The 82,228-nt window shown below is 43.3% G+C and carries 69 protein-coding genes; 34 read left to right on the top strand and 35 right to left on the bottom strand.

Annotated features, from left to right (window positions below; genetic code table 11):
- The first annotated feature begins 23 nt into the window (after positions 1–23).
- Positions 24–1,055 carry an ornithine cyclodeaminase family protein gene (locus CXF65_RS10235; protein WP_101211977.1) on the top strand — a complete coding sequence of 344 codons (1,032 nt, stop codon included), beginning with the start codon at positions 24–26 and terminating at the stop codon, positions 1,053–1,055.
- Between the two features lie 270 nt (positions 1,056–1,325).
- Here CXF65_RS10235 and CXF65_RS14955 read toward each other — a convergent pair whose 3' ends face one another.
- The 4 genes from CXF65_RS14955 to katG form a co-directional block, all read right to left on the bottom strand.
- On the bottom strand, positions 1,326–1,472 hold the full coding sequence (locus CXF65_RS14955) for a hypothetical protein (RefSeq protein WP_156915630.1): 147 nt from the start codon (positions 1,470–1,472) through the stop codon (positions 1,326–1,328).
- Positions 1,473–1,502: 30 nt separating this feature from the next.
- Positions 1,503–2,522: an LLM class flavin-dependent oxidoreductase gene (locus CXF65_RS10230; protein WP_025652793.1), complete on the bottom strand. Its 1,020-nt coding sequence runs from the start codon at positions 2,520–2,522 to the stop codon at positions 1,503–1,505.
- A 496-nt stretch (positions 2,523–3,018) separates the two neighbouring features.
- Positions 3,019–3,951 (bottom strand): LysR substrate-binding domain-containing protein, encoded by a 933-nt coding sequence (locus tag CXF65_RS10225; protein WP_025652792.1) that lies wholly within the window; start codon positions 3,949–3,951, stop codon positions 3,019–3,021.
- A gap of 300 nt (positions 3,952–4,251) precedes the next feature.
- A complete protein-coding gene (katG, locus tag CXF65_RS10220; RefSeq protein ID WP_101211976.1) occupies positions 4,252–6,444 on the bottom strand; it encodes a catalase/peroxidase HPI in 2,193 nt (730 codons plus the stop codon).
- Between the two features lie 821 nt (positions 6,445–7,265).
- Here katG and CXF65_RS10215 point away from each other — a divergent pair.
- From CXF65_RS10215 to CXF65_RS10195, 5 genes are all read left to right on the top strand, one after another.
- A complete protein-coding gene (locus CXF65_RS10215; protein ID WP_101211974.1) occupies positions 7,266–8,924 on the top strand; it encodes an AmpG family muropeptide MFS transporter in 1,659 nt (552 codons plus the stop codon).
- A gap of 66 nt (positions 8,925–8,990) precedes the next feature.
- A complete protein-coding gene (gene prmC / locus CXF65_RS10210; RefSeq protein WP_101211973.1) occupies positions 8,991–9,869 on the top strand; it encodes a peptide chain release factor N(5)-glutamine methyltransferase in 879 nt (292 codons plus the stop codon).
- Between the two features lie 61 nt (positions 9,870–9,930).
- Positions 9,931–10,740 (top strand): HesA/MoeB/ThiF family protein, encoded by an 810-nt coding sequence (locus CXF65_RS10205; protein ID WP_101211972.1) that lies wholly within the window; start codon positions 9,931–9,933, stop codon positions 10,738–10,740.
- A 71-nt stretch (positions 10,741–10,811) separates the two neighbouring features.
- Positions 10,812–12,164 carry an ABC1 kinase family protein gene (locus CXF65_RS10200; RefSeq protein ID WP_101211971.1) on the top strand — a complete coding sequence of 451 codons (1,353 nt, stop codon included), beginning with the start codon at positions 10,812–10,814 and terminating at the stop codon, positions 12,162–12,164.
- A gap of 102 nt (positions 12,165–12,266) precedes the next feature.
- Positions 12,267–13,517, top strand: a complete 1,251-nt coding sequence (locus CXF65_RS10195; protein ID WP_101211970.1) for a YbfB/YjiJ family MFS transporter — start codon at positions 12,267–12,269, stop codon at positions 13,515–13,517.
- On the opposite strand, the gene CXF65_RS10190 is transcribed toward CXF65_RS10195, so the two are convergent.
- Positions 13,514–14,002, bottom strand: a complete 489-nt coding sequence (locus tag CXF65_RS10190) for an Lrp/AsnC family transcriptional regulator (protein ID WP_101211969.1) — start codon at positions 14,000–14,002, stop codon at positions 13,514–13,516. The genes CXF65_RS10195 and CXF65_RS10190 overlap by 4 nt on opposite strands.
- Before the next feature lie 218 nt (positions 14,003–14,220).
- Here CXF65_RS10190 and leuA point away from each other — a divergent pair, with 218 nt between their 5' ends.
- Positions 14,221–16,017, top strand: coding sequence for a 2-isopropylmalate synthase (gene leuA / locus CXF65_RS10185; RefSeq protein ID WP_025652785.1), 1,797 nt, complete (start codon positions 14,221–14,223; stop codon positions 16,015–16,017).
- A gap of 284 nt (positions 16,018–16,301) precedes the next feature.
- The gene (locus CXF65_RS10180; RefSeq protein WP_025652784.1) at positions 16,302–16,922 is read left to right on the top strand and encodes a hypothetical protein; all 621 of its coding nucleotides are present in this window, start codon (positions 16,302–16,304) and stop codon (positions 16,920–16,922) included.
- Between the two features lie 162 nt (positions 16,923–17,084).
- Here the strand turns inward: CXF65_RS10180 and accC are convergent, their stop codons facing one another.
- The 5 genes from accC to CXF65_RS10155 all read right to left on the bottom strand — a co-directional run bounded on the left by accC (position 17,085) and on the right by CXF65_RS10155 (position 23,081).
- Positions 17,085–18,446 (bottom strand): acetyl-CoA carboxylase biotin carboxylase subunit, encoded by a 1,362-nt coding sequence (gene accC, locus CXF65_RS10175; RefSeq protein ID WP_025652783.1) that lies wholly within the window; start codon positions 18,444–18,446, stop codon positions 17,085–17,087.
- 139 nt (positions 18,447–18,585) lie between these two features.
- Positions 18,586–19,014 (bottom strand): acetyl-CoA carboxylase biotin carboxyl carrier protein, encoded by a 429-nt coding sequence (gene accB / locus CXF65_RS10170; RefSeq protein WP_025652782.1) that lies wholly within the window; start codon positions 19,012–19,014, stop codon positions 18,586–18,588.
- A gap of 369 nt (positions 19,015–19,383) precedes the next feature.
- Positions 19,384–20,751 carry an MATE family efflux transporter gene (locus tag CXF65_RS10165; RefSeq protein ID WP_025652781.1) on the bottom strand — a complete coding sequence of 456 codons (1,368 nt, stop codon included), beginning with the start codon at positions 20,749–20,751 and terminating at the stop codon, positions 19,384–19,386.
- 635 nt (positions 20,752–21,386) lie between these two features.
- Entirely contained in the window at positions 21,387–22,427 is a 1,041-nt protein-coding gene (locus CXF65_RS10160; RefSeq protein ID WP_101211968.1) for a hypothetical protein, read from the bottom strand.
- Between the two features lie 195 nt (positions 22,428–22,622).
- Positions 22,623–23,081, bottom strand: coding sequence for an EVE domain-containing protein (locus CXF65_RS10155; protein ID WP_101211967.1), 459 nt, complete (start codon positions 23,079–23,081; stop codon positions 22,623–22,625).
- 375 nt (positions 23,082–23,456) lie between these two features.
- Between CXF65_RS10155 and hemW the strand changes: the two genes are divergently transcribed.
- Positions 23,457–24,794 (top strand): radical SAM family heme chaperone HemW, encoded by a 1,338-nt coding sequence (hemW, locus tag CXF65_RS10150; RefSeq protein WP_227523250.1) that lies wholly within the window; start codon positions 23,457–23,459, stop codon positions 24,792–24,794.
- A 122-nt stretch (positions 24,795–24,916) separates the two neighbouring features.
- Here the strand turns inward: hemW and CXF65_RS10145 are convergent, their stop codons facing one another.
- The gene (locus CXF65_RS10145) at positions 24,917–25,057 is read right to left on the bottom strand and encodes an entericidin A/B family lipoprotein (RefSeq protein WP_037025595.1); all 141 of its coding nucleotides are present in this window, start codon (positions 25,055–25,057) and stop codon (positions 24,917–24,919) included.
- 376 nt (positions 25,058–25,433) lie between these two features.
- Here CXF65_RS10145 and CXF65_RS10140 point away from each other — a divergent pair, with 376 nt between their 5' ends.
- A complete protein-coding gene (locus CXF65_RS10140) occupies positions 25,434–25,997 on the top strand; it encodes a tRNA (cytidine(34)-2'-O)-methyltransferase (protein ID WP_101211965.1) in 564 nt (187 codons plus the stop codon).
- A gap of 75 nt (positions 25,998–26,072) precedes the next feature.
- On the opposite strand, the gene CXF65_RS10135 is transcribed toward CXF65_RS10140, so the two are convergent.
- The 4 genes from CXF65_RS10135 to tusD all read right to left on the bottom strand — a co-directional run bounded on the left by CXF65_RS10135 (position 26,073) and on the right by tusD (position 27,845).
- The gene (locus CXF65_RS10135) at positions 26,073–26,435 is read right to left on the bottom strand and encodes a TusE/DsrC/DsvC family sulfur relay protein (RefSeq protein WP_025652775.1); all 363 of its coding nucleotides are present in this window, start codon (positions 26,433–26,435) and stop codon (positions 26,073–26,075) included.
- Entirely contained in the window at positions 26,432–26,761 is a 330-nt protein-coding gene (locus CXF65_RS10130; RefSeq protein WP_101211964.1) for a hypothetical protein, read from the bottom strand. Before CXF65_RS10130 ends, CXF65_RS10135 begins: the two co-directional genes overlap by 4 nt.
- A gap of 258 nt (positions 26,762–27,019) precedes the next feature.
- A complete protein-coding gene (locus CXF65_RS10125) occupies positions 27,020–27,343 on the bottom strand; it encodes a hypothetical protein (protein WP_101211963.1) in 324 nt (107 codons plus the stop codon).
- A 67-nt stretch (positions 27,344–27,410) separates the two neighbouring features.
- Positions 27,411–27,845 (bottom strand): sulfurtransferase complex subunit TusD, encoded by a 435-nt coding sequence (gene tusD, locus CXF65_RS10120; RefSeq protein WP_101211962.1) that lies wholly within the window; start codon positions 27,843–27,845, stop codon positions 27,411–27,413.
- Positions 27,846–28,609: 764 nt separating this feature from the next.
- On the opposite strand from tusD, the gene glnE reads away from it, so the two are divergent.
- From glnE to CXF65_RS10095, 5 genes are all read left to right on the top strand, one after another.
- Entirely contained in the window at positions 28,610–31,459 is a 2,850-nt protein-coding gene (glnE, locus tag CXF65_RS10115) for a bifunctional [glutamate--ammonia ligase]-adenylyl-L-tyrosine phosphorylase/[glutamate--ammonia-ligase] adenylyltransferase (protein ID WP_101211961.1), read from the top strand.
- Between the two features lie 413 nt (positions 31,460–31,872).
- Positions 31,873–32,802 carry a branched-chain amino acid transaminase gene (locus CXF65_RS10110; protein WP_101211960.1) on the top strand — a complete coding sequence of 310 codons (930 nt, stop codon included), beginning with the start codon at positions 31,873–31,875 and terminating at the stop codon, positions 32,800–32,802.
- A 115-nt stretch (positions 32,803–32,917) separates the two neighbouring features.
- Entirely contained in the window at positions 32,918–33,754 is an 837-nt protein-coding gene (locus CXF65_RS10105) for a glycosyl transferase (protein ID WP_101211959.1), read from the top strand.
- Between the two features lie 101 nt (positions 33,755–33,855).
- Complete coding sequence (locus CXF65_RS10100; protein WP_101211958.1) at positions 33,856–34,722, top strand: glycosyltransferase; 867 nt, start codon at positions 33,856–33,858, stop codon at positions 34,720–34,722.
- A 60-nt stretch (positions 34,723–34,782) separates the two neighbouring features.
- Complete coding sequence (locus CXF65_RS10095; protein ID WP_101211957.1) at positions 34,783–35,865, top strand: glycosyltransferase; 1,083 nt, start codon at positions 34,783–34,785, stop codon at positions 35,863–35,865.
- Positions 35,866–35,881: 16 nt separating this feature from the next.
- Here the strand turns inward: CXF65_RS10095 and CXF65_RS10090 are convergent, their stop codons facing one another.
- The 4 genes from CXF65_RS10090 to CXF65_RS10075 all read right to left on the bottom strand — a co-directional run bounded on the left by CXF65_RS10090 (position 35,882) and on the right by CXF65_RS10075 (position 39,964).
- Entirely contained in the window at positions 35,882–36,649 is a 768-nt protein-coding gene (locus CXF65_RS10090) for a hypothetical protein (RefSeq protein ID WP_101211956.1), read from the bottom strand.
- 86 nt (positions 36,650–36,735) lie between these two features.
- Entirely contained in the window at positions 36,736–37,749 is a 1,014-nt protein-coding gene (locus tag CXF65_RS10085) for an NAD-dependent epimerase (protein ID WP_101211955.1), read from the bottom strand.
- Positions 37,749–38,915, bottom strand: coding sequence for a nucleotide sugar dehydrogenase (locus CXF65_RS10080; RefSeq protein WP_101211954.1), 1,167 nt, complete (start codon positions 38,913–38,915; stop codon positions 37,749–37,751). The genes CXF65_RS10085 and CXF65_RS10080 overlap by 1 nt, the downstream gene beginning before the upstream one ends.
- A 38-nt stretch (positions 38,916–38,953) precedes the next feature.
- Positions 38,954–39,964, bottom strand: a complete 1,011-nt coding sequence (locus CXF65_RS10075) for a Stealth CR1 domain-containing protein (RefSeq protein ID WP_101211953.1) — start codon at positions 39,962–39,964, stop codon at positions 38,954–38,956.
- A gap of 225 nt (positions 39,965–40,189) precedes the next feature.
- Here CXF65_RS10075 and CXF65_RS10070 point away from each other — a divergent pair, with 225 nt between their 5' ends.
- On the top strand, positions 40,190–40,891 hold the full coding sequence (locus tag CXF65_RS10070) for a glycosyltransferase (protein WP_227523249.1): 702 nt from the start codon (positions 40,190–40,192) through the stop codon (positions 40,889–40,891).
- Between the two features lie 320 nt (positions 40,892–41,211).
- On the opposite strand, the gene CXF65_RS10065 is transcribed toward CXF65_RS10070, so the two are convergent.
- From CXF65_RS10065 to aspS, 3 genes are all read right to left on the bottom strand, one after another.
- A complete protein-coding gene (locus CXF65_RS10065) occupies positions 41,212–41,928 on the bottom strand; it encodes a glycosyltransferase (protein WP_407074194.1) in 717 nt (238 codons plus the stop codon).
- A gap of 210 nt (positions 41,929–42,138) precedes the next feature.
- Complete coding sequence (locus CXF65_RS10060) at positions 42,139–43,113, bottom strand: lysophospholipid acyltransferase family protein (protein WP_025652761.1); 975 nt, start codon at positions 43,111–43,113, stop codon at positions 42,139–42,141.
- 79 nt (positions 43,114–43,192) lie between these two features.
- Positions 43,193–45,007, bottom strand: coding sequence for an aspartate--tRNA ligase (gene aspS, locus CXF65_RS10055; protein WP_101211975.1), 1,815 nt, complete (start codon positions 45,005–45,007; stop codon positions 43,193–43,195).
- Positions 45,008–45,514: 507 nt separating this feature from the next.
- Here aspS and sohB point away from each other — a divergent pair.
- The 5 genes from sohB to CXF65_RS10030 all read left to right on the top strand — a co-directional run bounded on the left by sohB (position 45,515) and on the right by CXF65_RS10030 (position 51,338).
- The gene (gene sohB, locus CXF65_RS10050) at positions 45,515–46,489 is read left to right on the top strand and encodes a protease SohB (RefSeq protein ID WP_025652760.1); all 975 of its coding nucleotides are present in this window, start codon (positions 45,515–45,517) and stop codon (positions 46,487–46,489) included.
- 258 nt (positions 46,490–46,747) lie between these two features.
- Positions 46,748–47,998, top strand: coding sequence for an acyl-CoA dehydrogenase family protein (locus tag CXF65_RS10045; protein WP_198551995.1), 1,251 nt, complete (start codon positions 46,748–46,750; stop codon positions 47,996–47,998).
- A 201-nt stretch (positions 47,999–48,199) separates the two neighbouring features.
- On the top strand, positions 48,200–49,483 hold the full coding sequence (locus CXF65_RS10040) for a phosphotransferase family protein (RefSeq protein WP_101211951.1): 1,284 nt from the start codon (positions 48,200–48,202) through the stop codon (positions 49,481–49,483).
- 48 nt (positions 49,484–49,531) lie between these two features.
- Positions 49,532–50,296 carry a histidine phosphatase family protein gene (locus CXF65_RS10035; RefSeq protein ID WP_101211950.1) on the top strand — a complete coding sequence of 255 codons (765 nt, stop codon included), beginning with the start codon at positions 49,532–49,534 and terminating at the stop codon, positions 50,294–50,296.
- A gap of 172 nt (positions 50,297–50,468) precedes the next feature.
- Positions 50,469–51,338 carry an SDR family oxidoreductase gene (locus tag CXF65_RS10030; RefSeq protein WP_101211949.1) on the top strand — a complete coding sequence of 290 codons (870 nt, stop codon included), beginning with the start codon at positions 50,469–50,471 and terminating at the stop codon, positions 51,336–51,338.
- Positions 51,339–51,878: 540 nt separating this feature from the next.
- Here the strand turns inward: CXF65_RS10030 and CXF65_RS10025 are convergent.
- The 5 genes from CXF65_RS10025 to CXF65_RS10005 form a co-directional block, all read right to left on the bottom strand.
- A complete protein-coding gene (locus tag CXF65_RS10025) occupies positions 51,879–53,579 on the bottom strand; it encodes an AMP-binding protein (RefSeq protein WP_101211948.1) in 1,701 nt (566 codons plus the stop codon).
- A 750-nt stretch (positions 53,580–54,329) separates the two neighbouring features.
- A complete protein-coding gene (locus CXF65_RS10020) occupies positions 54,330–56,027 on the bottom strand; it encodes an AMP-binding protein (protein ID WP_101211947.1) in 1,698 nt (565 codons plus the stop codon).
- Between the two features lie 417 nt (positions 56,028–56,444).
- Complete coding sequence (locus CXF65_RS10015) at positions 56,445–57,236, bottom strand: ABC transporter permease (protein ID WP_101211946.1); 792 nt, start codon at positions 57,234–57,236, stop codon at positions 56,445–56,447.
- Positions 57,237–57,347: 111 nt separating this feature from the next.
- Positions 57,348–58,220 carry an ATP-binding cassette domain-containing protein gene (locus CXF65_RS10010; protein ID WP_101211945.1) on the bottom strand — a complete coding sequence of 291 codons (873 nt, stop codon included), beginning with the start codon at positions 58,218–58,220 and terminating at the stop codon, positions 57,348–57,350.
- A 9-nt stretch (positions 58,221–58,229) separates the two neighbouring features.
- Positions 58,230–58,850: a hotdog domain-containing protein gene (locus CXF65_RS10005; protein ID WP_101211944.1), complete on the bottom strand. Its 621-nt coding sequence runs from the start codon at positions 58,848–58,850 to the stop codon at positions 58,230–58,232.
- Positions 58,851–59,093: 243 nt separating this feature from the next.
- Here CXF65_RS10005 and xthA point away from each other — a divergent pair, with 243 nt between their 5' ends.
- The 3 genes from xthA (at position 59,094) to CXF65_RS09990 (ending at position 61,978) form a co-directional block, all read left to right on the top strand.
- On the top strand, positions 59,094–59,918 hold the full coding sequence (gene xthA, locus CXF65_RS10000; RefSeq protein ID WP_101211943.1) for an exodeoxyribonuclease III: 825 nt from the start codon (positions 59,094–59,096) through the stop codon (positions 59,916–59,918).
- Between the two features lie 68 nt (positions 59,919–59,986).
- Positions 59,987–61,210: a bifunctional glutamate N-acetyltransferase/amino-acid acetyltransferase ArgJ gene (argJ, locus tag CXF65_RS09995; RefSeq protein WP_101211942.1), complete on the top strand. Its 1,224-nt coding sequence runs from the start codon at positions 59,987–59,989 to the stop codon at positions 61,208–61,210.
- A gap of 369 nt (positions 61,211–61,579) precedes the next feature.
- Entirely contained in the window at positions 61,580–61,978 is a 399-nt protein-coding gene (locus CXF65_RS09990) for a DUF4377 domain-containing protein (protein ID WP_101211941.1), read from the top strand.
- Between the two features lie 360 nt (positions 61,979–62,338).
- Here CXF65_RS09990 and CXF65_RS09985 read toward each other — a convergent pair whose 3' ends face one another.
- Entirely contained in the window at positions 62,339–63,772 is a 1,434-nt protein-coding gene (locus CXF65_RS09985) for an L-serine ammonia-lyase (RefSeq protein ID WP_101211940.1), read from the bottom strand.
- A gap of 536 nt (positions 63,773–64,308) precedes the next feature.
- Here CXF65_RS09985 and CXF65_RS09980 point away from each other — a divergent pair.
- Positions 64,309–65,730 (top strand): solute carrier family 23 protein, encoded by a 1,422-nt coding sequence (locus CXF65_RS09980; RefSeq protein WP_025652731.1) that lies wholly within the window; start codon positions 64,309–64,311, stop codon positions 65,728–65,730.
- A 133-nt stretch (positions 65,731–65,863) separates the two neighbouring features.
- Here CXF65_RS09980 and CXF65_RS09975 read toward each other — a convergent pair whose 3' ends face one another.
- Entirely contained in the window at positions 65,864–66,796 is a 933-nt protein-coding gene (locus CXF65_RS09975; RefSeq protein WP_025652732.1) for a DMT family transporter, read from the bottom strand.
- A 286-nt stretch (positions 66,797–67,082) separates the two neighbouring features.
- Here CXF65_RS09975 and CXF65_RS09970 point away from each other — a divergent pair, with 286 nt between their 5' ends.
- Positions 67,083–68,120, top strand: coding sequence for a WG repeat-containing protein (locus CXF65_RS09970; RefSeq protein ID WP_101211939.1), 1,038 nt, complete (start codon positions 67,083–67,085; stop codon positions 68,118–68,120).
- Positions 68,121–68,245: 125 nt separating this feature from the next.
- Here the strand turns inward: CXF65_RS09970 and CXF65_RS09965 are convergent, their stop codons facing one another.
- Together CXF65_RS09965 and CXF65_RS09960 are read right to left on the bottom strand one after the other, a co-directional pair.
- Positions 68,246–69,280, bottom strand: a complete 1,035-nt coding sequence (locus CXF65_RS09965; RefSeq protein WP_101211938.1) for an alpha/beta fold hydrolase — start codon at positions 69,278–69,280, stop codon at positions 68,246–68,248.
- 27 nt (positions 69,281–69,307) lie between these two features.
- Positions 69,308–69,472 (bottom strand): rubredoxin, encoded by a 165-nt coding sequence (locus CXF65_RS09960; RefSeq protein WP_010201990.1) that lies wholly within the window; start codon positions 69,470–69,472, stop codon positions 69,308–69,310.
- Positions 69,473–69,801: 329 nt separating this feature from the next.
- Here CXF65_RS09960 and CXF65_RS09955 point away from each other — a divergent pair, with 329 nt between their 5' ends.
- Positions 69,802–70,371, top strand: a complete 570-nt coding sequence (locus CXF65_RS09955; protein WP_025652735.1) for an adenine phosphoribosyltransferase — start codon at positions 69,802–69,804, stop codon at positions 70,369–70,371.
- A 76-nt stretch (positions 70,372–70,447) separates the two neighbouring features.
- Here the strand turns inward: CXF65_RS09955 and CXF65_RS09950 are convergent, their stop codons facing one another.
- Together CXF65_RS09950 and CXF65_RS09945 are read right to left on the bottom strand one after the other, a co-directional pair.
- Positions 70,448–70,915: a hypothetical protein gene (locus tag CXF65_RS09950; RefSeq protein ID WP_025652736.1), complete on the bottom strand. Its 468-nt coding sequence runs from the start codon at positions 70,913–70,915 to the stop codon at positions 70,448–70,450.
- Positions 70,916–71,023: 108 nt separating this feature from the next.
- Positions 71,024–71,965, bottom strand: a complete 942-nt coding sequence (locus CXF65_RS09945; RefSeq protein WP_101211937.1) for a transaldolase — start codon at positions 71,963–71,965, stop codon at positions 71,024–71,026.
- Between the two features lie 643 nt (positions 71,966–72,608).
- On the opposite strand from CXF65_RS09945, the gene pheA reads away from it, so the two are divergent.
- From pheA to CXF65_RS09915, 6 genes are all read left to right on the top strand, one after another.
- Positions 72,609–73,784 carry a prephenate dehydratase gene (gene pheA / locus CXF65_RS09940; RefSeq protein ID WP_025652738.1) on the top strand — a complete coding sequence of 392 codons (1,176 nt, stop codon included), beginning with the start codon at positions 72,609–72,611 and terminating at the stop codon, positions 73,782–73,784.
- 249 nt (positions 73,785–74,033) lie between these two features.
- Positions 74,034–75,164 (top strand): histidinol-phosphate transaminase, encoded by a 1,131-nt coding sequence (gene hisC / locus CXF65_RS09935; protein ID WP_025652739.1) that lies wholly within the window; start codon positions 74,034–74,036, stop codon positions 75,162–75,164.
- Between the two features lie 92 nt (positions 75,165–75,256).
- A complete protein-coding gene (locus tag CXF65_RS09930) occupies positions 75,257–77,605 on the top strand; it encodes a bifunctional prephenate dehydrogenase/3-phosphoshikimate 1-carboxyvinyltransferase (protein ID WP_413772502.1) in 2,349 nt (782 codons plus the stop codon).
- A gap of 289 nt (positions 77,606–77,894) precedes the next feature.
- Positions 77,895–78,857, top strand: coding sequence for an EamA family transporter RarD (gene rarD / locus CXF65_RS09925; protein ID WP_025652741.1), 963 nt, complete (start codon positions 77,895–77,897; stop codon positions 78,855–78,857).
- Positions 78,858–78,954: 97 nt separating this feature from the next.
- Complete coding sequence (gene folB, locus CXF65_RS09920) at positions 78,955–79,392, top strand: dihydroneopterin aldolase (RefSeq protein ID WP_101211935.1); 438 nt, start codon at positions 78,955–78,957, stop codon at positions 79,390–79,392.
- Positions 79,393–79,417: 25 nt separating this feature from the next.
- On the top strand, positions 79,418–79,915 hold the full coding sequence (locus CXF65_RS09915) for a 2-amino-4-hydroxy-6-hydroxymethyldihydropteridine diphosphokinase (RefSeq protein ID WP_227523248.1): 498 nt from the start codon (positions 79,418–79,420) through the stop codon (positions 79,913–79,915).
- A 159-nt stretch (positions 79,916–80,074) separates the two neighbouring features.
- Here the strand turns inward: CXF65_RS09915 and CXF65_RS09910 are convergent, their stop codons facing one another.
- Both CXF65_RS09910 and CXF65_RS09905 read right to left on the bottom strand, forming a co-directional pair.
- Complete coding sequence (locus tag CXF65_RS09910; protein ID WP_101211933.1) at positions 80,075–80,629, bottom strand: IS630 family transposase; 555 nt, start codon at positions 80,627–80,629, stop codon at positions 80,075–80,077.
- A complete protein-coding gene (locus CXF65_RS09905; protein ID WP_101211932.1) occupies positions 80,626–81,111 on the bottom strand; it encodes a winged helix-turn-helix domain-containing protein in 486 nt (161 codons plus the stop codon). The genes CXF65_RS09910 and CXF65_RS09905 overlap by 4 nt, the downstream gene beginning before the upstream one ends.
- 300 nt (positions 81,112–81,411) lie before the next feature.
- Between CXF65_RS09905 and CXF65_RS09895 the strand changes: the two genes are divergently transcribed.
- On the top strand, positions 81,412–81,855 hold the full coding sequence (locus CXF65_RS09895; protein ID WP_101211930.1) for a hypothetical protein: 444 nt from the start codon (positions 81,412–81,414) through the stop codon (positions 81,853–81,855).
- Positions 81,856–82,228: the final 373 nt, after the last annotated feature.

Here is an 82,228-nt window from a genome sequence, read left to right as displayed (position 1 = left end):
AAATATAAACAGGAGCTATGTTAATGCAATTATTAAATCAAGCGGTCGTGACCGAACATCTTAATATGCAAGCTGCGATTGAAGCGATTGAAACCTTGTTAACTCAGCAAGCAGCACACCCTAATTGGGTTAAAGCACCTGAACGTTTGGTTATCGAGACGTTTAGTGAAGATAAGCTTCACAGTTCAGGCTCGCATTTATCGATGCCAGCCACGATTTATGATGGTGAAAAAGAGTATACCGCTGTCAAGCTCGTCACAATTTGCCCTGATAACCCTAGTCGTGATATGCCAACGACCACCGCTATTATTACCGTCTCTAATAATGATACGGGTGAAATATTAGCGATTATGGATGGTATCTATATCACGCAGGTGCGCACGGCCGCCTTATCAGGTATCGCTACTAAGTATATGACAAAGTCTGACTGCCAAAGTGTAGCTGTCGTTGGCTGCGGCGGCATGGCTTACGAGCAACTGCATGCCGTACTGACAGTGCGCCCCGATATTAAAACGGTCTATTTATGGAACAGAAACCACGAAGGAGCCGAGCAATTTAAGATAAAATTTGCTCGTGATTATGCGCAGTGGGATGTTGAAATTCAGGTTTGCAACGAGATCAGTGAGGCTGTCTGTCATGCGGATATCATTAACGTAGCGACCCGTGCAACCGAAGGTTTATTTAGTATCGATCAAATAAAATCTGATGCGCATATCAACGCGGTTGGTGCTTATCAACCTTCAATGAAAGAAATCAGCAACGATGTCATAGCAGGCAGCAGTAGGGTTGTCGTTGATGACTTGGCCGGCAGTCGTCACGAGGCAGGCGATCTGATTCAAGCGCATGCTGCTTCTGATTGCGTATGGACTTGGGATGGCCTTAGTGGCGATTTGCAAGCGCTGGTAACGAGCGAGCTAAAAGAAGATACGACTCAGTCTAAAAAAGGCATCACGTTATTTAAATCGGTAGGCGCGGCTAGTTTCGATGCGGCAGTCGCTTTATATGTCGCTAAGCAAGCTGCAAAACAGAACCTCGGCTCATCAGTTGATTGGTGATACTTTTTATAATAGACCAATCAGGGTGTGTCTTCGCTTCAATTTATAGTCATTTAAATGTGATAAAAACGATTAAACGTTGCTAAACGGCGTCAAATAGCTGGTTGATATTTCAATAGTATCTACACTATTTTTCTTGTTTAAAGGCAATTTATCGCATGTTTATCACCATTTTTAAAATGAAGTCATCTTTCGTAAAAGCGCTATATATTTATTAGCAATAAAAAAGCCCTCTTTTCAAATAAGAAAAGAGGGCTTTTGACATTAGCCTTAGTTATCTCTATCGCGCTTATCTTCACGGCGCTGTTTGCGTTTTGGGCTGGTACGATACGTTAAATATCCACCAACAACCATAACGGCGATAAATGCTGCGATGTACAAAAATATTGATGAACCAATAAAAGCAGAGGGTTCCATGACCATAATCTCATTAAAAGTTATCAATAATTATGCAAGTGCCGCTGCCGATTGTAAAGTAAACAAGTTTAGCTCAGGTGTAAGTTCAAGTGAACGCAAACGCGCTGCTTGATTATGAACGTTGGCCGTTACAATCAACTCATCTGGCTCATATTGGGCCAGAAAATTAGCCAGTTTGGGCTTGACCGTTTCAACAGAGCCGATGAACGAGATCGATAGCGCGTTGTCTACCATCATCTTCTCTGCTTGACTCCAAATACTATCCATATCGTGGGTTGGTTTTGGCATTTGCCCTGTTTCACCTCGGCGTAAACGCACAAAGCTCTGCTGTGCTGAGGTAAAGTGATAATGGGCAGTTGCATCGTCATCAGCCAGTAGTAAGTTCGCTGCCACCATCACATAAGGCTTGTCTAAATAGGCTGACGGCTTGAACTGCTCGCGGTAAGTTGTGATAGCTTGACTGAGCATTTGCGGCGCAAAATGCGAGGCGAACACGTAAGGCAGTCCTAAATGTGCGGCCAAGGTCGCTCCAAAAAGTGAAGATCCGAGTATCCAGATAGGAATGTTTGATTTGGCGCCAGGGAATGCTTGCACAGGACTGTTGTCAGTTGAATTTCCTAGGAAGTACATTAATTCTTGCACGTCTTGCGGGAAGCGTTCAGCGTCGCTCATCTGCCGACGTAGCGCCTGAAAAGTCGCCCCATCTGTACCAGGAGCGCGGCCTAAGCCTAAGTCAATACGGTCGCCATATAACGCTTGTAATGTGCCGAATTGCTCAGCGATCACGAGCGGTGCATGGTTAGGAAGCATCACGCCGCCTGCGCCAATACGTATTCGCTTGGTTTGACTACCAATATGCGCTAGCAGCACCGAGGTTGCTGCACTCGCAATACCGGGCATATTGTGATGTTCTGCCATCCAATAACGGTTTAAGCCGACTTTTTCTGCAAGCTGTGCGGTCTCAACCGTCTGGGCGATACCTTCAGCAATGGTATGACCTTCAGGAACGGGGGCTAAGTCTAAAAAGGATAAAGGAATTGTGTTACTCATAGATCACCTGTGTTTCTAACGCCGCTTTTTAACGACATTATTATATTTGTATTTGAGGGTGGTAAGGATAAACGGCAGCAGTGCTTATTTGTGAATGTGCAACAAGTTGTGAATGTTCAACAAACTCTAAATAAATAGTGGCTTTTCATGTCGAAACAATATTGAAAGTACAACAAGGCCAGTTCATCGTTGCTAGTGGTGTAAGGTTGCGATGTGCTACCCGTTTAATAGTTAATATGATGGGGCAGTTGCGGGCAATATCAAGGTCAAAAGTTAGAACGATAACAAATCTTAATAATCTAATAGCGTGTACAGATTAGAATATTTAGCCGCTTTTAGTCCATTTAGTCGTGTTGGTTCTTATTGAAGGCACGTCTTTTTAGGCATAAAAATTAACGGCATCGCTATCTATTGATAACGATGCCGTCAGTCTGTACTGTCTGATATTTATTAAAATGTTTACAGCGAGGGTAAAAACAATGATTAAGCAGATAGCCTATTCTGGATTAAATTGCTTTTGGCATAATTCCATAAAAGCGCGCCCGTATTGGCGGATTTCTGCATCATCCCGTACCGCCATCCAACTGGTAAAGCGCCCGAAATGATCCACCGGAATCGCCGTTAAGTTCTGATAATGGCTTGGCTCAAAAGCCATCTCGGCTATAATACCAATGCCTAAACCAAGACCAACATAAGTGCTAATTACATCAGCATCGAGCGCTGCTAAAACAATATCTGGCTCAAGACCTGCATCCGTAAAGGTTTTATCAATCGCACCGCGTCCGGTAAAACCACCATGATAGGTAACAATTGGATAGCTGGCGAGGGTCGGCAAATCAATAGACTCGTGACTGGCAAGCTCATGATCGCTTGGCACAATAACGCGATGCGTCCAGTCATAATAGCGATAACAGCGCAGATAGTTATTATGGAGCAACGACTCGGTTGCAATACCGATGTCAGCTTGCCCGCGTATCACCATCTGGGCGATGGTCTCAGGATCAGCCTGTTGCAAGATTAAATTCACTTTAGGAAAACGTTCTTTAAATTCTTTGACCACTTGCGGCAATACATAACGTGCCTGCGTATGAGTAGTGGCAATGGTTAAGGTACCGACATTGGGGTTGTTAAAGTCGAGGCTTAGATTCTCAATCGTACGGATTTCAGCAAAGATAGACTCGATATGCGGCATGAGCGCTGTGCCCATGGTCGTCAGACCGGTCAAACGCTTGCCTTGACGCACGAATACTTCAGTTTTTAGTTGGTTTTCAAGCGCTGCGATATGCTTGGATAAGCTTGATTGACTGGTGTGCAGTACTGTCGCCGCTTGGCTTAAGTTATAGCCATTAATCACCGTATGCCACACCGTCTCCAACTGCTTGAGCTGAATTTGCAAGTGCCGCTGATTGACCACTACGTCGATTGCCATAACTGAATCCTATTGTATAAATATACAAACCCTGTCTGTATATAAAAGTAAAAACCTACGAATATGCCGTAAGCGACCAGTGTAAATCAAATCTATTATTCTTGTATATAATAAATAGCTATCAATTAATAATAATTGGGAATATAGAAATTGTAATCTAATTGCTAGCGAGTTTTGAAATTTCAATAAAAGTGCATTATTCAAAAAAAACAGCTACCTTCTAAAAGATAGCTGTTTGTAAAGTTTGGATTTAATTATTAAGGCAAACCTTAGTGAACATGTCAAACTGAGCACAGAAGGTTAGTCAGCGATATTAAAACGATCGGCGTTCATTACTTTACTCCAAGCGCCGACGAAGTCATGAACGAACTTCTCTAAATTGTCATCCTGCGCGTATAGCTCAGCATAAGCGCGTAGTATAGAGTTGGAGCCAAACACTAAGTCCACACGGCTCGCTTGCCATTTCGTTTTTCCAGTGCCACGTTCGCGTACTTCATAAAGGTTAGAGGTGTTACGAGCATCGTCGCTGGTTTTGATAGGATGCCAAGTGTTATTCATATCCGTCAGATTAACGAAGAAGTCATTGGTAAGCACGCCAGCACGCTCAGTAAAGACGCCATGTTGACTCTGACCATGGTTGGTATCGAGAACGCGCATACCACCAATCAATACCACCATCTCAGGAGCAGTTAAGCCCATCAACTGAGTGCGATCCAGCAGCATCTCTTCAGGTGATACCGCGTAGTCGCCTTGAACCCAATTACGATAGCCGTCGTGTAAGGGCTCCAAATCTGCAAAAGATTCCGCATCGGTCATTGATGCGTCAGCATCACCGCGACCTGGGTTAAACGGTACTGTAATGTCTACGCCGGCATCATTAGCTGCCTGTTCAAGAGCGGCGTTACCACTCAACACAATAAGGTCTGCCAAGCTAACGTCTTTATCAAAGCCAGACTGGATGCTGGTTAACGTCTCGAGCACACGTTGCAATTGCTCAGGCTCATTGCCTGCCCAGTCTTTTTGCGGGGCAAGGCGAATACGCGCACCATTGGCACCGCCGCGATAGTCTGAGGCACGGAAGGTTCGGGCGCTATCCCAAGCAGTGATAATCAACTCTCGGCGGCTCAAGTCACTGTCTAATATTTGCGATTTTAAAGCTGCAATATCATCAGCGGTTAAGTCAGTATTGCCTTTAGGAACGATATCCTGCCATATGAAGTCCTCGCTTGGCACGTCTGCGCCTAAGTAGCGAGCTTTTGGACCTAAATCACGATGCGTTAGTTTGAACCACGCTTTGGCAAAGACCTCATCGAAGTACTCTGGATCTTGATGGAATTTCTCTGAAATTTCACGATAGATAGGGTCTTTTTTTAGCGCCATATCGGCATCGGTCATGATTGGGTTGCGGCGTACGCTTGAGTCATGCGCATCTAATGGGCGATCTTCTTCACGAATATCGGTAGGCTCCCATTGCCAAGCGCCTGCTGGGCTTTTGGTTAGCTCCCAGTTATGACCTAAGAGTAACTCAAAATAATTGTAATCCCATTGGGTAGGATTGGTCGTCCATGCACCTTCGATACCGCTCGATACCGTATCGCCTGCATTGCCACTACCTTTAGGATTGCGCCAGCCTAAGCCTTGTTCGGCGACATCAGCTGCTTCTGGCTCATCTTCTAATATCGTCGCATCACCATTACCATGACATTTACCAATGGTATGACCACCAGCGGTCAACGCCACGGTTTCTTCATCGTTCATCGACATACGAGCAAAGGTCGTACGCATATCTTGCGCTGTTTTGAGCGGGTCAGGGTTGCCATCGACCCCTTCAGGGTTGACATAAATCAAGCCCATTTGTACCGCTGCTAATGGGTTTTCGAGTGACGCACGATCTTCATCGCTATCGTAACGGTTTTCTGTAGCGGCGAGCCATTCACGCTCAGAGCCCCAGTAGATATCTTTTTCTGGATGCCAGATGTCAGCACGACCACCAGCGAAACCTAGGGTTTTAAAGCCCATTGACTCATAGGCCATGTTTCCTGCCAAAATCATTAAGTCAGCCCAAGACAGTTTACTGCCGTATTTTTTCTTGATAGGCCATAGTAAGCGACGCGCTTTGTCTAAGTTGACGTTGTCAGGCCAGCTGTTCAATGGCGCAAAGCGTTGATTACCAGTGTTGGAGCCGCCGCGGCCATCAGCACTACGATACGTACCAGCCGAATGCCATGCCATACGAATCATCAAACCACCATAATGCCCCCAATCTGCTGGCCACCATTCTTGTGATTCAGTCATTAAGTTTTTCAAATCTTGTTTGACGGCTTCTAGGTCGAGCTGCTTAAAGGCCTCAGCATAGTCAAAGTCCGCACCCATGGGATTAGTCTTTTGATCTTGCTGATGTAAGATGTCCAAGTTCAAGCTGTTCGGCCACCAATCAATTGCTGTAGAAGCAGCAGTAGTGTGTGCTTGATGCATGACAGGACAGCCGCCCATACTAGGGCGCTGCGGCGCATGCGTATGGTCTACGTTTTCACTATGAATCGTCGGACCTTTATCATCACCTTGGTCATAAGTTGTGTTAGTGGCGGCACCATTATTGTTATTGCTTTCATGATCGATAGGGCAACGTGCAGCGTCTGGGGTCGCATTTTTGTCAGCTGAGCTGGGGGTCGAGTTGGACATTGAATAACTCCTGGGCGGTAGTGAGAGAAAGGAAAAATAGCTAGCTATGGTAATTTTTAGAAGTGACGTTTATTAGTAGTGAAGCTTGCTGATATATGTATGCCTATACGTGAAGCATAACTAAGTACCATGTATTTATAAAACTGATATATAAGAATCATAAGTTTTAAATAACCAATCATAAGCGGTTTTAATTTTTTGTCCTACTCAATATGCTGTAAACGCCATTCCCCCTTATCAATAACGCCACTCGCGTTGATTTCATTCTTTTTATATACAAATAGGTTAATAGTTAACGACTTACTTATTTACTTATTTTTAACATCATAAGAAGCATAAGAAAAAATCAGGATAAATTTACCCTTCATTGCAGACTATCACATTCCATGTGGCGACTGTGAAATAGCATTTTTGACGAAGTGCTGTCTATGATAAGTTAATGCAAAAATATCTAGTCAAGGTAAGCGTTCTCAAGTACCATAATTGAATTTTGTGGTAATGCTCGTTTTGTGCAACGCTGAGCAATTTTTATCAATCCTTGTTAGCGACAGCTGATAGCGGGTTTTTGCTATAAATGATTGATAAAAATTGTGCGTAGTTGTGTTTTTTGTCTCAAGTTTCGGTGAGCTATTATGTCTGCTGTCCAATCTATTCCCCCTAATCCTCCAGTCGCCAAAAAATCACTAAGTGAAACCTTAAAAGCTTATCTTGATCGTCGAGCGATTATCATGCTGTTTTTGGGCTTTGTCGCTGGCATACCTATCTTACTTATTTTCTCTAGTCTGTCATTGTGGCTGCGTGAAGCAGGTATTGACCGTACTGTCGTTACTATGTTTAGTTGGGCAGCATTAGGCTATGCTTTTAAGTTTATTTGGGCGCCATTGATTGATGCTTTGCCTGTGCCTTTTTTGACCAAATGGTTGGGTCGCCGTCGAAGCTGGATTTTAGTGTCGCAGATTTTGATTATCATAGCGATTTGCATGATGGCAAACGTCAACCCTGCTGTTGAGGGTAGCTTAGTATTGATGGCAGTAGGTGCGGTGTTGTTAGGGTTCTCATCAGCGACACAAGATATCGTCATTGATGCTTATCGGATTGAGCTGGCTCCGCCAAATCTGCAAGCGGTACTGTCTGCCATGTACGTGACAGGCTATCGTATCGGCATGATAGTCGCAGGAGCAGGGGCGTTATATTTAGCAGATTATTTTGGTTCGACCGAGGCACTGTACAGTTATGAGGCGTGGCGTAATACTTACTGGATTATGGCAGGTGTCATGGGTGTTGGTATTATTACGACCTTGATAATACATGAGCCCATAAGCCAGAAAGTAGTCGTCGAACGTAAAACGTCTGATTATATGCGTTTGGTACTTGTCTTTGCTATATCCATAGTAGGGTTTGTGTTTGTTTTTGCCAACGCAGGGTTAATATTACCTGAGACTGAAGATGTATTTTCAAAATTTTTAGTACAAGTCATACGCATGCTTATGAGTCTAGCAGCAGCCTTATTCATCGGCTACTGCTTGGTCAAAGCCAAGCTAGTAAAGCAGGAGTTTGCTTATACCACTTGGATTGAGCCTATAGTGGATTTCTTTCGTCGCTATGGCATGAAAGCCTTATTATTGTTAGCATTGATTGGACTTTATCGCATCTCTGATATCGTCGCAGGGGTTATCTCAAACGTATTCTATCAAGACATGCAATTTACCAAAGTGGACATCGCCAATGCAGTCAAGCTCGTTGGTGTGGTCATGGCTATTGCTGGTGGTTTTTTGGGCGGTATATTGGCACAAAAAATGCGTATCATGCGGGCGATGATGGTTGGCGCCATCCTTGCTTGCGTGACCAATTTACTTTTTATACTGCTGACTTATCATCCCGGTAGCTTGCCTTATATGTATCTAGCAGTGATTTTAGATAACCTCGCTGCTGGTCTTGCTAGTGCGGTATTTATTGCTTTTTTGTCAGCGCTTACTTCTATTCGTTTTACAGCAGTACAGTATTCGATATTTTCATCGCTCATGGTGCTACTCCCAAAAGTAATAGGCGGATACTCTGGCGCTATCGTTGATAGTACCAGTTACCCCTTCTTTTTTATGTTTACCTTTGCGATTGGTATTCCGATTTTGGCACTGATTTACTTTGTCGATAAGCATATTGTTATTGGTGATAACGATGATATTTATGGCGATGGCGATGGTGGCGATAGCAATAGTGGTGGTAAGTCCTCATTAAGCAAGGTAAACCCTAGTTTGACAGATACCAAGGAACCACCGCGTGCCTCAGAGTAACTAAGGTAGTAAATTATCATCAGTTTAACGGTATTATTCATTAACTAGTAATTTTAAGAGTGTTCTATGACAGCGTCGACCATTCGTCAAATAAAGCATAATATTCAGCAACTGACGAATGGCGATGCAAATAATCCGTTGCCGTCATTTTGGCTAACGGATTGGTTGTTGCATGTCATTAACAAGCCTGCCATATTTTTAATCACTGATGAAGATTATCAATTGTCTGACAGTGAGCTTGAGCAATTCAATGCGGGCGTAGCTAAAATGAAGCAGGGCACACCGTTGGCTTATCTGACGGGTCGTCAGGAATTTTGGTCGCTTAATTTTACCGTTAATGAGCATACTTTAATTCCTCGACCTGATACTGAGGTTTTGGTTGAGCAAGTTTTAAATTGGATACAGTCTCAGCCAAAAAGCGTCGGTAATAATAAACCAAAGCGGCTACTAGACTTAGGTACTGGCTCAGGCTGTATCGCCATTAGTTTGGCGCATGAGTTAAAGTCTGCTCATTGGCAAACGGTCGCGGTTGATTTATCGCAAGAAGCATTGAAAATTGCTAAGCACAATGCAGCTATTAATGATGTCAGCAATATTGAGTTTTTACAAAGCAGCTGGTATGACGAGCTGCCCACTCAAGACGAGCAATTATTCGATGTGATTGTCTCTAATCCGCCTTATATCGATGAAGAAGACGAGCATTTAGCAAGGTTGATTGCCGAGCCGATTAGTGCGTTAAGTGCTTCCAATCATGGTCTTGCCGATATAGAATATATCGTTCAGCAAGCACCACAATATTTACTCAAAGGTGGGCTACTGGCGATTGAACATGGCTTTGATCAAGGTGCAGCAGTTCGTCAGCTATTTATGGATAATGGTTTTGAGTCGGTAAGTACTGTGCAAGACTTTGGTGGCAATGATCGCGTGACACTAGCTCAGTTGTAATAATTGTCTTTTAAGCATAAGTCTTAATAATAAATGTTGATGACAAATTGTGGTGGAAGGTATGGCGCACTCAAAAGAAACAGGGCAGCTAGTAGATGAAGAGCTGCTGCGTTATGCGCGGCAGATACTACTCGATGGCTGGGATATCGATGCTCAATTACGCTTAAAAGCATCGCGCGTCGTTATGATTGGTGCAGGCGGGCTGGGTTGTCCGGCTTCTGAGACGCTAGTACGTGCAGGACTTGGGCACCTTCATCTGATAGATGATGATGAGATTGAAGCCAGTAATCTACAGCGTCAGACGTTGTTTTTACCGGACGATATTGGCAAGCCTAAGGCGTTAACAGCTGCTCAGATGTTAACATGCATCAATCCTTTAATTAGGGCGCGTGGTACGGTTGCACGATTGAGCGAAGACAATGCTTATGAGCTGCTCGATATGGCAGTCGGTAAGCCTGATCTGCTGTTAGATTGTACTGATAATTTTGCCACCCGTGATATTATCAATCGTGTCAGCGTCCGCTATCAAATTCCGTTATTATCTGCCTCGGCGATTGCCATGCAAGGGCAACTGGCATTGTATGAGCCACATTTACATACTGGTTGCTATCATTGCGTGTTTGGTTCAGTGATAGTTGATGCCGAGGCTGGCGATGCAGTAGCTGATGAGCGTACTTGTGCCAATTCAGGGGTACTAGCCAGTACCACGGCCATCATGGGAAATTTGCAAGCCAATGCTGCCTTGCAATATCTGGGATTAACCAAAAATCCACTGACAAACAAGCTGCTGATATGGGATGGTAGTCAAATGCAGCAACGGCTGATGGGCTATCGTCAAGATTCACAATGTCCCGTATGCGCCAGTCATTAGCAATGGCTCAATATTGAGCTTTTGCAATCATCTGTTCCCAAATATTTCTTTTATTACCATAGTTGTTTCTTATGAAAATTCATCGTCCGCATTTATTAAAACATACGTTTAATGTCGTTAATCGTGTTCGCCAGACAGCGAGTGTCGCTGGTCTGTCTGCACTCAGAGTGGCTAAAGGCGAGAAGCCAGATGCCATGCTGCTAAAAGAAACCTTTGAGCAGTTGGGCACGACCTATATTAAAATCGGCCAATTTATCGCTAGTACGCCGTCATTGTTTCCACGTGACTATGTCAAAGCATTTCAGAGCTGTTTGGATCAAACCACGCCTTTATCCTACGCCTATATCGAAAACGTATTGAATGAAGAGCTAGCTGTTGATGGCATGACGCTGGATGATAAGTTTGCTCATATCGACCCAGAACCATTAGCCTCAGCGTCCATCGCTCAAGTTCATGCCGCTCGTTTGCATAATGGCGATGAGGTAGTATTAAAGGTGCAAAAGCCGGGCGTTGAGACCATCATGCAGACAGATTTGGGTGTATTGCATGGCGTCACTAAGTTAGTTGAGCTACTCATGCCATCGATGAAGTTTGCCAGCATTGCACCCATTATTGATGAAATTCGTTTGCGTATGCTGGCAGAGACGGACTTTATCGCTGAGGCGCAAAACATCCGTGATTTTCAGCAGTTCTTAGCAGTATCAGGAAATACTCGCGTGGTAGCGCCAACCGTATATGAAGAGCTGACTACTAAACGTGTGCTAACCATGAGCCGCTTATACGGCGTCTCCATGGTCGATGAGTCGGTAATGCGTCAATATTGTGCTGATCCGGCACAAGTAATGGCAGATACCTTGAATACGTGGTTTGCCAGTCTGATGTTATGCAATAGCTTTCACGCTGATTTGCATGCGGGTAATTTGATGCTGCTAACCGATGGTCGTATTGGCTTTTTGGATTTTGGTATCGTTGGGAAATTAAAAGCGGAGAGTTGGCGCGCCTGTATGGGTATGATGCAAGCGATGCAGGACAACGACTACCAAGCGATGGCACGCCATATGATTGATATGGAGATGACCCATGGCGGCAATCAGGTCGATGTGGTGGCACTGGGTAATGACTTGCAGCGTATGATGAAGACCATTATGGCAGAAGACAAAGCCTTTACCAGCGGTGTGCCTTTCAATAGTAAAGAGCAGGCCGATGAATTGAATCAAATGATGCTAGAGATTGTAGATGTCGGTAAGCGTCACGGTATTCATTTCCCGCGTGATTTTGCCTTATTAACCAAGCAGATGCTCTATTTTGACCGTTTTATGCGCACGCTGGCGCCTGATATGGATATGTTTAGTGATCAGCGGGTACAAATGCTAGGACAGACAGAGGGTCAGTCGAACACCTCAACCACACTGCAAGTGTCTTAAGTTTCAATCGTGTTATTGATTATTGATCAGACACTGCTTTTGAATCATTCACACTGTTTAATACAATGGATTGTGTGCTAACCGCCACAAGCTGGCTCTGTCATGATGACTGCTTTCAAAAGCCGTGCGCTATCAACTATTACCAATGAAACCGCCATCGCGTGCATTGGTCTTTACTGCTTGGCAGTGGTGATGGGTTATGGACGCTTTTTGTTCACTGCGACCCTGCCCAATATCATGGTGCAACTGTCACTCTCGACGAGCATCGCTGGCTGGCTGGCGTCGATCAATTATATTGGCTATTTCATCGGTGCACTCATCGCCATGTTTGTGCCTCAACGCTTGACATGGCTGATGTTGATACTCTGGACGATGGTCAGCATTGTCACGACGATGCTGCTCATGGTGCCAGAGATGTCTCTAAATACATGGTATGTCATTCGTCTGCTCTCTGGTATCGCAAGCGGGGTTGCGATGATTTTGAGTTCATCATTGGTCATCCAACGCTTTAGTCACGCGCGCCGCTCTGTACTCTCAGCCTTACATTATGCTGGTATTGGGGTGGGGATTAGTGCCTCCGCTATCCTTACTTTATGGCTTTTGACGCTAGGCTATCATTTCGATGTCATTTGGCTAAGCGCTGGTATCAGCAGTTTACCGTTGTTATGGCTATTATTTGCTATAAGACCAAGCCCTTCGCACCCAACCGAATTACCGCGTGATTATCAACGCTCATCAATATTGCAGACTTATGTTAATTTTAAACGGTCGTTGTATGAAGCTGTGGCCGGTCATACCAAGTCGATTGTGTTATTGTCCGCCAGCTATTTGCTAGCAGGCTTTGGTTATATTACGTCTGCGACATTTTTGCCTGTCATGGCAGCGCAGCGCTTAACGACACAAACCTATGCTGGACTACTGATTTGGCTAGTCGTTGGTATTTTTGCGATGTTGTCAAACCCCCTCTGGGGTGCGCTTGCCAAGCGCATTGGTGAAACCAAAACCTTGATGGGCTTAACGTTGTTGCAAGTGCTAGGAATGTGTCTGCCCATATGGGTTGAAGGCAGTGTCGGTCTATATGGCAATGCTATTATTCTAGGCTTAACCTTCGTCGGTATGGTATCGATGACACTCACGTTGATGAAAAACATCAACCCTGCCTACTCAAACTTATTGATGGGTCTGGCGACATTGGCCTATGCGCTAGGGCAGTTTATTGGCCCATTAGTCACAGTGGCGCTGGCGGGGCAGGACGATAACTTTAACGCGGGCTTGCTAGTAGCGGCTATAGGCTTGGTCATTGGGCTGATTTTAATTTACTTTTTTCGCCGCCAATCGCGAATGATCCGTTAAATAACGCTGCGACTAAATACTTCTCGTAACTCAAAACTGGTATGCACTTGAGCGACGCCTTCGATACGATTGAGCCTGTGTAATAAAAACTCTTCGTAATGCGCCATATCGCGTACCCGCACTTTGATCAAATAGTCTTCTGTACGTCCAGTGACGATGCTACAACTGATGACTTCATCAAAACTCTGAACTTTGCATTCGAATTCTTTGAAGCGTTCAGCCGTATGACGATCCATACTGACCGCGATGAATACCGCGAGCGGGTAACCCAGCTTTTGCGCGTCGATTTGGGTATGATAGCCGGTGATGACGCCAGTGTCTTCTAAGCGCTTGATACGGCGTGCACAAGGGGTTGCGGATAAATTGACCCGTTCTGCAAGCTCGGTAATGCTCATCCGCGCTTCAGTCTGCAATAAGCATAATAAGCGCCTATCGGTCTCATCAATATCAGTCAACATAGCGCTTTCAGGGCGACTGTTAGGCATGGCATAATTACTCATTAGTGAAATAATCTAATTATATCTATAAAAACGTATTATTTCACTAAATTGACTCCAATTATAATGTAATAAAGCTGATTTCTATTTCATAAACTTTGCTATTATTAGGCTATAAGTTTTAGTTATCTCGTATGAAAAATACGGATCTAATCAGTAGCCTTACCCGCTAAAATATAAATCTCCATATTATCTAAGGATTGATTATGTCTGACCAAGCCACACGCACTGCAGCCACGCCGAGTGCTAAGATGACACCAAAAAGCACCGCTTTTGATTATAAAAAGTATCGTCCATTTGCGTTTGCGCCGTCACTGCCAGATCGCACATGGCCAAGCAAAACGATTGAAAAGTCACCAATATGGGCAAGTGTGGATCTGCGTGATGGTAATCAGGCTCTGATCGATCCAATGACCATTGAACAAAAAATGCGCTTTTTTGAGACCTTGGTTGATGTGGGTTTTAAAGAAATCGAGATTGGTTTCCCATCCGCGGCGCAAGTAGAGTTTGACTTTGCCCGTAAACTAATCGAAGAAAATCATGTGCCTGACGATGTGACGTTACAGGTTTTGGTACAAGCACGTGAGCACTTAATTGCGCGTACGTTTGAGTCGTTAAAAGGCGCAAAACGGGCGGTGGTTCATGTCTATAATTCAACCAGCCGCGTCCAACGTGAAAAAGTCTATGGCAAGGACAAAGCTGAGATTAAAGAGATTGCTATCACAGGTGCCAAGCTAGTGCAGGAATACGCGGCAAAGTACCCTGAGACAGAGTGGGTGTTTCAATATTCGCCAGAAAGCTTTAGCCAGACAGAGACTGAATATGCTGTAGAAGTTTGCGATGCCGTGTGTGAGGTTTGGCAACCGCAGCATGGTCAGGAGGTGATTTTTAACTTGCCAGCGACTGTCGAAGCATCCATGCCCAATGTCTTTGCCGATCAAGTTGAGTATTTCTGTCGTCATCTTGCGATGCGTGAGCATGTGATTGTCAGTCTGCATACGCACAATGATCGTGGCTGTGCCGTTGCGGCTGCCGAGCTAGGGGTACTTGCAGGTGCAGATCGCATCGAAGGGACGTTGCTTGGTAATGGTGAGCGTACCGGTAACATGGATATCATGGTAATGGCGATGAACTTGTTTAGCCAAGGTATCGATCCTGAGCTTGATTTTAGCAATATGAGCGAAATCGTCCAAGTGGTTAGCGAATGCAATAACTTGCCGCTTCATCCACGTCATCCTTATGTTGGTGAACTGGTCTTTACCGCCTTTAGTGGCTCGCATCAAGATGCCATCAAAAAATCTCTCGATTATAACGAGCAGCACAAAGACCAAACGGATAATGTTTGGGATGTGGCTTATCTACCCATCGATCCGGCGCACATTGGCCGCAGCTATCAAGATGTAGTACGTATTAACAGCCAGTCTGGTAAAGGCGGGGTTGCTTATATCTTGCAACGCAACTATGGCTTTAACTTGCCACGTTGGATGCAAATCGACTTTAGTCGCGTGGTGCAGCAGCAGGCTGAGACAGTGGCGCGCGAACTACAAAATGATGAAATCTTACAAACCTTTGAAGACACCTATTTACGTCAAGGTAGCTTTGAGCTACTCGATTACAGCGTGAACAATAAAGGCGGACAGGTTTATTTTAACGGTCAAGTACAGATGAATGACGATATCATTACTATTGATGGTACGGGTAATGGCCCATTATCCTCATTTATCAATGGCCTAGCGCAGCACACTGGCAAGTCGCTACACATCATCAATTATGCTGAGCACGCCATCAATCCGCAGCACAACAATATTAATGGTGATGGTAACGGTATCGATGATGATACCAATAGCGACAATAAGACCGATGCCAATGCTGCCGCTTATATTCAATTGAATGTCGATGGGGACGTGTATTCTGGTATTGGTACCTGTAGCAGTACGGTATCAGCCATGCTAAAAGGCGCGTTATCTGCCTTTGCACAAGCAATCAGCACTACGACCGCTTAATATCTTAACAGTAGTACATAGTGCGCTCGTAGCGTTAATACTGCACACTCATAACGTCATGATTCTTTGCGATTCGTCAATGAGAGCCATGGCGTTATTGTTTGAGTGGTTGAAACTCACGGAGATAGCAATCACTTAACTTATGATAAGATAAGTAAGGTGTCATTAGATAAGATCTTGGACGAATGGTAAAAGCCAATAGCATAATGTTACTTGTGTTTTTGGTGTCTAAGACTTACGCTAATGTTCGTATTACTCTATTATTATAAATAAAAAGGTTAATTATGGAACCGATATCATTTGCTTCATTTACATTGGCCTCTATTCTGGCCTCCTTGCCAGCGAATGGCGAAGTAGTTAGTAAGCCGACGATTACGACGCATATTAGTCCTGCCATTGCTGGACAATGGGAAATAGATTTAGACAGTAGTATTACCATGACAAAAGAGGCAGAAGCTCGGCAAGCGGCTTTGGCTAATACCCAAAATGGCAAAAGCGACGAGCCAAAAATAACCGCTGGTACAGATGGTGGCATCCTTACCCAAAGCGAAGAGCGTGTCCTAAATATTCAGCCGAACAGCGCTAGCAACTTGATAGATGCTGCTGCGCGCGCCAATCAATGTCGCGAGTTATATAACTTTGGTGCTGACAATGAGATGTGGGCGGTCAGCGGTAAAGAATGGACGTACGGTCGCTATTTGGTCACTCATCGCGAAGAGGGCTTGCCTGTCATTGCCATTAGAACGGTGTATGACAATAATGAAGTAGACTGCTCAGGTAATAAGGTTGACCAGACAGATGAGGCGCTGATAGCGTTTTTGAACCATGATGGCAACCAAATGCAGTGGTGCGCCGACCCTGATGGCAAAGAATGCTTTATGAACTTCAATAGAGTATTGCCATAATTTTTGATTAAGTCATATTGATATACTGAGCTCTAAAGAAGGTTTTTATTTTACATGAGCCCATTAAAGAACCCGCCATCTTAGTAGATAGCGGGTTCTTTAATGGGGATATCAATGCTAATAGCGGTTCGCTTTATTTTTGCAGAAAACGAAAGTTGTGAATTAAGAGGCTGCTTTGGCTTTCTGCGCGGTCAATAATTCTCTTTCTAGATAGTGGATGTTTTGTGCTTCTTGCACAAACTTATCATCCGCTAAAATCACATCACGGTGCATCGGTATATTGGTTTTGATACCTTCAATCACCAATTCATCAAGTGCGTGTAGCGTCTTGGAAATCGCTTGCTGGCGAGTTTGCCCATGACAGATCAGTTTGCCTATCAACGAGTCATAATAGGTTGGTATCTCGTAGCCGGGATAGAGATGAGAGTCAAAACGAACACCAGCACCACTTGGCGCAAACAACTGATTGACGGTACCCGGACAAGGCATAAAGGTCGCTGGATCTTCAGCATTTATACGGCACTCAATCGCGTGACCTTGAATTTCGATCTCGCTTTGACGGTAAGACAAACCATAACCTGCCGCAATCTTTAGCTGCTCAACGACGACATCAATACCCGTAATCATCTCGGTAACTGGATGCTCTACCTGTACCCGAGTGTTCATCTCAATAAAGAAAAACTCGTTATTTTCAAACAAAAACTCAAACGTACCAGCACCGCGATACTTAACAAGCTCGCAAGCTTTGACACACGCTCTTAAGATAGGTTCACGCACATCATCAGGAATATCAGGGGCAGGGGCTTCTTCTAATACTTTTTGGTGACGACGTTGTAATGAACAATCACGGTCATATAGATGGATTGCATTACCATTACCATCGCCCAGTACTTGTACTTCGACGTGGCGCGGATTTTGTAGGTAGCGTTCCATATAGACGGTATCATCACCAAACCATAGTTCAGCTTCTTGCTTTGCCGCCTGTACTTGACCGATAATATCTTCAAAGCGTTCAACCACTCGCATACCACGACCACCACCACCAGAGGCCGCCTTGATCAACAGTGGAAAACCGATATTACGTGCTTGCTCTTCAGCATTATGTAACGTCACTGCTCCAACAGAGCCAGGTACGGTAGGGACGCCTGCTTTTTTCATGGCATTAATAGCAGAGACTTTGTTACCCATCAGGCGAATATGATCCGCATTAGGACCGACGAAGGTTAAGCCTGCCTCTTCAACACGCTCTGCAAATTCAGCGTTCTCAGACAAAAAACCATAGCCGGGATGGATAGCATCAGCACCAGAGATTTCTGCTGCTGTCAAAATAGTATTAATATCAAGATAGCTTTGATTGGCATTGGGTTTGCCGATACAGATGGCTTCATCAACGAAACGCAGGTGCATTAAGTTAGCATCAGCTGTTGAATAAACGCCTACAGTTTCGATTCCTAGCGCTTTACAGGCACGAACAATACGTAGAGCGATTTCACCTCTATTGGCGATGAGCAGTTTTTTTATCATGGGGTCATCCTTGTCGAAGCGGCAGTTAATGATGCAGTCGCTATATCAGTCATCGATGGGCATCATCAAATGCAATGATGGGGTGCGATGACTAATAGCGCAATGTCAATCATAACGATGTAAAGTATGGCGAATATTATTACGCTTTATAGCGAATGATAGGCTGACCAAACTGTACGACTTCAGAGTTATCTACCAAGATTTCGTCAACGACACCACTTTGAGTCGCTTCAAGGGGATTCATGATTTTCATGGCTTCGATAATACCAAGCGTATCGCCCGCTTGCACTTTTTGTCCGACCTTCACAAACGGCGGATCATTCGGGCTAGGGGCTGAATAATAAACACCGACCATTGGCGACGTCTCAACGCTACCAGCTTTTACCGCCGGTTTAGCGTCAGCTGCGATAGGTGCTACTCCAGCAGCAGGCGCAGCCATCATGGTTGGCGCTGGCGTATCGTAGTGCCGCGTTAGGCTAATATGCTCATCATCTGAACTGATTTCTAAATTGACCAGTTCACTTTCTTCCATGAGGGCGATTAGGGTACGTATTTTTTCAATATCCATAATTTTTATAATGCCTTGTACTAAATTCGAGAAATAGTGTAACGAAATATTGTCTAAGTAATTGCTAATGATACCTAGATTCGCGGCAATGAGCAATCAATGTACAGTTGTTAACTGAGAAATTTTACATATTTTGACGTAAGCTTTTCTTGTGGGTAAGAAATGCTAATGATTTATCATAGTCTATGTGACGAGGTAGCGCCAGTACTGGTTACTAGACGCTACTTACTAAAGACTAAAATTAGATAAAAATGATATAGTCAATCCTATATAAGTTGGATATGGTGTCAGCCTTGCTTAGTTTACTAATTGTAGTACTTTCTCTCGGCTTCCTTGTATCTAAATTATATTGAACCGACTATAGCAACTTTAAGCCCAAAGTATCCTGAGGCGCTTTTGTTGATAGCGTAGACGCAGGGTGAGCAGAATCGAAGATAAGAAAAGACCAGTGATTAAGGCCATCCAAAACCCTTGCGCGCCCACATCGGTGAAACGCACCAAATAGATGCCAAGGGGCAAGGCAACCAACCAATAGCAAAATAGCGTGACCCACATTGGTATTGTGGTGTCTTGCATGCCGCGCAGTATGCCCGCGACATTGACCTGCCAACCATCAAATAGTTGATAAGCAAGCGCAAAGATGAGGAGGTGCATGGCTTGTGCTCTGACTTCTACATTGTCTGTGAACGCCGCTGCCAGTTGTGGGCGAAACAGCCAAATACCCAGCATACACACGAAGGCAATCAGGACAGTCCAGATAAGACCAGTCGCTTGCACATGGCGCAGCGTGAGTAGGTTCTTTTCACCAAAGCGATTCGATATCATAATAGTCAGCGCCATGGCAACGGATATCGGTATCATAAACAGCTGCGAGGTTACCGCTAATGCGACTTGATGCGACGCGGTGGCCAGCTCACCCAATGGACTAATAACAAGAGCGCCCAAGCTAAACAGACTGGCTTCAAAAAATATAGAGATACCAATTGGAATGCCAAGCTTCAGCAGTTTTTTTATCTGCGTGCGATTGGGTCTCGCAAAACCATAAAAGAAGCGCGTGCTGGCAAATTGCTGGCGCTTAGTAAAGCTGGTATAAGTGGCCAATAATAAGACGTTTATCCATAATACCAGTGCCGTTGCGACCCCGCAGCCTGCACCGCCCATTTCTGGCATACCAAACAGACCATGGATAAAGATATAGTTGAGCGGGATATCAGCGAGTAGGCCAATGATACTAATGATGGTCACGGGCTCTGGTCGACCAAGCGCTTCGCAATAACTGCGTAGCACGGCGTAGACCGCCAGTGCAGGGAAACCAAACGACACTCCATGTAAATACTGCGACGCTATCGGTTGGATATTCTCAGGGACACCCATGATACCAAGGACATTTGGCGCAAGATTGACAATAATAAAACCAAGAATACCGATGACGCCTGCTGTCCATAAGGACTGCTGAGTGATATGCGGTACTTGGCTATGTTTATTTTGTCCGATTGCTTCGCCAATGAGAGGGGTAGTGGCGATTAAAATACCTGTCGCTAATAAAAACAATGGTAGCCAGATACCAGAGCCAACAGCGACCGCTGCCAAATCAAGGGCAGAAACCTGACCTGCCATAATGGCATCGACGACACCCAGTGCCGCTTGGCAAAATTGAGTAATCAAGATGGGTAAGGCGAGCACGCCTAAGCGTAAACTGTAGCTTTTAAAATCGGTAAAGGATATTGGCAACGCCATAATTAGCAACTTTTTATATTTCACGGTGGTTAATGTTGATAGACAAATACTGCCATCAACTACTCGATAGCGAGACAGTAACCGGAGTGTTGTAGCGACGATTAATAAGACGAGAAAGTCTATATAAACTAGGGTCTGTTGAACATTCAAATATTAGGACTGCTGATCGCTAAAATCGTCCCAAACCTTTTATCAAATCAGGCGTAAACCGACGATAATGTCGAGACCTTAGCTAGGTTTACAACAACGTTTGGGGTGATTTTAGTATCAGCCTTTCAGGGCAGGGCTACTTTTTGCCAATACATGGCGAAATTATCTAACCTAGAATGACTAGGCGTCAAAAATTTCACTGCGTATTGTCTAAAAAATAGCCACTGCCAGTGCCACACTTGAATGTTCAACAGACCCTAAGTATTAGAATAAAAATATGATACTAAAAGTGAAGACACTTAAATAAAAATAACCCGTCAATCCAAGTGATAGATTGACAGGTCATAAGTAGATAGGATGGTAAAGAAGCCAGACAAGTATGTCAACGTTTTAGGAAGGTTTTATGATACTGAGCGACATCTATAACATTGTGCCTATATTCATATAACATTGTGCCTATATCAAGACTGTTACAGGGCTTAGGCCTACAGGGATTCTGGCAAATCTTGTACCACTGCTTGATAGCCTATCAACTTATTATTAGCATCAAACGCTTGCACCACTATGGCGTAGTTGGTTGAGCTATTAGGAATCACAGGTGTAAACTGGGTCTCACGATTGCTCAATACTAAGTTTTGCACGTAACCATTAGCGCCAGACTCGGCTTTATTAACATCAATTTGACTGACCAATAGGTGCTGAGTATTGATGGGGTTTTGCCAAGTGACGATTTTTTGGCTACCATTGCCCGTTACATCGAGGTTCATTTTACCAAGGTCATAATCGAGCGGATAAGTGGTAAAATTGGCGCGATCGCTTAACGTATAAGTCACTTTGCAATTGTCCTCACCGCTGGACAGTTTTTGCCCGCCTAAGCCATCTAGGTATTCAAAACTGCCTTTCCACGGTGAGCCCGCTTGTTTTTCCTCAAAGCTACCTGCAAAAGTGGTGAGCAAGTTTGGTGTCTCTAAGCCTAAGTCACTGACATATTTAACGTCCAAAAACTCCAAGGTATCGAGGCTACCAGTCACTTTGCCAGCGATATAGTTGTCGACTTTTAGCCCTGAGTTGATGCCCAAAGCGTTGTTTTCTTGGCAAGCTTGCTGCTGATAACTAAAGCTGCCATCGACGCTACCCGCACCTTGCTCACTGATATCGAAGTAGACCGCACCAATATCGATGTCATTACTATCACCGTCGTTTAGCTCGATGAAGTGTCCGACATATAAGCCGCCTCGTCCGCCTTCTGGAGTGAGCTTGTCTAAGAAGTTGTCAAATGATTCCTCTGGTAAAAACACAGATTCTAAAATCTCTGCCATACTTTTTTCTTCATCAGTCAGCTTATCTTCGGCTTCTTTATATTTTTCTTTGACTTTGTCTTCTATACTATCGTATTCGTTTTTAACCTGATCTTCTACGCGGTCGTACTCTTCTTTGACCTTATCGCCATCACTGCCGCAAGCGCTCAGTGTTAGGCCAAACATACTAACGGTTAATAAAGACAATACTAGTTTGGGTGCGCTCATAAACGAGTCCTGATAATTGAAATATGATAGTTATAAAAAGATGAGATATTACTATTGAGTATGGAGATGTTGTTATCTGCTAATAAATATAGCAAAATTTAAACGACGAGCGCAGGGATAAGTGTTAATTGATGTCAGAGAAAGTATACCCAATAGTTACCGCGCAAGATGATCATTATCTGACAATAAATCATCTTACAATAAATCCATATGATCCGACATCTCTATAATAGCGTGCCAGTGCTTGGGCTCTAGAGGAATGACGGTTAGCTGCTGACAGCCCTTTCTAAGCAATAATGAATCCTCAAGTGCAGGCAAAAACTTGAGTTCTAATAAGGGCAATACTTCTATAAACGCTTGCTCAAAGGTGACATCTACCATATACCATCTTGGCTCATCTTCGGTGGCGATAGGGTCGTAGTGACGATGTTCCGGATGAAACTGGGTGGGGTCCGGATAGCCGGCTTTACTGACGGTCATGATACCAGCAACGCCAGAAGGCTTGGCGCTAGAGTGATAAAAGAACACCTTGTCACCGACTTGCATATCATCGCGCATAAAGTTACGGGCTCGATAGTTGCGCACGCCATCCCAACCTTCTGTGCCTAAGCGTTGCAAATCGTGAATACTAAAAAACTTTGGGTTTGATTTCATAAGCCAACAGACCCTAGTAACCAATTTTTATCAGTAACGATTATATTGCCTGTCAGATGCCAGTATTAACATGGATTTTGTGAGTGGTTTTGTGAGTTATTTTGTTGTCATGATGCTTTTCATTAAGGCTTCTAACCGTTATCCTAGCGATACTTTTTATAGCTATAGTCAATCCTACATAAGTCAGATACGGTGTCAGGCTCACTTAGCCTACTATTTGTATTATTTTCACGCGCCTTCCTTGTATCTAAACTATAGTGAACCGACTGTATAATAATAGCTCAATAATCAATAAGTCTATCTATGCCCAAAACTGAATCTGAAAGCCATTTAAAAGAGAGTGATGACGTTAATATTATCAATAGCGATGATCATATGACGGATATAAGTGCGATGGATATTCCATTAGCCCTCTACATTCATATTCCATGGTGTGTAAAGAAGTGTCCGTATTGCGATTTTAATTCGCATGAGCTACCAGTAGACAGTCAGCTATCGATGTATGACGAATACGTCGATGCTTTGTTATTGGACGCCCAAATGCAGCAGTCATTGACTCAAGGGCGTGAAATTGGCTCGATATTTATTGGTGGTGGGACGCCATCGCTACTACCGATTGAGCAGTATCAACGTTTATTTGCTGGCTTGCGTGCGTGTTTTATATTCGCAGATGACATTGAGGTTACGATGGAAGCCAATCCGGGTACGCTTGAACATGCGCCATTTGCTCAGTATCTGGATGTTGGTATCAATCGCTTGTCGATTGGCGTGCAAAGCTTCGCTGCGGATAAACTTAAAACTCTCGGGCGCATACACGATCCAAAGCAAGCATTATCAGCGATTAAGGCGGCACGAAGTGCTGGGTTTGAACGCGTCAATGTCGACTTGATGCATGGCTTGCCGCAGCAAAGCTTAACCGAAGCACTAAATGATATTCAAACCGCACACACTGCTGGCGCGACCCATATCTCATGGTATCAGCTAACGATCGAGCCTAACACAGTATTTTATCGCAATCAGCCCATTTTGCCAGATGAGGACAGCCTCGCTGATATTGAGCAAGCCGGTCAGGCATTGCTACTGCAATTGGGCTACGATAATTATGAAGTGTCGGCATGGTCTGGCGCTTCCGATAAGCCGTGCCGCCACAATGTCAATTATTGGCAGTTTGGTGATTATTTGGCGATTGGCGCAGGTGCTCATGGTAAGGTGACTGTTGCTAATAACAAGTCAGATGATAACGAATTAGGTGATAATAAAGATTCAGGCGATAATAAGCAATCAGGTAATCAAGTGGCACTATTAAGCGAAAATACATTTAAAGCGTTAGAAAAGTATGAAGGTCAAAGCAGTGAGTTATTAGCAGAATCAGGTATTTATCGTTTTAGTAAGTCACGCTTACCGAAGGATTATGTCGACTATCAAGATATTACTGACCCATCTAACACCAGCCAGAATTTCCCAAAAATGATTGGTTGGCAGCAGATTGATAGTGATGAGCTGGTCAGCGAATTTATGCTCAATGCACTACGTTTACATGCTGGGGTGTCATGGGCATTGTTTGAGGCTCGAACAGGGCTTTGCTATGACAGTATCGCTGAGCAAATCAATAAACTAATCAAGCAGGGGTTACTCGTGGATGATCGTCAGTATCTAAAACCGACTGCATTAGGCAGCAGATACCTCAACCAAATATTAAGAGCGTTCTTATAATAGAAAACTGCTTATTTTAGATATTCTGAAATGACTACTTAAAAGAAATAATGTAACAAAGCAAAAAAAGGCTTACCAAACAAATGGTAAGCCTTTTAAAAACAAGTCTAATAAATGAATAATTAGATTTTGTTTTGTACGTCTTGAGCACCGCCAGTTACAGCATCGCCAGCGCTAGATACGTCTTGACCTAGACCTTTAAAAGTGTTGCAACCAGTCAATACAAACATAGCCGTCAAAGATGCAATGATTAATTTTTTCATAATAATTTCCTCAAAATAGATAGGTGGTTATAAATAACAACAGCGATGCTAAGCAGTTTGCTTAAGCCTCACTGAAGGATTACAGGATACGACAACAATGTGTGTATATTATCTCGCAATCCAGTAAAGCCATAATAAAGAAAGTTAGAATCTGTGCCCAGTATCAAAATGTAATTTTTGCCAGTAAACTGTAACTTTTGATTACGCTTGGCATATATATTCCATTCAAGGTAATTTTTATATAAAGACAACGAGCGAATCCATTAGCAAAAGCTACTAGCAGTAGTGGGTTGAACGAGCCCGATAGCTAAATCTGTTTATATAGGATTGGCGATAGCACTAAAATAATGATGTTCAGACAATTGATGGAGTGATAATGACTATTCATATCGTGCTGGTAGCACCCAAAATGCCCAGTAATACTGGCAATATTATTCGTTTATGTGCCAATAGTGGGGCGCAGTTGCATTTGGTGAAGCCATTAGGGTTTGAGCTTGATGACAAAAAACTACGCCGTGCAGGATTGGATTACCATGAGTATGCCCATCTGCAAGTACATGACGATTGGGCAGCTGCTAGGCAAGCGCTTATAGCATCGGACTGTCATGTCATCACAGCATTGACCACCAAGCTGAGCAAGCCATTTTATGAGTATAATTTTAGTGGGCAAGTTGCTGACAATGAGCAAGATGCGCTGACATCGCCCCCCAATATTGCTTTAGTATTCGGCTCTGAAACAGCAGGATTGGCGGATGATATTCGTGAAAGTATCGGCGCTGATCATTGGTTGCGCTTGCCTATGCTGGCAGATTCACGCAGCTTGAATCTGTCCAATAGCGTGGCGATATGTCTGTATGAGATATGGCGTCAGCAGGGTTTTGCGGGTGATGAAGGTCGCAGTGTTGGGTATGACACGCTAACGGTTTATGACCCAAAGTAGCGGCTGATATACTGATCGATTTTTACTGAAAGTCATGCTTTAAACGTCTGAACGCGAGCAGCAATCAGTGCTACTTTATAAGCAATTAGGCGGCTTCGGTAGTCCAGCAAGACGATTGACATGACGGGCGACCAAGCCAGTATTGAATAATTGCTGGAGTTTTTGATTGCTAATATCGTGCTCTGGTAAGGTCTTTTGTAACCACTTAATGAGCGGTCTTGTCGCTGGCGCGTGATTAAACTTAGTAAAAAAGGCTCGCACTTGTTGCAGAATCTCTAGATGTTCCACTGTCAAATTGACATCTAGCGTATTTGCCAACTGCTGTGCAATCGCAGGTGACCAAATAGTGTGATCACATAAATGGCCGTCTTGATCGAGCGCAATATTATCTGCCGTTTCAGCAGACGTGGTAGCGGTAGTAAGGACATCATTAGTCATAAGGCAACCGTCACCACTTTATCAAACTGGCTGTCTTGAGTCAGAGTGACCCATTCATCATCCGTTAGCAGACCGGTTAGCTTGGCCGCTAGGTTGAGCTGCGTAACTATGTTCGGCGTTAGCTGTGCCACATCATCGGAGAGCGCATAAATACCCGCAATACCATCGATATCATTTTCACCTAAAGAGGCATTGAGCCAATCAATAAAAGCGACAGTCGTGCCCAGTAATAAGATACTGTCGCCCGCGTGCCAAGTGCGTGATAGCTCTTCTGTGCTGCGTTCGAGCTTTTCCATGCTGCTATGTAACTGGTATAAGGTGGCCATAATGGATCCGATTGCTGGTTATATTTTGATTGGCTAGAGCGTGTCTTTAATTCACTCGATAGTCATCTAAATGGGCTAAAAATGGCTAAATCTTGCCAAAAATCATCAAATAGCTGGTTAATATCTTGATATTATCTACACTATTTTTCTTGTTTGATGGCAATTTATCTCATTTTTAAAATGAAAACACGCCCTAGAATTGCGTCATCTAATACTATCGTTTGATAGCGTTGTGATATTAAAAACAGCGTTGTGGTATTAAAAATTGAGTATTTGCTCAAAGTCTTGGGAATCAATGACCTCAGGCATCAAAGTTAATTGACTAGCCAAGTCAGTCGGCAACATACCGGTGAGCCATCCACTAAATACATCCGCAGGTAGCCACGCCGCTGGCATATCATACAGCTCAAGCGATTGAATCATGCCATGTAAACGCGATGTTGGTTGCATTAATAAACCAAAGACAGGGGCATCTAAGTAAAGCTGGACGTCGTGTCCAAACGTTGCCAAGGTTAAAGCGAGGGCGCAACCTTCATAACTTGCCATTTCTGTCGGTGTACGCAGCTGAATCAGTAATTTCATGGTTTATTCCAAAGGGTGGAGGTCTCAAACAGTTGTCGTCAAAGAAGTCGCTGTTAATAATGCGCTGCTAGAATTGTATGAGGCGACAGTTGCTTTGCATCATCATTGCCAGCTCACTCAGCCCGACCAAGCTAAATCCTGCTGCTAGATTGTCTCCTTCGAGCTGATGGCGTGTACCGTTTTCGCTATCACTGACGCCGCGACTGAGGGCAGTGCTGACGCAGACGGGTAATGGCAATTGATATTGCTTAGCCAGATTTTGCCATTGTTGAGTGAGGTCGATTTGTTCGGCTGACTGCCAACGTAAGCGATTGGCGGTGTGGGCGCCATCTGCATAAAAAAACACACTTAAGGTAGCCTGCTGTTTAGAAACATCACTATCCGTTGTCTTAGTATTCATGACTGTGCTCTTAAGATAGGCGCGAGCATAGCGTAAGGCTAACTGGGCAAGCGGATGACTGGGATCGGCTGTAACAAGTAGTAGCGGGGTATCTGTAGTCATAAATGTGGTATCGCTGTTTAGCAGTTGTTGATAATAAGGATTAGCACTCAATTATTGAAGGTATGGATCAGTATTAGGGTCTGTTGAACATTCAAATGTGGCGCTGGCAGTGGCTATTTTTTAGACAATACGCAGTGAAATTTTTGACGCCTAGTCATTCTAGGTTAGACAATTTCGCCATGTATTGGCAAAAAAAGACAGCCGGTATACTTTCAAAACCTTCAACAAAGTTTTCTCGATATTTGATTTGCTCATTATTATACCATTCTACGATTTGTTTTTTTTCTCATCAAATCTGTTGTTCAAGTCGTAAAATGCAAAGCCTACTATAGTAGATTCTCAATAAAATAGGTACATGGTGTCGTAACGCAGAACTGAGACACATTTTTCTTGTTTTCTTGTTTTCTTGTTTTCTTGTTTTCTTGTTTTCTTGTTTTCTTGTTTGCTGTGTCTGTGCTGGCAGAGGCTGCGAAAAATTTGTCTCAGTTTTGCTGTATGATTTTTGAATTGAACTGACTATATAATGGCAGTTCTTTTTGACACTGTTTTGATGAACATGTGCATCAGTCCTATAGCTTGAGATGTTTATTCTTTATAAGATAGCCTTCATCATCAGATAACCTTCATCGGTAGCACGAGTTTTTAGCGCAACTTTCCAAAATGGTAATATGTTTTTTTAGCATAGCTTTGAGCATAAAATTTTCATGCTATTATAATAAAAATGACACTCGCTATAATTTATATTGCAAGGAACGTTTATTACTATGCCATCAGCTGCAACCAATAATAATGACTATCAACCGACATCGGCGCAAATCCAAGTATTGCAGACGGCGAGTGAGTTTGCTTATCAGATTTGGCAAAGCCGAACCGCCTCTTGTCAGACATTTTTACGCAGTTATCCACTTGATCATACCTTAACACGTCAGCAAATTGATGATCTGATACAAGATTATACCTTGGATGAAAACTATCAACTGGCTAATGAAGCCAAGGTCATGAGTGGCCTACGACACTTACGCATGCTGCTGATGATGCGCTGGATTTGGCAAGATGCCCTCGGTATGATTGCCCTCGAGCAATTGACCGATGAGCTGTCTGAGTTTGCTGATGGTTGTATTTCGTTCGCCAAGGAATATACCTATCAGGAGCTGGTGACCCGCTATGGCAAGCCAACCTTCATCAATGAGCAAGGCAACGTTCAAACTGATGACATGGCGATTATGGCGATGGGTAAGCTTGGTGCTCACGAGCTGAACTTATCGAGTGATATCGATCTTATCTTTGTTCATCAAGCCCGCGGCGCTACCGATGGTGACAAAGCAAAAGGCACTCGCAGCATCGATAACAAGCGTTTTATGACCCGGCTTGGTCAAGGGATTATCAAGCTATTGGATAACAATACCGCTGATGGTTTTGTGTTTCGTGTCGATATGCGCTTGCGGCCGTGGGGTGATGGCAGCGATCTGGCTATTCATCTATCCGCCTTGCAAAAGTATTTTTCCTTGCATGGGCGCGCATGGGAGCGTTTTGCGTGGTTAAAGGCGCGTGTAGTGGGACAAATAGAGTCGCCATTTTATGACCGAATACAAGCGCTCATTAGGCCTTTTGTCTTTCGCTATTATGTCGATTACAGTGCTTTTTCAGCGCTCAGAGAGATGAAGTCTTTGATTCAGAACCAAGTGGCGCAGCGTGAAGATTTGGATAATATTAAGCTGGGTGCGGGCGGGATTCGAGACATTGAGTTTATCGTACAGGCTTTCCAATTGATTTATGGCGGTCGGCATCCACAGCTACAGGTTAAGTCGTGTTTACAAGCTATGCAGGCGTTATATGAGCTCAAATATTTAGAGCTGTCAACTTATGAGCAGCTGCAAGCGGCCTATCGCTTTTTGCGTCGACTTGAGCATGGCATTCAGGCCATCAATGATCAGCAGACCCAGCGCTTACCCCATGACCACTATTGGCAGCACAATCTCGCCATTACCCTTGGGTTTGAAGATTGGCAGGCATTGCTCAACACACTGAACAGTCATCGAAACAATGTCAATGTGCCCTTTGAGCGCATGGTGACCGAACGTCAGGTTCCGGCTAAAGAAGATACCGAGCTCGAACCAGCTCATCTTGAAGAACAAATTGCCAGTTTGGATCAAGTATTGACAGAAGAGAACCGCGCGCAGTTGCAAGAGTTTTGGCAATCAAAGATGGTCGCCAACTTGAGTGATGAAGCCAGAGAGCGCCTGGATGATGCGTATCCTGTGATTGTCCATGCATTACTCGCCCATCAAGAGCAGCAGCAGCTGGCCAATACCGCCTTGCCACGCCTGATTGCCTTGCTAGAAGCGATTTGCCGCCGTTCTATCTATTTGGTCATGATTGCCGAAAACCCTAATGCCACCATTGAGCTGATACCGATGCTATCAGCCAGTCCTTGGATTGCAAAAGAGCTGGCGCATTACCCAGTGCTGCTAGATACCTTTTTACAGCAGCGCTACCGTCACTTGCCAGACAAGCTAGAGCTGCATGATATCTTGCGCCAGCAGCTACTGCGTGTAGAGCCTAACGACGAAGAAGAGCTGCTTAGCGTATTGCGACTGTTCAAAAAAAATCAGGTACTGGCTGTTGCTGCCAGTGATGTGTTGGCTGAACGGCCAATTATGAAAGTGTCTGATTCACTCACTTATATCGCGGCAGTGGTATTAGAGGCAGCACTTGAGCGCGCCTTTGCAGAGATTGTCAAACGCTATGGCTATCCTATCGGTCAAGATGGTGATCCGGTCACTGAAGCCGATTGCGGTTTTGCGATTATCGGTTATGGCAAACTTGGCGGTCTTGAATTATCGTATTCTTCTGATTTGGATTTGGTGTTTTTACATAAGATAAAAGAGCAGGGAATGACCACGGGTGAAAAATCAGTGAGTGGCATGAAGTTCGCTGCTCGTCTGGTGCAAAAACTGATGAATTATCTCAATACGCAAACTCGTGATGGACGCGTTTATGATATTGATATGCGCCTGCGCCCATCTGGTAATGCCGGTATGATGGTGGTTTCTTGTCATGCGTTTGAGACCTACCAGCTCGAAAAAGCTTGGGCATGGGAGCATCAGGCACTGGTAAGAGCACGGGCAATATGTGGAGACAAACGTGTGACGGCGCTTTTTTGTGACATTCGCCGCAATGTGTTGGCATTACCGCGTACGATTGAGCAAGTTCGAATCGATGTCACCAGTATGCGCATAAAAATGCAAAAACATCTGGGCACCAGTCAATGGCAGCAACAAGCGGGTAAATTTCATCTAAAACAAGATGCGGGCGGCATTGTAGATATTGAGTTTTTGGCACAGTTTGCGGTATTGGCCTATTCACATGATCACCCAAGCTTGACGAAGTGGAGCGACAATGTGCGTATTTTTGAAGAAGTCGCGGCACTCGGTATTTGGGAGGAGCAAGTATGTCAGGATTTGACTGATGCTTATCTGCGCATACGCGCCGCCACTCATCAATTAGCTTTGTCCGAGCAGTCATTATTAGTCGATGAGTCGCTGTGGCTAGAGACGAGAGCATTGGTGCAAGCGCAGTGGCAGCATCTCATGGGCGTAGACTCAACGGAGTAAAAGAATATTAAGCCTCTGCACTATGACTTATATAGGTAAAACAATAGGCTTAAATGCAAAGTTTTAATATAAACAAAAGCCATCCAGACACAAACTAAAACCTTGCATTTGCCAGTATTGCCAGTGATATAATCGCTAGCACATCATCATAATTGTATAGTTAATCCTATATGAATCGGATACGATGTCGGGCTCGCTCGGTTTGCGACTAGTAATGCTTCGACGCGCTTTCACACGCCAACCCGATATCTGAATTATCTTGAACCGACTACATAGCAGACGTTTGCAATAATGAATATTTATTTTGACAATAAAAATCGCTGCTGTGGTGTTATCATATGATGTTGTTAAATACCGTTAATTAAAATTTACTCAAAAAAGTTAGACGCCAGCGCTAGCATAAGGACTATAAAATGAATATGGCAACACAAGATGGTAAGCTTTGGATGAATGGCACAATGATTGAACAGCCAGATGCTAAAGTCCATGTACTAACGCATAGCCTGCATTACGGTATGGCTGTGTTCGAAGGAGTGCGTGCTTACCAGACCGCTGATAACCGTACAGCGATTTTTCGTTTAAAAGAGCATACTGAGCGTTTACTAGGTTCTGCAAAAATCTTTCAAATGGATGTGCCGTTTGATGCTGCCACTCTGGAACAAGCACACAAAGATGTGGTGAAACAAAACAACTTGGCAGAAGCTTATATCCGTCCGCTGATTTGGGTCGGTGCAGAAAAGTTAGGCCTGTCATCACGTGACAATAGTATCAATGCCATGGTTGCTGCTTGGCATTGGGGCGCATATCTTGGTGATGAGGGTATCAAAAACGGTATCCGTGTGAAGACTTCATCATTTACCCATCACATGACCAATGTGACCATGTGTAAGGCAAAAGCCTCAAGCAACTATCCAGTGTCTATCATGGCCAATCAAGAAGTCACGCGTAATGGTTATGACGAAGCCATCTTGATGGATCCACAAGGGTATGTCTGCCAAGGTGCAGGCGAGAATTTATTCTTAGTCAAAGACGGTGTACTGCATACGCCAGATTTGGGCGGCGGTGCGCTGGATGGTATTACCCGCCGTACTATCATTCAGTTCGCTGATGATCTGGGTATCAAAGTCGTTGAGCGCCGTATCACTCGTGATGAGTTTTACTTGGCGGATGAAATATTCATGACCGGTACTGCGGCCGAAGTCACGCCTATTCGTGAATACGATGACCGCACTATTGGTAATGGTGGTCGTGGTGAAATGACTGAAAAACTGCAAACGCTGTATTTTGATGTGGTTCATGGTCGCAATGAGAAATACATGGATTGGTTAAGCTTTATTGATTAAAATAAAAGTTTATTAAAAAATATTTAAATCCATCCAAGAAGCTGAGCATAAACGTTCAGCTTTTTTATGCTAATATATTTGTCATATTTATCCATACAATTAAAGTGAGCAGTTTATGCCAATAGACTCTAGTACAGCAGATAATGAAAATATCAAACAAATTATCTGTATTAAATGGGGTACGAAATACGGAGCTGATTATGCCAATAAACTTTATGGCATGGTATCACGTAATATTACCCCGCCGTTCCGTTTTGTGTGTTTTACCGATGATACGACAGACGTGCGTTCAGAGATTGAATGCCAGAAACTACCTCCGCTAGATGTGACCATGCCAACCAATACTTTGGGTAAATGGCCAAAGTCACGTTTGTGGGGTGAAAAGCTAGGGGATCTAACGGGTACCGTACTATTTGTAGATTTAGATGTCATTATTGTAGATAGCCTTGATCCTTTCTTTGAATATGGCAAGCCCGATGATATTGTTTTGTCTTATAATCCTAGCAATCCTTTAGAGCGTTTGGGACAGACTTCCTGTTTTAGATTTCAAGTTGGTTCGCTGATCTCTTTACAAGAAAAATTCAAAGCGGATCCACAAGGTATCGCTGATGAATATCGTTTTGAGCAACGCTTCGTCACTCGTAATGCGCCGGGCGGGGTAAAGCTATTTCCAAAAGCGTGGGTTGCGCACTTTAGACGTAAGTGTCGTCAGCCATTCCCGCTTAACTACTTTAAAGAGCCAAAGATTCCTAAGGGTGCTCGCATCGTAATATTCCCTGGTGATCTATATCCTACGCATGCTATTGAAGGTAAGTACAATAAAAACGCGGCTAACAATGCTAAGGATCACTTAAAAAGAATCACTGAGCCCAAAAATCTAAAAAGACCACTGCGCCATTTGCGTCATTTTATTTTACCAGTAGGGTGGATAGAAAAATACTGGCGAGAGTAAGTGGAAATTAGAAAAAATAAATAGCAGCCAGACATTCTTTAGCTTAGAGATTAATTTAACCATACTACATTTATAATGTTTACCAGTTAGCAGGTGAAGATATGAAAGAGAATGAAACTATCAGAGTCTTTGTGGGGTGTGATCCTAATAACTGTGATTTAGAGCAGATGATGGTACTAGATTACAGTATTCATAAACATACTAGTGTACCAGTTGAAATAGTGTGGATGCAGTTATCGCGTGATCCTAATAGCTATTGGTATTCTAATCCTGAGACTGGCGAAGGATGGAATACTACTAAATGGGATACCCCGTTTTCAGGGTTTCGTTGGGCGATTCCAGAATATTGTGATTATTCTGGATATGCTATCTATATGGATACAGATGTTGTAATTTTAGATGATTTGTTAAAATTATGGAATCATCCAATTGATGGGAAATCTATAGTAGCGGCTAAGAAAGTTTCTAAAAAAACTCGCATGTGTACCTGTGTATGGGATTGTAGTCGTGCTAAAAGTATTCTCCCTTCAGTTGAGAAGATTATGGAGGATGCTGATAGTCATAAAAAAATAATGGAGATGATAAAAAAGAACCCACGACTTTTAGAACCCTTCAATGACAGCTATAATTGTATTGATGGAGAAAGTTTACCGATAGAAGCTATTAAAGTTTTACACTATTCTGATATGGGCACGCAGTTTAGTCATAAGTATTCATTGAAAAGGATTGAAGAAGAAGGTTCAAAGCATTGGTTCGATGGAGAAGTTTTACCACATCCTAGACAAGATTTAGTTGAGTTATTTGATAGTTATTACAGTGAGGCTTTGGCTAACGGTTATCAATTAGAAAACTATCGTGTAGACCCTTTTGGAGATTTTCCAAAAAAATCCCAGCAGCGTTATACTGGTAATAATGTTACTCGTCCAAAGCTTAAAAAGTCGTTATTTTCAAAGATGTTTAAGCGTTAGTTTATTATTTTACTAACAAATAATAATACAAGTATTTGATTTATTTATAGGTTGTCAGTTATGAAGAAATCCACCAAAATAGTGGTATTAGCTATCAATTGCCTACAAGGTGGTGGTGCAGAGCGAGTCGTACTCACTCTAGGGAAAGGTTTTTATGAGTTGGGTTATGAAGTGCATATTTTAAGGTTTAAACCATTAGTTCAATATGAACTTGATGTAAATCTTAACTATCATGTACTTAAGTTTAAGCCTTATAAACTTGTTCCAGGTAAAGAACGTCGAGACGAGATATTTGCACGTAGAGTAGATAAGTACATTACAAAAAAAATTGGACAACCAGATTTGATATTATCCAATCTTGATCGTTCGGACAGTATTTTTAGTTATAGCAAATTAGAAAATATTGTTTACGTTATACACAATACCGTATCGCTGTTATACAAACTCAAGAAAGAAGAAGATATTAACAAGAAAAAAGAAGAGCTATTGAGAATTTATTCTAAACATCCTTGCGTATGTGTGAGTGATGGTGTGGAAAGAGATTTCATTCAGACCTTTGGTAATATCACACCGACGACAGCAATTCGTAACCCTATTGATAGAGACGATATTCAAAGACAGGCTAATGCCTTTATTCCTGAATATCAAAATTATATTGTTCATGTGGGTAGTTTTAAAGATGCAAAACGTCATGATCTATTGATCCAAGCATATGCGCGAACCGATCAATCTATGCTTTTATTACTGTTAGGTCAAGGCAAGCACAAAAGTGAAGTGGAAAGATTAGTTGCAGAGTTTAAACTTGAAGATAGGGTGATATTTTTAGGATTTCGTGAGAACCCTTTTCCTTATATCAAACATGCTCAGTTCAAAGTATTGACTTCTGACTGGGAAGGCTGTCCTTTAGTAATACCTGAAGCACTGGCTATAGGCACGCCTGTTATAAGTACTGATTGTCCATCGGGTCCAAGCGAGCTACTTCCAAGCAATAATTTAATGCCAATGAGAGATATAGAAGCTATAGCAGATAAAATGAGTCAAGCAATGAAAAGCCCTCAGCAGTTCCGCTCGCCCTTCGATGAAGATATGCTTCCTATAAAGATAGCGGAAAAGTATAATACATTCGCAGAAAGTCTAAAATGAATATTAGTGTATATATCTAATCCAACCACCATTTAGACCATTCATCTGTATGTAGCTGTCTTAAGATTGAGAAAGCACTATCATTATTTTGGAGTTTTTCAAATACCGATAGCAATATAGTTGTTGCCAGTTCATCCGCTTTGTAAAATTTACGATAACGCTTGCGCATATTTCTTAAGCTATCGTCAGTGCCGATTCGGAAGTAAGTAAGACCATCATAAAGAGGTAAGTCGCCCTTATAAAGCATATCACTTTTATCATTAAGCACTGGCCTAGGATCTGTATCAATAGGAAGCTGTAAAAAGTTCTTGGTTTCGTACGTTCTTAAAGTGTTAATTAAGGTAATGACATTCATCAAAATCGTTGCTCTAGTGATATCTGTGGAATGATCAATAAAGGTATCACAGGCAGAAACAATCCAGCGTATAGATAAATGCTCTAATAAGTACTCACTTTCAGCGGCCCATAATCGCTCAAATTCAGCAAAGGTTTTATCTCTTTTGTACTTACGACGTAATAATATGACCAAGGTATTGTGATAAAAATAAAGTTCTGAATGACCCACCATCTGATGCTTTAAATTGTTTAAATGACTTTCTAAATCTTTACTTTTACGCTCATCTGTTAGCGCCTCAATATCACACATTGACTCATCTATTAGCGTTGCTTTCATTTCTGCAAAGCTTTTATTATGGTAATTTTTGAGAATTTTACCAGCATTGAGTCTTTTTTCACTCCTAAACATCAAAGTCAGCTTTCGCTGCCATGCTGATTCTGTAGCCATGCCATAAACTCCATCGAGTGAATATAATGAAATAAGTTTCGAAGATTTTAGCTCTAGAAACTCAGTTCTCTTTATGTCAGTTTGTTTTAAACGCTATAATAAGCTCTATACCAATTTACAAACTTTTCAATCCCCTCTTCAATATTAGTCTTAGGTCTAAAACCAATATCCTCTACTAGCTCATCAATATCAGCATAAGTAATAGGTACATCGCCTGCTTGCATCGGCAATAAGTTCTCTTTAGCTTTCTTACCGCAAGCGCTTTCAATAGCAGTAATAAATCGGCGTAGGGTGATAGGCTGGTTATTACCAATATTGTATAGCTTATAAGGAGCGGTTGCCGTCGTGATAGAAGAAGTCTGAGGAGAGGGCGGTTTTTCCATTATGCGCATGATACCTTGGATAATATCATCAATATAAGTAAAGTCTCGCTGCATAATACCGTTATTGAAGACATCGATAGGCTCACCTGCCAGTATCTTTTTGGTAAAGGAAAAATACGCCATATCAGGGCGACCGTAAGAGCCGTAAACGGTAAAAAAGCGCAGACCTGTAGTAGGAATGTTGTATAAATGGCTGTAGCTATGCGCCATAAGCTCATTGGACTTTTTGGTAGCTGCATATAAGCTAATAGGGAAATCAACACAGTCTTCAGTGCTAAAGGGCTGCTTGATGTTCATACCGTATACAGAGCTGGAGCTGGCATATACTAAATGCTTTACCTTAGTATGCCTGCACCCTTCAAGAACGTTTAAAAAACCCACCATGTTTGAGTCCATATAGGCGTTGGGGTTTTCAATAGAGTAACGTACGCCAGCCTGAGCACCAAGATTAATGACAACATCAAACTTATATTTAGAGAACAAAGCGGACATTGCCTCACGGTCCGCAAGGTCTAATTTAATAAATTTAAAGGCTTTTGCTGTTGGAAGCTCACTTAGTATTCGCAAACGCTCTTGTTTCAATTCAACTTCGTAATAATCGTTGAGATTATCAATGCCAACAACAAAGGAGTCTTTATCTAAAAATTTATCATTCAATAACGCTTTGATTAAATGAAAGCCAATAAATCCTGCAGCACCTGTGATTAACACTTTCATCAATCGCTCCCAAATAAATCGCGAGTGAAAACCTTGTTCGCTACATCTTCTATATCAGCAGAAAGTCTATTGGCTACGATAACATCACTGATTGATTTGAACTCTTCCAAGTCCTTTATCACTTTTGAGTTAAAAAACTCTTCTTCTTCCAGTACTGGCTCATATACCACGACTTCTATGCCTTTAGCTTTGATGCGCTTCATGATGCCTTGAATAGCAGAGGCTCTAAAGTTATCCGAACCACTCTTCATAACCAAGCGATGCACACCGACAATTTTAGGCTTTCTCTCGATAATTTTATCTGCGATAAAGTCTTTACGAGTCCTATTAGAGTCGACGACCGCTCTAATCAAATTGCTCGGCACCTCGTCGTAATTGGCCAACAGCTGCTTAGTATCTTTGGGAAGGCAGTAGCCACCGTAACCAAACGAGGGATTGTTGTAATGAGTGCCGATACGAGGGTCTAAGCCAACGCCCTCGATGATTTGCTTGGTGGACAGCCCAAACGTCTGCGCATAAGTATCCAGCTCATTAAAGTAAGCCACACGCATAGCTAGATAAGTGTTTGAGAACAGCTTGATTGCTTCGGCTTCTGTCGGCTCAGTAAACAGCAGTGGTACGTCCTTTTTTATCGCCCCTTGTAATAGTAAGTTTGCAAACTGTTCTGCGCGCTCCGATTGCTCCCCGACGATAATTCTAGAAGGATAAAGGTTATCATGTAGCGCTTGGCCTTCTCTTAAGAACTCAGGGGAGAAGATGATATTATCGGTGTTATAGCGCTCTCTTACACTCATAGTATAACCAACTGGCACCGTTGACTTAATAACGATTAACGCCTGTGTATTGACTGATAATACCTCTTCAATCACCGCTTCTACGGTTGAGGTATTAAAATAATTGGTCTTAGGGTCATAATCAGTTGGTGTGGCTATAATGATAAAGTCCGCATTTTCATAGGCTTTTTTAGCATTTAAAGTAGCGGTAAAATCAATGGGCTTGTTTAATAAAAAATCTTCAATATCCTTATCTTCAATGGGGGACTGCTTAGCATTGAGCATATCAATTTTTTCAGCAACCACATCGACCGCGATCACTTCATTATGCTGCGCTAGTAGCATCGCGTTTGATAAGCCTACGTAGCCTGTACCTATTACTGATATTTTCATAATGCATCCAAATAATTGCTAAGCTAGGTTTAAAAGCGTTAGCGTTTAGGTTTGTTTGTATCTGTTAGCACCGAAGAAGGTAAGTAAGCTGAGAATTTATCTCTCATGGCCTGACTGACCTTCATATAAGATTCTGCCTCAAGTAAATCTAAGCTTTGAATACAGCCGTACTTGATAGCATTATCCTCTAACGCGGCTATAAAACCCTTAACACCATCATTATTCTTTAGATAATTAATAGGGATATCAGGCTGCAAATGCACTTCATTTTTTTGAATTTTTAAATGATTCATCAGGGTTATAGGGTTGACTTGAGCTACGTCTCTGAATTTATATTTAATTTGGCTTTCTAAAAATCGTGGATGGCTAAGCAGATAGTTTTGTATTACCTTTTTATCAACGATATGTGGATAATGGTGAATTTCAAAGAACTCATCCATATTCAATATTTTGGCACTTAACATCTGTGCTACGGTGTGGCTTGGTTGTACTGGTGTTGCCAAGAATTTAAATCGAGATTTTCGGAAATTGAGTTTGGCATTCAGAACTGTACTTTTACGCCAATGACCATGAATCACAAGCTTTTCTTTATCCAAAAAATCCTCTATAGCGACGGGCTGATTAAAAAAGAAATCGTCGTTCATATAAATAAAATAATCGGATAAGCCTTCAATATTACTTATCATAGTTTCAATTGAGCGAGTATTGAAAGTAGGCAAAAATTCTTCATAGCCTAAAAATATATCTTTATGATCAATAATGCGTATTTTATCCATGGCACAGATATTTTGTTTGGCAAACTCATCTATAAACGTAGGCTGCTGTTGATCGCTAACAATATAAATATGACGGCAAAAAGGAACGTACTTTAGAATAGAAGCAATATTATAATATATTTCATCATCACTAGCGAAACGGGTGGCAGTTATCGCATCTGAGGCCACTGATTTGCCGGACTTATATTGGTTCCTCTTTGCTTTTAGGATCGGGTCAGCACCATCTACCCAAGCTATAACGATATCCAATTGTTTTTCGTCAGGCAGTTTCATAACTTATCCTATTATTTAATTGGCTTATTGCTAGCATTTCAATCCTTACTATCCCAGGTTTAGATTGATCTAATTATTATTTTTAGCGCCATTATTATCAACGCAATTGATTATTAAAGCGAGGTTATAAAAGGAGATGAGACTAGCATATAAAGCCAGAAGGCTGCAATAAGTAACGTTAAGTCCTTTACTGATATATCCAATAACCAGATCAAGACTCTTACGATGAAACCCATTATTTTACTGATATTAAAAGCACTAGAAGGGCGCGGTGCTGAGCGCATGGTTGCAACCTTGGCAGGTGCCTATGCTGATCTAAATTATGATGTTCACGTACTTTGTCTCGAATATACCCGAGATATGCCATTGGATTCGCGCGTGCAAGTTCATGTAGTGCCATATCACCAAGTGTTTTCTGAGCAAGTATTTGCAGCTGATTCCAAGCAAGCAAATGCTTATAGAGCAGTGGCGCAACGGATAGATGATTATGTGCTCGATAACATAGGAGTGCCAAATCTCATCCTAGCTAGTATATATAAAATCAACTGCATAATGGCTTATAGCCAACTGCCAAACATCATTAATGTATTGCACACAGCGCTGTCCAGACAATTTCAAGAGAAGCTAGTAAGCGATCTGCAAACAACCATTACCCACCTAAAAATGGTGTATGGTGCCCATTCGTGTAGCTGTGTTAGCGATGGTGCACGACAGGATTTGTTAGCATTGATAGGCAATGTGAATAAGACGACGACCATTTATAATCCTTGCGCTATCGATGATATAAAAAAAGCAGCTAAGCAGCCATTGGCTCTTAGCCAGTTCGGTATTACGTATAAAAAATATATGATTCACGTGGCCTCATTCGATAGTATGAAAGGTCATCATGAGTTATTGCATGCTTACGCCAAAACAGCACGCCGCTGATCTTTAGGTTTGAGGATTTTGACTATACTATCGTTGAGGCACAAGCGCTAGGCGTACCGGTAATCAGTATGGATTGTCCGTTTGGTCCAAGAGAGTTGTTGCCGGTGCACAACTTAGTCTCCCTAAGCGATTCGAGGGCTTAGCAGCACTGATGAATCAAGTAATGGCTCATCCGCACAGTTATCTTCAACGACACGAGGTAAGCCGGGCGTTAGTGCCATATGATTTTTCCAGATTTTTAACGAAGCCTCTTTTATTCGTTCAAATGTTGAGTAAACCATCGGCATCGCAAGAACTCGAATAAAGGATTGTTGACAGGGTCACTGCCAATAAGGTATCAGCCAAGGACTTGGCTTTACGTGGCGATACCATTTACCGCCGCCGCCTTTAATGGCATCTGGCGGGTTAATCTCACCATGAAAGACAACAATTTTTGCACCATCAGGCAGCGTAGGCGTACGTACCAAATTAAGAGGAATGGGCGCAATACATTGGTACTTGAAGCTGACGCACCACGTCTTATCCCAATATTCTAAGTGGTGATGCTCACGTAAGTAATTGGATAAATAAGCTTGCTCATGACGAACTTGAGTACGAATAGTCTCAAAGTTACGTTCAAAGTTTGTCAGCAAATCAGGGTAGGTGTTCATCCCAATATTAAAGCGATAAACCGAGCTATTACCAATCATCCGCCATGGCTTTTTCCAGTCACGAATGATGACGACGCTATCATCGTATTTGGCTTTATAAGTAAAAAAGCTATCAATATTATCAACGATAACGATATCGATGTCTAAGAATAAGGCGACACCTTTAAGGCCATATAGTTCTGGCTTAAAAGTGGTGAGTTTCTTCCAACCACGCTCCGGTCCTGCTGGTAAATCCATCTCAGGGATAGGATGACAAATGACCGCAGGGTCGATGCCCGTGCTGTCATCGGTTAAGCAAATCATCTGAAAATCTAAGGTCAAATGGCGATTGACCATATTGTATAGACGGTTGACGTATTCAGGACCGTACTTATCACCCCATTTCATACAAATAATATATCGCTGTCCCGCTCGCGAAGTATCTTTTTTGGTTCTATTTTTTGATAAGTTTTCGGCTACGTCAGTTACCATGGTGTACTCGTATTGATATGAATAAAAAAATATTACATTCAAAATTAGGAGGCATGAAAGTATGAGTCAATGTTAGCACAGCTGTCATTGGCGATATGTTTAAACGTTTAAAAATTTGTATGGTTATTACTGCTGATCATCGTTAGGAAGTTTTTTATGATCATCTTTACTATTAGAAGGCAATGAAGAATGAGACTGGTTGGTACGAATAAAATTTGCCAATACTGTGTCATCAGCGCGATAAGGATTGCCCAAAATAGGGATATGCTTAAAACGTCGATAGCCCCACATATAATGACTGAATTTGTCTTCTATCATATATTGCATTGCTTGATTGAGGGCGTAGGCAGCGACAGACGCATCACGGTTGTAAAGGGCAGGATCATCAAGTCGGTAACAATAAATATCGAAACCCCGTCCGTCGTCACGGCGAATACAAGATAAGCCGACCAGCGCACACTTGGTCTTGCTAGCGAGTTTGGAGGCGAGCGTACTGGTTAAGGTCTCAATACCAAAAAAAGGCACGACAACGCCCCCTGAGGGATCGGGGACATGGTCGGGTAGTATAATACTAAAGCCCCCTTGTTTGAGGGTCTTAAAGATGGCTTTGACACCGCTACCATCAGTGGGTACTAGCGTGGCGTTAAGGCGTGCTCGACCTTGTAGTATGAAGTCGTCGGTCAAATTGCCCTTGGCTGGCTTGTACATGATGGTCGGTGAGCCAAATTGATTAAGCCACGCGTTCATCATCTCCCAGGTACCGAGATGTGGAACGATAGCTAGCATACCATTGGTACTAGCCAGTCCTTCTAACAAAATGTCTTTGTTATGCACATCACGAATCTGAGCGATACTCCACTCAGGTGGCATCGCCCAGCTTTTGATAGACTCGATACTGGTCATAGACTGATGATAAATAATGTCTTTGACTAAAGCCTGTCTTTGATTATCTGGTAGTGCATGATGAATCAGCGCCAGATTAATATTGACAGTACGCATAATACTCAGACTGGGTATTTTTACGATTACCCAAGCAACAAAACGTGCCAGTATCTGTAACACAGACAGTGGCACGAATTTGAAAACATCATACGGATTCATGACCATTCACATGATAATGAATCACATAGCAAATCAGTTAAAACACATCTGAGCATCATGAGACCATTTATTTAGCAGGTTATTTGGCATCAGCCTGTGCTTTTTCGCGCACACGAATACCAAGATCACGTAGCTGCTTGCTATCAACTTCAGCAGGTGCTTGAGTTAGTGGACACTCAGCAGTTTTGGTTTTTGGGAAAGCGATAACATCACGAATGGAGTCCGCGCCTACCATGAGCATAATCAGGCGATCTAAACCAAAAGCCAAGCCACCATGCGGAGGCGCACCGAATTTTAGGGCGTCAAGTAAGAAACCAAACTTGTCTTCTGCCTCTTGCTCTCCGATACCTAAGGCTTCAAGTACCGCTTGCTGCATATCAAAGGTATTGATACGTAAGCTACCACCGCCAACTTCAGTACCATTTAAGACCATATCATAAGCGATAGATAGCGCAGTTTCTGGGCTGTCTTTTAGCTCTTGTACTGAGCCTTTAGGCTTAGTGAACGGATGATGCATTGACGTCCAGCGACCATCGTCAGTCTGCTCAAACATTGGGAAATCAGTCACCCAAAGTGGCGCCCACTGACAAGTGGTCATCTCAAGGTCTAGACCGATTTTTTGGCGTAGGGCACCGATTGCATCGTTTACGACACTGGCTTTATCTGCACCAAAGAAGATAATATCATTGCTTTCTGCACCAGTACGCTCAATTAAGCTTACCAACACATCGTCGGGCATGTTTTTAATGATAGGAGACTGCAAGCCAGACTCTTTATCGACACCGTTATTGATATTAGCTGCGTCATTGACTTTGATATAAGCCAAACCACGTGCACCATAAATACCGACAAACTTGGTATAAGCATCGATTTGCTTACGGCTGAGTGATGCGCCACCAGGAATACGTAGAGCAGCAACACGACCTTTAGGATCGTTCGCAGGACCGGCAAATACTTTGAAATCAACGTCTTTCATTAAATCGGCAACGTCGACCAATTTTAATGGAATACGTAAGTCAGGCTTGTCTGAGGCATAGTCACGCATCGCTTCAGCGTAAGTCATACGTGGGAAATCTTTAAACTCCACATCCATCATGGTTTTGAATAAATGCTTAATCAAACCTTCGTTAATGTTCATGATTTCTTCTTCGTTTAAGAAAGAAGTTTCAATATCCACCTGAGTAAATTCAGGCTGACGATCGGCACGTAAGTCTTCGTCACGGAAGCATTTAGCGATTTGATAATAACGGTCAAATCCTGACACCATTAACAATTGCTTAAATAGCTGTGGCGACTGCGGCAAGGCAAAGAAGTTACCAGGACGTGTACGAGAAGGCACCAAATAATCACGCGCACCTTCTGGCGTTGCACGAGTCAAGATAGGGGTTTCAACGTCTAAGAAACCATGGTCATCTAAATAGCGACGAATCGTTGAAGTGGCTTTGGCACGGAACACCATGCGCTCTTGCATTTGCGGACGGCGCATATCAAGGTAGCGGTATTTCAAGCGCAAGTCTTCTGATACCGTGGTTTTCTCATCATTCAATGGGAACGGTGGGGTTTCAGATTTTGCCAATACTTCGATTTCTTTCGCCAGTAGCTCAATCTGACCACTGGTCATATTATTGTTTTCAGTACCTTCATAACGGCGACGTACGCGACCGGTAATTTTTAGCACATATTCAGGACGTACCGCATCAGCAGTAGCAAAGGCTTCTGGGGTATCAGGATCCACGACTACTTGCAAGATACCAGCGCGGTCACGCATGTCTAAAAAAATTACGCCACCGTGATCGCGACGACGATGTACCCAACCTACGATACTAATGGTTTGCTCAATGAAGCTTTCGGTTACGGCTCCGCAATATTCGTCTCGGTATTCGCTATGCGTCATAGTGCTTTGCGTCATAATAAGGTTATCCAGTTGTCAGCCCAATTCGAAATACAATAATGCAGCCATTGTTGCGCGATTCAAGCGATGCGCAAAAAAAAGCACAAACAACGCGATTAAGACAAATGGTCATCACGTTGGCTGCAGAAAATATGATATAAACGCATATTATGCCTAAACTGCCTTTGTTATACAACCAGCTAAGTTATACAACTAGCCCAGTCCAATCAAAACACACGAGCGCTTCGGTCTCGAGAGTCGGCATCAAAGGTATTTATTCAGTAACATCTGTATTGGGTTAAATATTGTCATTTTGCTTGAAAATATTGCGAAGCGTGCGCATATCAACCGCACGCTAATAAAAACAGCTATAGTCATTCCACTATAAAAATATTACTGCGTTGACCTCGCTTGAAGTATCACCTATACATCACCACTCGGTTGCCTTGTACTACTTTTAAATTGAATCGACTATATATAGATATATCTACTGACTTGAGGATTTGTATTATGCTATTTCATCCCCCCAAAAACCCTGTTGAGCTAAAAGTACTACATCTGAATGAAAGCCAAAAGCAACGCCGTGAAGATCTTATGGAGGCCACTCAAGGCAAAGCTGCTCTCAAGCAATTCAAAAAAGCCATGGCTAAAAAAGCCAAGCAAGCGCTAAAAGCCAAAAGTAAGAAAAAAAACGTGGCTGATAAACATCAGGTCTTTGTCCTCGATTTTGATGGTGATATCAAAGCCACGGCGGTCAAGCATCTTCGTGAAGAAATCAGTACGCTCATCAGTACTGCCAATAAAGGTGATGAAGTCGTGGTGCGCCTAGAATCAGGTGGCGGTTTGGTTCATGGTTATGGATTGGCAGCGGCACAGTTGGCGCGTCTAAAAGATGCCGGTCTAAAACTAACGGTCTGTGTCGATAAAGTCGCGGCGAGTGGCGGTTATATGATGGCATGTGTCGCGGATAATATCGTCGCCGCACCATTTGCCATTATCGGCTCGATTGGTGTGGTGTCACAATTGCCCAACTTCCATAAATGGCTCAAAAACCATGACGTCGATTATGAGATGTTTACCGCTGGTGATTACAAGCGTACGGTGACGGTATTTGGAGAAAACGATGCCGAAGATCGCGCTAAGTACCAAGAAGAGCTAGAGCAGACGCATGAGTTGTTTAAGCATTTCGTCAATCGTTATCGTTCAATGCTAGACTTAGATAAAGTCGCCACGGGTGAGCATTGGTATGGTGAGGACGCTGTGCATCTGAACTTGGTTGATAAACTGCAAACCTCAGACAGCTACCTTTTAGAGTTGATGGAAAACAATGAAGTGTATGCGCTGCATTCTCGTCAAAAACCAACCTTTGCTGAAAAACTAGGATTGGCTCAAGCGGCAGAAGCGACACTCAGCATAGCCATCGATAAGCTGCCAGACGCCTTAGCACGTTTTGATTTTAACAGTCGTCTGAATATTCTTAAATAGCTTTAGATATCATCAGGGTATTCAACAGCTGATATTGTAGTCGCTATGTTCTGAATCGTGCATTGTTTGCATTTTGTAAAAGGCGTGTCCTAGCTGGTCGCGCCTTTTTGCTGTTTAATCGTAATTGCTGTGTTATAAATGGTGCATACGAAGCAGAGTATACGTACGTACACTATAAAGTTTTATTCAGTTTTTAATTAATGCTTGATTAAAATAATCAACACAGAAAAGGAAGTCATTATGTCTAACAATACATTGATGTTTACGGCGACAGAACATGGTCAAGCCATGCATGCCAAAGTTAAGGAGTTTATCGAAACCCAAATTGAGCCAATCGAGGCGCAGTTTTGGGCGGATTGTCATGAGCAAAATCCGGATGGCAATTGGAAAAATTGGCAATGGCCAGAAAAGTATGAGAGCTTACGTAAACAAGCACGCGAAGCAGGCTTATGGAATTTATTTTTACCTGACGACACCTTAGGCGCTGGGCTTTCAGTGACCGATTATGCACCGATTGCCGAGTTGACTGGTCGCAGTTTGCTCGCGCCTTATGTATTCAACTGCAATGCCCCTGATAGCGGCAATATGGAATTGCTATGGCGCTATGGTTCTAAGGAGCAGCAAGACAAATGGATGACCCCAATTTTAGAGGGTAAAACGCGTTCGGTCTTTTGTATGACTGAGCCTGATGTTGCCTCAAGTGATGCCACCAATATGCAAGCGACTGCTGTTGTCGATGGTGATGAGATTGTTATTAATGGTAGTAAGTGGTGGTCATCGGGTCTGGGTGATCCGGCTGTCGATGTGCTGATTGTGATGGCTTACACTCCTGATGATAGTAAAGGCCGTCATCAACAGCACTCTATGGTACTAGTGCCAGCAAAAACTGAAGGCGTTAATATCGAGCGTATGCTCAAAGTATTTGGTGATTATGATGCGCCGCACGGTCATGGTGAAGTCAGCTTTAATAATGTCCGCGTGCCCGTCAGCCACTTTATTGGTGGACCGGGTATGGGCTTTGAAATTGCGCAGGGTCGTCTAGGGCCAGGTCGCATTCATCATTGCATGCGTTGTATTGGTGCGGCCGAAAAGTCGCTAGAGTTGGCAGTCAATCGCGGTATGCAGCGCAGCGCTTTTGGTAAGCCATTACTACAATTGGGTGGCAACTTCGAGCGTATCGCTGAAGCGCGTATCAAGATTGATCAAGCACGCTTGCTGACACTATACGCGGCGCAGAAAATGGACGCCCAAGGTACCAAAGCAGCACTCACAGAAATCTCTGCTATTAAAGTCGTTGCACCGACTGTGTTACAAGAAGTGGTCGATATGGCGATTCAAATTCATGGTGGTATGGGCGTTTGCCAAGATACCATGCTGCCAAGCTTCTTTGCTCAAGCGCGAGCATTGCGTTTGGCCGATGGCCCTGATGAAGTACATAAAACCATGATTGCTAAGTTAGAGCTAAAACGTCAAGGTTTTAGCCGTTCGTCTAAATCTGCAAAAGCATAGTTATAGTTTCTGTTGTTAGGGCGTGTGTTTATCGGCTTCAATGACGGTTCGCTGAATAGCCATGCATTTAATAGCAATATATTGAACATCCATGTGCTTAACGTAAGAATTAATTAAAAATTCACTATCAAATATCGATAGTGAATTTTTATTACCAACATATTTTATAAATAAAAATGACAACAAGATAAGGAATATCTCATGGCAACTGATAATCATGCCAACAATACTGACAATGACCATCAAACACTTAATAAAGTCTTGGATAAAGGTGGCGAAGTGCGCGAAGGCGAAGAGCTTGACGCACAAGCAGTCAGCGCTTGGCTACGCGAGCAAGGCGTCGATATAAAAGGCGAGCCAACGGTTACTCAGTTTTCTGGCGGTGCCTCAAACTGGACTTATCGTCTACAATACGGCAGTGATGGTGATGGCCAAGATTTAATTCTACGTCGTCCGCCAAAAGGCACCAAGGCCAAGTCAGCGCATGATATGGTGCGCGAATATACCGTGCAAAAAGCCTTAAAAGACGCCTATCCTTATGTGCCAAAGATGGTGGCGTTATGTACCGATGAAGCTGTGATCGGTGCCGATTTTTATGTCATGGAGCGCATGGAAGGCATCATTCCTCGTGCCAATTTGCCAAAAGGCATCGATTTAGATCCTGAGCAAACGCGTGCATTGTGTACCAATGTCATCGATGCGTTGGTCGAATTGCATCAAGTAGATTATAAAGAGCATCCAGATTTGGTCACGCTAGGTCGCGGTGACGGCTATTGTGAGCGCCAAGTTAGCGGCTGGGATAAACGCTACGTCAAAGCAAAAACGCCCAACGTACCAAGCTTTGCACTAGTACGGCAGTGGCTTGGTAAGCATACGCCTGCTGATAGCAAAACCTGCATCATCCATAATGACTGGCGTTTTGATAATGTCATTTTGGCAGCTGATGATCCGACCAAAGTCATTGGTGTGCTTGATTGGGAGATGGCGACCCTTGGTGATCCTTTAATGGATTTGGGTAGTGCCTTGGCGTATTGGATTGAAGAAGATGACAATATCGTCATGCAACAGTCACGCCGTCAGCCCACCCATTTAAAGGGCATGATGACGCGTGACGAAGTCGTTGCCTATTACTTGAAGCAGACAGGGTTAGCGGTAGACAACTGGACCTTTTATGAAGTGTTTGGCTTGTTTCGCTTAGCGGGTATCGTTCAGCAAATTTACTATCGTTACTACCATAAGCAAACAAGTAATCCCGCCTTTAAGAATTTTTGGCTTATCGTCCACGTTCTACACGCCAAATGTCTTAAGCTGATTGCTCAGTATGAAGGTGAGGCACTGTTTAACACTCATGTACAGCCACACCTAAAAGAGATGGGGGTCGACGCTACGACGATTGAGCAGCTACCGAGCCCTGTACAAAAAGTGGTCAAAGGTATTTTGCCAAAAGGCTATTTTGCCAAGAGTACTGATGCTTCTGACGAATAATTGTCTTAAAAGCAGCCGTTTAGTGAATGTAATAACAAGGGATTATTTATGACAACCATCCTTCTGGCACGTCATGGTCAAGCATCGTTTGGGCAAAAGAATTATGATAAGCTCTCAGAATTAGGGAGTATGCAAGCGCAGATGCTCGGCCAGCACTATGCAACGACGCAGCGCCGCATTGACGCTATTTTTAGTGGCAGTTTAGAACGGCAAAAAGACTCGGCGCGGCACTTTTGGGAGAGTTACCAGACCTCTATTAACCATAATGGTAATGATAATGCGCCTCTCTTAGCGGCACTCGATATAAATGAGCCTGACAGCTACATCATTCCGCAGTTTGATGAGTTTAATCACAAAGACGTGTTGGTTAAATCAGATCCTACTTTTGCCAGTAGATCGGCAATTGCTATTGAGATTGCCAAGGCAGAGGTTCCAGCGCGGCGCTTAGCTGAGCTGTTCGATCTGGCGATGCAGCGCTGGCATGCGGGTGATAATGATCATGACTATCTTGAGAGCTGGTCACAATTCAATAGCCGTACTCAACAAGCGCTTGAGCAAATCCGCACGCAAGTCACCAGTTTAAACTTAGATCGCCACAGTACGGTACTGGTCTTCACCTCTGGCGGTGTGATCGCTGCTATCACCGCACAACTGTTGCAGCAAGGTAGCCAGACTGCGTATCAGCTTAATAAAAGCTTGGTCAATACCGGGGTAACCTCTCTTACGCTAAAAGATCAAAGCACACGCCTGATGTCTCTCAATGAATATAGTCATCTATTTGCCGACGGTAAACGCTTCGTGACGTGGCGATAGGTGACCAGACTATTCTTTTAGTCATACACACTGGCCTAAATACATAACCATGACTCAGTGATTACTCATCAGCTGTTAGAATATAAATGTAAGCAATTGATTTCAATACCTCATAAGTACCGTTTTATGAGGTATTGAAGCTATTTCGTTATCGTTATACAAAGGATTGGTCATGAAAAATCAATTAATTGGCTTAGCTACCAAAACCACTAAGCAAAGCCAGCAGCAGATATTGAGTGCTGTGCAACCGGCACGCTATCTTAAAGGCTTGAATAAGCAGCAAGTAGGGCGTGATAAGACCATTTTAATCACGGGTGCCAGCTCCGGCTTAGGCGAGGGGATGGCGAGACTGTTTGCCAAGCTTGGCTACAACCTCGCTATCTGTGCGCGCCGTACTGAGCGCTTAGAGCGTTTGAAGTCAGAACTGATGACCACTTATCCCAATATTCGCGTTGAATATCGCGTATTAGACGTCAGTAATTACGATGCAGTTTTTGAGGTGTTTGATGCTTTTGCCGCCGACTTTGGTGGTATCGATCGTGTGGTGGTCAATGCAGGTGTCGGTGAGAGTCGCCGTATTGGTAAAGGTCGCTTTGAGACCAATCGCCGTACGGTTGAAATTAACTTTATCTCAGCACTGGCGCAGTGTGAAGCGGCCATGAGTATTTTTCGAGCCCAGAATAGCGGCCATTTGGTCGTCATATCCAGTATGTCGGCGATGCGCGGTTTACCGAGACACCTGACCACTTATGGTGCGACTAAAGCAGGGCTCGCTCATTTGGCAGAAGGCATCCGAGCTGATATGCTGTTGACCAAATTACCGATTAACGTTTCTACTATTTATCCAGGCTATATCCGTACGGAAATTAACGAAAACGCTAAGCCGTTACCGTTTGAAGTGGATGTAGATACGGGTACGAAAGCAATGGTTGCTGCGATCGAAGCAGGCGTTCAAGAAGCTTGTGTACCTAGCTTGCCCTGGGCAGTGGTCGGTCATGCCATGAAGCATTTGCCGTTACGAGTGCTCAATAAGTTCAGCTGATGATGTTTTTCTTGACGTAAATTTTGGTAAGAGTAAATTCAGAAAAAAGCCCTCTACATCATCTGTAGAGGGCTTTTTTTCGCTAATTTCTGGTATAGCAATTTAGGGTCTGTTGAACATTCAAATATTAGGACTGCTGATTGCTAAAATCGTCCCAAACTAGGCGTAAACCGACGATAATGTCGAGACCTTAGCTAGGCTTATAACAACGTTTAGGGTGATTTTAGTATCAGCCTTTCAGGGCAAGGCTATTTTTTGCCAATACATGGCGAAATTATCTAACCTAGAATGACTAGGCGTCAAAAATTTCACTGCGTATTGTCTAAAAAATAGCCACTGCCAGTGCCACATTTGAATGTTCAACAGACCCTAGCAATAAAAATAAAACAGCTTCGTTTTAATCGTTATATAGTGAGTGAAAAATAATATCGAACCATCACGCACTGCTGATATCAATTTTTTTTGCTTGCTGCGCCTGCGCAGACAGAGGCTACAAAAAACCAATATCAGCAATAGCGTCGCGTTTTTTGGATATTTTGACTAAAGCGTTTGTGGGTTATCCAGCATATGCTGCTCACGTAACTTTTGGCGTAATACTTTACCAACGTTACTTTTAGGCAATTCACTCACAAATTCGATATGACGCGGACATTTATAGCCAGTCAAATTATCTAGCGCAAACTCTTTGATATCGCTCTTAGTGACATTATTGTCGGTAGGAACGATATAGATTTTGACCGCCTCACCTTGATGTTCATCAGGAATACCAATCACTGCACAGTCAATAATACCTTTACAATCTAGCATGACAGACTCAATCTCATTCGGAAAGACGTTAAAGCCTGAGACCAAAATCATGTCTTTTTTACGGTCTAATAAGGTAATGTAGCCTTTTTCGTCCATGCTAATAATATCGCCGGTACGGAAGTAACCGTCGCTGGTAAAGTCATTGCTGTTGTCTTTATTAAAGTAACCTGACGTGACATTCGGCCCTTTGATACACATCTCGCCCGCTTCGTGTAGTCCTACACGTTTACCATTGTCATCGACAATAATGATGTCAACGCTAGGTACGGGTATGCCGATAGTCCCATTGAACTTACGGTCAGTGATGACATTGGCCGTACCTGCGGCCACACCTTCAGTCATCCCCCAACCTTCAACCATCGGGCAACCAGTCACTTCTAACCAGCGTTTCGCAGTCTGCTCAGTAGCAGCCATACCACCAGCTTGTGAAATACGTAACGAGCTAAAATTGAGATCTTTAAAGCTTGGTTGATCCAGCAGGCCTTTAAATAGGGTATTAACCGCAGGAAAAATATGGAACGGTTGTTTTGACAGGGTTTTGACAAAGCCCGGCATATCACGCGGATTTGGTACCAAGATAAAGGTATAGCCTGAACGCATACCCAGTAGGCTTAGCATAAAGGCAAAAATATGATACAGCGGCAAGGCCATGACCATATTAATATAGACTTCGTTAATTTCTGAGGTCACAGGGCGATACCATGCTTCTGACTGTAGCGCCGCTGCTACCACGTTACGCTGAGATAATACAGCACCTTTAGACAGTCCCGTGGTACCGCCAGTATACTGTAAGATAGCTTTTTGCTCTAAAGAGGTCTTCTGCTTTTGAAACGGTAAGTTTTTACCTTTTTTAAGGACCTCAGGGAACTTGGTTACCTCGTGCTTAGGATCATCAAGCTTATATTTGGGTACGAGGCGCTTTACCTGACGGATAACTGTATTGACCAAGATACCTTTAAGGCCCATCATGTCGCCCATTTTTGATAGGACAATACGCTTGATGGCTGTCTCATCGATGACTTGCTCCAGTGCTTGAGCAAAATTATCGACCACAAAGATAATTTGAGCACCTGAATCATTCAATTGATGGCGCAGCTCACGACCCGTATATAGCGGATTAATAGGGGTACACACATAACCGGCGCGCAAAATACCAATCATCGTTGGCAAGTATTGCGGGACGTTTGGCATCATGAGCGCAACCACACTGCCTTTAGGAATGCCTTGCGCTTGTAACCATGCTGCAACTGCTAGTGAGGCCTTATCAACGTCTCCATAAGTGTGCGTCACACCCATGCAGATAGACAGGGGGTGCGGACGGAAGCGGTCAAAGCATTCCTCATAAAGTTCTATCAGGTTTTCGTATTGATCAGGATCGATGGTCTTGGGTACACTTGCAGGATATTGAGCAAGCCAAGGTTTATTCACGGTCATATTTAGCGTCCTTAAATATTAATATAAGTTAAGGTCTTAGAAGAAAGTAGTCACATCCCTGTCAACACCATAAATCATTGCGTAGTAATCAACGCGGTGCTGAGTGCTATCCTAACTATTAACTGACTGCTAACATACGGTGGCCCTTACACAATTTTGTTTAACTACAAAGAATGATGGCTTCTGTAGGATAAACGGCAAATAAGTACATTTAACGATTAAAATGTCACTTAGAAAATATCGTCACGTCTCAATAACCCTTATAAGTTACTTTCAATAAAAACCTTATCAATTAAAACTTTAGAACATCGACTGACATATTTTGGCAACACATTAACACAACTACAACTGAAGTCGATATTATGATAAGCGCACTTCACAGTACATATATAAATTTGATAAATAGAGTGATCTGTGTTGCAAGTCAAAAAACGACAAGCGGTAGATAAGTTAGGATAGGCTGTGCTATATCATAAAAAAATATAATGAAGTAGGGCAACGCTATAGAATACGGTATTTGAGTCACTTATTTTAAAACTAGCGTTACAATATCTTGATGTATTTTTTGAACAGAAGCATACTTTAATGACCGTCATTCACGCGTAAGAAACAGGGCGTTAAATCAAATTTATGAAAATCATCACTATACTGTTTTGAATAGTTGAGCAAAAAAAGCGCCTTACCTTGTAGGTAAAGCGCTTTTTATAATCAAATTTATAGAGCAGTTATATGTGACTGCGTTCAGTTTATTTATAACTGAGGGTGATCCGCGTCATGTTTTTCACGCAGTTTTTGACGTAAAACTTTACCAACGTTACTCTTTGGTAGCTCGCTGACGAATTCGATATGACGTGGACATTTATAGCCCGTCAAATTATCCAATGCAAACTCTTTAATGGTACTTTTGGTGACGTTATTATCTTCTGGTACCACATAGATTTTCACCGCTTCGCCTTGATGATCATCAGGGATACCAATGACCGCGCAATCAAGAATACCTTCACAATCGAGCATGACCGATTCGATTTCGTTCGGGAAGACGTTGAAGCCTGAGACCAAAATCATATCTTTTTTACGGTCTAACAGTCTAAAGTAGCCTTTTTCGTCCATGCTAACGATATCGCCAGTGCGGAAATAACCGTCACTGGTGAAGTCATCACTGCTGTCTCTATTCAGATAGCCTAAGGTTACGTTAGGGCCTTTGACACACATCTCGCCAGCTTGATTGACGCCCACACGATTGCCTTCATCATCGATGACAATCACATCGACGCTAGGGACGGGAACACCAATCGTACCATTAAATTTACGATCTGTAATGACGTTGGCGGTGCCTACCGCGACACCTTCAGTCATGCCCCAACCTTCAATCATCGCACAGCCCGTCGTCTCAAGCCAGCGTTTCGCTGTCTGCTCAGTCGCTGCCATACCACCGGCTTGTGAGATACGCAATGAGCTAAAATTGAGATCTTTGAAGTTTGGATTATCAAGCAATCCTTTAAATAGAGTATTGACCGCTGGGAAGATATGGAACGGTTGTTTTGACAAGGTCTTGATAAATCCAGGGATATCACGTGGATTGGGTACCAAGATAAAGGTATAGCCCGAGCGCATGCCGAGCAAACTCAACATAAAGGCAAAGATATGATACAGCGGTAAGGCCATGACCATATTGATATAGACTTCATTGATCTCCGAGGTAATAGGGCGTGTCCATGCTTCTGATTGCATAGAAGCTGCCACGATATTACGCTGCGATAAAATCGCCCCTTTAGATAGACCAGTAGTACCGCCTGTATACTGTAAAAAAGCTTTTTGGTCCAAGGCCATTCTTGGTTTTTGTAGCGGTAGGTTTCTACCTTTTTTAAGAACGTCAGGGAACTTAGTGACTTCATGCTTAGGATCGTTCAGCTTGTACTTGGGTACCAGACGCTTAACCTGACGAATAATAGTATTTACTAAGATACCTTTTAGACCCATCATATCGCCCATTTTCGATAGGACAATACGCTTGATATTGGTCTCGTCGATAACTTGCTCGAGCGCTTGGGCAAAGTTATCAACCACAAAAATAACCTGAGCACCCGAGTCATTCAATTGATGGCGTAGCTCACGACCAGTATATAGGGGATTGACAGGCGTACAGACATAACCGGCGCGCAAAATACCAATCATGGTTGGCAAATATTGCGGGACGTTTGGCATCATGAGCGCAACCACCGTACCTTGAGGTAACCCTTGAGCTTGCAGCCATGCAGCAACGGCGAGCGACGCTTTATCAATGTCGTCATACGTATGGGTGACGCCCATACAGATACTCATGGGATGCATACGGAAGCGATCAAAGCATTCTTCGTATAGCTCTACTATGCTGCCATATCTATCTGGATCGATCGACTTCGGCATGCCTGCCGGATATTGGGCAAGCCAAGGTTTATTTAACGTCATAGTCAGCGTCCTTGAGGTTTAATATAGATTAAGGTTTGGTGAGAAAGCAGTCATATCCGTGTCAATAAAACAAATCAGCGCTGACGTGAACCATTTGCCGCTGAGAGCGATAACATCCTTATCTATTGACTGGCTGCTAAGATTTTGTTGCCATTATATGTTTTATATCATGATAAAAAGTGGTAAATAAGCGAAGCAACCGTATGGGTAAATCCATACCAAAAGATCTGATTGGTACGAAAAACGTCTTATTAATTACCTGTTATATCAACTAGAAAGAATATAATGATACATTTGAGTAACACATTAGCATGAATCTAATTGTAGGCAATATTAGCATGCAAGTACTGAGCAGTACATACAAAAATTAGATAATTAGATTTATATCTGAGGCAAGATAAATAAGACGCATGGTCACTAAGGCAAGGTAAACTGTTGTTTGCTATTAAAAAAACGTCGGTAAATCAGTAACGCACTGATAGTACATCCCAACGTGCTACTAACACAGATCAAGAACATAGTGATAATCTGATAGCGTACCGCTTGAGTAGGATCTGCACCCGCTAGTATTTGCCCAGTCATCATCCCTGGTAGACTGACAATACCAACCACCAGCATAGAGTTTAGCGTTGGGGTCATGCCATTAATAATGGCGGCTCTTATCTGCTCATGCACAGCTTCGAACGGGCTGGCAGAGAGACTCAACATCGTTTCAATACGTCCTTGCTGCTCATGAAAGGCCTCAATCAACTGGTTGCTGGTCAAGGAGATGGCGGTCAAAGAATTGCCTAATATTAAGCCTAATATGGGAATGACGAATTGCGGTGTATACCACGGCTGTACTCTTAATATAAGCATGATTGCGATACTGGTGACCAATACGGCTGATAGACTGACAGCGAGCAAGGTGTCAGTGAATAAACCTTTGTAGCTGCGTTTGACTCGATTTTTGGCTGCAGCACCAGCGATTACGGTCATGATAGTCAGTATGAGTAGGACTTCGTACCACTGTTCACGAGCAAAAATCCATGCCAGAATCAGACCGATAAAGCTCAGCTGAACGACAGTGCGAATAGCAGCTGTTAATAATGTTTTGGTTAAGGCTAAACGCAGTCGCCAAGAGACGATAAGCACGATAACAATTAAACTGCTGGCAAGCGCAATATCACCATAGGTGAGGAATATTTGCATATCGTCCGTCGCGTTCATAGCGGCTCGTTATTAAAGAGGTTAAAGGGTTTAAGGTGTGATGTAGGTCAGTAAATATCAAATGCCGTCACTATTGGCAGCAACAGTAACGACTGAAGGCTGATGATAATGCTACCTCACTTCGGTTAAGACGCCTGCTTGCATGTGCCAATGTCTGTCGGCTAATGGCATAATGTCTTGCATATCATGCGTCACCCACAATACGCTGCGCTGTGCATCACCGCGTAACCAGTCAATCAGTAAATGTACCAGCTGGGCTGAAGTATCGCTGTCTAAAGCTGCTGTCGGCTCGTCTAATAACAGCATTTGTGGGTTTAGTTGTAAAAGACGTAAAGTGTTGACCAGTTGGCGCTCGCCACCAGATAAATAACCAGCCGCTTGCTGCAAAAAATCGGCGCTGCGCTCTAGCTGAACAAGCTGAGCGATATGCCAGTCAATATCAAAGTCAAGGTGTTGATGCGCTTGTAGGCGATAGGGCATTTGCAAATTCTCAAGTACCGTGCCTTCTAGCAATTGTGGCTGCTGAGCCAGTAGGGCGATACGCGCGCGCCACTCAGGCGGCGGCGTATTATAAATACTATGATAAGCGCTGCTATTGCCAGTACTGCTACTATCACTTCTATTATTTAGCTCTTTATCATTACGCAAATAGACTTCACCGCTGCTCATCGGCAGTAAGCCTGCAAGCACACGCAGTAAAACGGACTTGCCGCTACCAGAAGACCCTGTCAAAAGGGTCACTTGACCTGCTAATAATGTACCGCTAACGTTGTTTATCAAGACTCTTTTGGGTGTCGATAATATTTGCTTAGAAGAAGCGTTTTTTCTGAATTTGCGCGTCCACTTATCATAGATGGCAGACAAGTTATTTGTTTGTGCCTTAATAGTGGGCTGTTTATCACCAGTATCGATTAGCGTGATACGCTTACTATGGACACAGATGTCTTTAAATTCAACGATAGGCATGTCATTATCAACGCTCATAGGTCGGCATCATTGTGTATTTATAGGTTGATCAATCGCTTCTTGTAAGGCCTCACGCAGTTTGTTTGGCACACGAATTGGACGCATTGGTGCAGCGCTCGCAACGGCAACATCCGGCTCTGCTCTGACTTGATTTTGCACGCAAGCGATGACGATTTTACCACTACTTAATAAACTATTATTGGCGTTGGCGTTGTTCTTGGCACTGTTCTTGACGCTATCGGTAGAAGCGTTATCGGTAAGGTTATTATCAGTAGAGGCCTTGTCTGGACTATGACGGTGAATGCTCTGGTAAAAAACGATGCTGGCAGGTTTTAACTCGATTTTATCGACACGCACACTAATGACTTCATCCAGCAGAATGGCTCTTTTATATTGTAAGTCTGCCTGACTCACCACAAAATGCTGTACTTGACCCTCATCAGTCTGTAAGAAATACCCATTTAGACCCAGCTGGCCAAACCAATCGCGGCGGCAGTTTTCAAAAAACACCAAATGATTGGCGTGGTAGACTATACCGCCAGCGTCAGTATGGTTAATATAGACGTTGTAGTCTTTTGCAAATAATGGCGTGATTTGTTTTTTTGTCTTTGGCAAGGTGTTGGCGTTATTGCTAATAGTGGTTGTCATAACAATGCTCAATAATTATTTTAATAAGTGTTGTGTGATCGTCCTGATTTGCTCTCAACGATTTGGTCGCTTTGATTTAATAGTGTTAATTTGCTCGCTTTCATTTAATAGCCATCGTACTAATAGCTACTCTAGCTTAAGATATCAGGGCACGCAACAGTCAGGCTTGCTTACGTCTGTTATCATAGTGATTTATATACGCGTATCAGCACCGTCTTTTCATCAATCAGTATAGGATAGTTTATGACCCGTTTTGTCAGTTTTAATATCAATGGTATTCGCGCTCGTCAACATCAGCTAGAGGCGGTGCGTGAGGTAATCGATCCTGATGTAATGGGTCTACAAGAAACCAAAGTACACGATGAGCAATTTCCTCTAGAGAACATAGAAAGCCTCGGTTACCACGTAGAGTATTTTGGGCAGAAGGGACATTATGGCGTGGCGTTATTGTCCAAGGTTGCGCCTATATTTGTGCAAAAAGGCTTTCCTGGTGAAGACGTTGAGGCACAAAAGCGTTTTATCCATGCGCGTTATGAATTTGACGGTCGTGAAGTTGATGTGCTCAATGGCTATTTCCCTCAAGGTGAAAGCCAAGACCACCCGACCAAATTTCCCATGAAACGTGCTTATTATGCCGATTTGATAGCATATATCGATACCCTAATAACAGAAGGTCGCTCGCTCATCGTCATGGGTGATATGAATATTGCCCCAGAAGATATCGATATTGGTATTGGTGAAGTTAATGCCAAACGTTGGTTGAAAAACAGAAAGACCTCGTTTTTGCCAGAAGAGCGTGAATGGTATGCAGCACTAATGTCACGCGAGTTGACCGATACTTATCGTTTGCACTATCCAGAGAGTACAGAGTTGTATAGCTGGTTTGATTACCGCAGCCGCGGCTTCAACGATGACCCTAAGCGTGGCCTACGTATCGATCATATTTTGTGCACCTCAGACCTAGTCGATGACTGCGTTGATGCCGGTATCAGCTATGAGCTACGTGCCATGGAAAAACCCTCTGACCATGCACCTATCTGGTCGGCATTTAAATTAAGCAAACCCTAGGGCGTGTTGAACACTCACAAATAACATTCTATTTATAATCATAAAAACTGGAAAGTAAGGAAGTCACTATGGCTGTTGGAAATGTTGCAGTACCTGATATTATTTATCCTATCGATGGCATCAAGTTAAGTGCGACTGCTGCAGGCGTACGCTACAAAGATCGTGATGATTTGGTGGTGATTGAGATTGCTGAGACGGCAACCAGTGCCGTGGTCACGACTAAAAACACTTTTTGCGCTGCGCCAGTAAGAGTATTGCGTGAGCATTTTGCTAAAGCCAGTCCGCGCTATTTGGTCACCAATACGGGCAATGCCAATGCTGGGACGGGCGCAGATGGCAAACGCCGCGCGGTTGATATCTGTACAGCGCTAGCTAGTAAAGCAGGCGTGGATGTCAGTTCTGTGTTGCCGTTTTCGACTGGAGTGATTGGTGAGCCACTAAACAGCGAGGCGGTCATCGCAGGCTTAGATAAGGCGCTTACCCATTTAGCTGCTGATAATTGGCTGGCTGCTGCAAATGGTATCCGTACCACTGACACAATCCCCAAACTTGCTAGCCAAAAAGTTGACGTCGCGGGTAGCAGCTATCATATTACTGGCATGTCAAAAGGCTCAGGCATGATACGACCAAATATGGCGACCATGCTTGGCTATGTGGCGACCGATGCCAATATTGCGCCTGATTTATTACAAGAGATGCTAAGTGCCATCAACGAGCAGTCTTTTAACCGTATTACTGTCGATGGTGATACCTCGACCAATGACTGTTGTGTATTGATTGCCACCGGTACAGCCAGCGCTGATATGATTGACAGTCCAGAACATCCGCATTATCAGACTATATTTTCAGCTTTGACTGAGGTATTCGTCCGTCTAGCACAGTTAATCGTACGTGATGGGGAAGGCGCTACCAAGTTTATGACTGTCAAAGTCACTGGTGGCAAGACGACGCAAGAGTGCTGCGATGTGGCGTATGCAGTTGCGCACTCTCCGTTGGTCAAGACCGCGTTCTTCGCTAGTGATGCCAACTGGGGTCGTATCCTTGCTGCAGTGGGTTATGCTGGTATCGAAGATTTGGATACCGAGCAAGTCGATGTTTATCTAGATGAGGTGATGATTTGCCAAAATGGTGGTGTTGCTCCCAACTATACAGAAGCCGCGGGCAAGACCGTCATGAGTCGTCCTGAGATTACCATTCATATTGATCTGGCACGTGGCGAAGCTAGCGATACGGTTTATACCTGCGATTTGTCTTACGATTATGTCAAGATAAATGCTGATTATCGCAGTTAATGATCGTACTAAACGCTAATTAGCGAAAAGTAGATTTTGAAAAATGGTCGGAGTAATGCTTACTTCGGCCATTTTTTATGTTGTCAAATGAATATCGGCTTAGACTGTTTTTTAATACGTTTAACTAACATGAGTTGCAAAAGCTGACGTTACTTTACAAACCAGTTATAGAGGATGAGTCGGTTTGCGACATATACTAGCTCCAGTAAACAATAGACCATACTGCTGAGCGATTACTAGCGTTATTTGGCTGTCTCAATCGATTTTGCCAGTATGGCCCTAAATGCCTACTACGTTTTGAACGTCTATAAATGATTAAAACGAGTTCAAACGGGCGATAATGAATATTAATTAACTGAGGATTGAATAATGAAAAAATTAGCACTTGCTGCGTTGATGACTACTTTTGCCCTGTCAGGTTGTTCTACTATGGGTATGGATAATGAGCGTACGATGGTCGTTGAAGGCCAAACTATGAATGTTAAAGTGATTAATATTCCAAGTTTTGAAGTAGAGATTGCCCCGCGTAAAGCGGTTTGTGGCCTGACCACCGCTAATGGCACCAAAGTTGAATCAGAGTGTTTACAGTATCGTCAAACATATCAGAAAAACTATACTACTTTGAATGGTAACATCCAAGGTTTCACTTATGAGCCAAACTATCGTTACATCTTAGATGTACGCCAAGAAGCGGTAACTGACGAAGCCTCTAATGTCGTTAAGCCTATCTGGATCTTAAATGAAGTGGTTTCAAAAACTGCTGAGTAATCAGATGATCTTATGAATTTTTGAACAAGTAAATAGTCTATGTTCAAATAATTTATAAAATAAAAAAGCCTCTAATAATTTAGAGGCTTTTTTTATGGGCTGCTTTTAGGGCGTGTCCTCAATTCAATTGATCATATCTAAACGGGCTAAAAATGGCTAAATTTTGCCAAACATCGTTAAATAGCTGGTTAATATCCCGATATTATCTGCGCTATTTTCCTTGTTTGACTGCAATTTATCTCATTTTTATCACCATTTTTAAAATGAGGACACACCCTAATACTTTAATAACGAAGCCAACTCAATGATAACTTGACTTAACATTGATTCAATAATGACAATAATAGCCGGTAGCTACGATTAGCATTGGCTATATTTTACGCTGACACCATGAGTCGCGGTGGGAATACGGTTATCAGCATACACCGCCAGACCACCGCGCGCCGTTTCTTTATACTTGTCTAGCATATCAGCGCCAGTTACTTTCATCGTTTCAATCACTCTATCTAAAGAGACAAAGTGCTGACCATTACCGCGACAGGCAAGACGGGCAGCATTGATCGCTTTTACCGCGCCCATGGCGTTGCGTTCAATACAGGGAACCTGAACCAAGCCGCCGATAGGATCGCAAGTGAGACCTAAATTATGCTCGATACCAATCTCAGCGGCATTCAAGCATTTGGCAGGATCGCCGCCCATAATCTCAGCCAAGGCAGACGCCGCCATTGCGCAGGCCGAGCCGACTTCGCCTTGACAGCCGACCTCAGCGCCAGAGATAGAGGCGTTTTGCTTAATAAGGCTGCCAATAGCAGTGGCATTTAACAAAAACTTATAGACGCCGCTTTGGTCGTAGTTGGGCAAAAAGTCACGATAATAGTGCAGGACGGCTGGTATGATGCCAGCGGCACCGTTGGTAGGCGCGGTGACTACTTTGCCGCCATTGGCGTTCTCTTCGTTGACGGCGAGCGCATATAAGTCAACCCAATCCATCGCTGCCAATTTATCGGTTTCTGCAATCGGTTGGTTCTTCTCTGCACATAACTGTGAATATAAGTCTTGTGCGCGGCGTCTGACATCTAGACCGCCTGGCAAAATACCGCCATTTTCACAGCCCTGTTTGACACAGTCTTGCATGACGTCCCAGATGCTATCTAAGTAGGCAAAGACTTCTGTCTGTTCACGATAATGACACTCGTTCGCCAGCACCAACTCACTGATGCTCAAGCCGTTTTGACGACACTGTTCTAATAGCTCTGCGGCGTTATTGAAAGGATAGGGCACGCTATCAATGGTAGGGCTGGCATGGTCTTCATCTGGATCAGTGGCGTCTTCTTCGTTAATGACGAAACCACCACCAACCGAATAATAGGTTTGCTGATAACGAGTACCATCGGCCAATACCGCCCGGAGCGTCAAGGCATTGGGGTGATAGGGCAGGACGGTATCATCGTACCAATAAATGTCACGCTCGGTATCAAAAACAATCGAATGAGTACCTGACACATTCAGCTTTTTTTCCGAAAATATCGGCGCTAAGTAGCTGCCGGTTAGCCGTGTATCGATGGTGCTAGGCGTATGTCCTAGCAGTCCCAATAAGATGGCGGTATCCGTTGCATGGCCTTTGCCCGTCGCTGCTAAGGAACCATACAACTCAATCTCAATACTGCTGATAGCCGTCAGTTCTGTTTGCTGCAGAAGTGATTCCAAAAACAAGTTGGCTGCCACCATCGGACCGACGGTATGTGAGCTTGAAGGGCCAATGCCAATTTTAAATAAATCAAAAACACTAATCATAATAAATCACCAAAATTTTATGTGCTTCAGCATGGCTTATCGATTGGCTTTAGCACTGGCATGAAAAATATAATAAACACCTCAAACCAAACACCGATAAGTGTTTAGTTTGGGGTGTTGTCTATGAATGTATGTCTACATGGGACAAATGAATAATAACTTTTATTTGTTACTAAACTCCGTTATGATGCTTGGAGCCAGCGTTTATGTAACATCCTGTAAGTTAGTTGTCGCTAAAATAGGTCATCGCTAAAATAAGTCAGTCAAAAATGACCGAGACGATGGTTCAAGTAGAACGTATCCGACTTTATATCTCTAGCATAACATGGCTATCGTACCAAATAATACTTTTGGTTTGCGACCTTGCAACATAAATGAATGAATTAGCTGATATATGACAAGTGCTATAGTGTAAAGCCTTGCTTCACTATTGTTTTTGGCTATAACCCGCTATTTATTGATATTTTTTCACTCAGTTTTTTATTGATCCAGTTATTTAGCCTATTATTGGCTTCGCCCACATAGGACAAGCGTGCATGACATCTCCCACCGATCATTCCTCTCAATCAGACAACAGCGCTGATACACTATCTACTCGCAACGCTTTAGAGGCGGCTGGCATTCATTCAGCAGCAGCTACGAGCTACCCAAAGAACCCAGATTTTGAAAATGGTCGTTGGTTTCCAACATGGCGACCTTATGGTGGTGATTTGGATCGTGATCCGGTCGGTATCAATGAGTATCTACCACCGTCAAAAAGTATACTGCTGGGTGTGCAGCATACTTTTGCCATGTTTGGGGCGACGGTGCTTGCACCATTATTAATGGGCTTTGATCCTAATCTAGCGATTTTGATGTCCGGTATTTGTACCGTGATGTTCTTTATGATCACGGGTGGGCGCATGCCCAGTTACTTAGGCTCAAGCTTCGCCTTTATTGGTCCCGTCATTGCTGTCACTGCTTATGCAGGCGTAGGCTTTAATGACAATTTGAATGTCGCTTTGGGCGGTATTATGGCTTGCGGTATCATCTATGCACTGATTGGGCTGCTGGTCATGAAGACTGGGACAGGCTGGATTGAGCGTTTGATGCCACCTATCGTCACTGGTGCCATCGTCATGATTATTGGTTTGAACCTAGCACCAGTCACTATACAAGGGGTGTCTGCCAATCAGTTTGATGCTTGGATGGCCACCTTAACTGTATTGCTTATTAGTGGTGTGGCTGTTTTTACGCGCGGTATGTTACGTCGGCTGTTATTACTGGTGGGCTTAATATTGTCATACGTCGCCTATTTTGTGATGACCAATGTGATGGGCTTCGGTATTCCCATTGATTTTAGCGGCGTGTCTGCTGCTTCATGGTTTGGTCTACCAAGTATCCATTCACCACGTTTTGAGATGGGTGCTATTATCTTAATAGCGCCCGTGGCTTTTATTCTAGTGGCTGAAAACTTGGGACATTTCAAAGCGGTGGAAGGCATGACCAAGGCGCGCGTGACCCCTTATATGGGTCGGGCATTTTTCGCTGATGGCTTAGCGACTACTTTTTCAGCAGGTTTTGGCGGCACAGGCGTCACTACTTATGCAGAAAACATCGGCGTCATGGCGGTGACTAAGGTATATAGCACCACAATTTTTGTCATCGCTGGACTGGTGGCTATCTTGCTTGGGTTATCACCAAAATTTGGCGCAATTATTCAAACGATACCACCGGCATTATTGGGCGGCGCTTCTATCGTGGTATTCGGACTTATCACTGTCGCTGGGATCAAAATCTGGATAGACAACCATATCGACTTTAGCAAAAACAGCAACCTCATCATCGCTGCTGTCACTGTCATCATGGGTACGGGCAACTTTAGCTTGCATCTGGGCGGCTTTGACTTGGGTGGTATCGGCACGGCTACCTTAGCTGCGATTGTGCTTAATGCCTTATTTAATAGACAAAAAGTTTAGTCGTCAAAAAGACTGATTTTTTTAATCATAAAATTAAAGAACTTAATATATTGATAAGCAAAAGCCACAATAATTATTGTGGCTTTTATTTGTGATGACACTGCTTTATAAACATTGTTATTTGCTGCGATCTTTATTTATAGTTACGCTTATAAAACCGTGCGAAAAATCGATAACGACGAAGTGCGCGCGGCTTGGGCTTCAATGAACCCAAGTAAATGGCAAACATCGTCAACAGCGCACCGCTCCATTGTAAGGTATTAATCGGTTTGTCCAGCCAGCTATAGTCAATCACTAAGGCGGCAATCGGCTCAGTTAGTAGCAGTAGCCCTGTCAGTGCCAAAGATAGCTTGGGAATAGAGTAGGCAATCAGACCCCAAGCTAAGCACTGCATGACGGTACCATAAATAAGCACCCAGCCAATCTCAGACCACGTATTGGGCAGGATATTGCCCATATCAAACACAAACATCGGAATAACCATCGCCAGCACACCGCCGATACTGATCAGCTGCATCAGCATAAATATGGGCGTGGGTTCGGTATCGTGCGTCTTACGAATAAAAGTCATTGAGGCAGCCAACATCGCCCCTGAGACAATGCCCGTCACAAACCCCCACGTAGCTGCTGTATTTTGCGCAAACTCTGGGCTGCCTATCATCGCCACGCCAAGCATCGCCAAAAACAAGCTGATGAGCTGCAAAATAGATTGTCGTTCATTAAAATATAAAAAGCCAATCGCTGCCAAAAAGAAAATCTGCAAACTATTAAGTAAGGTTGAAATACCAGGCCCCACGGCATAGATGCTCTCATGCCAAAGCGCCAAATCTAACCCTAAAAATGCGCCTGATAATAGACCATAAAAAATAGCGCGTCTCGAACGTGGCAATCGTTGCCCCATGACTCTAGCTAAAATAGCAAAGACCACTCCTGAGATGGCGAGTCGCCAAAACGACATGGCCCAACCGCCGATATCAACGTGCGCGACGATTAGACTGCCTAGACCGAATATAACGCAACCAATGACCAAGCCAATAGGTGCAGAGCGTGAAGCGGCAATAGCCATAGATTGTCCTTAGTTTGGTCACGTGCAAATGGGTAACGATCTGCTGAAAGTTTAGGGTATGCACGATATAATTCAGATACCGACATTGTCGATGTTTTACAGCCAAAATGAAATGGTTGAAACATAATTTATTCTTATGATGACTGTATGTAATAGTGCTTATATCATCGAGTCGCATCCTTACAGGAATAGCATTGGCGCAAAGCCCATGATTTGCTAATCTATCTTTTATCGCTCTTTTAAAACACTCAATATAGTTCCTACTACTTTTAGCCTAGGTTTATTTATGCATCGACAGACTCAATCAAAAGCGCCGCTTTCCCCGATATTTGGATCGCCGCTAAAAGTAACGCGCTACGGTGCTACCATTAGCCTGTTAATCAGTGCGTTATTTATGATGCCGACTGCACACGCCGCCAGCTGTAAAATTCCCAAAAGCTATTATAAAAATGTCTCTTGTACCGCGAGTAACGGTTATTTTCTAGCAACAAAGGACTTCGGTGCACCAGTAGCGTTGCTAAATAGTAAAGGCAAAAAAGTCGTTGATTTATCACGCTATCAAAAAGTCGATGCAGATAAGATAGCTGGTGGCTTGCTACCCGTGCTGCGCAATAGTCACGTCGGCTACCTTAATATGCAGGGCCGTGAAGTAATACCTGCGACCTACGATATGCTAAAGGAAAGTCAGGGTTGGGCGCGCCCAGTATCTGATGGACGTATCGTGGTCAAAAAAGATGGCAATTATGGGGTTATCGATACGGCGAATAAGACCGTCGTGTCGTTTTCTGCGTCAATCAGTGATATTGACGATTATCGTGGCGGTGTGACGCAAGTACGTAAAAATCAAGCGACCAGTTGGTTGGATAAAAATGGCAAAGCCACTAGCAATCCAAATGGTAGTAACAGTAATAATGAGCCTTTGTCCTCGAAGCAAACTGCTAATAATAGCTCTGCTACAGCGCCAGCGCAATCTAGGCAAGCAGTGCCCAATCGTTTTACGACGTTACAACCACGTCAGCAAGATGGTCGATGGGGTTTCGTCGATGAAAACAATGTGACGATGATTACTTATTCATTTGATGATGCTCGCCCTTTTTCAGAAGGATTGGCTGGCGTGCGTATCGATGATAATTGGGGTTTTGTCAATCTGGGCGGTGAGCTGGTGATTCCTTTTCGCTTTGCTAATAGCGGTGTATCGAGTGGTGACAGTTACCAAGGCAGACCCGCCTTTACCTTTACCAGTGGCAAAGCGTGGATTGGTAACCTAAAAAATGGCAATAAGATGTGTATTGATAAAGAAGGGACGGGTGTCGGTTGCGATTAGGGCGTGTTTAAATTAGGGCGTGTTTAAATGAAAAGATCGACGTAAAATAGCCAGCATAAAAAAGAGCGTAAAACCTACGAATCAATAGTAGGGTTTACGCTCTTTTTTATGGGCAAAAAATAAAACTACTGGTCTAATAGGTGCTTGCTGATTAAATCGACCATATAAGGTTGGTAGTACTCTGGAATATCGTGTGCCATGCCTTCGATTAAATGAAACTTGGCATTCGGAATAGTCTTAGCGACTACGCGTCCTTGCGAAGGAGGCAACAGCCCATCTGCACTACCATGCAGCACAATCGTCGGTGCTTTGACTTGCTTACTAAACCGGCTAATAGAGCCTGATGCTAAGATAGCATTGAGCTGCTGTACAGTGCCAAGCGGATGAAAGTTGCGCTGATAACGTAACTTAGCAATTTCACGCACCATGCGCACGTTGACATGTCCTGGGGTGCCGACTGTCTTCATAAACCAGACACTATGGCGCACGATATCGCGCTCAGAATGACTCTCAGGACGATTGATAAGCGTATACAACTGCTTAGGCTTCGGCGGCTTTAAGAATGCCCGATTGGTGGTGGTAAACATCAAGGCCATGCGTTGTACTAGGCTTGGATAGCGTGCCGCCACAATTTGGGCAATCATACCGCCCATAGAAGCACCAAGTAGGTGGGTCTTACCTAGCTGCAACGCTTTAATCAAACGCGCTGTATCTTCGGCCATATCGGTTAAATTATAAGCAACCTGCGTACTTTTATTAGACAATCCGGTTTGCAAACGCATCATCATTTTTAGTTGGCTGATACGCGGTAGACCATCGATCTGCACCTTAGAAGACAAGCCAATATCCCGATTGTCAAAGCGAATCACAAAGAATCCGGCATCAATAAGGCGCTTGATAAAATTGTTCGGCCAAAATATCATTTGCGAGCCAAGACCCATAATCATCAACAGTGGTGGGTAATTGGGATTGCCGCCTGCCTCAACACACAACTCGATGCCATCACCTATATCTATCATCGCTTGATGGAGGTGTTCGCTCAGGTTTGATTCGCGCCATTGGTGTTTGCCAAATCGTTGCCAGTCAGGAGTAGGGTATAGCCCATCCTCTCCAGCGCTCTTAGGCAATGGCGCGTTATTGATATCATTGGATTTTGTCATGAAGTGTCCTAATTAGAGAGTCGTCTACTAAATCTCAAGCATCTCAAAATCAAGCTTGCCAACACCGCACTCGGGGCAAATCCAGTCTTCAGGGATGTCTTCCCACTTAGTGCCAGGCGCAATCCCTTCTTCAGGACAGCCAAGCGCTTCATCGTATATCCAGCCACAGACGATACATTCATAACGTTTCATAAATAGTCCTATCGATCATTACCAGTGTTACAGGGTGTCTTTAGCGCGTCTACTGAGCATTGACGCTCATATTTGGACGGTAAAAACGCCCGTAGTTTAGCATATAACCGGTGTTTTAATAGTTAAGTTTACACTTGTATATTGAGATAACCGCGCTTTTATCAAGTCTGATATGAGCATTTCGTTGATTTAAACGAGTCTATCATTGCTCGTTTGACCGCTATATTACACCAAATTATGTTATAGTAATCGCTACTAATTTCACGGTGATGTCTGTCATTTATCACCGTCACTTATTACCATCTAAGCCATATGAAATAAGGGTTATTATGAGCGTCAACGCCGCCGCTACATCTACTAATACTGAAACTGAGCCGTCTCATACGCTCAATACCGACCATCCGTTTTGGCAGGTTATTCGCACAGTACCAAACTTCCCGAAAGTCGGCATTGATTTTTATGATATTACCCCGTTACTGCGCAGTCACATTAATGCGGTGATTGATGCGCTGCTTGCGGTATTGCCAGATGGGCTGATGGATGAAGTGGACTGTTTGGGTGCAGTAGAGGCACGTGGCTTTGTGTTTGCCAGCTTGCTGGCAGGTCGCTTGGGTAAAGGGATGATTTTGTTGCGTAAGCCCGGTAAGTTGCCGCCGCCTGTTGCCAACAAGGCCTATGCGCTAGAATACGGTAAAGACACGCTTGAGATGCAAAATAACCTGCCTCCTGAGCGAGTATTGTTGGTCGATGATATTTTGGCAACCGGCGGCACGTTGACTACCGCTTATGAGCTGTGCCAATCAGCGGATCATACTGTGGTCGGGGCTTTAGTACTGCTAGACTTGGTTGACTTGCATGGTGAGTTCCCCGTGCCTGTTTATACGGTGCTAAAAGCTTAACGTTAATTTTTAAATTGACCATAAAGAAAAAGCGCGCTGATATAAGGTCAGCGCACTTTTTTGCTATCGATATTTTTTATTTGTCTTGTTGATAACGTTCGCAAGTTTGCTCTACTATTTTGCGCCCGATCGTTTTTGGCGTTGTAATTTTAAAATCCTTGGTGGTCAATATGGGTTTGTCTGATTGCCAAGATTTTATGACTTTATTATCAGCGCCATAATTCACGTAGGCTCGTCGATAGTAACTGGCATCTTTACAAGATATCAATAATTGCTGATCGCTATGGTCTATAGCGCTTTCTTTTTTGCTCTTTTTATCTTTTTTATCCGTCTGTTGTAGCTGCGGCGGATAGGTTCTACGAATGGATGCCAAAATGTTTTCGACATGATGCTCATCTATGATATTGATATCAGAGCTTTCAATAGAGTCGGAATCTAGGCTGAAAGTCGAACCAGAATCAGTCTCAGATATCTCTATCCAGTTTACTGCATGTGCACTAATCGCTAGCGCACTACCTGCTAATACCACTGATAGCCGTCTCATAATCAAGCCTTACTTCTTGTTATTTGAAGTAGGTTATAATAGCTAACTTACTATTAGCAGGCAAATCTCTTTTATTTGCCGGTGTTTAACTGCGCGTTATCGTAACGACTAACTGCGCATCGCAGCCAATGCCTGAGCAAGCTCATCACGCGCACCGATAAAGCCATCGATACCCTTGGGTAGCAAGTCTTGGGTAACGGTATCCTTTTGATAGGCTTGACTGAACTCTTCCTGCGTCAAACTTACTCGAGTCATATCATCTAACGCCATCGACATGCTTGGTGAAAGCTGACGAGGGACTTCTATATCCATCGCTGCCAACTCATCAATGAGATCGGGAGCCATGGTCAACAGATCACAGCCTGCCAATGCCAATATTTGCTCAGTAGAGCGAAAGCTTGCGCCCATTACTTGCGTGTTGTAGCCATGTTGCTTGAAATATTGGTAAATAAGCTTGACCGATTGCACACCCATATCATCAGAGACAGGCACGTTCTGACGGTTTTGTTGGCGTTTTTGCCAATCTAAAATACGACCAACAAAGGGTGATATGAGGGTCACGCCAGCGTCAGCACAGGCAATCGCTTGATGCTGTCCGAATAATAACGTCAGATTGCAGTGAATACCCTGTGTTTCTAGATAACGCGCGGCCTCAATGCCCTGCCACGTCGCCGCCATCTTGATGAGGACACGTTCTGAGTCGACCCCTGCTAGCTGATAGGCCTCCATAAATGCTAGGGCTTTATCGATCGTCGCTTGGGTGTCATAAGACAAACGCGCATCGACCTCAGTTGAGACACGCCCTTCGATTAGCTCTAAAATATTACAGCCAATCTTGATAGTGAGCGCATCAATGACATCGTCTACGTTACCTTGATAGCGACTCATCGTCTCTGAGAGCATAGACTGGTTATCAGGATGAATAAGGGCTTTGGTAATGAGACTGGGATTGGTGGTCGCATCGACAGGTTTTAAGCGAGCAATAGCGCTAAGGTCGCCAGTATCAGCGACAATGGTGGTCATGGTGCGAAGCTGTTGTAATGCGCTCATCAGGTATCCTTGTATGAATCAATTAACAGGGTGGTGTTTTAAAATTATTAAGTGTTAAAAAGTATTTAAATGTTAAAAGATTGGTTATGTTCTAAAGATTAAATGTATTTAAAAGGTGTTTATGCTTTTGTTCGTGGTGCTAGTTACCATTAGTTTTGAACTGTAACATAGTTTTGAGCCACTGTTCTGCTATATAGTCATTCCACTATAAAAGTATTACTGCGTTAACACCGTTTGAAGTATTAAATATACCTCTACACTCGGTTGCCTTGTACTACTTTTAAATTTAATCAACTATAGTTCCCCGTACATGGCTGCCAAATTGGATAACTGTGCTAATATTTATGACGGTTCGATGCTTTACACGCATTTACGAATGGGCACTGCGCGTAGTTTTTGTTATAGTAGAGCCGGTCAGCGCATCTTCTGCTGTATTAACGGAGTAATCCACACGCCGTATCGGCGAGCAGGGTAAGAATAAAGCGGGCAAAGCAGCCTATGTTGATAAACTGGTTTAGCAAACAGGGACTATCAATATGGTTGGACTCAGTTATCAATAAATATAATTATATGCAAACATAAAAACAGTGATTATTAACAGTTATAAAACTCAGTAATAATATTAGAAAAAGGATGGGCGGTAATGAGTGAGCAGTCACCAGAGCAAAAAATGGATAACCTAAATAAAAGCAGCGCAAGCGATAACTCAAGCGAAAAAGAGTTTTTAGATCAGCTGCGCCACAGTATTGATAGCGTAGACTGCGACATTCAAACGCTGATCAACAACCGTGCCAAACTGGCTCAGCAAGTGGCGACGGTCAAAAAAGAGCACATAGCAAAAAGTCCTACGGCTGAAAAAAGCAATCCTATTTTTTATCGCCCAGAACGTGAAGCTCAAGTACTAAAAGCCGTGATGGCACGTAATACTGGTCCAATCGCTGATGAAAAAATGGCCCGTTTGTTTCGTGAAATTATGTCGGTGTGCTTAGATCTAGAAGCGCCGCAACGTATTGCCTTTTTGGGTCCAGTTGGCACCTTTACTCATGCCGCCGCCCTCAAGCATTTTGGTAAAGCGGCTGATACCGTACCAATGACGACCATCACTGATGTATTCCGTGAAGTCGAAGCGGGGACGGCAATGTATGGCGTTGTGCCGGTTGAAAACTCATCAGAGGGTGTGGTCAATCATACTTTGGATGGCTTTTTGTCTTCTACCTTAAAAATAATTGGGGAAGTTGAGCTGCCCATTCATCAAAACTTCTTGGTCGCTGAGCACACCAAGCTTGATGGTCTCAGCCGTATTTATTCGCATCAGCAGTCACTAGCCCAGTGCCGTCATTGGCTCGATGTCAATTATCCCAATGTGGAGCGTGTCGCTGTATCGAGCAATGGTGAAGCCGCACGTCGACTCAAAAATGAATGGCATTCAGCAGCAATTGCAGGGGATGTCGCAGCCGCAGAGTATGACTTGCATAAGCTTTACTCAAATATTGAAGACAATCCAAGCAACACCACACGCTTCCTTATCATCGGTCACGAAGCGATTGCGCCATCAGGACAGGATAAAACCTCTATCGTCGTCTCAGCTCATGACAAAGCGGGCGCGCTTATCGAAATCTTAAAGCCCTTGTCTTATCATGGCGTGTCGATGACCAGTATTGAGACGCGTCCTGAACGTCCTAATAAATGGGCCTATGTCTTCTTTATTGATATGGACGGTCATATCAACGATCCAAATGTCAGTGCGGCCATCAATGATATTCGCCCGTTAGTGAAGGATTTACGTGTGTTGGGTTCATACCCAAAAGCCGTGCTATAGTCAATTCACTATAAAAGTGTGACAGCGTTAACCTTGCTTGAAGTATTAAATATAGCTGTACGCTTGGTTGCCTTGTACCACTTTTGAATTGAACCGACTATAACTATCTGTCCTTGTTGCTCTTTTAAATTGAATCAACTACTTTAAATTGAAGCAATTCTACAGCGCTAGTTTGTGCTCGAAAGACTCGTTAAATTACTCATTAGTATCAATAAATCGTAGATGCGTCATCACTTCTAAGGATAAACCATGCAGACACCTCAATCGACTGAGTCAAATTTATCACCGCTCATACCTGCCTATGACAGTATCTTAGAGCTTGCTCCGTATCAAACAGGCAAGCCGGTGGAAGAGTTGACGCGCGAATATGGCGTCTCAGATGTGGTGAAGCTTGCTAGCAATGAGAATCCAATGGGCTGCTCACCGCAAGTGACGTTGGCAGTGACAGAGCAGCTTAGTCAGCTGGCGCGTTATCCTGATGGTAATGGTTACTACCTAAAGCAAGCATTGGCTGATTTTAATGATGTGAATATCGATCAGATCACCTTGGGCAATGGCTCTAACGATTTGCTCGATATCTTGGCGCGTAGTTTTGTGGGTACGGATGACGCGATCGTCTATAGCCAGTATGCCTTTGTGGTTTATTCGATGCTAGCAAAAATGCAAGGCGCGACGGGCGTAGAAGTGCCCGCGCAGCGTTTTGGTCATGATCTCAACGCCATGAGCCAAGCGGTTCAGGACAATCCTAATACCAAAATTGTCTTTATTGCCAATCCTAACAACCCAACCGGAACACAGCTTGAGCATAAAGCGCTGCGTCAGTTCGTCGCAGGTGTGCCAAGCTCAGTATTGGTGGTATTGGATGAAGCCTATATTGAGTACAGTCCTGAGAGTAATAACAGAGCGCTAATCGAGGATTTTGATAATGTGGTCATCGTTCGCACCTTCTCCAAAGCGTATGGATTAGCAGGTCTGCGAGTTGGCTATGCACTAAGCTCGGTAGCAGTTGCGGATTTATTAAACCGTATCCGTCAGCCATTTAATGTCAGTCGTGTTGGACTGGCGGCCGCCGCAGCAGCACTTGGTGATCAAGATTTCATTGAAAAAGTACGCTTGACCAACGAAGAGCAAATGCGCTGGTTAGAAAAGCAGTTTGATGCTTTAGGGTTGGGTTTTGTTAAGTCGCATGCCAATTTTATCATGGTAGAAATGGACGATGAAAATGCGCTATCGATCAATCAAGCATTACTTGAGCAAGGGGTCATCGTGCGGCCATTGGTAGGCTATGGCTTGCCTACTTGGTTGCGTATCACGGTAGGCGTTGCAGAAGACAATATGCGCCTGATTGATACACTACGCTCTATACTGACTGATGATTAGACAATTAAACTTTATAAAATGAATGTCAGTTTGTTTGACCTAAAAACACGTTCGTTTGTTCAAAGAGAAAAGCCGTGAGTTGCCAGCAAAACATTCAAAATGATCAAAATAATAATAGGCAGTCCGCTATCAATACCCAGCCGCCGTTATTTAAGCAGGTTTGTGTCATCGGTCTAGGGCTGATTGGCGCAAGTCTTGCGCAAGCTATCAAAGATAATGGTTTAAGCGCGCGCTTGGTGGCAGTAGATCGACATGCACCAAGCATCGATGAAGCCATTCAGCAGGGTTTGCTAGATGCGGGTAGTGCCGTCTTAAGTGAAGTGGTATCAGGCAGTGACTTGATTGTCATCGCCGTGCCAGTGCAAGCGGTAGAGGCCGTGTTTGTCGATATCAAATCCGCTATGGATAATGGTCAGCTTGTGTCCGATTGCATCATTACCGATGTCTGTAGTACCAAGGTTAATATCATTGAAGCTGCCAAAGAAGTATTTGGGGCTTTGCCGACAGGATTGGTACCTGCGCATCCGATTGCTGGTGCCGAAGATTCAGGGTATCATGCGCGGCGTGCCACATTATTTGTCAATCATAGCGTGATTATATGTGAGCTGCCAACGACGGATTCTGCCGCTATTGCTAGATTGCGGCAGTTATGGGAAGCAGTGGGCGCTTCAGTGATGGCGATGTCCGCTGACCATCATGATTCTATTTTGGCGCATACCAGTCATTTGCCGCATTTGCTGGCGTTTAATCTGGTCGAGCAGCTGGCAAGCCATGATGACAATTTAGATATGTTTCGTTATGCAGCAGGGGGCTTTCGTGACTTTAGCCGTATTGCTGCCAGCGATCCTAAAATGTGGCATGATATATTTTTTGCCAATCAAAGCGCCATCGTAAGCGCTCTTGACGAGTATGGCGTTTATTTACAGACCATGCGTCAGCTTATTATTGATAAAGATTCAACCGCCCTGATGGGACTTTTGGGCCGCGCGCAAGCCGCACGGCGACATTTTGGCCATATGTTAGCCAGCACTCCTTATACGGATACTTCTGCCATGTCAGCTTCTTATAATATTACTCCCAGCAATACCGTCTCTGGCACCATTAACATTCCTGGTGACAAGTCTATCTCGCATCGCAGTATCATGCTCGGTAGCCTTGCGACAGGGGTGACCAATGTCACAGGATTTTTGGAAGGGGAAGATGCGCTTGCCACCTTGCAAGCTTTTCGTGATATGGGCGTGACCATTGAAGGGCCTGATAACGGTAAATTGATCATTCATGGCGTTGGGATGAATGGTCTAAAGCCAAGCAAAACGCCATTATATATGGGCAATTCGGGTACTAGTATGCGGCTGCTGGCAGGTATCTTGGCGGCACAAGCATTTGATAGTGTGTTAATCGGTGATACGAGTTTAAACAAGCGCCCTATGGAGCGTGTCGCAGCGCCATTGCGCGCCATGGGTGCCGTGATTCAAAGTACGGGTCATAGCGGTACTGCGCCGCTAAGTATCACTGGTCGTGATAGTGTCGGACAGCCGCTGCAAGGGGCTGAGTATGATATGCCAGTCGCGTCTGCACAAGTTAAGTCTTGCTTATTGCTGGCTGGACTGTGGGCAAAAGGCACAACGACTGTCATTCAACCTGAAGTTAGCCGTGACCATACCGAACGTATGCTCTCAGCCTTTGGTTATCCTGTGACTGTTGATGGCAATCGCATTAGCGTTGAAGGGGGTGGCACGCTCACAGGCGGTGATATCGCTGTCCCTGCGGATATCTCATCGGCGGCCTTCTTTATGGTAGCCGCTGCTATTAGTCAAGATAGCGAATTGACCTTAACGCAAGTGGGTATTAATCCGACACGTACGGGTATTATCGATATCTTACAACTGATGAATGCTGATATTAGCCTAAGCCATGAGACGCATGTGGGCGGTGAGCCAGTCGCTGATATTACTATTCGTAGCTCAAAACTAAAAGGTATTGAGATTCCAGAATATTTAGTGCCTTTAGCGATTGATGAGTTTCCAGTCTTATTCATTGCTGCTAGCTGTGCCCAAGGTCGTACAGTATTAACGGGTGCAAAAGAGTTGCGCGTTAAAGAATCAGATCGCATTGCCGTGATGGCAGATGGTCTACAAACGCTTGGTATTGATTGCACCGTGACTGAAGATGGTCTAATTATTGAAGGTAAAGGTATTGAAGGCAAGGGCAGTAATGTTGATGTTAATGAGGTTAATAACAGCCAGCCAGTCTTCGGTGGCGGTCAAATTACCTCACATCATGATCATCGTATTGCCATGAGCTTTGCGGTTGCCAGCTTACGCGCATCCAAGCAGATTACCATTGAAGGCGTTGAGACCGTCAATACCAGTTTTCCAGGGTTTGCTGAACTTGCCAATCAAATCGGTATGTCTATTCAAGTGGATAATGGTGTAGCCTAATGCTAAAAACCCTAATAGTTTGATAAGCAGTATTATTGGCTTTTGAGATGCTGACTTCTGGATTTAATGAAGCCAGCAAGGCTGCTTTTTAGCCTTTCTTGACCTTGATATAAAAGTTATTTTCAACGTGGTTATCGTCAGCAATGTGTTGATACTTTAATAGTATTAACGCATTGCTTTTTACTTTCTACCCTATATGTAGTAACCCTGCGCTCTTACCGCTAAGTTTTCATTATTGATAAACATTAGGTGAGGTCGCGCTTTGCTCTAATTTAAGTTGTCTTGCCTTATGACTACTCAAAATGTCGTCAAAAAACCAGTCGTTCCAATCAAAACTACGAGAAATGGTATCGTCACTGCGCTGATCGCTTTTTGTATATGGGGTGCATTTCCTTTATATTTTAAACAATTGGCCGCTTATAACGCGACAGAAATCATCGGTCATCGCATTGTTTGGACGTTTGCTTGTTTGCTCATCGTTGTGGTCGTGACCAAACGTTGGCAGTGGATAAATACCTTAAAACAAAATCCAAAATGGATAGCCTTGACCTTTTTGTCAGGTATTATTATCGCCACCAATTGGCTCACCTATGTATGGGCGGTCAATCACGATCAGATACTTGAGGCGAGCTTGGGGTATTTTATTGGCCCGCTCGTTGGCGTGGCGTTATCGATGATTTTATTCAAAGAGCGCCTGCGACCTTTACAATGGGTCGCGATTGGGTTTGCGCTATTGTCTGTGGTCATTCAAGTCGTGATGCTCGGTAGTCTGCCATGGCTATCGCTCATTCTTGCCTTTAGCTTTAGTACTTACGGTACGATTCAGCGCCAAACGCCATTGACCGCAGTCGATGCAATGTTTGTTGAAACTACCATGTTGGTACCCATCTTTATTTGGTGGTTTTGGCAAGCGGATGTGGTCAGTAGCCAGCTGAGTTTTTGGTTTACCCCAAATATTTGGTTGCTTATGATAGCAGGTCCCATTACGCTGATACCGCTATTACTATTTAATAGATCGACTAAGCTAGTCGCTTATAGTATTTTAAGTTTTATGAATTATCTGACGCCGACCTTTATTTTCTTCTTGGCGGTGTTTTATTATAAAGAACCTTTTGACTTAAACCGTTTAGCCGTCTTTGGTTTGATTTGGCTCGGGCTGTTATTATTCAGCATTGACTTGTGGCGTCATCGCCCTAGTAAAGCATTAAAAGCCGAGCGCTTGCGCGAAGAAGCATTGCAGCAAAGTAAATAAAAAAACAAAGTAAATAAAAAAACAAAGTAAATAAAATTTTGGGCGAAAGACTTAAATTAAAAAGCTCAGTCAAAAATTAATAAATAAGGATGAGCGCATGTTTCATACCGAATCTGATGTGGTATTTGTCAAAGGCTTAACAGTAGAAGCAGTCATTGGTGTTTACGCGTGGGAGCGCGCTATTACGCAGCCGCTCCTAATTGATATAACGCTTGAAACAGATATTAGTAAAGCTGCTGTTTCAGACGATGTCCATGATGCGCTCAATTACAAAGCGGTCTGCGATGATGTCAGCGCGTGGTGCAAAGAGATTCAAGCAAAACTGCTTGAGCATTTGGCTGGGCAAATTTCTGATAAGCTGCTTGCAAAGTATGGCTGTCAAAAACTAACGTTGAGCATTGCCAAGCCGACTGCCATTGCGCAAGCCGATGCAGTTGGCGTTCAAATCACGCGCTATGCGTCAACGTCAACAGATGAGCTAGCTATTAAAAAAGCTGCCAAAGAAGCTAATAATAGCCAAGCCGATGATGTATAAAACATCGTTGCATTTGAATTTGGAAATGCTAACACAATGCTCACCTGAGACTTTGCAGGTGCAGCCCGTGGTAGAGGTAATAGTAGCGCTGGGTAGTAATTATCAAGCAGAAAAATATCTGCCACTTGCTCTAGAGTGTTTGGTAACGCTAGGTCAGATACGGCTATCTACTGCTTTTCAAAACCCTGATTTCACCGCAACCTTAGAACAACCAAAACCTGATTACACCAATCAGTGTGTCCATCTAGCACTGACCACACCTGTGAGCCTACAACAATTACAGCAAACCTTTAGAACGCTTGAAGGTGATTGTCATAGATGTCGACAAACTAAGCCGAATCAAGTACGGCAAGTGACAATGGATATTGATATTTTGATGATTAAATTGGTTACTATAGAAAATAGCCTAAGCAAAGAGTCGATATCTAAATCAATGTCTGATTGGATTGTAATGGCCGATCGTTATCCATTTAAAGCGCACGAGGAAGCGGGAGTCAGGGAATTAATTTTAACCAAGCTCTAATTTGGCTAGTAAGTGGCCGTATCTTAATCACAATTATATCTTTTCACCTAAAACTATCGCTATTCAGCATTCACTCTGCCTCAGCGCATCAGTTTCCTAGACAAAAATCTAATAAAAACTATGCGATTATATAGGCAATTGTTATACCAATCCCAATAATTAAAGTTGCGCCCAAGTACGAGTAGTTAAAGACCGAATCCTCTGTGGCTGTTTAAGCAGATTATTCCAAGCCAAGCAAGCAGCATCGACAATAGCCTCATAACTTTCATAACAACGATTAGATAGCTCATTTTGCTTAAGGTACTGCCATATTCTTTCAGAGGGATTAAGCTCAGGTGAATAAGGCGGTAATCTAAGCATAGTGACATTGCCCTGATTCAAGCTTGGTTGATGCCACAATGCACCGTCCATCACTACGACCGCATGGCGTCCTTTTGGTACGGCTTTACTAATCTCAAGCATATGCAATAACATTGTATGTTTATTGACTGAAGGCAATACTAAACCTACCGCCTCTGCTGTCGCTGGACAAAAGGCACCAAACAGATAAGCGGAATTAAACTGCTGCTGCTTGATCAGTCGAGGTCGCTCACCGCGGTAATGCCAAACTCTGGTCAATGACCTTTGTTGTCCTATTCGAGTTTCATCTTGGAACCATATATCTACGTGATCTAGGCTTACCTCAGTAGGTAGGGACGCCTCAACCTGTGCTATAAAGTTTTTTTAAAAGCGTCTTGAGCTTGTGGGTCTGCTTTTGGATGCTGACTACGAGCACTTATCCAACTCATATCAATACGTTTAAGCAGCTCGTAGATACCATTGACGGTATAGTGGGCGTTGTAATGTTCTTTAGCCAATTGCTGAATATCTTTACCGGTCAAACGACCGCCAGCTCGCTTGTCTTGTTCAGAGACTATCATGGCTTTAAAAGCGTCTGTGTCTGCTTCTGCCAGTTTACTATGCCGACCTTTGCGATGACGATCATAGAGACTCTCAAGTCCTCGTTCATGATATCGTTTCAAGGTACGCCTGGCAGTTTGAGGGTGAATACAAAGATCTTTGGCAATATCGTTAGTGGCTTTGCCTATACTGTATTGGTATAAGATAAGCAGGCGTAGGCGGGCTCTGGGGTTACTCTCGGTCTTTGAGTGTTTGCCAAAGTCATGCTCTTCTAGGTTATGGATTGGTATAGTCATAAGTGGATTATACTATATATTTTGGGTTTGGTATTAGTATAAGTGACGATGTAATCTTCAAGACACTACTACCTATGCAAAAACCAATGAACTTTTCGAAGAAAAAGATAGTCACGAGTTTATTAGTAATAATAATCTCTACTTTATCTGCCTGCGATAACACGCCTTCCGAGCACCTTAAAACCCTTACCGAAGATAAATACCCTGTGGTAAAGAACGTTGGTCTATTACATTTAAATATAGCTAGTTTTAAACTAACCCCAGTTATTGATGAAACCTAAAAATTATAAGAAGAGAAGGATGAAAAGTTATAGTAAAAAAATCCGCGGTATCTATCTCGGACATCAAAAACTTATCATCATAACTTTATTATGCGGATACTTTATTTTTGAGGTCTGGGGTGTGCGCTATATCGCTGAAAGAAAAGCAGAAAAACCAAATAATATAAAGGAAGGGTGTTTGTATCTACGAAGTAGTTATACCGACACAAGTAAAATGAAGATATTAAGATTGACCATAGATGGTCATAAAGTTGAGAGTCATAGAACGTTTTCAGGAAATATGCCTTATGGATATAAGTGGAATGGTCAACAGAGGGACGAGTTTTATCAATATCTTGAATACAATAAAGAGAAGTGCCACCCCATTCAGTATGTCGATATCAATTTATTAATTACTAGAAAGATTTTTATTTACGATTACTTGGGCGATTTCAAACCTACTACTAATACTAAAAAGTACTAAATACATGTCGCAGACGGTTAAAAATGAAATAATTGATAGCTTTAGTGAAGTAAACAGTGCGGAAAGGCTGCTAAATAATTTTTTCTAATTTTAACAATATGATAAATCAAAGCTCACAAGAAGCGGTGAGGTCAGGATATATTTATTTAGTAAAAACTATTAAATATCTGGTATAGCGCAGGCACAGAGATATAGCACAATCTAATTTTGATTATATCGTTGTTGTATACATTGAGTAATATTGGATATACAGGACGAACAAAGGTCTTCTAAGTTATCAACTCATCAGAGAACTTCTTAGCTTGTGCAGCTTACTCTGAGATGAAAGTCAGCGATTCGAAAGATTGGAATTTGCTAGGAAGTCAAGCAAGTC

This window comes from Psychrobacter sp. Sarcosine-3u-12 (assembly GCF_002836005.1).
Taxonomy (GTDB): Bacteria; Pseudomonadota; Gammaproteobacteria; order Pseudomonadales; family Moraxellaceae; genus Psychrobacter; species Psychrobacter okhotskensis.
The sequence above is the reverse complement of the archived record's forward strand: the minus strand, read 5'-3'. Positions and strand labels throughout refer to the sequence as shown.

What these genes read in the sequence shown, in the direction of transcription:
- CXF65_RS10235 (WP_101211977.1), top strand. Translation starts at nt 24, where the DNA reads ATGCAATTATTAAATCAAGCGGTCGTGACCGAACATCTTAATATGCAA.
- CXF65_RS14955 (WP_156915630.1), bottom strand. Translation starts at nt 1,472, where the DNA reads ATGGAACCCTCTGCTTTTATTGGTTCATCAATATTTTTGTACATCGCA.
- CXF65_RS10230 (WP_025652793.1), bottom strand. Translation starts at nt 2,522, where the DNA reads ATGAGTAACACAATTCCTTTATCCTTTTTAGACTTAGCCCCCGTTCCT.
- CXF65_RS10225 (WP_025652792.1), bottom strand. Translation starts at nt 3,951, where the DNA reads ATGGCAATCGACGTAGTGGTCAATCAGCGGCACTTGCAAATTCAGCTC.
- katG (WP_101211976.1), bottom strand. Translation starts at nt 6,444, where the DNA reads ATGGGCGGCTGTCCTGTCATGCATCAAGCACACACTACTGCTGCTTCT.
- CXF65_RS10215 (WP_101211974.1), top strand. Translation starts at nt 7,266, where the DNA reads ATGTCTGCTGTCCAATCTATTCCCCCTAATCCTCCAGTCGCCAAAAAA.
- prmC (WP_101211973.1), top strand. Translation starts at nt 8,991, where the DNA reads ATGACAGCGTCGACCATTCGTCAAATAAAGCATAATATTCAGCAACTG.
- CXF65_RS10205 (WP_101211972.1), top strand. Translation starts at nt 9,931, where the DNA reads ATGGCGCACTCAAAAGAAACAGGGCAGCTAGTAGATGAAGAGCTGCTG.
- CXF65_RS10200 (WP_101211971.1), top strand. Translation starts at nt 10,812, where the DNA reads ATGAAAATTCATCGTCCGCATTTATTAAAACATACGTTTAATGTCGTT.
- CXF65_RS10195 (WP_101211970.1), top strand. Translation starts at nt 12,267, where the DNA reads ATGATGACTGCTTTCAAAAGCCGTGCGCTATCAACTATTACCAATGAA.
- CXF65_RS10190 (WP_101211969.1), bottom strand. Translation starts at nt 14,002, where the DNA reads ATGCCTAACAGTCGCCCTGAAAGCGCTATGTTGACTGATATTGATGAG.
- leuA (WP_025652785.1), top strand. Translation starts at nt 14,221, where the DNA reads ATGTCTGACCAAGCCACACGCACTGCAGCCACGCCGAGTGCTAAGATG.
- CXF65_RS10180 (WP_025652784.1), top strand. Translation starts at nt 16,302, where the DNA reads ATGGAACCGATATCATTTGCTTCATTTACATTGGCCTCTATTCTGGCC.
- accC (WP_025652783.1), bottom strand. Translation starts at nt 18,446, where the DNA reads ATGATAAAAAAACTGCTCATCGCCAATAGAGGTGAAATCGCTCTACGT.
- accB (WP_025652782.1), bottom strand. Translation starts at nt 19,014, where the DNA reads ATGGATATTGAAAAAATACGTACCCTAATCGCCCTCATGGAAGAAAGT.
- CXF65_RS10165 (WP_025652781.1), bottom strand. Translation starts at nt 20,751, where the DNA reads ATGGCGTTGCCAATATCCTTTACCGATTTTAAAAGCTACAGTTTACGC.
- CXF65_RS10160 (WP_101211968.1), bottom strand. Translation starts at nt 22,427, where the DNA reads ATGAGCGCACCCAAACTAGTATTGTCTTTATTAACCGTTAGTATGTTT.
- CXF65_RS10155 (WP_101211967.1), bottom strand. Translation starts at nt 23,081, where the DNA reads ATGAAATCAAACCCAAAGTTTTTTAGTATTCACGATTTGCAACGCTTA.
- hemW (WP_227523250.1), top strand. Translation starts at nt 23,457, where the DNA reads ATGACGGATATAAGTGCGATGGATATTCCATTAGCCCTCTACATTCAT.
- CXF65_RS10145 (WP_037025595.1), bottom strand. Translation starts at nt 25,057, where the DNA reads ATGAAAAAATTAATCATTGCATCTTTGACGGCTATGTTTGTATTGACT.
- CXF65_RS10140 (WP_101211965.1), top strand. Translation starts at nt 25,434, where the DNA reads ATGACTATTCATATCGTGCTGGTAGCACCCAAAATGCCCAGTAATACT.
- CXF65_RS10135 (WP_025652775.1), bottom strand. Translation starts at nt 26,435, where the DNA reads ATGACTAATGATGTCCTTACTACCGCTACCACGTCTGCTGAAACGGCA.
- CXF65_RS10130 (WP_101211964.1), bottom strand. Translation starts at nt 26,761, where the DNA reads ATGGCCACCTTATACCAGTTACATAGCAGCATGGAAAAGCTCGAACGC.
- CXF65_RS10125 (WP_101211963.1), bottom strand. Translation starts at nt 27,343, where the DNA reads ATGAAATTACTGATTCAGCTGCGTACACCGACAGAAATGGCAAGTTAT.
- tusD (WP_101211962.1), bottom strand. Translation starts at nt 27,845, where the DNA reads ATGACTACAGATACCCCGCTACTACTTGTTACAGCCGATCCCAGTCAT.
- glnE (WP_101211961.1), top strand. Translation starts at nt 28,610, where the DNA reads ATGCCATCAGCTGCAACCAATAATAATGACTATCAACCGACATCGGCG.
- CXF65_RS10110 (WP_101211960.1), top strand. Translation starts at nt 31,873, where the DNA reads ATGAATATGGCAACACAAGATGGTAAGCTTTGGATGAATGGCACAATG.
- CXF65_RS10105 (WP_101211959.1), top strand. Translation starts at nt 32,918, where the DNA reads ATGCCAATAGACTCTAGTACAGCAGATAATGAAAATATCAAACAAATT.
- CXF65_RS10100 (WP_101211958.1), top strand. Translation starts at nt 33,856, where the DNA reads ATGAAAGAGAATGAAACTATCAGAGTCTTTGTGGGGTGTGATCCTAAT.
- CXF65_RS10095 (WP_101211957.1), top strand. Translation starts at nt 34,783, where the DNA reads ATGAAGAAATCCACCAAAATAGTGGTATTAGCTATCAATTGCCTACAA.
- CXF65_RS10090 (WP_101211956.1), bottom strand. Translation starts at nt 36,649, where the DNA reads ATGGCTACAGAATCAGCATGGCAGCGAAAGCTGACTTTGATGTTTAGG.
- CXF65_RS10085 (WP_101211955.1), bottom strand. Translation starts at nt 37,749, where the DNA reads ATGAAAGTGTTAATCACAGGTGCTGCAGGATTTATTGGCTTTCATTTA.
- CXF65_RS10080 (WP_101211954.1), bottom strand. Translation starts at nt 38,915, where the DNA reads ATGAAAATATCAGTAATAGGTACAGGCTACGTAGGCTTATCAAACGCG.
- CXF65_RS10075 (WP_101211953.1), bottom strand. Translation starts at nt 39,964, where the DNA reads ATGAAACTGCCTGACGAAAAACAATTGGATATCGTTATAGCTTGGGTA.
- CXF65_RS10070 (WP_227523249.1), top strand. Translation starts at nt 40,190, where the DNA reads ATGAAACCCATTATTTTACTGATATTAAAAGCACTAGAAGGGCGCGGT.
- CXF65_RS10065 (WP_407074194.1), bottom strand. Translation starts at nt 41,928, where the DNA reads ATGAAATGGGGTGATAAGTACGGTCCTGAATACGTCAACCGTCTATAC.
- CXF65_RS10060 (WP_025652761.1), bottom strand. Translation starts at nt 43,113, where the DNA reads ATGAATCCGTATGATGTTTTCAAATTCGTGCCACTGTCTGTGTTACAG.
- aspS (WP_101211975.1), bottom strand. Translation starts at nt 45,007, where the DNA reads ATGACGCATAGCGAATACCGAGACGAATATTGCGGAGCCGTAACCGAA.
- sohB (WP_025652760.1), top strand. Translation starts at nt 45,515, where the DNA reads ATGCTATTTCATCCCCCCAAAAACCCTGTTGAGCTAAAAGTACTACAT.
- CXF65_RS10045 (WP_198551995.1), top strand. Translation starts at nt 46,748, where the DNA reads ATGTTTACGGCGACAGAACATGGTCAAGCCATGCATGCCAAAGTTAAG.
- CXF65_RS10040 (WP_101211951.1), top strand. Translation starts at nt 48,200, where the DNA reads ATGGCAACTGATAATCATGCCAACAATACTGACAATGACCATCAAACA.
- CXF65_RS10035 (WP_101211950.1), top strand. Translation starts at nt 49,532, where the DNA reads ATGACAACCATCCTTCTGGCACGTCATGGTCAAGCATCGTTTGGGCAA.
- CXF65_RS10030 (WP_101211949.1), top strand. Translation starts at nt 50,469, where the DNA reads ATGAAAAATCAATTAATTGGCTTAGCTACCAAAACCACTAAGCAAAGC.
- CXF65_RS10025 (WP_101211948.1), bottom strand. Translation starts at nt 53,579, where the DNA reads ATGACCGTGAATAAACCTTGGCTTGCTCAATATCCTGCAAGTGTACCC.
- CXF65_RS10020 (WP_101211947.1), bottom strand. Translation starts at nt 56,027, where the DNA reads ATGACGTTAAATAAACCTTGGCTTGCCCAATATCCGGCAGGCATGCCG.
- CXF65_RS10015 (WP_101211946.1), bottom strand. Translation starts at nt 57,236, where the DNA reads ATGAACGCGACGGACGATATGCAAATATTCCTCACCTATGGTGATATT.
- CXF65_RS10010 (WP_101211945.1), bottom strand. Translation starts at nt 58,220, where the DNA reads ATGAGCGTTGATAATGACATGCCTATCGTTGAATTTAAAGACATCTGT.
- CXF65_RS10005 (WP_101211944.1), bottom strand. Translation starts at nt 58,850, where the DNA reads ATGACAACCACTATTAGCAATAACGCCAACACCTTGCCAAAGACAAAA.
- xthA (WP_101211943.1), top strand. Translation starts at nt 59,094, where the DNA reads ATGACCCGTTTTGTCAGTTTTAATATCAATGGTATTCGCGCTCGTCAA.
- argJ (WP_101211942.1), top strand. Translation starts at nt 59,987, where the DNA reads ATGGCTGTTGGAAATGTTGCAGTACCTGATATTATTTATCCTATCGAT.
- CXF65_RS09990 (WP_101211941.1), top strand. Translation starts at nt 61,580, where the DNA reads ATGAAAAAATTAGCACTTGCTGCGTTGATGACTACTTTTGCCCTGTCA.
- CXF65_RS09985 (WP_101211940.1), bottom strand. Translation starts at nt 63,772, where the DNA reads ATGATTAGTGTTTTTGATTTATTTAAAATTGGCATTGGCCCTTCAAGC.
- CXF65_RS09980 (WP_025652731.1), top strand. Translation starts at nt 64,309, where the DNA reads ATGACATCTCCCACCGATCATTCCTCTCAATCAGACAACAGCGCTGAT.
- CXF65_RS09975 (WP_025652732.1), bottom strand. Translation starts at nt 66,796, where the DNA reads ATGGCTATTGCCGCTTCACGCTCTGCACCTATTGGCTTGGTCATTGGT.
- CXF65_RS09970 (WP_101211939.1), top strand. Translation starts at nt 67,083, where the DNA reads ATGCATCGACAGACTCAATCAAAAGCGCCGCTTTCCCCGATATTTGGA.
- CXF65_RS09965 (WP_101211938.1), bottom strand. Translation starts at nt 69,280, where the DNA reads ATGACAAAATCCAATGATATCAATAACGCGCCATTGCCTAAGAGCGCT.
- CXF65_RS09960 (WP_010201990.1), bottom strand. Translation starts at nt 69,472, where the DNA reads ATGAAACGTTATGAATGTATCGTCTGTGGCTGGATATACGATGAAGCG.
- CXF65_RS09955 (WP_025652735.1), top strand. Translation starts at nt 69,802, where the DNA reads ATGAGCGTCAACGCCGCCGCTACATCTACTAATACTGAAACTGAGCCG.
- CXF65_RS09950 (WP_025652736.1), bottom strand. Translation starts at nt 70,915, where the DNA reads ATGAGACGGCTATCAGTGGTATTAGCAGGTAGTGCGCTAGCGATTAGT.
- CXF65_RS09945 (WP_101211937.1), bottom strand. Translation starts at nt 71,965, where the DNA reads ATGAGCGCATTACAACAGCTTCGCACCATGACCACCATTGTCGCTGAT.
- pheA (WP_025652738.1), top strand. Translation starts at nt 72,609, where the DNA reads ATGAGTGAGCAGTCACCAGAGCAAAAAATGGATAACCTAAATAAAAGC.
- hisC (WP_025652739.1), top strand. Translation starts at nt 74,034, where the DNA reads ATGCAGACACCTCAATCGACTGAGTCAAATTTATCACCGCTCATACCT.
- rarD (WP_025652741.1), top strand. Translation starts at nt 77,895, where the DNA reads ATGACTACTCAAAATGTCGTCAAAAAACCAGTCGTTCCAATCAAAACT.
- folB (WP_101211935.1), top strand. Translation starts at nt 78,955, where the DNA reads ATGTTTCATACCGAATCTGATGTGGTATTTGTCAAAGGCTTAACAGTA.
- CXF65_RS09915 (WP_227523248.1), top strand. Translation starts at nt 79,418, where the DNA reads ATGCTAACACAATGCTCACCTGAGACTTTGCAGGTGCAGCCCGTGGTA.
- CXF65_RS09905 (WP_101211932.1), bottom strand. Translation starts at nt 81,111, where the DNA reads ATGACTATACCAATCCATAACCTAGAAGAGCATGACTTTGGCAAACAC.
- CXF65_RS09895 (WP_101211930.1), top strand. Translation starts at nt 81,412, where the DNA reads ATGAAAAGTTATAGTAAAAAAATCCGCGGTATCTATCTCGGACATCAA.